At 63.7% G+C, this 91442-nt stretch carries 64 protein-coding genes and 2 tRNA genes; 34 read left to right on the top strand and 32 right to left on the bottom strand.

The annotated features are described in order from the left end of the window. Positions 1–68: 68 nt before the first annotated feature. The 3 genes from LWE61_RS18710 to LWE61_RS18700 form a co-directional block, all read right to left on the bottom strand. Complete coding sequence (locus LWE61_RS18710; protein ID WP_267961910.1) at positions 69–1634, bottom strand: TonB-dependent receptor plug domain-containing protein; 1566 nt, start codon at positions 1632–1634, stop codon at positions 69–71. A gap of 57 nt (positions 1635–1691) precedes the next feature. Further along, on the bottom strand, positions 1692–2582 hold the full coding sequence (locus LWE61_RS18705; RefSeq protein WP_234152166.1) for a TonB-dependent receptor plug domain-containing protein: 891 nt from the start codon (positions 2580–2582) through the stop codon (positions 1692–1694). Positions 2583–3080: 498 nt separating this feature from the next. Beyond that, positions 3081–3155, bottom strand: a tRNA-Gln gene (locus tag LWE61_RS18700). Between the two features lie 80 nt (positions 3156–3235). Here LWE61_RS18700 and LWE61_RS18695 point away from each other — a divergent pair. Next, positions 3236–3730, top strand: a complete 495-nt coding sequence (locus LWE61_RS18695; protein WP_234152165.1) for a MarR family winged helix-turn-helix transcriptional regulator — start codon at positions 3236–3238, stop codon at positions 3728–3730. A gap of 18 nt (positions 3731–3748) precedes the next feature. On the opposite strand, the gene LWE61_RS18690 is transcribed toward LWE61_RS18695, so the two are convergent. The 6 genes from LWE61_RS18690 to LWE61_RS18665 all read right to left on the bottom strand — a co-directional run bounded on the left by LWE61_RS18690 (position 3749) and on the right by LWE61_RS18665 (position 9093). After that, complete coding sequence (locus tag LWE61_RS18690) at positions 3749–4591, bottom strand: pyrroline-5-carboxylate reductase family protein (RefSeq protein WP_234152164.1); 843 nt, start codon at positions 4589–4591, stop codon at positions 3749–3751. Then, entirely contained in the window at positions 4578–5084 is a 507-nt protein-coding gene (locus tag LWE61_RS18685; RefSeq protein ID WP_234152163.1) for a type III secretion system chaperone family protein, read from the bottom strand. Before LWE61_RS18685 ends, LWE61_RS18690 begins: the two co-directional genes overlap by 14 nt. Before the next feature lie 190 nt (positions 5085–5274). Beyond that, on the bottom strand, positions 5275–5553 hold the full coding sequence (locus LWE61_RS18680) for an accessory factor UbiK family protein (RefSeq protein ID WP_234152162.1): 279 nt from the start codon (positions 5551–5553) through the stop codon (positions 5275–5277). 37 nt (positions 5554–5590) lie between these two features. Continuing rightward, positions 5591–6139, bottom strand: coding sequence for a TspO/MBR family protein (locus LWE61_RS18675; RefSeq protein ID WP_234152161.1), 549 nt, complete (start codon positions 6137–6139; stop codon positions 5591–5593). A gap of 128 nt (positions 6140–6267) precedes the next feature. Then, positions 6268–7011 carry a TlyA family RNA methyltransferase gene (locus LWE61_RS18670; RefSeq protein WP_234152160.1) on the bottom strand — a complete coding sequence of 248 codons (744 nt, stop codon included), beginning with the start codon at positions 7009–7011 and terminating at the stop codon, positions 6268–6270. Between the two features lie 3 nt (positions 7012–7014). Then, the gene (locus LWE61_RS18665) at positions 7015–9093 is read right to left on the bottom strand and encodes a protein-disulfide reductase DsbD family protein (RefSeq protein ID WP_234152159.1); all 2079 of its coding nucleotides are present in this window, start codon (positions 9091–9093) and stop codon (positions 7015–7017) included. Between the two features lie 73 nt (positions 9094–9166). Here LWE61_RS18665 and LWE61_RS18660 point away from each other — a divergent pair, with 73 nt between their 5' ends. The 5 genes from LWE61_RS18660 to LWE61_RS18640 all read left to right on the top strand — a co-directional run bounded on the left by LWE61_RS18660 (position 9167) and on the right by LWE61_RS18640 (position 14177). Next, positions 9167–10843: an alkaline phosphatase family protein gene (locus LWE61_RS18660; RefSeq protein WP_234152158.1), complete on the top strand. Its 1677-nt coding sequence runs from the start codon at positions 9167–9169 to the stop codon at positions 10841–10843. A gap of 228 nt (positions 10844–11071) precedes the next feature. Next, positions 11072–11731 carry an SDR family oxidoreductase gene (locus tag LWE61_RS18655; RefSeq protein WP_267961900.1) on the top strand — a complete coding sequence of 220 codons (660 nt, stop codon included), beginning with the start codon at positions 11072–11074 and terminating at the stop codon, positions 11729–11731. An 86-nt stretch (positions 11732–11817) separates the two neighbouring features. Continuing rightward, the gene (locus tag LWE61_RS18650; protein WP_407696264.1) at positions 11818–12360 is read left to right on the top strand and encodes a flavin reductase family protein; all 543 of its coding nucleotides are present in this window, start codon (positions 11818–11820) and stop codon (positions 12358–12360) included. Between the two features lie 93 nt (positions 12361–12453). Further along, positions 12454–13200, top strand: coding sequence for an SDR family NAD(P)-dependent oxidoreductase (locus LWE61_RS18645; protein WP_234152157.1), 747 nt, complete (start codon positions 12454–12456; stop codon positions 13198–13200). Positions 13201–13382: 182 nt separating this feature from the next. After that, complete coding sequence (locus tag LWE61_RS18640; RefSeq protein WP_234152156.1) at positions 13383–14177, top strand: alpha/beta fold hydrolase; 795 nt, start codon at positions 13383–13385, stop codon at positions 14175–14177. Between the two features lie 26 nt (positions 14178–14203). Here the strand turns inward: LWE61_RS18640 and LWE61_RS20865 are convergent, their stop codons facing one another. The 8 genes from LWE61_RS20865 to LWE61_RS18600 form a co-directional block, all read right to left on the bottom strand. Then, positions 14204–14629 (bottom strand): PaaI family thioesterase, encoded by a 426-nt coding sequence (locus tag LWE61_RS20865; protein ID WP_234152155.1) that lies wholly within the window; start codon positions 14627–14629, stop codon positions 14204–14206. A 79-nt stretch (positions 14630–14708) separates the two neighbouring features. After that, on the bottom strand, positions 14709–15923 hold the full coding sequence (locus LWE61_RS18630; RefSeq protein WP_234152154.1) for a class I SAM-dependent RNA methyltransferase: 1215 nt from the start codon (positions 15921–15923) through the stop codon (positions 14709–14711). Beyond that, complete coding sequence (locus LWE61_RS18625) at positions 15920–17311, bottom strand: NAD(P)H-hydrate dehydratase (protein ID WP_234152153.1); 1392 nt, start codon at positions 17309–17311, stop codon at positions 15920–15922. Before LWE61_RS18625 ends, LWE61_RS18630 begins: the two co-directional genes overlap by 4 nt. Further along, positions 17308–17793, bottom strand: a complete 486-nt coding sequence (locus tag LWE61_RS18620) for a hypothetical protein (protein WP_234152152.1) — start codon at positions 17791–17793, stop codon at positions 17308–17310. The genes LWE61_RS18625 and LWE61_RS18620 overlap by 4 nt, the downstream gene beginning before the upstream one ends. Before the next feature lie 32 nt (positions 17794–17825). Beyond that, positions 17826–18554, bottom strand: a complete 729-nt coding sequence (locus tag LWE61_RS18615; protein ID WP_234152151.1) for an N-formylglutamate amidohydrolase — start codon at positions 18552–18554, stop codon at positions 17826–17828. Continuing rightward, the gene (locus tag LWE61_RS18610; RefSeq protein ID WP_234152150.1) at positions 18551–19402 is read right to left on the bottom strand and encodes a 4-(cytidine 5'-diphospho)-2-C-methyl-D-erythritol kinase; all 852 of its coding nucleotides are present in this window, start codon (positions 19400–19402) and stop codon (positions 18551–18553) included. Before LWE61_RS18610 ends, LWE61_RS18615 begins: the two co-directional genes overlap by 4 nt. 10 nt (positions 19403–19412) lie before the next feature. Next, positions 19413–20411 carry a UDP-glucose 4-epimerase GalE gene (galE, locus tag LWE61_RS18605; protein ID WP_234152168.1) on the bottom strand — a complete coding sequence of 333 codons (999 nt, stop codon included), beginning with the start codon at positions 20409–20411 and terminating at the stop codon, positions 19413–19415. 73 nt (positions 20412–20484) lie between these two features. Continuing rightward, positions 20485–22131 carry an electron transfer flavoprotein-ubiquinone oxidoreductase gene (locus LWE61_RS18600; protein ID WP_234152149.1) on the bottom strand — a complete coding sequence of 549 codons (1647 nt, stop codon included), beginning with the start codon at positions 22129–22131 and terminating at the stop codon, positions 20485–20487. Between the two features lie 136 nt (positions 22132–22267). Between LWE61_RS18600 and LWE61_RS18595 the strand changes: the two genes are divergently transcribed. Genes LWE61_RS18595 through moaB form a run of 3 tightly spaced genes read left to right on the top strand, consistent with a single transcriptional unit; the run spans position 22268 to position 25522 of the window. Next, a complete protein-coding gene (locus LWE61_RS18595) occupies positions 22268–23032 on the top strand; it encodes a uracil-DNA glycosylase family protein (protein ID WP_234152148.1) in 765 nt (254 codons plus the stop codon). 56 nt (positions 23033–23088) lie between these two features. Further along, positions 23089–25005, top strand: a complete 1917-nt coding sequence (locus tag LWE61_RS20860) for a lytic transglycosylase domain-containing protein (RefSeq protein WP_234152147.1) — start codon at positions 23089–23091, stop codon at positions 25003–25005. After that, on the top strand, positions 24995–25522 hold the full coding sequence (gene moaB, locus LWE61_RS18585) for a molybdenum cofactor biosynthesis protein B (RefSeq protein ID WP_234152146.1): 528 nt from the start codon (positions 24995–24997) through the stop codon (positions 25520–25522). The genes LWE61_RS20860 and moaB overlap by 11 nt, the downstream gene beginning before the upstream one ends. 387 nt (positions 25523–25909) lie before the next feature. Here the strand turns inward: moaB and ctrA are convergent, their stop codons facing one another. Together ctrA and LWE61_RS18575 are read right to left on the bottom strand one after the other, a co-directional pair. Then, positions 25910–26620: a response regulator transcription factor CtrA gene (gene ctrA / locus LWE61_RS18580; protein ID WP_234152145.1), complete on the bottom strand. Its 711-nt coding sequence runs from the start codon at positions 26618–26620 to the stop codon at positions 25910–25912. A gap of 195 nt (positions 26621–26815) precedes the next feature. Then, a complete protein-coding gene (locus tag LWE61_RS18575) occupies positions 26816–27778 on the bottom strand; it encodes an acyltransferase family protein (RefSeq protein WP_234152144.1) in 963 nt (320 codons plus the stop codon). A 47-nt stretch (positions 27779–27825) separates the two neighbouring features. On the opposite strand from LWE61_RS18575, the gene LWE61_RS18570 reads away from it, so the two are divergent. The 7 genes from LWE61_RS18570 to LWE61_RS18540 all read left to right on the top strand — a co-directional run bounded on the left by LWE61_RS18570 (position 27826) and on the right by LWE61_RS18540 (position 35049). Further along, positions 27826–28641, top strand: coding sequence for an RluA family pseudouridine synthase (locus tag LWE61_RS18570; RefSeq protein WP_234152143.1), 816 nt, complete (start codon positions 27826–27828; stop codon positions 28639–28641). A gap of 30 nt (positions 28642–28671) precedes the next feature. Continuing rightward, positions 28672–29097, top strand: a complete 426-nt coding sequence (arfB, locus tag LWE61_RS18565) for an alternative ribosome rescue aminoacyl-tRNA hydrolase ArfB (protein WP_234152142.1) — start codon at positions 28672–28674, stop codon at positions 29095–29097. Positions 29098–29379: 282 nt separating this feature from the next. Continuing rightward, a complete protein-coding gene (locus LWE61_RS18560) occupies positions 29380–30882 on the top strand; it encodes a TolC family outer membrane protein (protein WP_234152141.1) in 1503 nt (500 codons plus the stop codon). A 123-nt stretch (positions 30883–31005) separates the two neighbouring features. Next, positions 31006–31275: a spike base protein, RCAP_Rcc01079 family gene (locus LWE61_RS18555; RefSeq protein ID WP_234152140.1), complete on the top strand. Its 270-nt coding sequence runs from the start codon at positions 31006–31008 to the stop codon at positions 31273–31275. Between the two features lie 5 nt (positions 31276–31280). Beyond that, complete coding sequence (locus LWE61_RS18550; protein ID WP_234152139.1) at positions 31281–32789, top strand: SGNH/GDSL hydrolase family protein; 1509 nt, start codon at positions 31281–31283, stop codon at positions 32787–32789. A 158-nt stretch (positions 32790–32947) separates the two neighbouring features. Further along, positions 32948–33226 carry a hypothetical protein gene (locus LWE61_RS18545; protein WP_234152138.1) on the top strand — a complete coding sequence of 93 codons (279 nt, stop codon included), beginning with the start codon at positions 32948–32950 and terminating at the stop codon, positions 33224–33226. A gap of 491 nt (positions 33227–33717) precedes the next feature. After that, on the top strand, positions 33718–35049 hold the full coding sequence (locus LWE61_RS18540) for a sugar transferase (RefSeq protein ID WP_234152137.1): 1332 nt from the start codon (positions 33718–33720) through the stop codon (positions 35047–35049). 199 nt (positions 35050–35248) lie between these two features. On the opposite strand, the gene LWE61_RS20855 is transcribed toward LWE61_RS18540, so the two are convergent. Then, entirely contained in the window at positions 35249–36940 is a 1692-nt protein-coding gene (locus tag LWE61_RS20855; protein ID WP_234152136.1) for an O-antigen ligase family protein, read from the bottom strand. Between the two features lie 269 nt (positions 36941–37209). On the opposite strand from LWE61_RS20855, the gene LWE61_RS18530 reads away from it, so the two are divergent. After that, positions 37210–38943 carry a type I secretion system permease/ATPase gene (locus tag LWE61_RS18530; RefSeq protein WP_234152135.1) on the top strand — a complete coding sequence of 578 codons (1734 nt, stop codon included), beginning with the start codon at positions 37210–37212 and terminating at the stop codon, positions 38941–38943. Between the two features lie 198 nt (positions 38944–39141). Here the strand turns inward: LWE61_RS18530 and welK are convergent, their stop codons facing one another. Continuing rightward, positions 39142–40164, bottom strand: coding sequence for a beta-1,4-glucuronosyltransferase WelK (welK, locus tag LWE61_RS18525; protein ID WP_234152134.1), 1023 nt, complete (start codon positions 40162–40164; stop codon positions 39142–39144). Positions 40165–40299: 135 nt separating this feature from the next. Between welK and LWE61_RS18520 the strand changes: the two genes are divergently transcribed. The 10 genes from LWE61_RS18520 (at position 40300) to LWE61_RS20850 (ending at position 50412) form a co-directional block, all read left to right on the top strand. After that, entirely contained in the window at positions 40300–41142 is an 843-nt protein-coding gene (locus LWE61_RS18520; protein WP_234152133.1) for a hypothetical protein, read from the top strand. A gap of 56 nt (positions 41143–41198) precedes the next feature. Continuing rightward, the gene (locus LWE61_RS18515) at positions 41199–42383 is read left to right on the top strand and encodes a polysaccharide pyruvyl transferase family protein (RefSeq protein WP_234152132.1); all 1185 of its coding nucleotides are present in this window, start codon (positions 41199–41201) and stop codon (positions 42381–42383) included. Further along, positions 42383–43609 (top strand): Coenzyme F420 hydrogenase/dehydrogenase, beta subunit C-terminal domain, encoded by a 1227-nt coding sequence (locus tag LWE61_RS18510; protein WP_234152131.1) that lies wholly within the window; start codon positions 42383–42385, stop codon positions 43607–43609. Before LWE61_RS18515 ends, LWE61_RS18510 begins: the two co-directional genes overlap by 1 nt. A 124-nt stretch (positions 43610–43733) precedes the next feature. Next, the gene (locus tag LWE61_RS18505; RefSeq protein WP_234152130.1) at positions 43734–44909 is read left to right on the top strand and encodes a porin family protein; all 1176 of its coding nucleotides are present in this window, start codon (positions 43734–43736) and stop codon (positions 44907–44909) included. A 31-nt stretch (positions 44910–44940) separates the two neighbouring features. Continuing rightward, positions 44941–45747 carry a polysaccharide biosynthesis/export family protein gene (locus LWE61_RS18500; protein WP_234152129.1) on the top strand — a complete coding sequence of 269 codons (807 nt, stop codon included), beginning with the start codon at positions 44941–44943 and terminating at the stop codon, positions 45745–45747. A gap of 14 nt (positions 45748–45761) precedes the next feature. Continuing rightward, on the top strand, positions 45762–47105 hold the full coding sequence (locus LWE61_RS18495; protein WP_234152128.1) for a GumC family protein: 1344 nt from the start codon (positions 45762–45764) through the stop codon (positions 47103–47105). Continuing rightward, a complete protein-coding gene (locus LWE61_RS18490; RefSeq protein WP_234152127.1) occupies positions 47102–47830 on the top strand; it encodes a CpsD/CapB family tyrosine-protein kinase in 729 nt (242 codons plus the stop codon). Before LWE61_RS18495 ends, LWE61_RS18490 begins: the two co-directional genes overlap by 4 nt. A 10-nt stretch (positions 47831–47840) precedes the next feature. After that, positions 47841–48752, top strand: coding sequence for an exosortase V (xrtV, locus tag LWE61_RS18485; RefSeq protein WP_234152126.1), 912 nt, complete (start codon positions 47841–47843; stop codon positions 48750–48752). Then, complete coding sequence (gene epsI, locus LWE61_RS18480; RefSeq protein ID WP_234152125.1) at positions 48749–49447, top strand: exosortase-associated protein EpsI, V-type; 699 nt, start codon at positions 48749–48751, stop codon at positions 49445–49447. The genes xrtV and epsI overlap by 4 nt, the downstream gene beginning before the upstream one ends. 347 nt (positions 49448–49794) lie before the next feature. Then, positions 49795–50412, top strand: coding sequence for a CatB-related O-acetyltransferase (locus LWE61_RS20850; protein WP_234152124.1), 618 nt, complete (start codon positions 49795–49797; stop codon positions 50410–50412). Between the two features lie 204 nt (positions 50413–50616). Here LWE61_RS20850 and LWE61_RS18470 read toward each other — a convergent pair whose 3' ends face one another. The 6 genes from LWE61_RS18470 to LWE61_RS18445 all read right to left on the bottom strand — a co-directional run bounded on the left by LWE61_RS18470 (position 50617) and on the right by LWE61_RS18445 (position 56300). Continuing rightward, on the bottom strand, positions 50617–51534 hold the full coding sequence (locus LWE61_RS18470) for a glycosyltransferase (RefSeq protein ID WP_234152123.1): 918 nt from the start codon (positions 51532–51534) through the stop codon (positions 50617–50619). A gap of 20 nt (positions 51535–51554) precedes the next feature. Next, entirely contained in the window at positions 51555–52430 is an 876-nt protein-coding gene (locus LWE61_RS18465) for a glycosyltransferase (RefSeq protein WP_267961904.1), read from the bottom strand. Positions 52431–52594: 164 nt separating this feature from the next. Next, on the bottom strand, positions 52595–53098 hold the full coding sequence (locus tag LWE61_RS18460; RefSeq protein WP_234152121.1) for an FxDxF family PEP-CTERM protein: 504 nt from the start codon (positions 53096–53098) through the stop codon (positions 52595–52597). Between the two features lie 277 nt (positions 53099–53375). Continuing rightward, the gene (locus LWE61_RS18455; RefSeq protein ID WP_234152120.1) at positions 53376–54728 is read right to left on the bottom strand and encodes an ATP-binding protein; all 1353 of its coding nucleotides are present in this window, start codon (positions 54726–54728) and stop codon (positions 53376–53378) included. Between the two features lie 147 nt (positions 54729–54875). Further along, entirely contained in the window at positions 54876–56048 is a 1173-nt protein-coding gene (locus LWE61_RS18450; protein WP_234152119.1) for an acyltransferase family protein, read from the bottom strand. A 12-nt stretch (positions 56049–56060) separates the two neighbouring features. Then, complete coding sequence (locus tag LWE61_RS18445) at positions 56061–56300, bottom strand: XrtV sorting system accessory protein (protein ID WP_234152118.1); 240 nt, start codon at positions 56298–56300, stop codon at positions 56061–56063. Between the two features lie 141 nt (positions 56301–56441). Between LWE61_RS18445 and LWE61_RS18440 the strand changes: the two genes are divergently transcribed. The 3 genes from LWE61_RS18440 (at position 56442) to LWE61_RS18430 (ending at position 60174) form a co-directional block, all read left to right on the top strand. Further along, the gene (locus tag LWE61_RS18440; RefSeq protein WP_234152117.1) at positions 56442–57764 is read left to right on the top strand and encodes a lipopolysaccharide biosynthesis protein; all 1323 of its coding nucleotides are present in this window, start codon (positions 56442–56444) and stop codon (positions 57762–57764) included. Between the two features lie 54 nt (positions 57765–57818). Further along, positions 57819–59015: a right-handed parallel beta-helix repeat-containing protein gene (locus tag LWE61_RS18435; RefSeq protein ID WP_234152116.1), complete on the top strand. Its 1197-nt coding sequence runs from the start codon at positions 57819–57821 to the stop codon at positions 59013–59015. A gap of 70 nt (positions 59016–59085) precedes the next feature. Continuing rightward, positions 59086–60174 carry an acyltransferase family protein gene (locus LWE61_RS18430; protein ID WP_234152115.1) on the top strand — a complete coding sequence of 363 codons (1089 nt, stop codon included), beginning with the start codon at positions 59086–59088 and terminating at the stop codon, positions 60172–60174. A 911-nt stretch (positions 60175–61085) separates the two neighbouring features. On the opposite strand, the gene LWE61_RS18425 is transcribed toward LWE61_RS18430, so the two are convergent. After that, positions 61086–61769, bottom strand: coding sequence for a cistern family PEP-CTERM protein (locus LWE61_RS18425; protein WP_234152114.1), 684 nt, complete (start codon positions 61767–61769; stop codon positions 61086–61088). Positions 61770–62959: 1190 nt separating this feature from the next. On the opposite strand from LWE61_RS18425, the gene LWE61_RS18420 reads away from it, so the two are divergent. Next, positions 62960–63493: a calcium-binding protein gene (locus LWE61_RS18420; protein ID WP_234152113.1), complete on the top strand. Its 534-nt coding sequence runs from the start codon at positions 62960–62962 to the stop codon at positions 63491–63493. Positions 63494–63674: 181 nt separating this feature from the next. Here the strand turns inward: LWE61_RS18420 and LWE61_RS18415 are convergent, their stop codons facing one another. Continuing rightward, positions 63675–65606 (bottom strand): right-handed parallel beta-helix repeat-containing protein, encoded by a 1932-nt coding sequence (locus LWE61_RS18415; protein WP_234152112.1) that lies wholly within the window; start codon positions 65604–65606, stop codon positions 63675–63677. A gap of 494 nt (positions 65607–66100) precedes the next feature. On the opposite strand from LWE61_RS18415, the gene LWE61_RS18410 reads away from it, so the two are divergent. Further along, positions 66101–67861, top strand: coding sequence for an ATP-binding cassette domain-containing protein (locus LWE61_RS18410; protein WP_234152111.1), 1761 nt, complete (start codon positions 66101–66103; stop codon positions 67859–67861). Beyond that, the gene (locus LWE61_RS18405; RefSeq protein ID WP_234152110.1) at positions 67861–69207 is read left to right on the top strand and encodes an HlyD family type I secretion periplasmic adaptor subunit; all 1347 of its coding nucleotides are present in this window, start codon (positions 67861–67863) and stop codon (positions 69205–69207) included. Before LWE61_RS18410 ends, LWE61_RS18405 begins: the two co-directional genes overlap by 1 nt. A 902-nt stretch (positions 69208–70109) precedes the next feature. Here LWE61_RS18405 and LWE61_RS18400 read toward each other — a convergent pair. Next, entirely contained in the window at positions 70110–70961 is an 852-nt protein-coding gene (locus tag LWE61_RS18400) for a hypothetical protein (RefSeq protein WP_234152109.1), read from the bottom strand. Between the two features lie 147 nt (positions 70962–71108). Beyond that, the gene (locus LWE61_RS18380) at positions 71109–90095 is read right to left on the bottom strand and encodes a type I secretion C-terminal target domain-containing protein (RefSeq protein ID WP_326490669.1); all 18987 of its coding nucleotides are present in this window, start codon (positions 90093–90095) and stop codon (positions 71109–71111) included. Positions 90096–90620: 525 nt separating this feature from the next. Between LWE61_RS18380 and LWE61_RS18365 the strand changes: the two genes are divergently transcribed. Beyond that, a tRNA-Pro gene (locus LWE61_RS18365) sits at positions 90621–90697 on the top strand. A gap of 301 nt (positions 90698–90998) precedes the next feature. Here the strand turns inward: LWE61_RS18365 and LWE61_RS18360 are convergent. Then, a partial coding sequence (locus LWE61_RS18360; protein ID WP_326490667.1) for a UDP binding domain-containing protein occupies positions 90999–91442 on the bottom strand: 444 nt, incomplete at its 5' end.

Below are 91442 nucleotides of genomic sequence, written 5' to 3'. Positions count from 1 at the left end.
ACCATCAAATCCGCAACTGCGCTACTCTATGCCGCCGCGGCTATCGTTCTCATCAGGCGCGTCGCTCGTTACGCATGAGATCCAAGACAGGCTCTTACATTGTCAGAGACCGTATAGCTGATACTGGCATCGGTGGTGAAGGCGGGTGACTGGCGCTGGTCGGCCGTCGGCGAGGAGCCAAGATAATTGGTGGCGCTCCACCGGGTCTCCTTCGCCCGGAACTGAAACGACTTATAGTTCCAGTCCAGCACCAAAGCGGAAATATTCTTGGGATAATAGCTTGTGAGCGCGCCGGTCAGAACGCGCAGCGTCTGTGCGCTCGCGGCGCCGATGACCGGCGGCAAGGGCGAGAAGCTCTTGATCGTTGTTACATTCTGATTGCTCGTGACCGTCCAGCGGAGAGTGCCGAACGCGCCGAGCGATTCCGTGCGTTCAAACCTGAAATCGAACCCCTTGGTGAACGTGTGGGCGCCGTTGACGTTGAAGGACACGCTGGTCACGTTGTAGACTTGGGCCGCGGACAGAACAGCGGCAAGGGCGGTCCCCTGCGCCACGGTGGCCGTCGCGGACGTGATCCGGTTGCTGATGTCGATCAGATAGCCATCGACGGTCAACAATGTCCGGGGGAACGGCTTTACGACAAAGCCTATGCTTGCATTGATGCTGCGTTCGGGATTGAGCGCCGGAACCCCGATCGCTTGCCCAATGGCTTGATAATGGTTGGTCGTGACGCTTTGGGATTCTCGGATAGTCCCGAAAGTCGGGCTTTGGGGATTAGTATCTCTCGAAAAGCCACCGCCCTGTGTGGAGTTGCGTGACTGCAACAGGGTTGGCGCAGAAAAGCCGTTCCCGAACGTCCCGCGCAAGGCAAAGGCCGGACTGATTTCATATCTTATGGAAATCTGTCCGGATGGCACACTGCCGAAATCGGTAAAATATTCATACCGGCCCGCAAGATCGACGGTCCATGCATCGGTCAGTTGCTGGTTGAGTTCGATATAGGCCGCGAGATTATTCCGGCTCCACGGACCTGCGGACGCGGGTGTAAAGCCAGACATGCCCTGCGCACCCGCATTGGGGTGCGTACCCGCGTTGCTCCCCGTCCCTGCCGGCCAGACCCAGGGACCAGCAAAATAGGATAGCCGTTCGCCAGCCTTTTTCGCGAAGCTGTCGTACCGATGTTCAACGCCCACCGCGATGCTGAGCGGTCGACCGAAAAGCCCCTGATCCAGCTTTCTGGACACCGCCAGCGTGGTCACCAACAGCTTGCCGACCTGCGCGCCATCGTAGAAATCCCTTTGCGCCCAATATTCTGGGCCGGCAGAGGTATTGTTGCTGTTCTTGGTGTAGACCTTGGCATAGTCCTGACCAAAGCTGGTGCTGAAGTTCCAATTCCAGTTCGATATGGTGCCCCGCAGGCCAGCCACGAACTGGAAATCATTTTCCTGAACGCCGAATGTCGGCAGATAGCCGTCCGGGAACAGCAATGCCCCACTGGTATGCGGTGCATTGACAAACGGATCCTGGGTGCTGGGCGTCGTGCCGGGCGCGATGGACTGGTTTGACGCAGAACGGAAATAGCCCGGACCAGAGGAATAGCGCCAGGCATAGGTGCCGTTGCCGTAGAAGGTCAGGTCAGAGCTTATCGGTATTTCCGTGTTATAGGCGAAAGAATAGGTTTCCGATGACGGCTAGCCCATCCATTGCCGGTATCTGCTCTTGCCGGTTTCACGAGGATCGAGCGAGCCATCGGCCAGCAGCGGATAGAGAAGGGAGGTTCTGTCCGTAATATTCGGCGTCGCAATCGCCGGAAAATTATTCGTGGCATTCTGCCACTGCGCATTGGCGCTGAAGTTGATGAAGCCCTCGTCGCCAAGCGTGAAACCCTGATGGAGCTGCACATTCTTCGTACGGCCAAATTTGTCGGCAAGATCCCCCACCGTCTGTCCATACTGGCCGTAATAGAAGCTGGCCTCACCGCCGGTCTGAGCCGTCTTCTTCAGGATGATGTTGATCACCCCTGCAATAGCGTCAGAACCATAGAGCGAGGCCGCGCCATCCCCCAGCACTTCAATATGATCGATCGCATTCGCCGGGATCAGGTCGAGATCGGTCGGCGACGCACTGCCCACCAGCAACGAAGACGTATGCCGACGCACCCCATCCACCAGGATCAGCGTGTCCTTCGCGTCCAGTCCACGGAGGCGCGCGCCACGTACGGCGGCCCCTTGTTGCCCCTGGTAACCGCCTGCCTGCACCTGATAGCTTGGCAACACCTGCGCAAGCGCGTCCCGCAGATTCGGCTTTCCTGACAACCTCAGGTCTTCGGCGCTCGCCACCGAAATGGGCACAAGGCTATTCTCCACCGCGCGCGCACCGGCCCGTGTTCCTGTCACGACGATGACACCTGAATCCGCATCGGACGCATCAGCGGCGGCGCCTGATCCCGCAAGATCATCTGGCACGGCCTTGGCAAAGGCATTGGGACCCTCAGCGGCATAGGCTGGCACCGTACCCATCACCATCGCCAGCAAACCGCTCCCAATCAGTAGATTGTTGCGGAACGTTCGGCCTCCGGTCATCTGGCGACTGCATTTGGCCTCATAATTACCCCCGGATCAATTTCCTATTTAATCTATAGAAATTAATTCTTGTGTCTCATGATAGAATTTCTTGCCCGGGAGAAAGGCATAGCCAGTTTGCGGCAACGCAGAGCTGCCGTGAATTGATCGGTAAGGTTCGTGGGTTCGGGGTGGTCATGTCGGCGCGCTCAAACGGTCATAATGAGGCGTTGTTGCTGATGACGCCCCTTCATTCACTAGGCATCTCGCGGGCCTTTATCATGACTGCGGCTCCGAACGAGTTATTCCGGAATGTGTCCTGCCGAGTCTCAATGAACCGATTTTGATTATCATGGCCCCAAAATCTGGGGCCACCAAAAGGTGAAGCTACAGCGACACCCGTTCGAAAAACATGGCGGGCAAACCTCACAACACAGAGTTGTGACTCTACCTATACAGCCAGAATTTCGCTAGCCGAACCCACGCATTTCTGCGGTTCTTGGATAGAGGAAAGGAAATTGGCTGGGGCGGCAGGATTCGAACCTGCGCATGGCGGCATCAAAAGCCGCTGCCTTACCGCTTGGCGACGCCCCAACAATCAGGCGGCTCATATAGCGTGGATGCGCGCGATGAAAAGAGATAAGCGTGTATCTGTAAAAAATGATGCGGCGGCCATGAAAGACACCCTTCCCTCCGCTTCTCCGCTCTTCCTCCGCGAGGATGAAGTCCGGAGAGGCATCGAACTGCTGCATTTCGGGCATGTCGCGATGATGGCGATGATCGACGATGTGCTGGTCGCGCATGGCCTGGGCCAGGCCCACCACCGCGCACTTTATTTCATCGGGCGGCAGGACGATCAGACGGTCGGCGCCATTCTCTCCCTGCTGGGCATCACCAAGCAATCGTTGAACCGGGTGTTGCAAGACCTCGGCGACCGGGGTTTCGTGGAAAGTCGCGCGGGCATCCGCGACCGGCGGCAAAAGCTACTGCGCCTTACCCCGCGTGGTCGGGTGGTCGAGGCTGAATTGTTCAGCCGCCTGCGAGAGGGGATGGCCGCAGCCTATGCTCAGGCCGGACAGGGACCGGTTACCGGCTTCTGGCGCGTACTGGAGGGATTATTGCCTCCGGAACAACTAGGGCGCCTGATCGCGCTCCAGATCAAGCGATAGGACGCGCTTACCCCCCGTTCAGGCGTTGAGGCTGGCCGCCGCCAGTTCCGCACCCCGGTCGCGCGCCGCGCGCAACGTGTCGGTTAGCAGTTCAACCAGCCGCTCGTCCGCGTCCAGCACGTCGAGGCCCAGCCGCGTCATACCGCCGGGGCTAGCGACAGCATCGGCCATTGCCGCCGGTGCACTGTCGGAACGGGATGCCGCCGACGCTGCGCCCGCAACCGTCTGCAACGCCAACCGTGCCGCCTGCGCCTCACCCAATCCCAACCGGGACGCCGCCGCCGCCAGTGCATCGATCACGCGATAGACATAGGCCGGTCCACAACCGCTCAGCGCCGTGCCGAGATCGAAGTCGTCCTCCGATGCCAATGCCTCCACCAGCCCCAGCGGAGCCAGCAGTTGCCCGACCTGCGCATTTTCTGCACCTTCGGAAAAGGTCAGGACGACACCTTCGCCCGTCCGCACCGGCAGGTTGGGCATCAGCCGCACGATGCCAACCGCGCGCGGCAGCGCCTTGCGCAACAGGCCGACAGGCAGGCCCGCCATGATCGACAGCACGACAGCACCGCCATCCAGCAGGGCATTGAGCGGCCCCGAGATCCCGTCGAACTGCTGCGGCTTAATGCCGACCAGCACGATGGTTCCCGGCGCGATACGTTCCGGCAACGCCGTCCGCACGTCTATGCCCGGCACCAGCGCCGGTTGCGCCGGATCGACCACCTGCACCCGCTCCGGCGACAGGCCGCTGTCCAGCCAGCGCGCCAGTATCGACCCCGCCATATTACCGCAGCCGATAAGAAGAAGCGGCCGGTCCCAGTCGGCCAATGATCCGATATTGTCCGTCACGTCACGCCTCGCCATGGGTCTCGATCAGGCTGGCGGCCAGCGCGTCCACAGGCGACTTGCCGCCCCACAGCACGAACTGGAACACGGGGTAGAAACGCTCGCACTCGTCGATTGCGCTCTCGATCAGCAATTGCGCCTGATCCAGAGTCAACGATCCCTGCGTGCCCAGCAACGCGCCATGGCGGAACAACAGCGTACCGTTGCTCGACCAAGTCTCGAAATGGCCTAGCCACATCTGCTCGTTGATCAGCGCAACAGTCTCATAGATCGCCAGCCGCTTGTCGTCGGCCACGCGGATGTCGGGCATGACAAGAATCTGTAGAACCTGATCGTCTTCACGCCAGATCGCCCTGATTTCATATTCGGTCCAGCTACCGCGATATTTGGCGCTGATCTCATCCTCGGCCACATGTTCGAAAGGCCAGTCATAGGCCTCGAAATAGGCGGCGAGCATGTCGATCGGCTCCGCCTCCTGATCACCGTGGGTAAATTCGTCTCGATCCATCATCTATGTACTGCGGTCCCTTCGAACCGATCTATGTCCGCCTGCCAAGGACGATAGCATGGTTTGCCGCCTGCGCACAGCGCGGCAACCATGAAACCGGTATGAAACAGGGCCGATCCGGGTGCCATTGGGGCAGCCCGGTGGAAAAGCTGTGGAAAACTTGTGGAAAGATGGAGGACGAAGCGTGGACGGATCAGCCCGCAGCGCTGGATCCCACGCTGCCTCCGGGCGTGCCCTTACCTTCCAGCACAGCGAGCCGCGCTTTCAGCAGGTCCACTTCCTCGCGCGCGGCGGCGGCCAGCGCCTTTACCGCCTCGAATTCCTCGCGCGTCACGAAGTCCAGGCCACCGATCCATTCGCGCGCCCGCTCGCGGGCGTTGCCTTCGAACTCCCGGCCTACGCCCGCCAACGTGCCTGCTGCGCCGTTGATGAGCTTGGAAAGATCGTCGAAAATGCGGTTCTCGCTCTGCATGGCCATATCCGTAATCAGAAAAAGGGGAAGGTCTGCCCTATATCTGGGTACTGATGGCGGGCGCGACAAGCGTTTCCGCATGCGGGTTCGCCTGATCGATCGCAAAGTTCAGGAAAGCCGCAAAGCACAGCCATAGCAGATAGGGCAGCATCAGCACCGCCGCCGCCGTCCGCACCCGTGCAAACAACAGGGTAGTCAGGACCGACAGCACCAATATGAGGAGGATCAGGTAGAAGGCCACCGTCACCTCATGCGCGGCAAAGAACAGGGGCGACCACAGGAAATTGAGGATGATCTGCACGATGAAGATAGTGATCGCCAGTCCCCGCCCCGGCGCACGCCGTGCGCCGATCACCACCGCCAATGCCAGCCCCAGCAGGATGTAGAGGATTGTCCATGCAGCGCCAAACGCCCAGCCGGGCGGCATGATCGCCGGTTTCGCAAGTGCGGCGAACCAAGCGTTGCCATAACCACTGTTGGAAACAATGCCGGACCCTATCCCCAGTAACAGGATCAGAGAAACGCAGAACAAAGCCCAGCGCAGGAAGGACATGCGCAGTTGCGATCTGGACGCGAGTTCGTTCATCTGCCGCACCCTGCCGTATCGACCACGCGAATCCCCCTAAACCGGTTCAGGACGCAACATGTGCGGGGATTTAGAGGGCGGAGCAAGCGCCTTGTTACGCAGGCGCGCAATAGGTTGGCGGGCGCCGTTCAGGCCCCGGCCAGTCGATGCGCCAGGATCAGGAACTCGACATTACCTTCCGGCCCGGTGATCGGGCTTGGCACGATACCCTCGACGTGCCAGCCCTGCCCGATAACCCATTGTTCTACTTCGCTGCACACGCGAACATGCACGGCGAGATCGCGCACGACGCCGCCCTTGCCCACCTCCGCCTGCCCCGCCTCGAACTGCGGCTTGATAAGCGCCACGAGGCGCGCGCCCGGCGCGGCAAAACTCAATGGCCGTTCCAGCACCTTGGCAAGACCGATGAAGCTGGCGTCGCACACGATGATGTCGATGGGTTCGGGGACATGGTCCGGCGTCAGGATGCGCGCACTGGTCTGCTCATGCACCACGACGCGCGGGTCGATGCGCAGCTTCCACGCCAGTTGGTTGGTGCCACTGTCCACCGCATAGACCCGCACGGCCCCTTTGCTCAGCAGCACGTCGGTAAAGCCGCCCGTGGAACTTCCGACGTCCATCGCGACGGCGCCGGTCACGTCCATCGCGAAATGATCCAGCGCATGCGCCAGCTTGATTCCCCCGCGCGATACCCATGGATGGTCGCGTCCCTTGACCTCCATCGGTGCGTCAGGCGGGAGAGTCTGGCCCGCCTTCTCCACCTTGCGATCGCCGCTATAGACATGCCCCGCCATGATGAGCGCCTGCGCGCGCGTCCGGCTTTCGGCCAGCCCCCGTTCGACCAGCATCTGGTCCGCACGCATCTTGGCCATGGTTCAGCCCTTCACCAGTTCGGTGAGCGTCGCGGGCGTCAGCAATTGCGGCAATGGCCGCGCCTTGTCCGCGCCCGGCGCATAATAGAGGTAGAGCGGCACGCCGGATCGTCCCTGCGTCTCCAGGAAACGGGTGATGACTGGGTCGCCGCGCGTCCAGTCACCCACCATCACCGCCACGCCCGCTCCGGCAAAGGCCGCGCGCACATCGTCGGTTGCGATGGCGCTCGCCTCATTCACCTTGCACGTCACGCACCAGTCAGCGGTGAAATAGAGGAAGACCGGGCGCTTCTCCGCCCGCAGGGTTGCCAGCCGCTCCGTGCTGAAGGGCACCGCCCCCTCGACGCTCTCCGCCGGGCGTGGCGCGGGTAACTGCATCGCCCCTGCGCAGGCCAGCACGACGATCGCCACCGCCCCCGCCATGCCCCACACCGACGTCGCCATCCCCCGCCTTTGCCCCCGGCCAATAGCGGCGAACAGCGCAAAGGTCGCCGCCACCAGCACCACCGCCAGCACAATCCCCGCCCCACTACCCTGCCGCCACAGCAGCCAGCCCAGCGCCAGCGCGGTCAGCGCCATTGGCACCGCCATGATCCGCCGCAGCCATTCCATCCACGGACCCGGCCGGGGCAGCCGCCGCCGCAGCGACGGAATATAGGCCAGCGCCAGGAACGGCGATGCCAGCCCCAGCCCCAGCCCGGCAAAGATCGTCACCGCCAGCGGCCATGGCATAAGGATCGCCGCGCCCATCGCCGCCGCCATGAATGGCCCGGTGCACGGCGTCGCCACGAACGCCGCCAGCACGCCGGTCAGGAAAGCACCGCGCACGCCCTTACCCTGCCGCCCGCCATCCAACGCCGGCAACGCGAACAGCCCCGCCAGATTGGCCGTGATCGCAACCACTAGCACCAACAGCAACGCGATGACGCGATTATCCTGCAACTGGAACGCCCAACCCACACTCGTTCCCGCCGCACGCAGGGCAAGGATGGCGCCGCCCAGTGCCATGCAACTCAACAACGCACCTAAGGCATAGGCTATCGCCTCGCGCCGAACCTGCCGCTCCTCTCCACCCGCCTTGGCCAGGCTGATCGCCTTGAGGCTCAGGATGGGAAAGACGCACGGCATCACATTCAGCAGCAATCCGCCCAGCAACGCCCCGGCCAGCGCCAGCAGGAAAGCGGCGGCGTCCACCTGCCGCGTTATATCTTCGCCCACTCGTACTCCACCGGTCGGCACCGGGCCGGGTCGGGCCGTCAAAGCCAGTGCCATGCCCGGCCCTGCGGTCAGCACGCCTTCGATCGCGCCGCTGGGCCGGGCAGCCGGGGCCACGCCCGTCTCGATCACCAGCATATCCCCCACCCGCCGCGCATCTTGCGGCGCGGCATAGGCGACCAGATCTTTCGTCTCCGCATAGAACCAGGGTGCCGTCACCGGAGCGGCCGCCGGATAGGGGATGGCAATGCGCAGCCGGTTGCCCTGAACCGTATAATGGGCCTCGCTGCCCAGCGGACGCGGCAAGGCGGCGCGATAGCCATCGAACCGTTGCCGTGCATCCGGCGTCACCGCTCCATCGCCGATGGTCAGCGAGAGGGAGAGCTTAGCCTGCTCCGGCACGCAAATCTTGTCGGTACAGGCCAGCCAGCGCGCATCCAGCGCCACTGGCACCACCTGCCCCGCCTTCGCACCCGGCGGCAGACGCAATTCGGCCAGCAGCGCATAGGGGCCTTCATAAACGTGGTTCATCAGGCCGGACACGAGCAATCTCTGCGGCGCGGGGTAGCGCAACGTCCCCACGCTCGCACCCGCAGGCACGGCCCAGCGGGCATCCATGCCCAGGCCGGCATCGCCCGGATTGACCCAATAGCCATGCCAGCCAGCCTTGGGCCGCAATGCAATCGCCAGCAACACCGTACTGCCCGGCGCAGGCGTGGCGCTTTCCGCCACCAGTTGCGGGATGATGTGCGGGCCATCCTCGCCAAAGGGCGACTGGGCTTGCGCCGCGCCCGTCCCGCCCAGCAGGACGACGAACAGAGCAGCCAACAGGGAAAATGTCATAAAAAGGCAGTTTGAAAAGCGCATCGGCCGTTCCCGCGTGAGAAGATTGCGCTATTGCACTCCTGCCCCAGGGGCAAGTGCCGCACGGAGGATTTAGATGCTGGTCAAGGGTTTGCATGCGCTCATGGTGGCGCTCCTCATGGGCACCACCGCCCTGGCCCAGCCGCCTGCATCGACGCCATCGCGTGCGGCGCCCGTACCCGCCCAGCCAAAGCCCCCACAACTGATCGTCGCCATCGCAGTGGATCAATTTTCCGCAGACCTCTTCGCTACCTATCGCGCCACCTTCACCGGGGGCCTCGCCCGTTTGGCCGGCGGCGTGGTGTTCCCCAGCGGCTATCAGTCGCACGCCGCGACCGAAACCTGCCCCGGCCACAGCACCATCCTGACCGGCTATCGCCCAGGCCACACTGGCATCGTTGCGAACCACTGGATCGACCAGTCCGTCACGCGGGCGGACAAGAAGGTCTATTGCATGGAAGACTCCGCTGCCCCCGATACGGACAGCGAGCATTATGTGCAATCCCTGCATCGTCTGCGCGTCCCCACGCTGGGTGACAGGTTGAAGGCGGTCGATCCGCTCAGCCGGGTCATCGCCGTCGCAGGCAAGGATCGCGGCGCCATGCTTCTGGCGGGCAAGAAGGCGGACGAGACATGGTGGTGGAACGGCAAGGGTTTTGCCAGCTATGCCGGGCGTGTGGCCCCCGCGTCCGTCACCACGGTCAACGCCGCTGTGACGCAGCGGATCGCCGACGGCCATGCCCCCTTTGACCGACCCAGCCGCTGCGCCCCGGTCAGCCAGCCCATCACCCTGTCTCCGACATTGACGGTGGGCGATGGCCGGTTCGAGCGCAAGCCGGGCGACGCCGCCCGTTTCCGCGTCTCGCCAGAACTGGACGCCGCCACGCTCGACCTCGCCGCCAGCCTGCTGCACACCGCAAGACTGGGTGAGTTCGGCCATACCGACGTACTCGCCATCAGCCTGTCCGGCACGGACATCGTCGGGCACAGCTTCGGCCCCGGCGGCGGGGAGATGTGCATCCAGCTTGCCGAACTGGACCGCAACCTCGGCGCGCTGTTCGCCCGGCTGGACTCGACACGGCTGGACTATCTGGTCGTACTGACCGCTGACCATGGGGGCCACGACCTGCCCGAACGCAACCGCCTGAACGGTGCGCCCGACGCCACGCGCGTCGATACCGCGCTGACGATCCCACAGGTCAACCGCACGCTGGAGGCCAGCACCCGCATCAAGGGACCGCTGATCCTGGGCGACGGCGCGTTCGGCGATCTCTATCTTCGCCGCACCCTGTCACCAGGACAGCGGCGCAAGGTGCTGAAAGCCGCCCTCGCCCTCTATCGCGGCCATCCGCAGGTGCAGACCGTCTTCACTCATGAGGATCTGATCGCCGCACCGGAACCCTCCGGCCCGCCGGAGGCATGGTCCCTGCTGGACGAAGCAAAAGCGTCCTTCGATCCCGAACGGTCCGGCGATTTCGTCGTTCTGCTCAAGCCGCGCATCACCCCAATTCCCGGCCCCGTGGTCGGCGCGGTGGCGACTCATGGCAGCCCATGGGGCTATGACCGCCGCGTCCCCATTCTCTTCTGGCGCAAGAGCCTGACGCCGTTCGAACAACCGCTGGGCGTGGAAACGGTGGACATTCTTCCCACCCTGGCAGCGGAGATCGGCCTGCCCCTTCCCGCCACGGGCGGACCGGATGGACGCTGCCTCGACCTCCATGCCGGACCGGAAAGCGTCTGCCCGGCACGCTGACAAGATCAGGAGCGGGCAGCGGGTGGCGACTTGCCCGCCCGCTCACCGCACGGCACGCGACCCACAACTGAACAGCACTCACCTCCCGCCATGACGCAGGCAACACTCTCCCGTCCTACGCCCTGACGTATGAAACATCGCACCCATGATGCGCGTGCCGCCTTGCATCTTGACCGCTGCCGACCGCACATGCAGCAGGGAATCACATATTTCTGGAGACTCTTCATCATGGGCCATATCGTCGTAACCGGCGCCGCTGGTATATTGGGCAGCGCGGTTGCCTCTTTCCTCGCCGGACAGGGGCATAGCGTCACGGGCATCGACCTCGCCGCAGAGGCTCCCGGCTTCCCCGGCACCTTCGTCGGTGGCGCGGACCTCACCTCCGCCACCGGAGCCGAAGCCGCAAAGGCGCAGATTCAGGGACCGGTCGACGGTCTCGTCAATGTTGCTGGCGGCTTCCGCTGGGAAACGATCGTTGACGGCAGCCCGGACAGTTGGGAATTCCTGCACAAGATCAACGTCATGACCGCGCTTCACACGTCGCGCGCGCTGCTGCCCACTCTGCTGGAGGCCAAAGGCGCCATCGTCAATGTCGGTGCCGCCGCGACGCTGAAGGCCGGGCTGGGCATGGGCGCCTACACTGCCAGCAAGTCCGGCGTGGCCCGCCTCACCGAAAGCCTTGCCGAGGAGTTGAAGGACAAGGGTGTGCGCGTCAACGCCGTGCTGCCCTCCATCATCGACACACCCGCCAACCGCGCAGACATGGGCGAGGCCGACGCCCCCAAGTGGGTTGCGCCCGCGGAACTGGCGCAGGTCATCGCCTTCCTGCTGTCTCCTGCGGCCTCCGCCGTCACCGGCGCGAACATTCCCGTCACGGGCCGCGTCTGATCTTATGGAATGACGGGCCAGTGGATCGCCACAGGCCCATCATTCCATAAATCGACTTGATATTCACACTTGCGAATAATGTGCGTATGCCGCAAGCATCCGCGCGGCTGAGCGATGACAATGGGACAGGCTGGATGATCGACGGACAGACATTTCGACGGGTGCTGGGCAATTATCCAACTGGCGTATGCGCGATCACCGCCGTCGCACAGAATGGCGAGCATGTCGTGATGGTGGTCGGCACCTTCACCTCCGTCTCGCTCGACCCGCCCCTCGTCGGCTTTTTCCCCGACCGGAAAAGCTCTTCCTGGCCCAAAATCCAAGGTGCGGGCAAATTCTGCGTCAATGTTCTGGGCGCCGCGCACCAGAGCCTGTGCCGCCAACTTGCCACCTCCGGCCCGGACAAGTTCACTGACGTTGAATTCCGCCTGTCCGGCAATGGATCACCGATATTGGCCAGCGCCATCGCCTGGATCGACTGCACGCTGGAGCAGGTGGTGGAAACCGGGGACCATTATCTCGTCCTTGGCCGCGTGGCGGAGATGGAAGTGGTGCGGGAGGAAGATCCGATGCTGTTCTTCCGCGGCAAATATGGCGGTTTCGCCGATCTGGAAACCGCCGCCCCTTGACACGCCAGTGAACAATATTGTTGTGCAAGCGCATGCAGGCAGCACGCCTGAATGGATTATGGCCGTCGCCGGCCGGTTTGCAAGGAGAGCAGGATGTCACTGGTTGGAAAAGTCGCGGTCGTCACGGGTGGCGGCAGCGGCATCGGTCGCGGCTGCGCGGTTCGCCTGGCGAAGGATGGCGCGACGGTCGCCGTCTGGGATCTGAACGGTGAAGGCGCACAGGGCACCGTCGACCTGATCGTCGCCAATGGCGGCAAGGCGATTGCACAGGTCGTCGATTGCGCCAAGACCGCCCCGATCAAGGAAGGGCTCGACCGCGTCCACGCCGAACTGGGTCCGGTCAGCATTCTGGTCAACAATGCCGGCATGACGGGCTTCGACCTGTTCCAGACCATTACGGAAGACCATTGGGACCGCATGATGACGGTCAACCTCAAGGGGCCGTTCCTCGTCACGCAGGCGATCCTGCCCGATATGCGCGCCGCCAAATGGGGGCGCATCGTCAACATCACCTCCTCCTCCATCCAGACCGGCGCGCCGGGCATGGCGCATTATGTCGCGTCCAAGGGTGGCCTGATGGGCTTCTCCAAGGCGCTGGCCATCGAACTGGCCGAGGAAGGCATCACCGTGAACATGGTGCCGCCGGGCTTCATCCGCACCCCGATGCTGGAGGCCTCGCCGGTCGATGTGGACGCCTATGCCCAGACCATGCCGATGAAGCGCCCCGGCACCGTCGAGGAACTGGCCGCAGCCGTCGCCTATCTGGCGTCGGAGGATGCAGGCTATGTCACCGGCCAGACGATCAGCGTCAACGGCGGTCGCTACCTGGGTTCTGCCTGACCTTATGGCGTGCCGGGTCCGTCTCGCCACCGGCGGGGCGGCCCCGGTGGGCTTTCCCTCCGCTCCGGCGATACGTGAGCATCATATCCGCAGCCACGCTATCGTCAGCCTGCCACGCCTTCTTTCTCCCCTGATCTGCAAAAGCTCTCTAAGACCGTCCCACCTCTACCGGGAAAAAGACGATGCCACCTGAAACCCTGCACTGGAGCCTGCCTGACGCCACCCTCGTCAGCGACGTGCGCGGCGACAATCCCGACACCCTCTTCCTCCATGGCTTTGGCGGCTCCCGCTCGGACTGGGATCCTGTGTGGACGCATCTCGATCCCGCCCTGTCCATCCTGCGGCACGACCTGCGCGGCTTTGGCCAGTCCGACGCCCATGGCGACACCCCTTTCTCCCATGCCGATGACCTGCTCGCGTTGCTAGATGCGCAGGACATCGCCCGCGCCAACCTCGTCGGCATTTCCATGGGCGGCGGCATCGCCCTCCAGTTCGCGCTCGACCATCCGGACCGGGTGCGCCGCCTCATCCTCATCAGTCCCGGTCTCATGGGCTGGGACTGGTCGGACGACTGGCGCATCCAATGGCGCGCCATGACCAGTCTGGCGCGGGAAGGCGACTGGGACGGCGCACGCCAACTGTGGTTCGACCATCCCCTGTTCGTCACCACCCGCGCCAAACCGCAAGCCTCAGCATGGCTCTCTGCCTCCATCGCGCGCTATTCGGGTGCGGAATGGATTGCGGACCATCAGCGCCCCGTACTGCCGGACGTGGAGCGCCTGCACCTCCTCGCCACCCCCACCCTGCTACTGACCGGCGAACATGACTTGCCCGACTTCCGCCTGATCGCCGACCTCATCATGGGCAGCGCGCCGCATGTCGAGCGGATAGACCTCACGGGCTTCGGGCATATGCTCACCCTCGAAACCCCCGCTGCCTGTGCGCAGGCGATCACGTCATTTCTCGCCAGAGATTAAGATATTTAGGGGAAGATTTCCGCCCCTTACCGTTCGGCCAGCACCTTCCATATCCCGTCGAAACCGACCGCGACGCGCTCGCCCGCATGGATGAGGCCCCGCACGAACAGCACATCCCTGGTCTGGCGCACGATCTGCGGCTCGCACTGGATGAAGTCGCCCTCTCGCGACGCGGCGGTGAAATGGGTCTGCAACTGGATGGTCGCGCAGCGGCTGTGCCCCAGCGCGCGCGACACCGCAAAACCGCCCGCCACATCCGCAAAGGTCATCAGCGCGCCGCCATGCGTCGTGCCCAGATGCTCGTTGCAATGCCGCTTCTCGACGAGCAGGCCGAGCGACAGAACATCGTCCACCACCCGGAACCAGAAGGGCGCCACCGTCGCGGAAAAGCCGTGGGGCGCGGGATAATTCTGCCAGCCATCGGCGACCAGCGTTGCGGGGCTGTGCGTCACCTGTCACCTTGGGTTGCGGTTATCGAATGGTTGCTGCGGTATCGCGCAAATTTGCACATCACCACTAAATCATGTGTATTCAATCGCCCTTTGCCCTGGTGAAGCAGGCCGCCAGTTCCACATGGGTCGACCAGCGGAACTGTCCAACAGGGCGCACACGATCCAGACGATAGCCCCCTTCGATCAACGTCACCGCGTCGCGGGCGAAGCTGGACGGGTTGCAACTGACATAGACGAGGCGCGGGGCGGTGCTGGCGGCGATTTGTTCGACCTGATCGCGCGCGCCAGCCCGTGGCGGGTCGAGAACGACGGCCCCGAAACGATTCAGTTCGGCGGGCACCAGCGGTCGCCGAAACAGGTCGCGATGTTCCACGAAAACGCGGCCGGGCAGGCTGTCCCCCGCCCGCTTCAGCGCGAACAGCGCGTCGCGCGACGCCTCCGCCGCATAGACTTTCCGCCCCTTCGCCAGCGACAGCGCAAAGGTGCCCAGACCCGCAAAGAGATCGGCCGCCGTGGTCGCCCCTGCAACGCCGCGCACCACTTCATCGACCAGCGCCGCCTCGCCATCCTGCGTCGCTTGCAAGAAAGCGCCCGGCGGCAATGGCACGGCCAGACCGCCGAAGCTGACCGTCACCGGCTCCGGCTCCCAGACCCGCATCGGCGGTTCCTCCCGCGCGGCGAGGGTCAGGCGGGCAAGGCCATGGGCGGTGGCGAATGCGCTGAAAGCCTCCGCCGACGCCAGCCCGTCCGAACGGACATCCTCCAGCAACAGATCCACGCCCTGATCGGCCAGCGCCATGACGATACCGGCGGAGCGGCCCATCACGCCCTCGCGCGCCAGCAGTTTGCGCAGCGGCGCGACCAGAGCGAACAGCGCGGGATGCAGCAGTTCGCACATGGTCATGTCGACGATGCGGTTGCTGCCCTGACTGGCGAAACCGATCTGCACCCGCCCATCGACCCGCGCGGCCTTCAACGAGGCGCGGCGACGGCTGCGCGGGGGCGAGACATGGGGAGGCTCCACCTCCACACCCTCTATCCCCTGCCCCGTCAGCGCACCCGCCACCCGATCATGCACATAGGCGGCATAGGCGGGGTCGGAGAGATGCTGAAGCTGGCAACCCCCACATTCCGGGAAATGGTGACAGGGCGGCGCAACATGATCCGGCCCATGTTCCAGCCGGCCGTCGGCGGCGATACGGTCGCCGGGCGCGGACAGCGGCACATGGCGTCCGTCGGCGGTAACGCCGTCGCCCTTGGCCGCGATGCGGACGATCCGGTCAGTGTCGCTCATCGGCTTCGGCTCCCCATGACGGGCGATAGGTGGGGGATAAGATCGTCGGCGGCGAAGGCCGCCCCTGCGCGCCGCGCCGCCTCCCCATGGAGCCACACCGCCTCGCACGCCGCAAGAAACGGGTCGGCGGTGACGGCAAGGCGCGCGGCACATAGCCCCGCCAGCACATCGCCCGTCCCGGCCGTGGAGAGCCAGGAGGACAGGCCCGTCGCCACGCGGGCGCGCCCATCCGGCGCGGCGACCACCGTGTCGCTGCCCTTCAGCACGACCACCGCATTGGCGCGGGCAGCGGCGATGCGGGCGCGCTCTATCCGATTGCCCGGCACATCACCGAACAGCGCGGCATATTCACCATCATGCGGGGTCAGGATGGCCTGCGGCGGCAGGCTGTCCAGCCCCTGCTGCGCCAGCAGGTGCAGCGCATCCGCATCGACCACGACGGGATGGGCGGTGGCGAGGACGGCGGCAAGCTGTTCCCTCGCCCGCTCGTCACGACCGAGGCCCGGCCCGACCAGCAGCGCGGCGATCCGTTCGTCGGCCAGCGCCGTCTCGCTCTTGCCCGATGCCCGGACGATGGCATGGGACAAGGGCAGGATGGCCTGCGCCCCGACGAGGCGGACATAGCCCGCACCGCCCCGCGCCGCCGCCTCTGCGGAGAGCGCACAGGCCCCCGCCATGCGCCCGGCGACGATGGCGACGAGGCCGCGCCGATATTTATGCGCGTCGCGCGCGGGTGCGGACAGGCGCGGCGCAGCCAGCAAGCGGCAGGACGCCTCCCCCGCCTCCAGCCCGATGGCGATGGGCAGGACCGCGCCCGCCCGGTCGGCGGCGGGGAGCAGGAGATGGGCAGGTTTCAAAACGCCGATGGCCAGGCAGACATCGAAACGCGGCACCGCGGAGAGGATCGCGCCGCTGTCGCTGTCCACGCCGCTGGGCACATCGACGGCAAAGCTGCGCTGGCCCGCCTCCACCAGCGCGCACAGCCGCTCGGCCAGCGCCGGGTCGAGGCCGCGTGTCAGGCCGACGCCGAACAGCGCATCGACGGTCTGGACGGCGGGTTCGGCGGTGGCGATGTCCTCCACCGGGCCAGCCCAGTCGGCACGCGCGCGGCGGGCGCTGTCCGTTCGGCTTTCCCCGGCAACGGCGACGCGCACCGGGACGCCCCGGTCACGCAGGCTGCGGGCGACGACGAAGCCGTCCCCGCCATTATTGCCGGGACCGCAAAGGATGAGCGTCGGGCGCTTGTGGCCGATGCGCCATATCTGTTCGGCGGCGCTTTCCCCTGCGCGGACCATCAGCGCATAGGGATCGGTCCCGGCGTCGAACATAGCCTGTTCGGCCGCGCGCGTCTCCGCCGCAGTCAGGATCGGCCAGTCTTGGAGGTTCATGGCAGTCCGCCACCCTTCTTTTCAATGCGATAGCGCCAGTCACCGATCCGCACCTCGACACCGCCGCCCTTCAGCGCCGTCGTCTCCAGCGGGTCTGCGCCATCGGCGGGGGCGAGCGCGCCATCCTTTGGCCAGAGCAGGCGACGGAAGCCGCCGTCCGGCTGGCGCAGGATCATGTGCAGATCGCCGTTGCGATCCGTCACTTCCAGCCGGCAGCTTTCCGTTGGTTCGCCGGTACGGGGACCGCAGGGGATGGTGCGGATGCCGGTGTTCCCGGCCTGCGATGGCTTGCCCTGTACCTGATTGGCCTGCGACTGGTTACCCTGCGACGGCTGGTCCGGAGATGGGGTGGCGCCGTTGCATCCCGTAAGGAACAGCATCAGCGGAAGCGCACAGCGGCACAGCATACCCATCCCCGCCGGACCGGCCCCGGCCTCGACAGGGCGGACCGGCCTGTTCGCCTTGTCAAAGGGGTGGGTCATGGCGGCTTCCTCGGTGAAGCAGCGCCTTTCCCTCAAACGCCCGGATTTTGCAAGGTTTGCGAGACGGTTGCAACGGTGCGGCGCAGGATGTCAGCCAGCCGCCGTTGCCCCGCGTCGTCACCGATCAGATCCTGCCGTATCTCTATGCCCAGATAATGGCGGCCATGCGCCTCCGCATGGCGGTTCATCGTCGCGTTGAGCAGGCGGCCCGAATAGGGAAGCTGGTCGCCGACGGTCAGCCCCTCGGCCCGCAGGGCGGCGATGGCGACGGGCGCGGCGCGCTCGTCCTCATTATAGAGGACACCGACGTGCCAGGGGCGCTCCTCCTCCGGCCGGGTGGCGAGCGACGGGGTGAAGCTGTGGATGGAGAGGAGGAAGGGCGTGGGGTTCGCCTCGGCCAGTTCCTCCACCTTCGCATGATAGGGGTCGTAGAGCGTGCGTATCCGCGCCGCCACGTCTGCGCCGACATTGCCGGGGATGGCGATGCCGTCGCTGGTGAGAGGGACGAGGCCGGGCGCATCCACCTCCCGGTTGAGGTCGATGACGAGGCGGGAGGCATTGGCAAGGATCGCCTGAAAGCCACCGCCCTCCACCAGCAGCTCCGCGACACGGCCCACGCCGATGTCGACGGCGATATGCTCGTCCATGTGGCGCGGGTCGATGCCCAGCTCGATACCCGACGGCACGCGGTTGGAGGCATGGTCGCCGACGATCAGCATGGGGGCGTCCGCCGGGCCAAGGATGCGGTAGGCGTCGCTCATCGCAGGATACTCCCCAGGGTCCACCAGCCGGAATGGTCCGTGCGGATGGCCTCTTGCGCCCTGTCGCGCGCACACTCGTCCGCGAACAGGGCAAAACAGGTCGCGCCGGACCCGGACATGCGCGGGACGGTCGCACCGGGCAGGGCTTCCAGCGCCGCCAGTACGGCGGCAATCTCCGGCACCAGTGTCAGGGCTGGCGGCTGGAGGTCGTTGCGGCCGGCGCGCCAGCCATCCGGTGACAGCGCGCCGCGATCCACCCCGTCCCACGCCCGAAACACCGGGCCGGTCGGACAGGCCACGAGCGGATTGACCAGCAGGATGCATGTCCCGCCAATACGCGCATCGACCGGCGCATCGACCGGGCGGAGACGCTCCCCCACCCCTTCGCCGAACACCGTCACCGAACCGAGGCAGGCGGGCACATCGGCCCCAAGGCCCTGCGCTATTGCAGACAGGTCGATGGCCGCAGGGTCAATGTCCCACAGGCGCATCAACAGGCGCAGCGCCGCCGCCGCATCCGCCGACCCGCCACCGATGCCCGATGCGATGGGCAGCCGCTTGTCGAGGGTCAGCGCGGCCCCTGCCCCGATGCCCGTCTCGATACCCGCCGCGTCCCGCAACGCACGGGCGGCGCGCAGCACCAGATTATCGTCATCCGTGCCCAGCGCCGCGCCGAAAGGGCCGGTGATGGAGAGCGTCAACGCGCCATCGTCGCGCGCCTCCGCCGTCAGCCGGTCGCCATCCGCGCAAAAGGCGAACAGGCTCTCCAGCGCATGATAGCCGTCGGCCCGCCGCACCCGCACATGGAGCGCAAGGTTCACCTTGGCATAAGCGGTCTCGACCGGCACGACGTCCCTGTTACCCGCGCTCGCCCAGCCGCCGTTCCCAGTTCAGCGCATGGGTGACGATGGTGTCGAGGTCGGCATGGCGCGGCGTCCAGGGCAGGCGCGCGAGGATGCGGCTGTTGTCCGATATGAGTGCAGGCGGATCACCCGCCCGGCGTCCCTCGAACCGGCGGTCGATGGTGCGGTTGGTGATGCGGTCCACGGCGTCCAGCACCTCCGTCACCGAATAGCCACGATTATAGCCGCAGTTCATGAGGAGGTTTTCCTCCGGCGCGGCGATCAGCGCCTCCAGCGCCAGCACATGCGCGGCGGCCAGATCGCTGACATGGATATAGTCGCGCACCCCGGTGCCGTCCGGCGTCGGAAAATCGGTGCCGAACACGCCGACATGGCTGCGCTTGCCCAGCGCCGCCTCGACCGCGACCTTGATGAGATGGGTCGCGCCCGCCGTCGACTGGCCCGTCCGCCCCTGCGGGTCCGCGCCCGCGACGTTGAAATAGCGCAGGATGCAATGGTTGATCGGGTGCGCGGCGGACACGTCGGCCAGCATCGCCTCCGTCATCAGCTTCGACCGGCCATAGGGGTTGATCGGCACGGTCGGCGTATCTTCCCGCACCGCCTCCACATCCGGCACGCCATAGGTGGCGGCGGTGGAGGAGAAGATGAAATGGGGCACGCCGATAGCGACCGCCGCCTCGATCAGCGCACGGCTGGCGGCGGTGTTGTTGCGATAATATTTGAGCGGGTCGGAGACGGATTCCGGCACCACCACCGATCCGGCGAAATGCATGATCGCGCGCACGCCATGCCGGCGCAGCACGCCCTCCATGAACGGCTGGTCGGCGATGTCGCCCTCTTCGAAGGCCACATCGTCGGGCACGGCCCAGCGGAAGCCCGTGACCAGATTATCCACCACGACGACGGGCCAGCCCGCATCGCGCAGCGCCAGAACGGCGTGACTGCCGATATAGCCGGCCCCGCCTGTCACCAATATCACCGGCTTGTCCGTCATCTGCACCCAGTTCCTGAAAATCATGGTGCCCGCTCCTGATGACACGGGCACCATTGGCCTTATCGCTGTTCGATTACATGTTCGGGTAGTTCGGTCCCCCGCCGCCTTCCGGCGTCACCCACACGATATTCTGGGTCGGATCCTTGATGTCGCAGGTCTTGCAATGGACGCAGTTCTGCGCGTTGATCTGGAGGCGCGGATCATTCTCCTCCTGCCCCACGATCTCATAGACGCCCGCCGGGCAATAGCGCGTTTCGGGCGCGTCATAGAGCGGCAGGTTGATGCGGATCGGGACCGTCGGATCCTTCAGCGTCAGATGGACCGGCTGGTCCTCCTCATGGTTCGTGTTGGACAGGAACACGGAGGAGAGACGGTCGAAGCTGATGACGCCATCGGGCTTGGGATAGGCAATCGGGCGATACAGATCCTTGCGGCCCAGCGTCTCCGCATCGGCATGATGCTTCATCGTGATCGGCAGCTTGATGCCCAGCGTGCGCAGCCACATGTCGGTGCCCGCGATGATCGTGCCATAATCGCCGCCGAACTTGGCGACGGCAGGCTCCGCATTCTTCACCAGCTGGAGTTCGGTCGCGATCCAGCTCTCGTTGAGGGTCGCCTGATAGTCGGCGACCTCGTCATACTCACGGCCAGCCGCGATGGCGGCGGCAACGGCATCGGCGGCCAGCATCCCGGACTTCATCGCGGTGTGGCTGCCCTTGATACGGGGCACGTTCACGAAACCGGCCGAGCAGCCGATCAGCGCGCCGCCTGGAAAGGCCAGCTTGGGGATCGACTGCCAGCCGCCCTCGTTGATCGCGCGCGCGCCATAGGACACGCGGCGTCCACCCTCCAGTATCGCGCGGATTTCCGGGTGCTGCTTCCACCGCTGAAATTCCTCGAACGGATAGACATAGGGGTTGGCATAGTCGAGCGCGACGACGAAGCCCAATGCGACCTGATTGTTGGACTGGTGGTAGAGGAAACCGCCGCCCCAGCTCTCGCTCTCCGTCAGGGGCCAGCCCTGCGTGTGGATGACGCGGCCCGGCACATGCTTGGCCGGGTCGATGTCCCACAATTCCTTCATGCCAAGGCCATAGACCTGCGGCTCGCAATCGGCCTCCAGGTCATATTTGGTCTTGAGCTGGCGGGTGAGATGGCCGCGTGCGCCCTCCGCGAACAGCGTATATTTGGCGTGCAGTTCCATGCCGGGCTGATAGTCGCCCTTATGGCTGCCATCGCGCGCCACGCCCATGTCGCCGGTCGCGACGCCCTTTACCGAGCCATCCGCATTGTAGAGGATTTCCGCCGCCGGGAAACCGGGGAAGATTTCGACGCCCAGATTTTCGGCTTGGCTACCCAGCCAGCGCGCCAGATTGCCCAGGCTGCCGGTGTAATTTCCCTTGTTGCTGAACAGCGGCGGCATCAGCAGGTGCGGAATATTATATTTCGCGCCCTTCGACAGCACCCAGTGCAGATTGTCCGTCACCGGCGTTTCCGCCATCGGGCAGTCCAGATCGCGCCAGTCGGGGATCAGCTCGTCCAGCGCTTTGGGATCGACGGTCGCGCCCGACAGGATATGGGCGCCGATTTCCGACCCCTTTTCCAGCACGCATACGGCCAGATCGGCGTTAATCTGCTTGAGGCGGATCGCCGCGGACAGTCCGGCCGGACCGCCACCCACGATCACCACGTCATAGGGCATGGATTCCCGTTCGCTCATTTCCAAGATCTCCACATGCCCACTCGTTCGGCGGGCCATCGCATTTTTAAAACATTCTGCTGCTCCGGCGCACAGCAATTCTTGACGTGTTCGTCAACCTCTTGTCTGTGCGTCAGCGATGATCGCCCCTGCCATAATGACCGACAGCGACACGCTCGCCGCCTCCCTCACCCATTGGTGGGCGCTGGCCGGCGTGGACATGGCCGTGGGAGAATCGCCGCATAACTGGCTGGTGCGGGACCGCCCCGCCGCCGGGGCACAGGCCGCGCAGCCGGTTTTCGCTCCCTTGCCGCAACGCGCAGAAATCGCTCCGGCGGTCGCGCCGGAGGCGGTGCTGCGGGAGCCGGTCGCCATGCCGGACGATCTCGACGGCTTTCTGGCGTGGCTCGCGATCGATCCCGACCAGCCGGAGGCGACCTTCTCCCGTACCCGCATCGCACCGCATGTCGTGGCAGACGCGGACATGCTGGTCATCACCGACATGCCGACGGCGGAGGATATGGCCGCGGGACGGCTTTTTTCCGGGACGGACCGGGCCTTGCTGGGCGGCATGGTGCGCGCGGTCGGGCTGGATGTCGAAAAAATCGCGATGGCCAGCCTGCTGCTGGCCCGTCCGGCGGGCGGCATCATCGCGGAAACACCGGCGGTGCGGGCCGCCGAACGGCTGCATCATTTCATCGGGCTGACAAATCCTCGCACTATCATCATATTGGGCGACGGGACGAACCGTGCATTCCAGCAGATGAACGGCGAATTGATCGACAGCGCGACACTTGCCATTAACCATCGGGGTGGCAGGATTTCCGCCATGCTCTTGCCCGCACCTTTTGTTTTGCTTAAGCATGCCGAGCGCAAGGCCGCTGCCTGGGCACAATTACGGCAGCTGGCGACGCAGTCATGACGAAATGGGGCATGACGAAATGGGGCATGACGAAATGGGGCATGACAAAATCTGATATGACGAAATCGGGTGGGATGACGAAGAGCGTGCGGAATTTTCGTTCGACGGCCATTGGCCTGACGCTGACATTTGCCGCGAGCGTCGCGCCGTCCGCCGCACAGGCCGCCGACGATGCGCAGGGGCCGACCGTACTCATGCCCGCCTTCGCGCCCGATGCGTTCGTCACCGCGCCCGCCGCCCCGGTATCCGCTCCCGCTTTCCGGCCTGCGCCCCTGCCCGCACCTGCCCCGGTTTCCGTCCCGGCGGTCAGCGCCGCCCCGGTGCAGACGCTCGCCGGTCCGGCGCTCTATCGCAGCATTTTCGACAGGCTGGACGCCTCCGCCTGGAGCGATGCGAAGGGCGCGATCCTGTCCCTGCCGGAGCAGGACGCGATGCGGCCCTATCTGCTGGCAAAGCTGTACCTCGCCAAGGATTCGCCGCGCACCGAGCTGTTCGACATCCTCGACCTGCTGACCAAGGCGCCGCACCTGCCCCAGTCGGAGCAGCTGGCGCGGCTGGCCACGCGGCGCGGCGCGCAGATCCTGCCCGACCGGCCGCAGATCCGCCAGTTGATGTACACGGGCGGATCGCCCCAGCGCGGCATATTGAAGGCGATCAAGGGCGACCCGGTTTCCGACATGCTCTCGCCACAGGTCGCAGCGGCGATCAAGGCTGACACGCCCGCCCTCGCGGAATCGCTGATCGCCAGCCAGGGCGCGGGCCTCTCCATCGCCTGTCTGACCGAAATGCGCCAGCGCATCGCCTGGTCTTATTTCATCACCGGCGACGTCACCAATGCGCGCCGTCTGGCCTTGCAGGCGACGGCGGAGGGCAGCGGCCCCTATCTCGCGCCCGCCTATTGGGTCGCGGGCCTCGCCAGCTGGCGCGACAAGGATTGGGACGGAGCGGCGGCGGCCTTTGCCAATGTGTCCGCCCGTACGGACGACAGCGACCTGCGCTCCGCTGGCTATTACTGGGCCGCGCGCGCCAATATGGCGGGCAAGCGGCCGCAGAAGGTCACGGCCCTGTTGCAGGCGGCGGCGCGGGAGGATGAAACCTTCTATGGCCTGCTGTCCAGCGAGACATTGGGCCTGCCGACGCCGACCGGCCTGCTGCGCGATCCGCTGTCCGCGCGGGAGAAGCAGAAGATCGCCGCCCTGCCCGGCGCGGTTATCGCCACGTCGCTGGCCAGCATCCGGCGGCTGGGCGACGCGGACGAGACGCTGCGTTATCAGGCGTCGATCAGCGGCCCGGAAAATTATGAGGCGCTGGTGCATCTGGCGAGCGAATTGTCGCTGCCCCGCACCCAGCTCTGGCTGGCGCAGCGCAGCCCCACGGGGGTCAAGGCGCGCGCCTACACCCGCTATCCCAAGCCGGACTGGACGCCCACGGGCGGCTGGCGCGTGGACAAGGCGCTTGTCTTTGCCCACGCCCTCCAGGAATCGCGGTTTCAGGCGGATGCGGTCAGCCTGGCGGGTGCGCGTGGTCTGATGCAGGTGTTGCCCGGCACCGCGAACGATCTGGCCGCCGCGCGCGGTGAGGCGCTGAGTCCCGGCGACCTCTACACCCCCGCCGTCAACATGGAATATGGCCAGCGGTATCTGGAAAAACTGAGCAACATGGGCGCGACCGACGGCCTGCTGGCCAAGGTGATCGCCGCCTATAACGCCGGTCCGCTGCCGGTGGAGCGGTGGAAATACCAGATCCGCGACGAGGGCGATCCGCTGCTCTTCATAGAGTCCGTCCCTTATTATGAGACGCGCGCCTATGTGAATGTGGTGCTGCGCAACTACTGGATGTACCAGATGGAAAATGGCGGCAAATCGGGCGCGCTGAACGCGATGGCGCAGGGCCTGTGGTCGCGCTTTCCGGGTCGGGGCACCGAACTGGCCGTCCGCATGACCGCCGCCGGACGAGCCGCCGGTGCCGATTGACGAGAGCCGGGCGTTCCAGCCGGTCCATATCGCCGTCCTCACCATTTCCGACAGCCGCGGCCTGAGCGAGGACCGATCCGGCGACACGCTGGTCGAACGGGTGACGGGCGCGGGCCATGTGGTGATCGACCGGCAAATCGTGAAGGACGACCGCAACGCCATCGTCGCGCGGCTCCATGCGTGGATCGAGGATGAGGCCGTCGATTGCATCATCACCACCGGCGGCACGGGCGTCACCGGCCGCGACGTGACGCCGGAGGCCATCGAACAGGTGCAGGACAAGGCCATACCCGGCTTTGGCGAGCTGTTCCGCTGGCTGAGCTTCGAGAGCATCGGCACATCGACCATCCAGTCGCGCGCATGCGCCTGCGTCGCGCGGGGCACCTATATCTTTGCGCTGCCCGGATCGACCGGCGCGGTGCGGGATGGCTGGGACAAGATATTGGTCCACCAGCTCGACAGCCGTTTCCGGCCCTGCAATTTCGTGGAATTGATGCCCCGCCTGACGGAGCGTTAGACGCAACGCTGTTCCTTGAAACGTCACTGCGAGCGCAGCGAAATAATCCACGGGCGCGACATGGATGGCTTCACTGCGCTCGCAATGACGAGATACGTGACTTTAACATCATCACGCTCTCAGCATAATCGCGAGGCGAACTCCGGCACCGATGTTTGGGAAGCCCTTTCCCATCTGTCCCGCCCCTATTCCACGCCCCATCCATGATGCCCCGAATGGCCCTGACCCTCGTCAAGATGCCAGACACTCGACACCAACCGTCGATTTCCCGGCTGCGTGGAGAGCCTCCATCCCGTGGCCCGACACGCTGCATGATCGCCAAAAGAAAAGGCCGACGGAACAACGTCCATCGACCTCATCTTGCTCGAAACTGCTCGAAAAGCGGGTTCAGGCAACCTGTGCAGGCAGCGGCTGGCCCATTTCTTCGGGATCGCGCAACACATAGCCACGGCCCCAGACCGTCTCGATATAATTTTCGCCACCGCACGCCAGCGCCAGCTTCTTGCGCAGCTTGCAGATGAAGACGTCGATGATCTTGAGTTCCGGCTCGTCCATCCCGCCATAGAGGTGGTTGAGGAACATTTCCTTGGTCAGCGTCGTGCCCTTGCGGAGCGAAAGCAGCTCCAGCATCGCATATTCCTTGCCGGTCAGGTGCACGCGGCTGCTGTCGACCTCGACGGTCTTGGCATCCAGGTTCACCGCCAGCTTGCCGGTGCGGATGACCGACTGGCTGTGGCCCTTGGACCGGCGGACGACGGCATGGATGCGCGCGACCAGTTCTTCCTTGTGGAACGGCTTGGTCACATAATCGTCGGCGCCAAAACCGAAGGAGCGGACCTTTGAGTCCATCTCCGAAATGCCGGAGAGGATCAGCACCGGCGTCTGGATGCGCGCCGTGCGGAGTTTCTTGAGCACGTCATAGCCGTGCATGTCGGGCAGGTTGAGATCGAGGCAGATGATGTCGTAATCATACAGCTTGCCCAGATCGAGGCCTTCCTCGCCCAGATCGGTCGTGTAGACGTTGAAGCCCTCAGTGACCAGCATCAGCTCGATCGCTTTCGCTGTCGTCGGCTCATCTTCAATCAGCAGAACGCGCATATGAAGCCCTTCGTGATCGCTCGCAGTGCACGCCCCTGTTCGAACGCGCTTAACGACAATATTAACTATAAGCTTTCTGAACGCAAAAGGTTAATTTTCGATAAACCGTCTGGAATCAATGAGTCGCAAGAAAGGAATCTGAAACCAATGGGTTGGCGGACTCCGCATCGTTTCGGAGTCAATTCGATATGGCCTTTATCTGTCCCCTAACAGGACAATTCGTCCCGCCCGCGTCGCCCCGGCGGCGACATGGACCAGCAGCGATCCGGCGAGCGCGAGGGCGAACAGCGCCCATGGCCCGCAATAGGGCGTGAGGTAATGGATGAAGGCGACATGCATATACATGATAACGAGCGACGCCCGGCCCAGCCATGCGAGCGGCCCCACCAGCGCATGTGGCATCCGCGCCAGCAGCTGGCACAGCAGGATGCTGATCGCCACCGCCCCCGCCAGTGACAGAACCGGCATGCCGAAGTCCCCCGGCTTCAGGTTGACCGGCGGCAACAGCGCCAGCGTGACCGCCGCCAAAGGGAGGAGCACCAGCAGCGTCAGCGCCATCCCCGGCGGCCGCGCCTTCCAATATTGCCCCACCCAATAAAGGGTAAAGGCCGCCGGCACCGCCATCAGCCCCAGCGGCGATGCGCTGGTCCGCGCCGCCACGCCATGCGCGCCCGCCATGACGAGCGCGACCAGCACGGCCCAGCGCCCGTCCCGCGCATCCGGCCAGCAGCGCGCCACCATGTTCCAGCCGATCCGCGCGAAAAAGAGGCAGGGGATGAACCACAGGATGGTGAACGGCCCGCGCAGGCTTTCTGTATGCCACAGGATCGCCTCCACACCCGCGCCGAAACCGGGGAAGATGGGCCGCGTGCCCCGCAGCCCCTCCACCGTCAGGTCCACCGCGATCAGGATCAGGGAGAAAGCGGCGAACGGCACCAGCAGGCTGCGCGCCTGCCGGCCGATCAGGCCCGCCGTCGGCTGCGGCTTCACCATATAGCCGGACAGGAGGAAGAAGAGCGGCATGTGAAAGGCGTAGATCGCCTGATGCACCGACCCCGGCCGCCACCAGACATGACCCGCGATGACCAGCAATATGCCAACGCCCTTGGCCGCATCGACCCATTCGACACGCTTTTGCGCCGCTGCCTTGCCCGCCATATTTTGTCCGCTATGCCCCGCCATGCCCATGCTCTATAGGGCGGCACATGCCCGTCAACCACCCTGCCCGCCCCGGCGCCGCTTCCGAAGCGCGCTCACCCCTCGCCGACCGCGTGATCTTCATCGACGGGGAGGCGATCGTGATCGACAAGCCCGCCGGCCTGCCGGTCGATGCGCCGCGCGACGGATCGCTCAGCCTCGAAAACCATCTCGCCTCGCTGACCTTCGGCTTCCAGCGTTGGCCCTTGCCCGTCCACCGGCTGGACCGGGACACGTCGGGCTGCCTCCTGCTCGCCCGCAATCCCAAGGCGCACAAACGGTTCACCGCCGCCTTCGAGGCTCAGCAGGTGACGAAACGCTATGTCGCCATCCTGTCCGGCGTGCCGGAACAGAGTGAGGGGCTGATCGACATGGCGCTGGGCAAGACCAGCACGGCGGAGGATGGCTGGCGCATGGTGCCGGATGACCGGCGCGGCAAGGCGGCGCGCACCGGCTGGCGTGTCATCGCCGCACGCGACGGGCGCGCTCTCGTCCTGTTCAGCCCACAGACCGGCCGCACCCACCAGTTGCGCGTGCACAGCGCCGAAGGGCTGGGCTTCGGCATCGTCGGCGATCCCGTCTATGGCGACCGGCAGGAAGGGCTGGGCCAGCCCCTCCTCCTCCACGCCCTGTCCATCCGCGTGGATCGCGGCGCCAAGCCCGCCATCGAGGCCCGCGCCGTCGTGCCGGACCGCTTTGCGGCGGGCGGCTTTCCCGATGCGGAGCAATTGCTGCTGGGCCAGGTCGACGTTGCCCCGGAGCCTGCCCCTGCATCGCCGCCCGAAACCGCCAGCGAAGTCCAGCCGGAAGCGGGCGAAGGCTGACCCGCCCTTCCACCCTGATAGTTGAGCGCCATGCCCGTCATCCCCATCACCCGCTCCATCGCGATCAACGAGGACGAAATAGACTATAGCACCACGCGCAGCGGCGGTGCGGGCGGGCAGCATGTCAACACCACGGACAGCGCCGTCATCCTGCGCTTCGATGTCGGCCTGTCCCCCTCCCTTCCCCTCGCGGTCAAGAACCGGCTGGCGGTGCTGGCGGGGTCGCGCCTCACCGCCGACGGGGTGCTGATCCTGCGCGCGGAGGGATCGCGCAGCCAGCATGACAATAAGCGTGAGGCACTGGACCGGCTGGTCGACCTGATCGCCCAGGCGACGCTGGTGCCCAAGCGGCGCAAACCGACCAAGCCCACCAAGGGATCGCAGGTGCGCCGTGTCGATGCCAAGAAACAGCGCAGCGGCGTCAAGCAGGGTCGCGGGCGCGTGCGGATGGATTGATGTCGCGGGTGAGGTGCAGGGCCGACGCCCTGCCCTCGACAGGTCGACTCCCTCAAAAGGCCGACTCCCTTAACGGGTCGTCAACACCATGGGGTCAGCGCAGCAGAAAATAGCGGATCGTTTCTTTTCCACTATTTCCGCACCATTTCCCTATGCTGGCGCGCATATTTACGCGATTGCAACAGCGGGAACCGATAATGTCCATTGCGTATCGAAAGCAAAGTTCAATAATGGGACATATTGGCGATACCGGAACACCAATCGCCTGACCACGAGGGACATATGACCGGCATTTTCAGGGGCACCAGGTTTCGATCGCTGGCAGCTGTCACACTCGCGCTGTCGGCAACGTCGGCCAGCGCGGAAACACTGCGCGAGGCACTCGCCAAGGCCTATCAATATAACCCCACGCTCAACGCGACGCGCGCAGGACTGCGCGCGACGGATGAGCAGGTGCCGCTGACCCGCGCCGAGGGCCTGCCCGCCGTCAACCTGAGCGGACAGTTCAGCGACATCTTGCATCAGGACAATCGCCAGCTGTTCACCGGCAGCACCATATCCGTGCCCACCCAGCCCGACCGCAACGTGTCGGGCACCGTGCAGCTCAGCGTCCCCGTCTATGCCGGTGGCAGCATCCGCAACAGCGTGGCCGCCGCAAAGCTGCGCGTCGAGGCCGGCCAGAATAATCTGCGCGCGACCGAAAGCTCGCTGTTCGCCAATGTGGTCGCCGCCTATATGGACGTGATCCGCGACAGCCAGGTCGTCTATCTGAACCGGCAGAATGTGCTGGCGCTGGAGACCAACCTGCGCGCCAGCAGCGACCGGTTCGAAGTGGGCGACCTGACCCGCACCGACGTCGCCCAGTCCGACTCGCGACTGGCGCTGGCCCGCGCCAACCTGCAAACCGCAGAGGCGACGCTGATCGGGTCGAAGGAACGCTATATCGCGCTGGTCGGCACACCGCTCAGTGACCCGCAGACGCCCGACGCGCTGCCCGGCCTGCCGGAATCGCCCGAACTGGCGGTGCAGATCGCCCTGGTGGACAATTCCGACCTGCTGGCCGCGATCAAGAACCGCGATGCCGCCCGCTATGACCTGAAGTCCCTGCGTGGACGGTCGATGCCCCGGATCAACGGCTTCGTGAGCGGCAGCTATCTCGACTATCTCGGGACCGAGAAAGACCTGAACGCCGTCGCCCTCACCACCACGCCCAGGACCAATAAGTCGGCCACCGCCGGCGTCCAGCTTTCCGTGCCCCTCTATCAGGGCGGCCGGCAGAGCGCGCTGTCGCGGCAGGGCGTCGCCCGCGAATCGCAGGCTATCGAGCAGCTGACCGAAACCGAGCGGTCCGTCATCTCGCAGGTCCGCTCGTCCTATGCGAGCTGGCGTGCCGCGCTGGAAACCATCGCCTCCACTCGCACCGCGGTGAAGGCCGCCGCCCTGTCATTGGAAGGCGTGAAGGCGGAGAATAGCGCGGGCACACGCACCATCCTCGACATATTGAACGCCGAGCAGGAGGCGCTGAACGCGCGGGTCCAGCTCGTCTCCGCGGAACGCAACGCCTATGTCGCGGGCTTCAGCCTGATCGCGGCGATGGGCCATGCGGAGGCGCGCGACCTGAACCTCGACGCCGGGCCGCTTTACGACCCCAACGTCAATTACCGGCGCGCCAAGAACACCTTCTTCGATTTCGACTATGGCCGCGACCCGCAGCCGGTTTCGACCAGCACGCGCGACACACCCCCACAGACATCCACCGTTGTGGAAATCCGCAAGACCCAGTGACAGCATGACCCGGTGACAGGACATAGGAACAGGATTTTACCCATTTGGATAAAATCCTGTCCTACAGCCGTTTCGCTCAGGCAATGGCCTTTCCCTCGACAACCGACGGGAAGGCCCTGAACCATGCCTATCGACAGCTTTGACAATCATACCGACAGCGTCAGCGAACCCTCGCGCAACCCCTTCGCCATCGTGCCGAATGACGCGACCGCCCTGCCCCAGATTCCCAAGCGCCTCTATATCGGCACGGGTGGCAACCTGACGCTGCGCGGCGTGGATGGGGCGGCGGACGTCGTCTATCGCAATATCGCCAATGGGGTTTACCTCAATGTCCGCCCCGCCTTTATCCGGGCGACGGGCACCACCGCCGCCGACATCATCGGCGAGGGCTGAGGCGCATGAAGAACGCCTATTTCGGCAGCCGCCCGATGCAGGGCAACCGGCGTGGGGCGGCATCCGCCCCCGTCGCAGGGTCCGTCGCCACCGTGGCGGGCTTTGCCCCTTCCGTCCATTATCATCCGCACAGCGCGGCGATGATGAATTTCTCCTCTACCCCGGCGGTGGCGGGCGACTGGGTGGCGCTGGTGCAGGATCGCATGACCCTCGCCAGCCTGACCGGCAACAGCAGCAGCGACGCCCCCTTGCTGGCGGTGGACGCGCTGGAGCGCAAATATCTCAATTTCCGGTCCGGCGCCTATATGCTGATCGCCAATGCGCTGGCGTCCCTCAACAGCCAGGCGATCACCGTCATACTGGTCGGACGGCCGCACAAATGCCGGGCGGCCAATTTCTTCTACCCCCGCTGGCGGTCCGATGGCACGACCGCCAACAGCGCCCGCGCCGGGGCCATGGTCCTGGCCCTGCCCACCGGCGGCACGGCCTGCTTCCTGGCGTCCGGTCCCGGAACCAGCTTCTCCTCCGCCGCCGTGAACAAGGAGAAGTTCGTGCCCGGATCGCAATTGCAGGTCATGGGCATGTGCAGCCGCACCACCGCCAATGGTGGGATGCGCTATGGCGTGAACGGCGACATCTCCACCTTCTCCGCCGCCGTGCAGCAGACCGCCCTGACCGGCATGATGGGCGGCGTGGTGGGCGCGACCCCGGCGGCGGCGGGCGCGGTCACACAGGTCACGACCACCGGTTTCGACCTGTATGAGATGATGGTCTATTCCGGCACGCTGACCGATGCACAGTTCGACGCGGCCATGGCGGCCGCCACCGCCAACTGGGCCATCCCCGCGATCACCCGCCAACTGGTGCTGGAGGGGGACAGCATCACCGACGGCGTGGGCGACGTGCAATCGGATGAAAGCCTGTCCGCCGTACTGACCCGGCCGGGGGCGGAGATGGTGGCGGGCGACTGCCGCGTCATCAACCTCGCCACGTCGGGCAACATGGTCTCCCATCTGGTGACGCGGCGCGACGGCACGATCAGCATGTTCGACCAGTTGCTGGGGTCCGGCGAACCCGCCCGCAATCTGGTCGCGGTGCAGATCGGCCGGAACCATTGGCCCAGCCAGACCGGCGCGCAAGCCTATGCCGAGCTGGTGCCCCTGCTCAACACCACCACCACCGGCTATCTCCAGCGCGGATGGAGCGTGGCCGCCGTCGTCAATATCGCGCCCAGCGCGGCGCTGATCGCCCGCTGCAATGAACAGCGCGCCCTGATGCTGTCCAGCCTGCTGACGGACACGCTGTCGGGACCGGGGCAGAGTTTCGAAGGGCGGGTGTCCCTGCTGCGCCTCGATCTTGCGGGGGTCGGCGGGCAGACCCGGTTCGAGGACAGCGCGGACGCCACCAACCTGACCTATTATCAGAATGACACCACCCACCCCAGCGCCGCCGGTACGGCCGCCATGGCGTCGGGCGGGGACAATGGCGCGTATGGCTATGGCGCCTTGATGTAGCCCAACCCGGCGGGGCGATGGCCATGGCGCAGGCCCGGACGGTGCGGTGACGGGACGGACCGTGGCCGCTCTGGCCGGGCCTTTACCTTTCCTTCAGCCTGATGGCGCAAGATGCCCCGGCGGCTCTTCGGAACAATCGGCGCAGGACAGGGGTTGATATGGGCAAGACGCAGCCAGAGAAGTTGCAAAGACCAGAGGATGTGTCGCAGTCCATAGACTTCGGCGAGGAGCCAAACCGCCCCATCGAAGTCTCACTAGGTGAGGTCGCCGTCATGCAAGCACTTGTCGCATCGCGGATGTCGCATAACCGCAATCATCCTGCCTACAGGGTCGATGATGCGGGATCTTTCGAAACCGCCGTTTCCACCGCCTCCCGCCTTGCCGGTTACATTTCGATGGGCGCGGCGCTGACTGCCCTTGCCTATCTGGTCTTTTGATCGCGTCGCAGGGTAAAGACACGGCGGTGCCCATGCCCGCCGAAGAGCATGAACACCGCTTGCCGGAGCCGCTGCTTCCCTGAGCATCCCGCCACCCGGCAGGGAGCGCGCAGCCGCCCCGCCGCCGCTCCCCCCCATCACAGCGTTTATTATCTCCGGTCTTCGCCCTGCGATGGACCGGTGCCCGGTCATGAGCCATCGGCTTCATCCTCCTTACGCCCCGTGCGGCCAGCATCGGCCACCCTGCAAATCCGCATCCGGCGATTGAACCATTTCAGGACATTTCCGCGCCTGTTATACAGATGCGCGACAGAGCGTTATTGCCCGGCATGACGATGAGAGTCATGATGGACTTCAAGGGCCTCAAAAGGGAACTATAGCAGCATTACACCACCCGGAAGAATTTCATAAAATAATGAATTATAAGGAATTTTTTAGCCACCATGTCTACCCTCGCGAACAGCCGCTCCGTAGGACGAGCACGCTGGGCCTTGCATAAGCGGACGGCCCGGCTGCTGTTGTACGCGGAGCTGGCGGCCCTCGACAGCGTGGCGATTCTGCTGGGTTTCTGGATCGCGGGGCATATTCGCGGCGAGACATGGATTTCCCCGGCCGGCTATAACCTCACCCTGTTGTTCGTGCCGCTCTACCTCGTCCTCGCCCTCAACAAGAATTGCTATGGCATTGAAGTCTTGGGCAATCTGGGCGAGAGCCTGCGTCGGGCGCTGACGACCCTGACCATCACGACCTTCAATATCTTCATGGTCGGATTCTTCTTTCAGGCGGGGACGATGGTGTCCCGCATCGCCTTTGCAGTCGGAGTTGGCGCCAGCGCCACCTTGCTCGTCCTGTGGCGCACCCTGTCCTATTATCTCACGCGGATGCGGTATCGCGACGGGTTCATCGACGAACTGCTGATCGTCGACGGCGTCTCGCCCACCGGCCTGACACCCCGCTATGTCATGTATGCCGCGGCGGAGGGCATCACGCCCGACCTCGACAATCCGCTGATGCTCAACCGGCTGGCGACCTGCATCGTCGGGTTCGACCGGGTGGTGGTGTCCTGCCCGCAGGAGCGCCAGCATGCCTGGTCGCTGATCCTGAAGGGCGCCAATATCTGCGGCGAGATATTGGTGGAGAAGGCCAATGCGGTGGGTGCCCTCGCGCTCGACCGCTATGGCGAGCATGAGACGCTGGTGGTCGCGCGCGGGCCGTTATGCATGACCAGCCGCATCAAGAAGCGCATGCTGGATCTGGCGGTAACGGTGCCCGCCATCATCATCCTGTCGCCCGTCCTGCTGCTGGTCGCCATCGCGATCCGGCTGGACAGCCCCGGCCCCATCCTCTTTCGCCAGGACCGGATCGGCCGGTCCAACCGCCTGTTCAAGATCATGAAGTTCCGCAGCATGCGGGCGGACCATTGCGACGCGGGCGGCAATCGCTCGACCGACCGGGACGACAAGCGGGTGACGCGCGTCGGCGCCCTGATCCGCAAGACCAGCATCGACGAACTGCCGCAACTGTTCAACGTGCTGGCGGGCGACATGTCGCTGGTCGGCCCGCGCCCGCACGCCATCGGATCGCTGGCGGGGAATCAACTGTTCTGGGAGGTCAACGAACTCTATTGGATACGGCATGCGCTGAAGCCGGGCATCACCGGGCTGGCGCAGGTGCGGGGCTATCGCGGCACGACGGAACAGGCGGCCGATCTGGAGAACAGGCTGCGCGCCGACCTGGAATATGCCAGCGGCTGGCGGCTGTGGCGGGACATTTCCATCATGGCCGCCACCGCCAAGGTGCTGCTCCACAAAAACGCCTATTAGAGTGGGATGACATTTAGAGTGGGATGACATTGGATTGAGCCACCTCGCCCTTGCGAGCGCAGCGAGCCGAAGGCGGACGACGCTCGCAAGGACGATTCACGGAAAAGTCATCACGCTCTAGGGCTGGCCCCGAACGGTTGTATGGCGGAGCGCCCGACCACCCGCGCGCATCCGCCTCCCCCGATCAGTCTCTCCCCGATCAGTACAGAGCCATCTTCGGCCGCAGCGGCGCAGGCTTTGCGGCGACTTCCGGGACGGGTGGCAGGGGCAGGACGGAACCGGGCGTCTGCTTTTCGATCCGCCACATGGTCGCGATGATCGCCCCCAAAATGATGAAGATCAGCGGATGATTTTCCTGCTGGGCAAAGATCGACTTGATGACGATGAAGTTCACCAGCGTGATCGCCAGAGGCACCAGATTGAACGCCTCCGCCGAATTCACGCGGAAGATCGTCCGGCCCGCCAGATAGATGGCATAGAGGAACATGCCATAATAGAGCAGGAAGCCGACCACGCCATATTCCAGCGCGACCACCAGATAATAGGAATCGATCGTCAGTTCACCCGCCAGATTGCGGAAGTCGAGCGTCTGCGCGCCCTGCCCGATCCCGAAGCCCCAGGGGTGGCTGAATATCTGCGGCAGCGCCATGCTGACCTGTTCCTGCCGGCTCGCGGTACTGAAGGACTGCGCGCCGCCGCCCCACACCATCAGCTTGAGCCGATGGACGAAAAAGGTCGCCGCGAAGAAACTCACCGCCACAAACGGATAGGCGACCAGGATCAGCGTGCCCAACATGCTGGCCTTTTGCCGCCGCCAGCGCAGGAAGCCCCATGCCAGCAGATAGAGCAGGAAGCTGATGCCAAAGCCCACCACGCCCAGCCGGGAGTCGGTGAGGATGATGTTGTAGAAGATCAGCGGGATGATCGCCGCAACGGCCACCTTTGCCCATAGTTGCCGCGCCGCGACACAGGCGTGGATGACGAACGGCGTCGCAAACGCCAGATATTCCGCGAAACCGAGTGGCGTGGTGAACTTGCTCTGGATGCGATAGATGCCCGACGCCGCGCGAGCGCGGAAGGACAGGATCTTCTGCACCACCGGGTCTTCGATCTTGAGGATGTCCGGGATATGCCCCGCCCATGGCACCGCCTGCAGCTTCCACTCCCACAGGCCGATGAACGACACGAAGATCGCGATCAGGATGACGAACTTCTGCAACTTGTCCAGCCGCCCCGGAAGCGAAAAGACATAGAGGCTGACGAAGAACATGCTCGTCCAGTAGAGTTGCGCGACGAAGAACTTGCTGATCGAGTTCGCGGGATTGCGCGAGAAGACCAGCGACACCAGCGAAAGCACGACAAAGGCGACCATCGCGCGCCAGATCAGCGGGGAGATGTTCATCACCTCCAGCATCCGGGCGCGGAACTGGGACGACACGCTCAGGCTGATGAGCATCAGCAGCGCCAGCGGGATGCCGACCAGCCGAACGGCGGTGATCCATGGTAGGCCCGGCAGGTCCAGCCCCAGATAGTCGGGCCAGCATAGCAACGCGATGAGGAAGGCGAACAGCAGGAATTCGACCGGCCGCAACGGTGGTCGTCCCGTGTCGGGCAGCAGCCAGATGACCAGCGCCGCCAGAATGATGACCGGTATCAGCAGCGGCAGCAGCAAAACCGTGCCGACCAGCGTGAACAGCCCGCCATAGATGAAGCAGAGGATGCCGAGCGTGTACAGCATCCGGGCATGGCGCACGTCGGTCTTGTGGATATTCCGGTAGCGCCCCAATATGGGCGAGGCCGCAGCGGGATCGGGCCGGGACCGGGCGGTCGATGCCGCCCCGCCCTCGCCATTCTCCCTCGACCGCCTACGCAATAACGCCGGAAACTTCACGCAAGGCTCCACTTCTCAATTCGCACTGCATGGCCGACCGGCGGTGACCAAACCGTAACCACTCGCAGCTATTGCCGCAAATGAGTTGATTTTCACCTTAAATTTCTTGCGGGTACATTTCATTGCATAGCCTGTTTGCAAGTGAAGCGCCTGTTCTATAGTGGGGATGGCCATGCCGTGCAGCCTTGCCCGGACCAGATTTATCATCCGTTGCGCTAGGCGATCGCCCCTTGGCGGCGCCCGAAAACATTATCTTGTCGAGGCGCTGCATGGCCGCTGAATTTCGCCCGAACGAAAGTTTCCCGGTCAAGCTGGCGGCGATCCTCGCCACCGCAAAGCGCGCGCTATGGGCCATCTTCATCCTGAGCGCGGTGCTCAACGTGCTGCTGCTCAGCGGGTCGCTCTACATGATGGCGGTCTATGATCTGGTGCTGCCCAGCCATAGTGAGGCGTCGCTGTTCGGCCTCGCGATCATGGTGGTGATCGCCTATATGTTCCAGGGCATATTGGAGTTTCTGCGCGGTCGCCTGCTCCAGCATTTTGCGAGCAGCGTGGACGTGCAGCTCAACCGCGACGTCCACGGCCTCATCAGCATCCTGTCCCGGACCCAGTCCAGCGTCGACGGGTTGCAGCCGGTGCGCGACCTCGACCAGCTCCGCTCCTTCCTGTCCGGCGCGGGGCCGACCGCGCTGGTCGACCTGCCGTGGATGCTGTTCTTCTTTGTCGTGCTGTCGCTGCTGCACCCCTATCTGGGCCTGACGACCCTGATCGGCGGCGGCATCTTGATCCTGCTGACCTATCTCACCGAAAAAATGACGATCAAGGCCAACCAGCATCTGACCGGCCTGAACAGCAGCCGCATGGAACTGGCCGAGACAACCCGCCGCCATGCCGAAGTGCTCGCCGCCAATGGCATGCAGAGCCGGTTCGCCGACCGCTGGGTCGACGCCAGCGACGCCTTCCTCGCCGCGCAGGGCCGGTTGAGCGGCATCGCCAACCGGATGAGCAACCTCACCAAGATCGTGCGGATGCTGCTCCAGTCGGTGGTGCTGACCGTCGGCGCGCTGCTGGTGCTGGAGGGCAAGGCGAGCGGCGGCGTGATCTTCGCCAGCTCCATCCTCTCCTCGCGCGCGCTGGCGCCGGTCGAACTGGCCATCGCCAACTGGCGCGGTTTCGTGGGCGCACGGCAGAGCTGGGCGCGGCTCAAGCAATTGTTGCAGGCGATGCCCGCGCTGACCGAGCATCAACTGCTCTCGCCGCCCACCAAGACCATGGCCGCAGAAGCCATCTCCCTCGGCCCTCCCGGTACGAATATATTGACCCTGCGCGGCGTCAATTTCCACCTGAAGGCGGGGGAGGCCCTCGCCGTCCTCGGTCCCAGCGGCTGCGGCAAGTCCACGCTGATCCGGGCGATCACCGGCATCTGGCCGCTGGGCGCGGGCGATGTCCGGCTGGACAATGCCGACCTCAACCAGTGGCCGCCGGACGTGCTGGGCAAGTTCATCGGCTATCTGCCGCAGAATGTGGAATTGCTGAGCGGGACGGTCGCGCAGAATATCGCGCGTTTCGAACCCGATGCGACGTCGGAGGACATCATCGCCGCCGCGCGGCTGGCGGGTGTCCACGACCTCGTCCTGCACCTGCCGGAGGGTTATGATACGCCGGTCGGCCCGGACGGGCGGTCGCTGTCGGGCGGCCAGCGCCAACGCATCGCCCTCGCCCGCGCGCTCTACGGCAGCCCTTTCCTCGTCGTGCTGGACGAACCCAACTCCAACCTCGACAATGAGGGCGAGGCTGCGCTGGCGGGCGCCATCGCCCATCTGCGCGAGCGCGGCGCCATCGTCGTGGTCGTCGCCCACCGCCCCTCCATTCTGGCGTCGGTCGATCTGGTGCTGTTGATGAAGGAAGGCCGCGTCGTCGGTTTTGGTCCCAAGGAACGGCTGGTGCCGCAACTGCTGCCGACCCCCGTGACCGAAAGCCTGCCGGGCGTCGCGAAAGCCTGAACCGGGCCGGGGTGGCAGGAGGGATGGAACCACCCCTCCCGCCAGCCACTCGTCAGACTGTGATGGCATGAGATTGCCCCACCTCGTCATTGCGAGCGCAGCAAAGCAATCCATGAGCGCCGCAGTGGTTTGGTTGGGCTTTGCCCGCCTTCGGCTTGCGGCGCTCGCAAGGCTGATTCAAGGAAAAATGGTCACTCTCTAGCGAACGCCGGAGCCGATCTGTTCGCGCAGAAAGGCGATCAGCGCCTGCGGATCGGTGGTGGCGCAGCGCGGCTCGCGGCCCCGCACCATCGCCAGCGCGGCGGCGAATTCTTCGTCCGTATCCGCGATGGCCAGCAACCCCCGGCCGGAGAAAGCCTCCGTAATCTCGCTCTGGTGGTCGTCATAATGCTCGCCACGGTCGAACCGGCGCGGCACCGCGATCACCCGGCATCCCGCGCGCAGGGCGGTGATGAGCGATCCGGTCCCGCCATGGCAGACGACGATGTCGGCCTTGTCGAGGATCGCCTTCACCTCCTCGAACGGCAAGGTCTCATGGCACTCCAGCCCGTCCGGCTGCCGCCCACCCTCGCCCACCTGGACGATTACCCGTTCCGGCACCAATCCGGCCTTCACAGCATTGTCGACCAGCCCGACCAGCCGGTCGAACTTCAGCGTCGCGCCGACCGTGGCGAACAGCAACGGCTCCTTCGCCGGGCGCGGCGTGTCGAGGATGCGGAAGGGGTCGAAGACATGCGGCGTCTGCCACACCGCGCCCGACGCCGCCGACTGCGCCACGCGGACATGGGCGAACGGCCCGGCGATCCGGGCAAAGGCGGACGGCTTGTCGAACCGGGCGAAGCTGTCGATCAGGACAATATGCGCGCCCAGCAGCCGCGCCCACAGCACGGTGAAGATCATCGCGCCGGCGCCGGTGGTGATGACGATGTCCGGCCGGTGTCGCAACACGATGCGCAGCGACTGCCAGCAATTGCGCAGCGCAGCAAAAGCCATGCGGAAAGGCGCGCCCAGACGGGCCTGACCCAGCGCCACATGGTCGACGAAATCGACCACGTCCTTCTGCGCGATGGAGCGGCCCAGCGCCGTATCCTCCGTCACGAAAAAATGCGGATAGGCGGTCCAGAAGGGTTCCAGGTCCAATATCTGGCGAACATGCCCGCCACCGGATGCCGCGAGGCAAATTTTGGGAAGCGCCTGTGTTGTCGAACTGTTTTCTTGCACGGAAAAATCCTAAAAAGACACCGGCACGGGCCGCTATACATCGGGGATTAAGCACTTTGCCCTACGTCGATGTCACGACTATAGCGAAGCGCATGAGTCGAAAAGCTCAAACGGAACGGCAAGGCGACCACCAGTATGAAATATTATTTGCCCCTTACCTTGGCCGCCGCGCTCCTCGTTACAGGATGTGACAAGAAAAATGCCGCCGCTCCCACCGGTCAGGTGGTGGCCACCGTCAACGGGCAGGAAATCACCTTTGCCGAGTTGCGGCAGGAGATGGACGCGCTCTCCGACGGGGTCGGCGCATCGGACAATCTCCAGAATGTTGCATTGCAGTCCATCATCGCCCGCAACCTGATTTCGCAGGCCGCCGTCGCGCAAAAGCTGGACCAGTTGCCCAGCACCGCGATGTTGCAGAAAAAGGCCAGCCAGATGGCGCTGGTCGACGCGCTGACGCAGAAACTGCGTGAACAGTCGCCCGCGCCCGGCCGGGAAGAGGTGGAGCAGTTCATCATCGACCATCCCGCCAGCTATGCCCAGCACAGCGTTTTCGTCGCGGACCAGCTCATCATCGACGGCGTCAACCCGCCGCTGGTCAAGGCGATGGAGCCGATCGAGACGCTGGAGGAGATCGAGGCGCTGCTGAAGGCGCGCGGCATCCCCTTCCGCCGCAGCATCGGCGCGTTCGACGCGCTCAGCATCTCGCCGGACGCGGCGGAGCAGATTTCCGTGCTCGCCCCCGGTTCGGTGTTCGTGACGCCGCAGGCGGACTCGATCCGCGTCAACCGGCTGCGCGAAACGGTGATCGACCCCATCCCGGCGGACAAGCAGGTTAAGCTGGCGTCGATCACGATCCAGAACACCCGCCGTTCGCAGATCGTGGCCAACAAGATCAACGAGATACTGACGCTGGGTCAGGGCAATGTGAAGTATAACGCCAAATATGACCCGAAGAAGCTGAACCCGCCCAAGAAATAACCGCTTCGCCGATCCCGTTCTACATTCCCTTACACGCGCCAGCCCCTGGAGACACAATGGCCCACCCCATTGAGATCGGCTTGTTATGGCATTCTGTCAGTTCCGGTAATCTGGGCGTCGGCGCCCTGACTCTCGCCGATATGGAAATCGCACGCCGGACCGCGCAGGAGATGGGGCTGGAGCCGCGCTTCACCGTGCTGAGCATGCGCGATGGCGAGACACCGCCCATCGTGGGGCCGGACGTGCGGGTCTTTGCCATCGACACCCGCTCGCTGCTGGGCCGCACTGGCTATCGGGCCGTGATCGACGGGCTGGATTGCATATTGGATATTGGTGCGGGCGACAGCTTTGCCGACATCTACGGGCCAAAGCGGTTCGCTTTCCTGTGGCTGACAAAGTTCATGGCGCTGCGGCGGCGCATACCGCTGGTGCTCGCGCCCCAGACCGTCGGCCCCTTCACCAAACCGCTGTACCGCGCGCTGGGCCGCTATGTGATGGAGCGCAGCGCCGCCGTCGTCGCCCGCGACGACAAATCCTTTGCCGTGGCGCAGGCGATGGCGCCCCGCGCGCGCCTTGCCCAGGCGGTCGATGTCGCCTTCGTCCTGCCTTATGAAAGCCGCAAGCAGGCCCCCGATGGCCGCCCGTTTCGGATCGGCATCAATGCGTCCGGCCTGCTGTGCCATCAGGCCGAACAGGGCACCAACCGCTTTGGCCTGTCCTACGACTATCTCGCCTTCACCCGGCAACTTATCACTACATTGCTCCAACGGCCCGGCACGGAGGTCCATCTGATCTCCCACGCCACCAGCCGCCGGCTCGTGGAGGATGACGATGCCGGCTATGCCGACCGGCTCGCCGCGGAATTTCCCGCGGCGATCAAGGTCGAACCCTTTGCCGACCCGTCGGAGGCGAAATCCTACATATCCGGCATGGACTTGCTGGTGGCCGGGCGTATGCATGCCTGCATCGGCGCCTATTCTTCCCGAACCCCCGTCATTCCGGTATCCTACAGCCGCAAGTTCGAGGGATTGTTCGGGATGCTGGATTATCGTTGGGTGCTGCCGGTCAGCGGCTGTTCCACGGAGCAGGCCGTCGCCTTCGTCACCGACGCGCTCGACCGGGATCTGGCGGCGATGACGGCCAGCATCGGCGAGGGCCTCGGCCGGATCGAGACGCTGCTGGACGGCTATCGGACGATCCTGCGCGAAACCTTTGCCGCCGCTGTCGAGGGCAAGGCCTGATGACCGCCTTGCCCACTGGCTCCGCCACCGTCAACCGCGTCCTCAAGGGGCAGTTGTGCACGGGCTGCGGGCTTTGCGCCGGGGTCAGCGACGGTGCCCTGACCATGACCACGGAGGCGCCGGGCTATGCCCGTCCGCAGGGCGTGGCTTCGGTCAGCGCGCAGAATGAGAAACGGATCGCGGCCGCCTGCCCCGGCGCGCAGGTCGCGCCCTGGACCACCGAAGCCAACCGCCATATCAGTTGGGGGCCGTGGATCGACTGCATGACCGGCTATGCCACCGATCCGACGATACGCCATGGCGGATCGTCCGGCGGGGCCATTTCCGCGCTGGCCATTCATGCGCTGCGCACCGGGCTGGTCGAAAAAGTCCTCCACATCGCGCCCGACCCGGATCATCCGACGCGCAACATACTGGCCTGGTCCACGACCGCAGAGGACGTTCTGGATCGCGCCGGTTCGCGCTATGCCGCCTCGTCCCCGCTGGCCACGATCGACGCGGCCCTCGACGAAGGACGCCCCTTCGCCCTGATCGGCAAGCCGTGCGACATCAGCGCGCTGCGCCAGTTGGCGAAGGTCGATCCGCGCGTGGACCGCATCGTGCCGCTGACCCTGTCCTTCTTCTGCGGCGGCCTGCCCAGCCATGCGGGCGCGGATCGCATCATCCGCTCCATGGGCCTGCAACCGGACGAGGTTACCGCCTTTCGCTATCGCGGCAATGGCTGGCCGGGCCTGACCATCGCGGACACGGCGGACGGTCGCCAGGGCACGATGCAATATGAACATAGCTGGGGCGGCCACCTGTCGAAGGAAGTGCAGTTCCGGTGCAAGATCTGCCCCGATGCGGTGGGCGGCGTGGCGGACATCGCCTGCGCCGACGCCTGGTATGGCGGCGAGAGCGGCTATCCCCAGTTCGAGGAGCAGGCGGGCCGCAGCCTCATCATGACCCGCACGGATCGCGGCTCCGCCTTCCTGAACGACGCCATGTCGAAGGCGGTGGTCGAGGCCCAGCCGCTGAACATTGCCGAGATCGACCTGATGCAGCCGTCGCAGGCGCGGCGCAAGCGGCTGGTGGCGGCACGGCTGATGGCGTGCAGGCTGACAGCGCAACCCGTGCCCCGCATGAAGCAATTGTGCGTCGGCGAAGCGTCGCGGACCGCCGCCTTTACCGAAAGCCTTAAGAATATGCTCGGCACAATACGCAGAATTACAACAAATTCCCGCTAGTCGGCAGGATCATGGACAAAAACCTTCGGAATTTTGGAGGAAGCGGTATAACGCGCTGCGACACATTGGATGGAGCTTACGCTTGAACTTTCGTAGAGATTGTACCGCGGGCGTTATGGGGTCCATGCTGTTGGTCGCGGCGCCCGCCATGGCGCAAGGCGGCACGGATGGACGCAGGATCGACATCAAGGCCAGCGTCGATGTCCGCCATGACAGCAATGCCGCCCGCGCCAGCGAAGCCAACGCCGCCGCGCGCGGACTGGTCCAGGCGGATGAGCGGGTGGCGCCCAGCCTGAATTTCGACCTGTCCGTTCCGCTGGGACCGCACAAGGCGTCTCTCGCGGGCGAGGTCGGCTATACCTTCTATCGCCGCAACACGCAGCTCAACCGCGAACGGATCGCGGCGGAGGGTGAGGTCGCCCTGAACCTGCCCGTCTGCGACCCCAAATTCTCGGCCAATTATTCCCGCCGCCAGAGCGATCTGGGCGAAATCGGCATCATCAACGCCACGGGAACGGACAGCGTCCGCAACACCGAAACCATCCGGGGCGGCGGCGTGACGATCGCCTGCGGCAAGGACATCGGCCTGCGCCCGACGGTCAGCGCGGACTATAAGAGCGCCAGCAACACGCAGTCCGTCCGCCGCCTCAACAATCATGAGATCACGACCTATCTGGGCGGCATCGGCTATGTCCATCCGTCGGTCGGTGAACTGCTGGTCTTCGCCCAGAAGCGGATCACGCGTTTTCCCAACCAAACGCTGGTGACAGGCGGACGGGACGGTTATGACGTCACCGCCTATGGCGCGCGCTTCACCCGCAATATCGGGTCACGACTGCGCGGCACGGTGGAAATCACCAAGGTCGACCTGTCCCCCCGCCGCGCGGGCGTCGCCCAGTTCGACAATATAAACTGGTCGGCGGATGTCGTCGCCACGATCAGCAGCCGCCTGCAACTGCATGCCAGCACGTCGAAGGAAGTGACCTCCCCCCTCGCCGTCAACGCGCTTTATCATGCGGCGCGGCATTATGCGGTCGATGGCGATTATGCGCTCAGCAGCCGCCTTAACCTAAAATTGGGTTATACTCGTCAGAACCGCGACTTCTACGGCGTTTTGCCTTCCTTGGGGCCGGTCCTGACGAATGACACCAATGAATTGCTCTTTTCCGCGCTTCAGTTCGAATTGAACCGCAGACTTCAGTTCACGCTGGAGGCCGGGCACGAACGAAGAGATGCAAATGACAGTTTTTTCAATTACAGGAACACGCGCTTTGGGCTTCGCACGGACTTTAGTTTCTAGCACCGGCCGTCCAGTGAAAGGGGCAAATGCAATGGTAAGACGCATCCTGTTTTGCATCCTGTCCGTCATGGCGGCCATGATGCATCCCACGCTGGCCGCCGCACAGGGCCAGCCGCCCGCCCCCGCGGTGTCGATGAGCGAGGGCTATGTCCTCGGCACCGGCGACCTTGTCGAGGTGACGGTGCTGGGCCGCGACGAATTCAAGCCCCGCGTGCAGGTGCAGAGCGACGGCACCATCCAGTTGCCCTTCCTCGGCACCGTTCCCGCCGCCAACAAGACCGTGATCCAATTGCGTGACGATGTTCGCGCCGCGCTCAAGAAGGGCGGCTATTACGCCGATCCCATCGTGAACGTCGCGGTCGCCACCTATTCCAGCCGCTATGTCACGGTGCTGGGCGAGGTCGGCACGCCCGGCCTGCTGTCCATCGACCGCGCCTATCGCGTGTCGGAAATCATCGCCCGCGTCGGCGGTATCAAGCCGACCGGATCGGACAACCTTGAGCTGGTCCGCGCCAGCGGCGAGCGCATCCCGCTCAGCTTTGAAGGATCGGCGACCGGCGGCCCTGCACAGGATCCCGTGGTCAACCCCGGCGACAAGCTGTTCGTGCCGCAGGCCGAAACCTTCTCCATCCAGGGACAGGTCAACGCCCCCGGCGTCTATCCGCTGGGCAAGGGCATGACCGTGCTGAAGGCTCTGGCCCGTGGTGGTGGCTTGACCAGCCTCGGCTCCAACGGCCGGATCAAGGTCTATCGTGATGGCAAGGAACTGCGTGGCCTCAAGCCACTGGCCGCCATCCAGGCCGACGACGTCGTCGTCGTTGGCGAACGCTTCTTCTAAGGGATGGCGCAGCAATGAGCTTCATTCAGTTTTTCAGGATCCTGTGGGCACGTCGTGCCATCACCCTGGTCGCCACATTGGCGTGCCTGGCGGGAGCCTTGCTGTTCGTCAAGATCGTCTCGCCTCGCTATGAGGCCAAGACACGGCTGATCCTCGACATCGTCAAGCCCGATCCCGTGTCGGGCGAGATCATCGCCTCCCCCTTCGTCCGCGCCTATGTGAAGACGCAGATCGAACTGATCCGCGACTATCGCGTCGCGGGCAAGGTGGTGGACTCGCTGGGCTGGACCAGCACCCCGCAACTGGTGCAGGCCTATGCGGAGCGGACCGGCGACGAGAGCGTCGATTTCCGGCGCTGGCTGGCGCAGCAGGTCATCCTCAACACCAATGCCACGCTGATCGAGGGCAGCAACATCCTCGAAATCAGCTACGCCTCTTCCTCGCCGGAAACGGCGCGGCGCGTGGCGGATGTCATTCGCCAGTCCTATCTGGACCAGAGCATCGCGTTCCGGCGTGAAAGCGCGGGCCGCAACGCCCAGTGGTTCCGCAATCAGACCAACAAGCTGCGGTCCCAGCTCGCCAGCGCCGAACAGCGCAAGAGCGCCTTTGAAAAGGCCAATGGCATCGTCCTCCAGGACGAGACGACCGACACCGAAATGGCCAAGCTGCGCGCCCTGGCGTCGTCGGCCCCTGCCCCCGCGTCCGCCGTGGCCGCCGCGCCTGCGGCATCGTCGCCCTCGTCCGCCGTGCTGGCGCAGATCGACGCGCAGATCGGCTCGCTGTCCCAGACGCTCGGCCCGAACCATCCCGACCTCGTCAACCTGCGGCAACAGCGTTCGGCGGTCGCCGCCTCGGTGGGCCGTGAACTGGCCGCCGCCCGCGCCGCATCCCGGCCCGCAGCCAGCGGCCCCTCGATCAGCGGCATGCTGTCCGCCCAGACCGTCAAGGTTCTGGAACAGCGCGGCAAGGTGGCGGAGGCACAGCGGCTCGCGACCGACGTGACCGTCCTCCAGGCCCAGTTCAAGCAGACGGCATCCCGCGCCGCCGAACTGTCGCAGCAGTCGGAATCCAACGAATCCGGCCTCACCCTGCTGGGCAGCGCGATTGCGCCGGAAGACCCGGTCTTCCCCAACAAGCCCCTCATTATCGCCGGCTCCCTCATCCTGGGCTTCGTCATCGGCATCCTGACGTCGCTGATCGTGGAACTGGTCAACCGCCGCGTCCGGGGCGCAGAGGATCTCGCCCTGCTCGGCGTGCCGACCCTCGGCGCCATGGCCACGACGCCGAACACGCAATCCAGCAGCATCTGGACGCGGCTTGGTTTCTCCACCTTCAAGTTTGGGCGTACGACAGAATGAGCGATGGTATAGACACCCCTGCGCAGACCGTCGCTGACGCGGCCAACACCGGGGCGGCGGCTGAAACCGCCGTCCGGGACCGGATCGACTATGAGGTTTCCGACCTGCTGTGCGCCTACACCGACCCGCGCCATGCGAAGTCGGAGTCCATCGGCGCCCTGCGCACCCATCTGCTGGCGCAGCATATCCGTGACGGACGGCGGGCGCTGGCGATCAGTTCGCCCTCCGCCGGTGTCGGCACCAGCTATGTGTCGGCCAATCTGGCGGCGTCCTTCGCGCAGGCGGGGATGAAGACATTGCTGATCGACGCGAACATGCGCGATCCCAGCCTGGAGGACTATATCCGGCCCTCCGCGCCGGTGATTGGCCTGCAACACTGTCTGATGGACCCCAATCTGCGGATCGGCGACGCCATCCAGCAGAATGTCCTGCCCAATCTGTCGATCGTTTATGCCGGCGGGCAGGCCGACGATCCGCAGATGTTGCTGGCCAGCGATTCGTTCAAGATCACCGTCGAGGACTGCCTGCGCGACTTCGACATCACGATCATCGACACGCCGCCCAGCAATGGCTCGTCCGATGCGCGCCGCATCGCGCTGGTCGTGAAATATGCCATGCTTATCTCGCGCCGCGACGTGACCTTCATGTCCGACCTGAAGACGCTGGTCGACGAATTCACCAACGATCGGGTGAAGATCATCGGCACCTATCTCAACAGCTTCTGACCGGAACCTCATGGACGCCAACGCAGCTGCGCCGGGCAAATGGCTCCCCACGGCCCCTGTCCTTGTCCAACACTGGCCATCGTTGCTCGGTCTGGCGATCCTCGCCATTCCGACGATCATCGCGCTGGCCCAGTCGGCCTGGCAACTGGAGTCCGGCAACCATGGCCCGCTGGTCCTCGCGACCGGCCTGTGGTTGCTGAGCCGGAAATTCCCGCAGATGCGCGCGCACCAGTTGCCTCCCCGCACGCTGGTGATCGTCGCCGGGCTGGTGGTGGCGCTGCCCCTCTATATTTTCGGGCGGGCGTTCGACTTCATCAGCATCGAGACGGCGGGACTCTATTTCGCCACGATCATCCTGATCTATAATCTCGTCGGCTGGTCGGGTTTGAAGATCGCGATCTGGCCGCTGATCTATCTCGGCTTCCTCATCCCGCCCCCCGGCTGGATCATCGACCAGATCACCGCACCGCTGCGGGAGTTCGTGTCCTTCACCAGCACCGGCCTGCTGACCCTGTTCGGCTATCCCATCGTGCGGCAGGGCGTCGCGATCTTCATCGCCCAATATCAGCTTCTGGTCGAGGATGCCTGCTCCGGGATGCATTCCATCATGGGCCTGACCGCGATCACCCTCTTCTACATCTACATCATCCATGTGAACGACCGGGTGCATCCCCATTGGCGGCGGATCATCGTGCTGGCGCTGGCCGTGCTGCCCATCGCGATCGTCACCAACATCATCCGCGTCATGATCCTGATCCTCATCACCTATTATTTCGGCGATTCGGTGGCGCAGGGCTTCCTGCATTCGACCACCGGCATCATGATCTTCGTCGTCGGCCTGCTCCTCATGTTCCTGCTGGACTGGGTGCTCAACCGCACGAAACAGGCCGTGTCTCATCCCACGGCGGAGCAACCGGCATGATCGACCGACGCGGCCTCCTGTTCGGCGGTGCCTGCATCGCCGCGCTCGGCTCGGCGGAGGCGCTGCGCCCGCGCACCCATGTCTCCCTGCTGGGTAGCAAGAAGCTGGGAGACATCGTGCCCAAAAGCTTCGCCCAATGGTCGGCGGAGGATGGCGGCGACATCATCGTCCCCACCAGCGAGGGCAGCCTCGCCAGCCGCCTCTACAGCGACATCGTCACGCGCACCTACCAGCACAGCAGCGGTCGCGGCGCGATCATGCTGCTGATCGCCTATGGCGCGGCGCAGAGCGACGTGCTCCAGCTCCATCGGCCCGAAAGCTGCTATCCGGCCATCGGCCTCAACATCTCGGCCCGTGCCTTCACCAACATCCCGCTTCCGGCCGCCCGGCCCATCCCGGGCGTCGAACTGACCGCGGGCGGCGGCGACCGGATAGAGGACATCGTCTATTGGACGCGCCTGGGCGAATATCTGCCCCAGACCGCCGGCGAACAGCGGACCGACCGTCTGCGCGCCTCGCTCAAGGGGCTGGTGTGCGACGGCGCGCTGATCCGCGCCTCGATCCTGCGGCAGGACAAGCAGCCGGATTATGCCACCCTGTCGCAATTTCTGATCGACATGGTGCTGTCCATGAAACCGGCGGATCGCATGGCCCTGATCGGCACGGATCGCGCCCGACTGATCGACGCGGCCTGAGCGCAGGCGGGGCCGCGTCGTTCCCCTCAACGGGAGCGGTCGAATGGCTGGCGCAAGGCCGCGGTACGCAACAGGCATTGGGATCGAAGACGGAATCGCCACCACCCGATAGCATCGCGGGGGCGTCTTCCCCCCGCTGGACGACGCTCATCCGAACCCGCGCTCTCTTTGCTTCCGTCCCCCGTCGATCATCCAGCATTGACTATCGCCCCGCCGAAGTATGACAGTAACAACATCGTCATGGCGAGTGTAACGAAGCCATCCATGGCAGCGTTGCGGGTCCACCATCGCCCTCGCAATGACGGCTCGTTCAACCCGATGTCATGAAAACAGGAGCCTGTCCCCCGATGCTGGCATCCCTCATCGAAAAGCTCCGCATCAAATGGTGGAGCCGGACCCAGTATCGCAATGACCGGCTGCGCGCCTATTTCCGCGATCACTTCCGCATTGATGTCGGCTATTACAGCTATGGCTGTTTCGACCAATGGCGCATGCCCGGCCCGCTGCGGGTGGGGCGCTATTGCTCCATCGCCAACACCGTCCGGTCCGCGCCGATCAACCATCCGATGGACGCGCTGACCACCCATCCCGCCCTGTATGAGCGCGCCTTTGGCGTCGTCGACCAGGATATTCACTGGGACACGCCGCTGGTGATCGAGGATGACGTCTGGATCGGCAGCTATGCGGTGCTGCTGCCCGGCTGCAAGGCCATCGGCCGGGGCGCGGTGGTGGGCGCCGGGGCCATCGTGACCCATGATGTCGCGCCCTACACCATCGTCGCGGGCAATCCGGCGCGCAAGATCCGCGACCGCTTCGACCCCGCCATGATCCACGCCATCGAGGCCAGCCGCTGGTGGGAACGGGACGCGGCGGACCTGCGCGCCCTATGGCTGCGCAATCCCGACCTGCTGCTTCATCCCACCGTGGCGGCCCTTGAAATATGGGCCAGAGAAGGCGGTAAGTAACACTCGCTGGTCGGCAAGTCCCGTTAATGGCAAAAGCCTCTAACCACAGGCAGACCGGCTAGTCCCCGCACATCCACCCATGGGGGAAACCACTGGCTCCCCGCCTCATCGGCTCATCATCGCCTTTCGGTCGATGCCCCATACCGCAGATGCGAACGGGCACAGGCCCCAAAACCCGCCCCCCGCCAGCCCCGGCCTGAGCGCCTATTTCCGGCCCAGCCAGCCGGGCTGCCCGCGCCGGTTACAGATACCCGCCACCCAGCCGTCCAGAGCATAGAGCCACTGCCGCCACGCTCCCCGCGCCAGATAGCGCATCGTCAACAACCCCAGCGCCGCAGGCCCCGCCACCAGCAGCTGCCATGGGGCGGTGTCATGCACCATGTTCATCTTGTTGCGTTCGTCGAGGTAGATGGGCAGCTTGGGCCGCACCTTCACCGGCGCGCCCGATCCGGTCGTGCCCCCCTGCCCATGCACCACGATGGAGCCGGGCGCGACGCCCAGTTTCAGGCCCCGCTTCTGCGCGCGCAAGGCCCATTCGACTTCCTCGCAATAGAGGAAATAATCCTCCCGCATCAGTCCGGCCTGTTCCACGAACCGGCGGGTGGCCAGCATGGAGGCCCCACTGATGAAATTCACCTGCGCCTCGACATGCGCGAAATCATGGGCGCTGGGCCAGGCGGAGCCAAAGCCGATCGACTCGCACCGGGCCAGCCAGGGACGCCAGCGGCCGCCCAGGCTCTGCACCCGGTCATCGGCCAGCAGCAGGACACTGCCCACCGCCTCCACATCGCCCCGGCCAAGCCGCTCGACCATCGCGCCCAGCGCCTCCGCACGGGGCGCCGTGTCGGGATTGAGCACCCACCAATAGTCCGACTGCGGCCGCGCCGCGATGCACAGGTTCACGCCGCCCGCATAGCCGATGTTGCCGGGGGCCAGCAGGACGGTGATCGGCAGCGGCGAGTCCGGCAAGGTCGCCACCGCCGCCTTCAGCCGCTCGAAACTCGCCGCCCCGCCATTTTCGCATATGACGATGTCGGCATGGTTATAGGTCTGCGCCGACAAGGCCCGGCAACAGTCCAGAATGTCGTCGCAATTATTATAGGCCACGATGCATATGGACACATGGCCCTGCGGTCCTGCCGTCACTTGCTCAGGCCCAGCGCCAGTTGATGGGCGTCCAGCAGTCGCCAGAATCGGATCTTGACGAGGCAGACCGACGCCGCGACCCGTTCCGACAGGGTGGAGAGCGCGGGGCTTTTCCAGATCTTCGGCAGGTGGACGATCACCGACACCGGCAACAGCCAGGTGCGGCCGATCCATCGCAGACGGCCCAGAGGACGCTGGCGCAACAGGCCATAGGTTTCACGGTTGAGCCGCCGCCACTTTCGCACCAGCGCGCTCCAGCTTCCCCGTGCGGGATGGCCGATGGCCGCATCCGCCCGATAGCCCAGCCGATAGCCCAGCGCGCTGGCGCGATGCGACCAGTCCATATCCTCCGACACGCCCGCCGCGAAACCGCCAACCTTGTCGAAGATGGCGCGTGGACAGAACAGGTTGCCCGACCCGGTGAAGCCCTTGCGCTTGACGTAGCTTTCATTGTCGAAGGCGAAGACCGCCTCGAACGCTTCCGATCCGGTCAGCACCCGGCCCGGCTCGACAAGGACATTCACCTTGCCGCCCACGAAATCATAGTCGGACAGGCCCGCCAGCCCCTCCTCCAGCCATTGCGGTTCCGCCACGCAATCGGAATCGATGAAGGCCAGTATCTCACCGGTCGACGCCTCGACCCCCGCGTTGCGGGCAGGCCCCGCACCCGGCACCATCTGCACCACCATGCGCGCGCGCCCCGCGATTGCGGCGGCGACCGCGTCCGGTCCCACGGCGCTGTTGTTGTCGGAGACGATGATTTCGAACTGATCCGCCGGAAGGGTCTGCACCGCCAGCGCCTTCAGACAGATGTCCAGCGCGGCGAGATCATTATAATGTGGGATAACCACCGAAAGCTTCACGGTCGCCATCATCTTCCCTCAAATCAAGTGTCCGATGAACCGGCCCGGACGGCCCGGCACCATTCCATGCCCACATCGGAGCCTATAGTCATGGGAGACATTCCCGACAGACAAAAAAACGGCCGTCCTTACCAGACGGCCGTTCTTATAACTCGATACTTAAAAATCGATAATCAGGCGTAGCTGACCTGAACATTCTGGGGGGCAGCCTTGCGGCGGCGCATCACGGCGCCAACGCCCATGAAGCCGACGATCAGCATGGCCCAGGTCTGAGCTTCCGGAACCGAGAAGGAGAAGGTGCCGTTGTAGACGCCGTTCAGCTGCGAGGAACCGCGAACCAGCAGGGTCTGCGTGCCGGCCGAAACGGGCAGCAGCAGGATCTGGCGGAGTTCGTTGACGCCGCGCGACAGGATCGGAACCGTCACGCCATTCAGCTTCACATAGGTGGAGTTGAAGTTGACGTTGGTGAGGTTGCCCGTGTCGGTCGACGACAGGGTCAGCGACACATAACCGGCGGACGGCACGCTAAACGTGAACGTGTTGGTGAAGCTGACGGTCGCGCCACCGGCGCCCGGCGTGGCCGAGAAATTCACAACGGTAGCGGCGCTCGCCACCTGCGGCGCGACTGCAGCGGCAGCTACCAGTGCCAAACCACTGAGCTTAGACTTAAAAGTCATAACCAAACCCCTTTTCGATCGCGCCGAGAAGAGCGCACCTGAAAACCTTCGTACGAGGGTTTCTTTACAGTGGATTCGTGTCGCGGCGCAACAACTAAATCTTTTGATAACCCACCATGTTCACTTCGCCGTAACCCTTCCAGACCCCCGGAAACGCTAAATTACGGCTCAACAACAACGGGCATCTCTTCACCACCGTCGATGAAACCATCCTATTTTGGGACAAACCGAAACCTTGACGCGATGCAGCATCCCCCGCCGCTGTCGCGGATGCGAATCAATCACACTGGCTGATCGAGCGTTGCAGACTCTGGAGATTCGGGCTGGCGCTATCCAGCCAACGCGCCATCTGGCGCATCCACAGATAGACGGGAACGCCCTCCTCGTTGAAGGAATAGGCACCGGCCGGATCGTACGGAATCGGCCCCACCAGCCCGGTTTTTTCCGATAGGTTACGCAGGAAAGCCTCCGACCCGCCAAGGTCGCGCAGCAATCCCTCCAGCCGCGCAATGTCCAGCCGGCCGCCATTGTAGAGGGCGGAACGGGCGAGCAGGCCCAGCGTGTCGCTTGGCACGAACGTCTCCGCCTCCGTCACGAAATGCACGCTCTTGGCGGTCACGCGGTGGCGGATTTCCTCCACCGCCTGATGCACCGCCAGAATGATGTCCTTGACCGCCACGACCGTGTCACCGCGGTCGATGGCGTTCAGGCCCGCATGCTGGCCGATCAGGTTGGCGATATAGGGCGAACCATAGGACACCAGGTTGATAAAACCGATTTCCTCGTCCGTGAACTTCATGCCGCAGACGGTTTCGGCATTATGGACGAGCTGTTCGATTTCGCCCTGCGTCATGTTGGGCACTTGCAGCCCCATGATATTGCGCCGGATCGACGGGATATGTTCGATCAGTTCGGTCAGGTTCCCCGCGACGCCCGCGATCACCAGCTGGACGCGCGCGGAACGGTCCGACAGATTCTTGATGAGTTCAGCGATGGAACGGCGGAAGGCGGGCGAATGGGCGCGGTCGAACTCGTCGAGGATCAGCAGGACGTGCGTGCCGGAAATCTTGGCCAGCACATCGGTCAACTGGGGCACGTTGAACGTCCCCTCCGGCAACAGGTCGGCGAGCGAGCGGCCTTCCTCGCTGGCGTCCGACGTCGGCGCGAAATCAGCGTGATAGAGCAGCGGAATGTCGCGCACGATGGCGCGGAACATGTCGCTGAACTCTGTCTCCTCGCCGCACGAGGCATAGCGCACGACATAGCGCGCTTCCCGCGCCAGCCGCGACAATATGTGCATCAGCGACGTCTTGCCGATGCCGCGCTCACCATAGGTAACGACGTGCAGGCGCTGATCCTCGATCGCGCGGATCAGGGCGGTGAGCACCTCGTTGCGGCCGGCGAACATGCTGGGGTTGAAGACCGGCTGCGACGGGGTGAACGCCTGCCGCATCCGCATCCGCATCCGCTGGAGCGGCGAGCCATGGACGCCATGGGTCTGGTCCGCGCCCGATCCCTGGAAGCGCGGCAACGGACCGCTAGGCTCGACGGCGGCGCGCGGCGTCTTGCGAAAACGCAGGTCGGTGGAGGTATCGCCGTCCGCATCGCTGTGCCGTTTTTTGACGGACACCAGATTCCTGAACCAATTCACCACAAGACCTTTCCAATGACTCGTCCGCCAACGACGCCCGTATAGGCGCATATAGTGAAACATTTCTCAAAAACTTGCCGCCGACAGAAGTATCCGAAGCTTTGCGGGCGACTATTCGGCACGGCGTTACAGCAGATGTTTGCGCAGCCAGCGTGTTAGCGGCAATTCCAGCCAGAGGTGCAGCGCGATCCCCGCCGCCGTCCCGCCCAGGATCAGGAACAGATGCCCCCCTCCCACCGCCAGCACGGGGGCGGGCAGATGGACGGCGATCCGCTGGAGGATGGCGTTGGCCGGGGTATGCACCAGATAGAGGGCATAGGATGCGGAACCCAGCAGGGTCAGGAAACGCAGCGCCCGCCCCTCCCCGTGATTGCTGACCCTTGCCTTGACCAGCCCATAGACGACCAGCGTGAAGGCCATCCCCAGGATCAGGGTCCACACCGTCGCGACCGGCGTGACATAATCGCTGAACTGCAACCGGTCGAGATCGAAGACATGGGTGGTTATCAGCGCGATGGCCAGCACCCCGCAGCCCAGCAGCAACGGGAACTTCTGCGGCCCCGACGTATCGCGATGGCAATAGCGGGCCGCCAGCATACCCATCATGAAATCGAGCGTGAAGCTGGACAGGAACAGCGACGCGACGCCCGTGACCGGCTGTCCCGCGACGCTGGCGACCAGTTGTCCCAGACAGGCCAGCGCCCAGCCCGCCATGACGATCCCGCCCAGACGCGGCCAGGCGATGACCAGCGGAAAGGCTGCGTAGAAGATGAGTTCATGGCGCAGCGTCCACACCACCAGCGGCAGGGTCGGCTCCAGCGAGGGATAGGGCAGCAGGGATCGCAGCAGTTGATTGGGGTCGGGCGCCCCCGCCCCCTGCGACCGGATCGCCGCATAGCCCAGCACCACCAGCCACAGCACGGGAAACAGGCGGACGAACCGCTTCTTGGCATAGAGCCAGATGCGGTCGGCATGCCCAAAATCGGCAATACAGGCGGTGTAGATGATGAAGCCGGACAGAACGAAGAAGAAATCGACGCCATGCTCCAGAACGGACAGCCATTCGAAACTGGGGCCGCCATAATGCCTGGCGCTGGAATTGGCGTGAAACACGACCACGGCCAGAGCCGCCAGTCCCCGACCGATTTCGAGGGAGATGATTCTCGAAGAACCACTTTGCCGCGCTGCACCCTGCCCGGCCTGACCTGCACCGGCCTGACCTGCACCGGCCGCACCGAAACTGGCCGGGCCAGCCCCGATGGGGCCGACCTGCGCCGCGATGCCCCCTTCAGCGTTCACTGCCACGCGCCCCTAACTTTTTTTAAAAGGCTTAAGAATAAGCCAGATATAGACAAGAATAGACACGAAGATAAGCCATGCCGCTACCTCATGCCCATCGTTCCCCAAATAGTTCACCACGGCGAAACCGACCGCGGGGGGCAGATAGTGGAACAGCCTGTCCGGCGGGTTATCCATGGCGGAACGGTTTAAAAACAGGACGATCAGCCCTGAAAAGGCAAGCACCGACACCCAGTCAAAGATAGTTTCCATATCGATTCTTTTGCCCCAACCGTCGGCCTGACATAGCACGCCCATTTTGCCATCGGGCGACCATGTTGCCAATTATCAACGATGCTATATGGCCGAATTCTCCGATTTCATAGCATCGTCGACACAGAGAAGGACGACCTTTTGCTACAGCTGGTTCAAAAATATCGAGGCACGATAAAGCTGAGGGAAAAGATCCAGCCGCTGGTCTCCATCGGGATTCGCGGCCTCTCGCTTGTCGCCGGTTTCGCCATCACGCTGGCGCTGGGCCACAAGATGGGCGCGACCGCCATCGGCCAATATTCGGTCATCACCCAGTCGGCCCTGTTCCTGTCGGTTCTGGCGGTCGGCGGGCTGGACCTCGCGATCGTGCGCCTGTGCTCCGCCGCGCTGTCGCACGGTGTTGCATTGCAGCGCGCGCTGATCCTCGAAATCACCCTCTATTCCTCCGCGCTGGTAGCGCTGGTCATCATGATCGCCATTTTCGCGCAGAATCATGGCGTGGCCGTGCTGTTCCAGGGGGAAGCGCCGCAGGGCGCCCTCGCCGCGCTGATCGCCATCATGCTGTCGCGCGTGCTGACCCGGATCGCGGGGGCGCTGCTCCGCTCGCAAAAGGCCTATTCCTGGGGGCAGGCGGTGGAAGTGCTGCTCATCCCCGCCGTCGTCCTCGTCCAGATCCAGTTCTCGGACTTTACCAATGCGTCGCAGGTGCTGATCGCGACCGCCATCAGCGGGGTCATCATCGGCCTGCTCGCCCTCGCGGCCTGCTGGTTTCTGGCAAAGCCCGGCCGCCATCCCGATTCGCCGCCGATCAAGGCGATATTCCGGGTCGCGGTGCCGTTGTGGGGCGTGGCCATCTTCCTGAACATCGCGGACTGGTATGCGCTGGCCACCGCATCGGCCCTGTTCGGGATCGAGGAGGCCGGGCGCTACCGCGTGGCGCTCCAGATCGGCAACGCGCTCAGCATCGTCAGCATGGCGATGTTCAGCCTCTTCTCACCCCAGATCAGCGCCGCCTATGCCCGCAAGGACTTGCACGCCATCGGCCGCATCGCGCGCACCGCGACGCGGCTGTCCATCATCATCGTCCTGCCGATCGCGCTGGTCCTGTCCTATTTCGCCCAGCCCATCCTGATCCATGTGCGGGAGGATTTCGCCCCTGCGGAAATCGTCCTCCAGATCGCGATTTTCGGGCAGGCAGCCTATGCCATGTTCGGCCCGTCCGGCCTCGTCATGGCCATGACCGGCCATGAACGCATCCAGCTCGCCCAGACGGTGATCGGCACGCTGGCCATATTGGTCGCCGCGCCTGTTGCTGGCTATTATTTCGGTCTGGCGGGAATTTCGCTTTCGGTGACGCTGGTGCTGGTTTCGCGAAATGCCTTCAGCATGTATTCTGTTTGGAAACTGCTGGGCATCAACGTAATGACCGGGAAGGTCAGGCCACGGCCCGTTCAGGAAGACTAAGCTATTTCCCGGCGCGATATGTGGGGGTCCACCTTTAGATTGAAGGACATGGTCATGAAGCCGTCGACCAAATTGGGGATGATCGCCCTGCCGCTCTTCGCTCTGGCGGCGCTGGCCGTGCCCGCGATGCACTATCTGGGGCAGGCGGGATCGGCCGCCGGCATCGGTCCGGGGCGCAAGGTCGACGTGACGGTATCGTCGGGGCAGCAACTGGTTCAGGCGCTGACCACCGCCGGTGACGGTTCGGTCATTCGCCTGATGGCGGGCACCTACCCCGACATCGCGCTCAAGAACATCATCAAGTCCGGCACCGTCATCATCGAGTCCGCCGACGCAGCTCGCCCGGCCCGCCTCTCCGGCATGAACGTCCTTCAGTCGGAGGGGCTGCATTTCCGCAACCTCGCCTTTGCGGTCACGGCGCCGCCCACGGCCTCGCCCTCCATCTTCTATGTCGCGAAGTCGCGCCGCATCACCCTGTCGGACATCAGCATCACCGGCCCGGACGGCCCGCTGGAGGATAGCAAGATCCTCGGCCTGTTCGTCCGCCTGACCGATGAATTCACCGTCACCGGGTCGCGCTTCCGGAACCTCCAGCACGCGATCAGCCTGCTGGACAATAATAAGGTGGAAGTCACCAACAACCAGATCGCCCAGATGCGGACGGATGGCGTGCGCGGCGGCGGCCTTTCCGACCTGCTGATCGCGGGCAACACGATCACCGACTTTTCCCCGGCAAAGGCGGATCATGCCGATGGCATCCAGCTCTGGTCGACCAACCAGAAGGAACCGGGCCGCAACATAGTGATCCGCGACAACCTCATCTCCCGCGGCAAGGGCGGCCCGATCCAGGGCATCTTCATCCGCGACACCCATAATGTCCTGCCCTTCGAAAATCTGGAAGTCAGCGGCAATATGGTCATCGGCGGCGTCTATCACGGCATCACGATCATCGGCGTCAACAAGGCGCGAGTGACGGACAATGACGTGATCGCCATGGCGCCGTGGAAGTCGTGGATACGGCTCCAGAACGCATCGGATGCCGTCGTGCAGGGCAACCGCACGTCGCAGTTTACGATGCAGGGCAACACCGCCCTCACCATGACGGACAATCGCGTCTCGCAGGATGGCACCCGGCATCTGGGGCAGCGCCTCGCGCAATGGCTGGACCGCAAGCCGGGCCGCCGCGTGGCCGACAATGGCATACAGGCCCGCATCCTCACCGAAGCCGCATCGATCGAGAACGAACGATGATGCACCATCCATCGACATCCGGCCTGAACGGATATGAGAAAGGCCGCGCTCCGCGCGCGTATATCATGCCATGATTCTTCGCGACTCGGACCTTAAGGCGGAAAACAACAATATCGGCATCACGCGCCTGATACTGGCGTCGGCCGTGATCTGGACGCACAGCTATTGGGCGGTGCATCATGTCAGTGGGCAGGATGAATTTTCCCGGCTGCTGGGCACCCAGCCTGTTTCCGCCTTCGCCGTGAACGGCTTTTTCTTCATGAGCGGTTTTCTGGTCTACGCCAGCCTCGCGCGCCGCAGTTCGGTCGTCCAATATGCCCTGCGCCGCCTGCTGCGCATCTGGCCCGCGCTCGCGACATGCGTCACGCTGACCGCCGTGATCGGGGCCTATTTCTCGCAGGCGTCCGGCACCGCCTATTGGCTGGGGGAGACGTTCCGCTTCCTCGTCGGCAACATGTCGTTGCTCACGGCGAAATACAGCCTGACCGGGGTGATGTGCGACGGCGCGCTGTGCAACGTCAACGGCTCGCTATGGACCATCCCGTGGGAGGTGCGCTGCTACATCGTGCTGGGCGTCCTCGCCCTGCTCGGCCTGACGCGCCCCGCGCTGATGGGGCGGCTAATCCTGCCGCTCACCCTCGCCACCACCATCCTGTGGCGCATCCCCGGCGTGCAGGACTGGATCGCCAGCCATCTGGGGCAAGGCGTCACCTTCAACCTCGCCATGTTCGACCGGCTGTGGAGCATGTTCGCGCTCGGTATCGCCGCCTATCTGGTGCGGGAGCGGCTGGTGCTCAACTGGTGGATCTGCGCCCTCCTCTTCGCGGCGACGGTGGCGGAGGCGCATTGGCAGGTGAACGTCCATGCGGCCACGCTCTTCACCGGCTATGCGGTGCTGTGCTGCGCCTTCCTGACCTCGCAAAAGCGCAGCCTGTCGGGCAAGTGGCCCGACTATAGCTATGGCATGTATCTCTATGCCTTCCCGGTCATGATGCTGCTCGTGCAGAGCGGCCTGATCGCGGACAGCCGCCTGCTGGCCCTCGCCAACGCGACCCTCACCCTGCCGCTGGCCGCCCTGTCCTGGCATTTCATCGAAAAGCCCGCGATGGGCCTGATCCGCAGGATGAAGCGCCAGCCGGCGACCGTCGCCGTCCATTAAAGGCATTTTCGCAGCAGAGTGCGCCTCGGCTGCCTCGAAAAATGCGGCCCATCACAAGACGAATAGGGCATGGTCCGATCCAGATTGATCGGACCATGCTCTGGGGCCACAACCGCCCGCCTGTCCCGCACGCGCTGGATAAAGCCATGGATTGCGCAGGATGCGCCATGCTGCGGACAGTCGGCATCCGACAGGTCCGCGCTGCGATGACTTCCCTCATACAGGGACAACGGATCGCCCACGCATCCTGACGAGTATCCCATGTCCTGCGCGTCACCTCCCTCGCGATGCAGGGCGTCGACCGATCATCACTCCATGCGAGACCCAGCCACGCACCGCGCACTGCCCAGCGGATCGCCCAACAGCCGGGGCAATGGTCGCATCATCCCTCAAGCGCATAGCTGGCAGCCGGTCGAGGATGGCTCTGCGCTGCTCTCGACCGCCGCCCTGAGTTGGTCCTGTCCTCTACACATCCGCACGACCTTGCGCGCTTCCGCACAAAGCGAGAACGCCCCTATCCCGTGATGCCGCATTTTCCGAGACGTTGACCATCAACAGTCAGCATCGAAAACACTCTAGGGCGTGATGGCTTTTCCGTGAATCGTCATGGCGAGTGCAGCGAAGCAATGACGAGGCGGGTCAATCTAACGTCATCACGCTCTAAACCGCTGGCCTCCCGCTCACGCCGATGCTTCATGACGGTTGCGGCCAAAGTTCCAGCCATTCGACGCTCAATCGCTACGCCATGAGCGGGCCGAAGCCTCCCATCCACACAACTCGCCACCGATGCGTCGGGTCACCCACCAGCCTCCGCATCCCGCCAAAAAGAAAAGAGCGCCGGTGCCAGCCCCGCGCTCCTGTGCGTCACGATGATGGAAGCCCCAACCGATCCCGATCAGGGCCAGCCCGCGTCAGGCAATCTGCAACGGGGACAGTTCGCGCCGCCGACGCATCGCGCCGCCCACGGCGCCAAAGCCCAGCAGCATCATCACCCAAGTTGCGGTTTCCGGCGTCGCGGTGCTCGCCGTGCCATAGGCGATCGAATAGGTCTCGCCGTCGATGCGCGGATTGAGCGTGTGCAACTTTGCCACAAAGTCATCCAGCGCCACCTTCACCGGCGCGACCTTGAAGGTCAGGCTGAACGTGCTGGTCGCCGTCGTCCCCTTGGCCAGGCCGCCGTCATGCGTGGTGCAGGACGCGCTCGTCACGGTGAAGCAGACGTCGCGGGTGCCGCTGTTCAGCGGATAGGCGGTGTTATAATAGACCTGCTTGAACTTGCCGGTCGCGCTCGCGGACTTGAACTTAGCGGTTTCCACATCGAAGGCGAACGAGCGCAGCAGCGAAGACACGCTCGACGTGTTGCTGGTCGAAACGCTGAAATTATAGGTCTTGCCGCCGTTGGACACACCCGTGAAAGTGATGGTCTGCAAGGCGGTAATCAGCGGGGTCAGATATTTGCCGCCATGATCATTGTCGATGTAGCCGCGATACTGGACGGTGATGACCCGCCCGACATTATAGTCGTGGATCACCACGGCTGCTTGCGCCGATGCCGCAAAAGCGGTCCCAAACAGGCACGCCAACAGTATTTTCATGAACTGACGCATGACGGTTTCCTACGAACGCAACCAATGATGACGGGACATCCGCACAATCCTCCAAAACCGGGGGCTGGAGGAATCGCGAAGTGGTTAAGAATTACCATTGGAGCGGAATTTCTGCAATTGCGAAAAGTCGCCGCGCCGCAGCAGGTCACCAATATTGTACCGTATCGGTACAGGGCGCAGGCGGCTCTAAAGCCCCCTCCTCTTCTATTGCCGCAATGCTCCGACGGCGTCCGACGGGTATGAACAGTTCAAAAGCAACACTTTAAGTCGGCCGGGCCGCATCGCCCGCGCTGACCCTGTCGTGCCCCACAAGTCCGGTTGTCACCGCAACGGATAGCGGCACAGGCGCGCGCCTCACCCCGACCCGGCATGTCTCACCTCATCGCCATTGCGGAAACGACTCGGCCGCCACAGGCGGGCACCGCCCCTCCGCCCCTGCCTGCCTCCGCCAGCCACCGCACGGCTCCATGCGCGTGGACAGGAAAGCCTCCTACCGGATCGGCAGGAACCCGCCGTTCCCAAATGCAGATGGGCCGCAGCCACCCTCGCGCTATCATCGCGATCAAAACAGTCCAAAATCAACCATTGGAGATTGAGGACATGTCCACGAAATTGGGGCAGTCCGGGCAAAAACAACGACGAACTAAAAATATCCATCCACCTGTTTTGCAACCATAAAAAATTCCATTTGAAAAACTATTCATGACTTTATGGAATTTTACATAGATTAACGGTTCAATATTTGAAAATATGGATCTTAACTATAAAATCCCAATTTATGACTTAAAAATGTTCATTTTTCAGAGACTTGACCCGGAACGGGACAGTTTTCCGCCCTCTGTACGACTTCATCCATCGCCCCAATGGAACCTTTTGCCGCATTCCGCCTTATCCCTAGGCATTTTCGAGCGACTAGCGCGAAGAGCAGGGAGAGAGGGTTAAAACCGTTGTCGCAGCAAAACATCAGCATTATCTCTCCTCCTCAACGGCCATTAACCCCGTGCAATTTCAAAAGCTTGGCGGAGGACTTGGTGAAGACAGACAGTTAACTCCAAAGTTTCCATTTAAGCATTTTTGCATTTGCCCGTGGCAATCAATCATGTTAAAAACCCGTTAAATAAAGAAAAATTCCCTAGGGCGCCGTAGTTCGTCTCACTTCATCAATTAAGGAAAAAATCATGGCTTCTACAGACGGCAAGGCTTATGCCTCGAATGGTAACGCTGGTGGCGACGTCCGCGCGACGAACGATGTTGACGGCACGGTTCTCTTCGGCGGTGGCGGTGCGGACAACCTGCGCGGCGGTCGTTACGACGACATCCTCGACGGCGGCGCCGGCGACGACAAGTATTTCGGTGGCGACGGCGCTGACCAGTTCCGCATCAACGGTTCGACCGTCGAAGGCTCGAGCGACATCGACTATCTGTACGACCTCGACTTCTCCGAGGGCGACACGCTGGTTCTCAGCAACTTCGGTGCAGGAAGCTTCAGCGACGTGGTGGGCAACGTGAACGCCATCAACGGCGACGGCGACGCGATCATCTCGTCGTGGAGCGGCCTCGCGGCCATCGTCAGCCAGCTCGGCAGCCGCGCTACGCTGACCCAGAAGGGCAATGTCGACGTTGCCCTGCTGACGATCGAGATCGGCGGCGCGACGGAAACACTGTACATCACCGGCGGCGCCAGCGCTCTGCACATCGGCACCTTCGCCTGATCTGCCGCAGGCGGCATGATTGCCGCCTGCACAGGTTCCGTGTGAGCCAGTCCCTCCTTCGGGAGCGGACGCGGACCAACACAAACATAAACAAGGGGCGGCAGTGATGCCGCCCCTTGTTTTTTATCCGACATTCCGCTGACCCAGTCCCCAGACAGGGCGCATCAGCGAACGGCGGGCATCATAAGATGAAGTCGGTGGCCGCCAGGGTCGCAACCTTGTTGATGACCAGCTCAAAATCCTTCACGCCATCCCCGTTCAGGTCGCCATAGACATGGGCGCTGCCGTTCACCACGTCGTAGCGCAACTGGCCCGCGACATGGCTGAACGCCTTGGTGCCGATAAACTTGAACGCATCATTGGCGCTGGTGTTGATGTTGGCGTCGGCCAACGACAGGCTGATCCTGTCGGTCCCCCGTGCGAAGTCCATGATCATGTCGATCTTGTCCGACTGGAGATCGTCCTGCCGAAAACGGAACTGGTCCGCGCCCGCGCCACCGAACAACTTGTCCGCGCCCGCGCCGCCTTCCAATATATCCGCACCCCCACCGCCATAGAGCAGGTCGTCGCCGGTCCCGCCCAGCAATGTGTCACTGCCCGCGCCACCGTCGAGCGTGTCGTTGCCCCCGTCGCCACGCAGCGTGTCATTGCCGTCGCCACCGTTCAGATAGTCGTCGCCCTCGCCGGTCTGGATGATATCGTCGCCGCCCAGGCCATAGACTTCATCCTCGCCGGAGGAGCCGGTGATCCGGTTGGCCAGCCCATTGCCTTCGCCCACCAGTCCGCCCACTTCCAGGCGCAGATCCTCGACATGCTCGGTCAGCGAGTAGCTGATCCGCGTGGACACGATGTCGGTGCCCCCGTTCGCCAGTTCGATCACCTTGTCGCCGGAGGAGCGGATCAGATATTTATCGTCCCCGGCCCCGCCATACAAGCTGTGCTTGCTGCCGTCCGCGCCGCCGCCGGTAATCACATCGTCGCCCGCGCCCGCCACGATCTTGCTGTTGCCGATCGCCGCGACCTTCAACTGGTCGTTCGCCCAGGTGCCGTTGATCGTCGTGATGCGATCGGCGTCCGGGATGAAGGAGGAGGCGTTGAGGTTGAGCTTGAGCGCGGACATGATCGCCCCGACAGAGGCGCCCGCTGCCGCCGCCAGGCCGCCCTTTGCGGTCAGCCATGTGAACACCGCCCCCGCGCCGCCGTCCAGCGGGTCCAGCGCCACCTTGTTCGCGGTCGATCCCGTCTGCCCCGCGGCCAGCATATAGCTGGTCGACAGGTTGCTCTTGACCGCGAAATCGGATGCGGCGTCGGTGCGGATCCAGCTCTTTTGGCCATCCACGCCCAGCACGGTGTTGTTGGCGATGACGCCGCCGTTGACGCCGTTCACCGCGATGCCATTGTACATGCCGCCGACCACCATGTTGCCGGTGATCGTCACATTCTCATAGGGCAGCACGCCAAGCTGGTCGCGCAGGAAGATGCCCTGCACCGGTTCGCCATCGCCGCGCGTGATGAGGTTGTTGGTGATAGTGATGTTCTCGGCGGTACGATTGGTGTTCGTCGTCCACAACTGGATCGCGTCGGGGTGGTCGCCCTCGCCGGGATAGAAGTCGGTGAACATGTTGCCGTCGATGACGAGGTTGGACGTGCCGCCGCCGCGCACGCCATCCGTGCGCAGGTCGTGGAAGGAATTGCCGGTGACGGTCACGCCGTCATTGTCCAGCAGGCCCAGACCATGCTGGCCGTTGCTGAACTCGGAATTGGTCACGGAAATATCGCTGCTGTTGCGGATCAGCATCAGCGCGGATTCCTTGCCGCTGCCCAGATTGGCCAGCCCGTGCACGTCCAGCTTGTCGAAATGGATGTCGGAGGAGCCGAGCACGAGAAAGCCATTGTCGCGGCCTGCGACCTTCTCCGAAAATTCGATGTTGCTGAACGTCAGGCCGCTGCTGTTGCGGACGGCCAGATCGGTGAACACCGCCGGGTTCTTGGCATTGGCCGACGTGATCGTCACATTGCCCGGAATGTCGATATTCTTGATGTTGACTGCGGAATATTCACCCTCCGCAAGCTTGATGACGTCGCCGTTCTTGGCGTTCTTAAGCGCGCTCAAAAGAGCGTCAGTTGTTTTTACATTATAGGTAGACACGAAAATCTCCCGCCCAACCCGGATGTGCGACCCGGGGCATTACCGTTGCCCTCGGTAATATGCCTGTCGCATTGCCCCTGCGCTTACACCGTTGGTTAAGATGCAAGTTACTAACTGGCTATTCTCAGAGAATAGGATGTTTACTTTCGAATTCGAAACGACTGGATCTTATTAGCTTTTTCGTCGTTTGCCCTACTATTGCGCCGCTTATCAGGATCGCATCAGATACCCCGCCCCCTCGGCTGTCCGCTGCATGGCCCCCGCATGACCGTGCGACTGAGTAAGAAAATTTTCGGTAACAACACTCTATGACAAAACGGCGGAACGAAGCGATTCGGATGACACTGCGCTAGTACCGTATGCTGTTTGGCTGTATCGCTGCGCTGCAGGATTGTGGATGACATCAAATATAGGGAATATGTCCGACGACTCGTCGGTGCACTCCCATTCGGGGCTATATGAAATTACCGACCCAGAGTGAGGAAATGCGTTCGGCGGTGCGTGATGCACGGCGGACCATCGCGCCCGTGTCGATTCTATCCTTTCTGGTCGCCTTGCACCCTTTGACGATCGGCATGTTCCTGCTGCTGGTGGTGGATGTCGCCATGCCGGGGCGGAGCGGATCGACTCTCCTTGGCCTCGGCCTGTTCATGCTCATGATGCTGGGCTTCAACGCCGTCTTCCGCTCCCTGCGCCAGCGGTTGATGATGAACGCGGCGGAGTTCATCGTCTCGCACATCGCTCCCCGGCTGGAGGAGGCGACGGGCCGGCTGGGCGAGAAGGCGCATAACCCCAGCGGCGAAGGGCATCAGTCCGGCCGCGACCTCGACGCGATCCTCCACCTGTTCGCATCGGGCAGCGCGGCGACCGCGATCGACATCCTCGCGATTCCCGTCCTGCTCGTCTTCGTGACAATCCTGCACTGGTGGCTGGGGCTGGCGCTGGCCGTCACCGCCATCGTCATGCTGGTCATCCTGTCGCGCGCCATGGCCTTCCTGCCCACGCCGCTGCGCGAAATGGTGCCGCTCTATGCCCGTCGCCACAGCCTGATCGAGGCGCGCAACAACACCGCGCCGGTCATCCGTTCGCTGGGCATGAGCAGCCGCATCATCGCCGCATGGTCCACCGTCAATTCGGCCATCCGCCGCCGCGTCTTCCAGGCGCAGGGACGGCAGGAGCGCATCCTGCTGGAGGCGCAGGCGCTCCAGACCATCGGCTATCTGCTGGTCGGCATACTCGCCGCCTGGCTCTCGATCACCGGCCATGCCAGCGGTGGCGTGCTGATCGCGTCGGTCGTCGTCACGCTGCTGGCGCTGCGCCCCATCGTCGAGACGGTGCGCAACGCCCAGGTCATCATCAACGCGCGGCAGGCCTGGACCCGGATCGACACCATCCTCTCCTCCGTGCATCCGCAGTCGGTGTCCATCGCCCTGCCCGCCCCGGTCGCGCGGCTGGAGGTGGAGGGGATTGCCGTCGCCCCCGCCGGGCAGAAGCGGCCGACCGTCTTCAACATCAATTTCGCACTAGCCGCGGGCGACATACTGGTGGTGCTCGGCCCCGCCGGTGCGGGCAAATCCATCCTGCTCGCCGGTCTGGTCGGCGCACAACCGCTGGTGTCCGGCAAGGTGCGGCTGGACGGCGCGGCGCTGGACCAGTGGGACACGGACCAGCTCGGCGCGCATATCGGCTATCTGCCGCAGGGCATCGACCTGATGCCCGGTTCCGTGGCGGAGAATATCGCCCGCTTCCATGGCGAGGCCACGGCGGAGGAAATCGTCGCGGCGGCCACCGCCGCGAACGCGCATGACAGCTTCGTGCGCCTGCCGGAGGGCTATAATACCCCCGGCCGCCACCTGTCCCTGTCGCAGGCGCAGCGCCTCGGCCTGTCGCGGGCGCTCTTCCGCAACCCCTTCCTGCTGGTGTTCGACGAGCCGACCGCCCATGCGGACAAGGCGGCGGAGCAGGACTTCATCCTTGCGGTCGAGCAGGCGAAGGCGCGCGGCGCCATCGTCGTCCTCGCCGGCAATGCCCGCGCCCTGCTGGAAATCGCAACCCATGTGCTGTTCATCAGGGACGGCACGGCCACCGATTTTGGCGGGAAACAGGCGGTTCTGGACCGCATCGCCGGACGTCGCCGGATTCAGGAGAACCCTGCGCCCGATCCAGCGTCCGCCCCAGAAGACGCCAATGGCACCATCGAACAGACGGATTCGAAATGATGAGCTACCGGACACCCGCCGTCATTGACGAGAACCGTGCCGTCGAGCCGATCTTGGAAGATCCGCACGCCGCGCTGCAACGCAGCTATCGCCATGGGCTGATCGTGATCGGCCTGTTCTTCGCCGGTATCCTCGCCATGGCCGCCTTCACCGGCACGCGCGGCGCCATCATCGGCGTCGGCGAAGTCACGGTGGAGACGCGGGTCAAGAAGATCGCCCATCCCAGCGGCGGCGTGATCGCGGAACTGCTGACCTCCGAAGGGCAGCGGGTAAAGCGTGGGCAGGTGCTGATGCGGCTGGAAAATGGCGTGTCCGGGATCAGCGCGTCGGCCGCCAGCGGCTCGGCGGAGCAGATGGCGGCGACCGCCGCCCGCCTGACCGCCGAACGTGACGGCGCAGCGGCGATCAGCTTTCCCGCGTCGCTGACCACCGACCCCACCCCCGCCAAGCAGGCCGCGATGCAGCAGGCGAGCAGCATGTTCCAGTTGCAGCGCCAGCTTCAGGCCAGCGCGATCCAGCAGAGCAATGAGCGGGTTCGCCAGACGGAGCAGCAGATTGCCTCGCTTCAGGCGGAAATGGCGGCGGTCCGTCGCCAGAATGAACTGGTCAAGCCGGAGCTTGAGGGCCTGCGCTCCCTGCGCGACCGCCAGTTGGTGACGATCAACCGGCTGAACCAGATTGAACGCACCGCCGTGGATCTGGAGGGTCAGGTCGCATCCTTTGGCAGCCAGATCGCGCAGGCGCGCGCCCGCATCGCCGAAATCCGCCAGTCCGGCCTGCAACTGGTGCAGGACGCGCGCAGCCGCGCGGGCGCGGAACTGGTCGAGGTTCAGGCCCGTCTCAGCGAGCAGACCATCCGGTCCGCCACCGCGCAGGACACGTTCGACCGCAGTCTGGTGCGTGCGCCCTATGACGGCGTCGTGGCCAAGCTCGCCTATTCCACCGTCGGCGGCATCGTGCCGCCGCTGGAGACGATATTGGAGATCGTGCCCACCCATGACCCGCTGACCGTCGAGGCGAAGATCAGCCCGATGGACATCGACCAGGTCAGCGCGGGCCAGCGAGCGTCGCTGCGCTTCTCCGCCTTCTCGTCGCGCATCACGCCGGAAGTGGAAGGCAATGTCACCGTCGTCTCCGCCGAGCGGGTGAACAATGAACGCACCGGCGAGAGCTATTACAAGGTGCAGGTCGAAGTGACCGACGCCGCGCGCAAGAAGCTGGGCAATCTCAAGCTCGTGCCGGGCATGCCGGTGGAGGTCTTCATCCAGACCAGCGAACGCTCGCTCCTCTCCTACCTCACCAAGCCCATCCGCGACCAGTTCAACCGCGCCTTCCGCGAGGATTGATCGGTCGGGAGTGTGGGTTTGTAGCGAGGGTTGATTGGCCGCGAGGATGAGTCAGCCCGCGCTGCCGGGATCGGCGGGCGGGGCAGGGCGACCGGGTGGCCCGTTGCGATCTATGGCCGCAATCCCGCTTCTGCTGGCGGAGAGTTGGCCGGATCATGGGTGACGGATCGGCTTTTGCGGGTAGCGGGCGGCGAACCGCGGCCGCGACGGTTGCTTATTGCGGCGGGATGTCCGCGGCTGTGGTATCATCTGCACAGGAACCGGCTGCGGCAAAGGAAACCCACGCTGGCTCCGTGCCGAAATACGCTCTGATCCTGTAACTGAACAACCGCCCAACGGCTGCATCGGCAACCACGATTGAGGCGCGACGGCGGCAGGGATTTTCCCCGATCTCTACAACCGCGCTTGAAAAACCGCTCCCGTTTGAGAAACGGCCCCCTCCCGGAGCGCGATGACGTTCAATGCACCCGCCTCGTCACTGCGAGCGCAGCGAACCGCAGGCGGGCGAAGTCTAACCACTCCATAAGCGCCGCAGTGGATTGATTGGGAGTCACCCGCCTCCGGCTCGCCGCGCTCGAAAGGGCGATCCAGGAAAAAGCCATCACGCTCTAGAAAACCGTTCGTCCTAAGCTTGTCGATCCGTAACAGGCAATCTCCACACCACCCTACCTCTCCGCACCGCCCGGCCAGGGAACAGACACCGCGCAAAGCCTCAGGAAACCCACCGAATGACCATCGAAGGACAGTTCAACAAACAAACCGTACAACCAAAACCATCCCAAAAACTCATACAATTCACAAAATGGCCCGGCCGACACCCTCTTCAAAGCCCATTCCGAAAGCACCCTTTCGGTTGGTAATCCTGTAATCCCACCCCTTCGAAACCGGGGCGAGCAAAACCGCTATCCCTCCTGAAAAGGACACTCCTTCCCCTCTTCCACAGACCCGCTATCGCCCCGCAACTTCCTGACCAGCAGCTTGGGCGGGCGCCGCTGCTCGGCAACCTTGAACAGCGAAAATGTCTGGTCGACATAATTGGACACGGCGCTGGCCCCCTTGATCTGGTCGTCCAATGCGGGCGTCCGCTCCGCTTCGAACACCCGCACCGGCCGGGTGGGATCGCGCGTCTCGAAACGCAGGTAGAACCATGGCTCCCCCCGCTTCAGCACCAGTTCCTTCTGCGGCTCATACCATTCGAACGCCCACATCATCGGCCGCGGCCAGACATGGATCGGCAAACGCCCGCCGATGATCGTGCCGGGCCATGGCATCGGCTGATAGTGCATGAAGGGCGGAAGCTGCGTCATATAGACCGGCTCGTCGCTGATGAAGATATAGGGCGTAATCAGCTGCAGCACCGGCCGCCCCGGATGCCGCCATTCCTTTTCCGACACCAGCGCCAGCATGGAGTTGAGATGCTTATTGCGGATCGCCGAATTCTCGCCATCCGCATTGACCAGCACCGGCTGCCCCTTGTCGTTGCGCGCGAACCGCAGGCGCAGGTCGATGGGGCAAGTCACTTCATACAGCCGCGCCTCATGGTCGAGGACCGCCGGGCAATAGTTCACCGACTTGGCATGTTTGGGCGGCGGATCTCCCCGCTTGACGCGCCGCGGGTCGGCCCAGATGAACCGCGCCTTGTCCGTGTCGAGGATCCAGCCCACATCGACGAAACGCCGCTCCGGCTCCTGCTGCACAGGCTCCGATTGCGATGGCGCGCCCCCACGGAAGAAACGCCGCAAACTGTCGAACACTGATCCGCCCATATCCCTCATCAACCACGCCCCTCTGCTTCACGCGGACAGGCACGGCTCCCTTGCGGACCACCACCCTCACGAACGGCGTCCTGGAATCGAAAGGGGGAGGAGCATGGCCCCTCCCCCCGCCCTTGTCATCGCAGCTTACAGGACGAAATCGCTGACCTGCAAGCTCGTCACATTCCTGACGATGAAGGAGAAGTCCGCCGCGCCATTGCCGTCCACGTCACCGGAGACGACCGCATCGACGCCCGACACCGCATAGCGCAACTGTCCGGCCACACTACCAAAGGCAGCCGTACCGATGAAGGTGAACGCTTCGGCCGCCGGGAGAGGCGTCGTGACATCCGCGTCCAGCTTGCTGAGGTCGATCTTATCCCCCTCCGCCCGTACGAAGTCCATGACCTGGTCGAGTGTCCCGGTGCCGAACTCGGACAGCTTGGTAAAGGCGAACCTGTCCGCACCCGCACCGCCATAGAGAAGGTCGTCGCCCGCTCCACCGATCAGCCGGTCCGCACCCTGCTCGCCATAGAGCACGTCATTGCCCAGGTCGCCGGTCACGATGTTGGCGGCGCCGTTGCCATGCCCCTCGAAATTGCCCGACCCGAAATAGGTCAGGTTTTCGAAGTCCACGCCCAGGGTGAAGCTGGTGAAGCTGGTGCGGATCGTGTCCGTCCCCTCTCCCGCCAGTTCCGTATAGACATCGCCGATGTCATCGACAGTGTAGGTGTCGTTGCCGAGACCACCAACCATGACGTCCGCGCCCAGACCGCCATCCAGCTTGTCATTGCCGTCACCGCCGTACAGAGTGTCGGAACCGCTGCCACCGATAAGGCTGTTGGCCGCACCATTGCCGGTGCCCACGAAGTCACCCGTGCCGATGAAGGTTAGGTTCTCGAACTCCGCGCCCAGCGTGAAGCTGTTGAACACAGTCTTGATGGTGTCGATGCCTTCGTTGGCCAGTTCGGTGAAGACGTCCCCAGCATCGTCCACCACATAGGTATCGTTGCCATCACCGCCGATCAGCGTGTCTGCGCCGAGACCACCGTCCAGCGTGTCGTTGCCCAGGCCACCGATCAGCGTGTCATTGCCCGCGCCGCCGAACAGCTTATCCGCTCCATCCGCGCCGTCCAGCGTATCATTGCCGTCGCCGCCGGTTATGCTGTTGGCCAGTTCGTTGCCGGTGCCGACGAAATCGCCCGCACCGCCAAAGGTCAGCGCCTCCAGATTGCTGCCCAGCGTGTAGCTGGAAAGCAGGGACTTCACCGTGTCGCTGCCCTCGTCAAAGGCTTCCACGATGACATCGCCAATGTCGTCGACGACATAGCTGTCATTGTCGACGCCGCCGACCAATGTGTCGGCCCCCGCGCCACCGTCCAACGTATCCCGGCCCAGCCCACCGTAAAGCTGGTCTGCGCTGTCGCCGCCGGCCAGACGGTCGGCCCCGTCACCGCCATAGAGAATGTCGATGCCAGCCCCGCCGGTCAGCCGGTCGTTACCGTCGTCGCCATGCAGGATGTCGCCATCGTCGCCACCGTCGATGGTATCGTTACCGATGCCGCCATGGATGGTGTCCACGCCCGCACCGCCGGTGATCTTGTCGTCGCCTTCACCGCCATAGATGGTGTCATTGTCGTCACCACCCTCGATGATATCGGCCCCTTCGTCACCGTAGAGAATGTCCGCGCCCACGCCGCCATAGATCCTGTCCGCACCGTCGCCGCCACGGAAGGTATCTGCGCCGTTGCTGCCGGTCAGGACGTTGGCCACGGCGTTGCCGGTTCCGGTCAACCCGCCGACCGTCAGGGTCAGGTTCTCGATATCCGTGCCCAGCACATAGTCGATGGAGGAGATCACCGTATCGACGCCGCCACCGCCGGCTTCGTCAACCACGTCGCCGGCATTGTCGACAACATAGATGTCGTTGCCAAACCCGCCTTGCAACCTATCCGCACCCAGTCCGCCATCGAGACGGTTCGCGCCCAGATTGCCGATGATGAGGTTGTTCCGCTCATTGCCGGTGATCTGATAGGCGCTCGCCCCGGCTGCGGCCTGAAGCCGTTCGACCTCGCTGCCCGCACCCAGCGTCCAGTTGGTCGAGACGGTGACGGTATCATAACCGCCGCCGATGGCCTCGATCACCACATCGCCTGCATTGTCGACGATATAATTGTCGTCGCCCGCCAGACCGATCAGCGTATCTGCGCCAGTCTTGCCGTCGAGCAGGTCGTTGCCCGCACCGCCGGTGATGCTGTTGGCAAGCGCGTTGCCCGTGCCAACGAAGTCGCCGGAGCCGGTGAACTCCAGTTGCTCGATGGTCGCGACCAGCGTGTAGGCGTTAAGGGACGTGCGAACCTTGTCCGCCGTGCCGCCGGTGTCCGTCACCACATCGCCGATGTCATCGACGATATAGGTGTCGTTGCCGAGGCCGCCGAACAGCTTGTCCGCGCCTGCCTTGCCGTCCAGCAGATTGTCATACTCATTGCCGGTCAACTGGTTGTCGAGTGCATTGCCCGTGGCGTTCAGCGCCGCGGCCTGCCCGGCCAGCAGGGTCAGCCGCTCGACATTATCGGACGCGATATAGCTGACCGAGGCATAGATGATGTCGTTGCCCTCATTGGAAAGTTCGACCACCACGTCGCCCGCGCTGTCGACATAATATTGGTCGTCACCCAGCCCGCCAATCAGGGTGTCATTGCCCAGGCCACCGTTGAGTATGTCGTTCTGGCCGCCGCCGGTGATCCGGTTGTCCAGATCGTTGCCGGTCCCGACGAAGGAACCGAAGCCGCCGGTGAAGATCAGGTTTTCGACATTGGCGAAGGATGCGAGCGAGATGCTGCGGATGCCGCTTTCGACCGTATCATTGCCCTCGCTCGGCAGTTCGACGATCGTGTCGAGCGCGGAGCTGACGCGATAGATATCGTCGCCGGCGCCGCCCTCCATATGGTCCGCACCGTCGCCGCCATCGAGGATGTCGTCGCCGGAACCGCCATAAAGGGTATCGTTGCCCGCATCGCCATAGAGGATGTCCGCGCCGCCATTGCCGGTCAGCGTGTCGTTGCCACCAAAGCCATGCGCCTCGTCATTGCCGACGCCGCCGACGAAAGTGTCCGCCGCCTTGCCACCATCATAGATGATGCCGACATTGGTGCCGTCGAGGACGAACAACTCGTCGGAGAACTGGATGCCCTCGACCCGGATGAGATGATCCTCGCCATTGTCGCCGCCATTGCCCGGTTCGGGGAAGTTGTCGACCACGATGTAGCCGCCCGCCCCGTCCGCGGTGATGGTGTAGTGGCTGCGGCTCTCGTTGATGAAGAAGATGTCATGACCCGCGCCGCCATCGACGGTCTGGTTGCCATGGCCGCCATAGATCAGGTCGTCGCCATCACCGCCATCGACCACATCCGCACCGCCATTGGTGATGATGCTGTCATTGCCACTGCCACCGTTGATGGTGTCCGCACCGGACCCGGCCGTGATGCTGTCATTATCCGCGCCGCCATCCAGCAGGCCGTTGCCCGACAAGATGTCCGCACCGGCACCGCCATAGAGGCTGCCGTTGCCGGTCAGCGTGTCGGCGCCCTCCTCGCCATAGAGGAAGCCATTGCCCGTGATGACGTCGTTGCCGCCATCGCCATGCAGTTCGTTGGTTCCCTCGCTATCGCTGATCTGGTCTGCACCGGCACCGCCATAGACGATGTCGTTGCCATGCTCGCCGCGGATGATGTCGTCGCCATCGCCACCCGACAGGCTATCGTCATTGTTGCCGCCGAGCAGCGTGTCGGCACCCAGGCCGCCATAGAGCTGATCCTCGCCAAAGCCGCCGTAGAGCTGGTCGATACCGTCGCCACCCTCCAGCCGGTCATTGCCGTCCTCGCCAAAGATCTGGTCGTCGTCGGCACCGCCATAGAGGCTGTCATTGTTGGTGCCGCCCAGGATCACATCGTAACCGGCCCCGCCATAGATGCTGTCCTGACCCTCATAGCCGTCCAGCCTGTCGTTCCCGTCGCCGCCGGTGATGCTGTCGTTGCCAGCGCCTGCGGTGATGATGTCGTCATTGGCCGTGCCTACCAGCGTCTCCGCCGTGGTCAACAGGATATGGTCGATGACCGTACCGCCAACCACCGCAGCCGCCGCCCCGCCAGCAAAGCTGAACTGCTCGACATTGGTGACGATGTCCTCACCGCCCGCGCCGCGATTGTCATAGACATGGAGGTTGCCCTCCGCGTCCTGCGCCACGGTGTAGGCATTGCGTGACAGGCCATAATTGACCCGGTCCACGCCGTCGCCGCCATCGACGCGATCGCTCGCATCGCCGGGGGTGAGGGTATCGTCGCCGGCGCCGCCATAGAGGCTGTCCTGACCGACCGAACCCGTCAGTATATCGTTGCCCTCATCGCCCGACAGATAGCCGGAGCCGGTCAGCGCATCGTTGCCGTCACCGCCGTAGAGCTTGTTGAGACCCACAAGATCGGTGATGCTGTCATTCCCGGCGCCGCCGTAAAGCTGGTCGTCGCCATCGTCGCTGCCGCCCAGGATGCCGCCGATCACATCGTCGCCGTCCTCGCCATAGACCCGGTCGCTCTGCGTGCCGCCGTCAAGCCGGTCGTTGCCGATGCCGCCGCGCAGCACGTCCCGCTGCGAACCGCCATAGAGGCTGTCCGCGCCGGCACCGCCGACCAGAAGATCGTCACCCTGATCGCCATAGATCGCGTCATTGCCGGTGCCGCCGTCGATGTCGTCGTCACCGTCATTGCCATGCAGGATGTCGGCGTCCGCGTCGCCGCGGATATAGTCGCCTTCCGTGCCACCGTTGATCGTGTCCGCACCATCGCCGCCATAGAGGGTGTCGCTGCCCGCCAGACCCTCGATCAGGTCGTCACCACCATTGCCCCGGACCAGGTCGTCGCCCGATCCAAGATTGATGAGCGGCGGGTTGGGCGCGCTATGATCGTTGATGATGTCGTTGCCCGCGGTGCCGTTCACCTCCACGCCATAATTGGGCGCAGTGGTGTAGTCGGCGTCGAGGAAGCGCACATCATAGATACCGACCAGCACGTCCTCGCCATCGGGCGAACCCGGCCGGTTGTCGGTGACGATGGTCTTACCGTCGATGGTGACGATGGTGTAGTCGTTCCGGTTGCCCGAATAATAGACGATGTCCGGGTTGGCGATCGTCTGGCCACCACCGAAGATCCGGTCGTCGCCACCGCCGCCATAGAAGACATCGCCACCAAGGCCGCCGCTGAGCCGGTCATCGCCAAAGCCGCCATAGAGCGTGTCGTTCCCGTCATCGCCGTTCAGGACATCCTGGCCATAGCCGCCATAGAGGAGGTCATTGCCTTCGTTGCCGCTGAACAGGTCGTCGCCGTCGCCCAGGGCATAGGGCGCGATGACGTCATCGCCCTCGCCGCCTTCGGCGCTGGCATTGCCGACGGCCGTGATCTGGTCGTTCCCGGTGCCGCCATAGAGCTGGTAGGTGCCGAACAATATGTCGTTGCCTGCCTCGCCATACAGCTTGCCGTTGCCGGACACACGGTCATCGCCATCGCCGCCATACAGGTCGCCGGAGCCGTTGAGCGTGTCGTTGCCACCCTCGCCATAGAGAGTGCCGGAGCCGGTCAGCGTGTCGTTGCCGTCGCCACCATAGAGGGTGTTGAGATCTTGATTGTCGACCAGCACGTCATCGCCGGTGCCGCCGGTCAGCGTGTCCGTACCCTCGCCGCCTTCGATATAGTCGTTGCCCGCATCACCCGACAGCGCATCGTTGCCGGTGCCGCCATAGAGCTGGTCGCGGCCATCGCCACCCGACACCGTGTCGTTGCCATCCGCACCGACCAGCACGTCGTTACCGACATTGCCCGACAATATGTCGTTGCCCGCACCGCCCAGCACATGGTCGTTGCCCGCACCGCCGTCGATGCTGTCATTCCCGTCGAGACCGGAGATCACATCGTCGCGTGCCGTGCCGTTCAACGTCTCACCCGCCGCCGTGCCGGTGATATAGGCACCCGCGCTGCCCGCCGTCGCAATGGTGGCGTCGGCAAAGCGCAGGCTCTCAACATTGGTCAGCAGGTCCGTGCCTTCCGAGGTGAAATTGGCGATGACGTTGAGCGCACCGCCCGCCGTGGCGACCACCGTGTAGCGGTCGCGCTGGTCGGCATATTCCGCCTGGTCGCTGTCCACGCCGCCGTCGATGATATCGTCGCTGTCATGGTTGAAGGGTGCACCGCCTGCGGCGACCTCCAGCCCGACATTATAGACCACATAGTCGCCGCGAATGACGTCGTCACCCGTGCCGCCATAGAAGGTCTGGCTGCCGTCCGTGCTGATCTCATAGAGGGTCGAGCCGCGCAGATAGTCGTTCCCCGCATCGCCATGGCCCGTGGCGCCAGCATAGACGAGGATGGTGTCATTGCCGCCATCGCCATGCAGTTCGCCGCCGCCCTTCACGATGTCGCTACCGGCATCGCCATGCGTCAGCGTGCCGCTGGTCAGGATCGTGTCGTTGCCCGTGCCGCCATAGGTGGTGCCGGTGGTGTAGAGTGTATCGTCACCATCGCCGCCATAGATGCTGCCCACGGCATAATTGTAGAAATTGCCGATCGTGTCGTTGCCAGCGTCGCCGTAAATCTCGCCATCCGCCTGGATGACGTCGTTGCCGGCGTCACCATGGATCAGGTTCAGGCCATTTTCGTCATAGATGAGGTCGTCGCCGTCCCCGCCGTTGATCGTGTCCGCGCCCTGGCCGCCATAGATATAGTCGCCATCCGCACCGCCAAAGACCGTGTCGGAACCACCGCCCGCGTAGATATGGTCGATGCCCTCGTCGCCGACCAGCAGGTCAATGCCGGAACCACCGTCCAGCACATCATTGCCGAGGCCCGCATAAAGCGTGTCGTTGCCATCGTCCCCGAACAGCCGGTCATTGCCCGCAAAGCCGGTGATGACGTCGTCGCCGGAGTCGCCGATCAATATGTCGTCGAACGGCGTGCCGGTCAGGTTCAGGCCGGTGTTCGGGATGGTCGGATGCGGATTGTCCAGTTCGTCATCGTTGAAGACGATCAGCTCGATGCCGGACAACGTGTCGGTGCCATAGGGCGATCCGGGACGCAGGTCGGTGACGGTGATGGTGCCGTCGACATGCCCCGTGACGCGGAAGGTCGCGCTGAGATACTCGAAGGCCCCGCCGCCGAGGTCGGTGTAGCTATAGGCGCCGATATTGGCGTTGTAATAGGCCTTGTCATAACCGGAGCCGCCGAAGACCTGATCGTCGCCCTCGCCGCCGGTCAGATTGTCGTCACCCGACCCACCGACGAGAATGTCCGTGCCATAGCCGCCGTTGATCGTGTCGTTGCCCGACCCACCGTACAGCGTCTCCGAACCGGAGCTGTAATAATAATTGGTCCAGCCGCGGATGACATCGTCGCCCTCGCCGCCATAGGCGACCGAGTAGAGCGTCGAAATATCGTCATTGCCGTCGCCGCCATCCAGTTCGCCAGTGCCGGACAGGATGTCGTCGCCCACATCGCCGAACAGCAGGCCGTCGCCGGTGATCCGGTCATTGCCATCGCCGCCATGGACCAGACCATAGGCGGAGATGGTGTCCGCTCCCGCGCCACCGTCGATATTATTATAACCCTGCGTGTCCTGGATGATGTCGTCACCCGCGCCACCCGTGATCGCATCGTCACCGGCATCGCCGAACAGCTGGTCGTTGCCGTCGCCACCGTCGATGACATCGTCTCCGGCATCGCCATGGACGATGTCGTAGCCGCCACCGGCCGAGATGGTGTCGTTACCCTCGCCGCCATAGACGACGTCGTTGCCGATACCCCTGCCGAAGTCGGCGATGAACGCGCCCGCGAAGGAATCCGACAGGATATTGTCGTTGCCCGCACCGCCATAGATGCGGTCGTTGCCCGCGCCCGTGTCGATATTGTCATCCCCATCGAGACCCGTGGCGATGTCGTCAAACGCCGTGCCGCTGATCGCGTCGCCACCCGCCGTACCCGTCAGGGTCAGGCCGGTGTTCAGGTCGCTGACCTGGAAATCGACATCCGTGAAGCGCAGCGTCTCGACGTCGGACACCTGGTCGGTGCCCTCATAGCCATGATTGTCCACCACCGTGTAGCCGCCGAGGCCATCCTGGGCGACGGTGAAGTCGCCGCGAACGCGGACATAGGTCGCCACGTCGTCATTCTCGCCGCCGTCGATGATGTCATCGCCAGTGCCACCGCTGATGATGTCCTCGCCCGATCCGCCGACCAGCAGGTTGTTGCCCGACCGATTGCCGGCATAGAGCCGGTCGTCGCCCGCATCGCCATAGGCCACGTCGTCGCCCAGATCGATATACACCGCATCGTCACCGTCGCCGCCATAATAGGTGGCCGACCCCTCGTGCAGATAATCCTGCGCGAAGCTGTCGTTGCCCGCACCACCATAGGCCGTCGATCCGCCATAGGGGTTGAGCGAGTCATTGCCGTCATCGCCATGGATCGCACCTACGCCGCTGACAAAGTCGTCGCCCGCATCGCCGTGGATCTCGCCCGTGCCGGTCACGGTGTCGATGCCATCGCCGCCATAGAGCTTGCCCGTGCCGTTCAGCGTATCGCGGTCGTTGCCGCCATACAGAATGCCGGAGCCAGTGAGCGTATCGTCGCCATCGTCGCCATGGATGACGTTGGCCCCCTCATTGTCGATGATGGTGTCGTCATTGTTGCCGCCATAGAGGAAGTCGCCGTGCAGGCCACCCTCGATATGGTCGTCCTCCTCGCCGCCATAGATGGTGTCGACGCCGGAGCCGCCATACAGGTCGTCGTCGCCCTCACCGCCGCGCAACGTGTCGTTGCCTGTCTTGCCGAACAGCACGTCGGGACCGCCATCGCCATAGATGGTGTCATTGCCACCACCGCCGGAGATACGGTCGAAGCCGGGTCCGGCATGGATGATGTCATCGCCCTGCAAGTCATAGGAGGTGATCGGGTTGGAGATGTCGAAGCCCGGATCCTCGCCCGGCAGGATCGCACCCGGCTGCGCATAGAGCGGGGTGCCGGGGATGCGGTCGTCCGCGCTGGAGGCATAGTAGGTGTAGCCGGCAAAGGTCGCCAGCGGCACTTCCTGATCGTCGAAGACCAGAACCTCGACACCGGTCAGCGTATCGCTGCCCTCCGGCGAGCCGGGGCGATTGTCCGTCACCGTCACTGTGCTGTCGGGATTGACCACGACCGTATAGTCGACGCGATTGCCGGTGTAGCGTGCACTGTCATAGCCCGCGCCGCCAAAGAGCAGGTCGTTGCCGCCCTGACCGGAGTCCCCGATCAGTTCATCATCGCCATCACCACCATAGAGGAAGTCGTCGCCACCGAGACCGGACAGCTTGTCCTCGCCCGCACCGCCCTGAAGCGCCTGTGTGCCCGCGGCGCCAATCAGTTCGTCATCGCCCGCATCACCCACGCCGATGCCGTTGATGACCGTGATCCGGTCGTCGTCTTCGCCGCCATAGAGCGTGCCCGAACCGCTGAGCACATCCTCGCCCGCATCGCCATACAGCGTGCCATTGCCGGAGATAGTGTCATTGCCCAGACCGCCATGCACCATGCCGGTGGCATTGATGCTGTCATTGCCGTCCTGACCATCGACGTCGTTGGTGCCGCTGACGTCATAGATATAGTCATTGCCCTCCCCGCCGCGGATGAAATCATCACCGCCGCCGCCCTGGAGGTTGTCGGGGCCGCTGCCGCCATAGAGGCTGTCGTTGCCGAACCCACCATAGATGGTGTCGCCGCCCGCATTGCCGCTCAGCGTATCGTTGGACGAGGTGCCATAGATGATATTGTCGGCCGAGGTGCCGTCGATGGTGACGCCCGTACCGCCCGGCGCATAGCTGGGCGTGAAATTGTCGAGCGTCAGGTCGCCGACCGTCAGATTCTCCAGCCGTGCCAGTGACACCCCTGCACCCGCGCCCGCGCCGTCGCGATCATAGACGACGAGGACATCGGCCCCGTCCTGCACCAGTTGCAGATAGCCGTTGAGGAAGGGATTTTCGCCGCTGACATACCCGCTCGCCTGACCGAGGATCGTGTTGAGGTCGAGGATGTCGCCACCCGGCCCGCCCGCGAAATCGGTGATGGCGTCTGCGCCGGACGATGCCGTCCAGTAGAGTTGATAGGTATCGCGCCCGGCCCCGCCGGTCAGGGTCGAACCCGCACCGCTATAGCCGACATAGCTGAAGCTATCGTCACCAGTACCGCCATCGACGCTGTTCGTGCCCTGATAATCGCCAAAGCTGTCGTTGCCCGCACCACCACTCAGCACATCGTTGCCAATGCCGCCGTCGAGATAATCGCCCCCCTCGCCGCCGCTCAGCGTATCGACGCCGCGACCACCGTAGAGCGCGTCATTGCCGCCATTGCCATTGATGACATCGTTGCTGGGCGTGCCGGACAGGCTGTGGCCGGCATTATCGTCGTCGATGGTGACGCCGGTGCCATCCGGGCCAAATCCGGGGAAGAAATTTGCATAGGTGAGCGTCGTCGCGGTCACATTCTGGAGCCGCAGGACGGATTCCCAGACAGTGCCGCTGGCATCCGCGCTATATTGCAGGATCGTGTCGAGGCCGTCCTGGAACAGGCGCAGATATCCCGCCACGAACGGGTTGTCGCCGGAACCGAAATTGACGTTGTTGACAATGGTCAGGTTGACCACATCACCACCGGCACCGGCCGCAAAGTCTGTCACGACATCGGCCGCATAGCCGATCTGCCAGTTGAGATGGTAGATATCGGAACCACTGCCACCGGTCAGCGTATCAACCGCTCCCAGATAGCTGACATTGCTGAACTGGTCACTTCCCGCGCCGCCATAAACGCTGTTGGTGCCCTGATAGTCGTTGAAATTGTCGTTATCGTCGCCACCGTACAGCGTGTCGTCCGACACGCCGCCGTCCAGATAGTCGGCACCGGCCTCACCATAGAGCTGGTCCTGACCCGCGCCGCCGTACAGACCATCATTTCCCCCACCGGCAAAGATGGTGTCATTGCTGGGCGTACCGCTGAACGATTCACCGGCTGCGGTGCCAATGATCGTCGCGCCCGTGCCATCCGGCCCATATTGAGGCGTGAAATTGTCATAGACGAAGTTGGCCACCGTGGTGTTGCCCAGCCGGATGACGTTGGCCCAGTCGCTGCCCAGACCATCGGCGTTGAACTGGAGCAGCGTATCGGCGCCATCCTGTTGCAGGCGCAGATAGCCGCGCAGGAACGGATTGTCCCCGCCCAGATAGACGCCACCCACCGAGTTGATGTTGATGACGTCGCCGCCAACGCCGGTCGTGAAATCGGTGATGGTGTCGAGCGCGCTGGTCGCGGTCCAGTTCAGATTATAGCTGTCACGGCCAGCACCGCCGCTCAGCGTATCGACGCCGCTGCCATAGGCCACATTGTTGAATGTATCATCGCCTGCGCCGCCATAAAGGCTGTTGTTGCCTTCATAATCGTCCAGTGTGTCATTGCCGCCGTCGCCTTCCAGAGTATCGTTGCCGCCCTGTCCCTGAAGGCTGTCATTGTCCGCGCCGCCATGCAACTGGTCGTTGCCGCTGCCGCCCGCGATATAATCGCTGCCCGCGTCACCGAACAGCGCATCCTCGCCACTGCCGCCATAAATGGCGTCATTGCCCGCACCGCCATCGACCAGGTCATTGCCGCTCAGGCCGTTGATCGTGTCGCCGCCGCCATTGCCATAGAGGCTGTCGTTGCCGGACGAACCCTGGATCGTATGGGCCGCATCGTCATCGTTGATCGTGATGCCCGCTCCGTCCGGAGCATGGGAGGGCGAGAAATTCTCACGGGTCAGCGTCTCCGGGCTGACGCCGCTCAGTTCGACGATGCTCTGCCAGCCATCGCCGCCGCCATTGACATCCACCTGCAACAGGGTGCCCGATAGGTCCGCATTGTCGACCAGACGCAGATAGCCCGTCGCAAAGGGATTGTCGCCACCCGGCAGTCCGCTGAGCGAGGCGATGACGAGGGAGAGGTCGATCACGTCGCCGCCCGCACCGACCGCAAAGTCGGTCACCATGTCGGCGGTATTCGCAGCGTTCACATAATGGAGGCGATAGGTGTCGCTGTCAGCGCCGCCGGTGATGACGTCGGCCGCACCGCCGTCATGGCTGACATTGTAGAACAGGTCGCTGCCCGCCCCGCCCAGGATGGTTGCACCCGCACCGTTGATGGTGATGGTGTCGTTACCCTCGCCACCCGACAGCGTCGATCCGGCACCGCCCGCGATGGTATCGTTGCCGCCACCGCCATAGATGATGTCACCCGTACCGCTGCCGCCATAGAGGGTGTCGTTGCCCGCACCGCCCGTGATCGTGTCGGTGCCCGCACCGCCATCGGCATAATCGCCATCGTCGCCGGTCTCGATGATGTCATTGCCCGCGCCGCCATAGAGCTGATCCGATCCGGCACCGCCATAGAGGCTGTCGTTGCCATCCTCGCCATGGAGCGCGTCGTTGCCCGCATTGCCGGACAGAGTGTCATTGCCCAGGCCGCCATAGAGGGTGTCATTGCCGTCGCCGCCGGACACGGTATCATTACCTGCTCCCGCATTGACGGTGTCGTTGCCACCGTTGGCGTTGATCGTATCGGAGTCGGAGGTGCCGTTCAGCGTGTTGCCGGTATCGCCATCGTTGATCGTCACGCCGTCGACGCCGGTCGGCGAAAAAGCCTGGCTGTTGTTGTCGCGCGTCAGAGCCGCCGGGTCGAGGTTCTGGAGACGCAGCACCGTCCCCCAATTATCGCCACCGCCATTGGTGTCGATCTGCAACAGCGTGTCCACGCCATCGGCGACAAAGCGCAGATGCCCGGTGGTGAACGGATTGGTGCCGCCCGCATAATTGCTGAGCGAGGCGATCAGATAGGTCAGGTCGATCTTGTCGCCGCCTGTGCCCGGCGCGAAATCGGTGATGATGTCGGCGGTGTAGGTCGCGCTGTAATAATAGGGACGATAGGTATCGATCCCCGTGCCGCCGGTGAACGTATCCGCCGTCCCGCCATAGAGGGACACCCAGGTGAAGAAGTCATCGCCCGCACCGCCATCGGCCGTGCCGCCGCCCGAACCTGTCAGATACAGTTCGTCATTCCCCTCCCCGCCGTAGAGCGCGCCACGCGGGTTCTGGAGATAGTCGTTGCCGGCATCGCCATAGACCTGATCGCCCGCGCCGTCGCCACCATAGAGGGTGTCGCCACCGCCACCGCCGTGGAGGACATCGTCACCCGCACCGCCGTCGATCGTGTCATTGCCATCATTGCCGTTGATCGTGTCGGTGCCCGACCCGCCATAGAGGGTGTCGCCCGCATTGCTGCCGGTCAGGCTGTCATCACCACCTGCGCCATCCACATAGCCGCCGTCGCTGTCATTGCCGAGGTTCAGGCTGTCATTGCCCTCCCCGCCGTACAGCGTGTCATAGCCTGCTCCGCCATCGACAATATCGTTGCCCGACCCGCCATAGACGACATCCTGCCCGGCGCCCGCGTTGACGGTATCATTGCCGCCACCCGCGTTGATCGTGTCATTGCCGCCATTACCATTGATGGTGTCGGAATCGACCGTACCGTTCAGCGTATGGCCCGCATCATCGTCATTAATGACGATGCCCACGCCATTCTGCGAATAGCCCTGCGTGAAATTGTCGCGCGTCAGCGTGGTCGGATTGACATTCGCCAGACGCAATATGGTGTAGAAATTATAGCTGCTGCCCGCCGCGCCGTCCCGGTCATACTGGACCAGCGTATCATTGCCGTCCGCGATCAGCCGCACATGCCCGGAGATGAAGGCGTTGGTATCGGCGGGCAGGCCGCTGAGGCCTGCCTCGGAAAAGTCCAGCTTGTCGCCGCCCGGCCCCGCCTGGAAATCGGTAACGGTATCGACCGCATAGCTGGGGTCGAGATAGGTGAAGACATAGGTGTCGGAACCGTCGCCACCCGTTACCGTGGTAAAGCCGTTCCCGGCGCTGATGTCGCGGAACACATCGTCGCCGGCGCCGCCATAGGCGATGTCGGTGCCGTTATCGCTGCCGCCATAGCTCAGGTAGAAGAGGTCATTGCCACCCTCACCGGACAGCGTGTCGTTGCCTGCGCCGCCATAATAATTTTCGAATGTGTCGTCGCCGTCGCCGCCGGACAGCGTGTCGTTGCCGCTCTGGCCGCGCAGGTCGTCATTGCCCGCGCCGCCCCGGACGATGTCGTCGCCCTCGTCGCCGCTGACATAGTCATTGTCCGCGCCACCATCGAGCGTGTCATTGCCCGATCCACCATAGAGGGAGTCCGCTCCTGCACCGCCATCGGCAATGTCCGCACCGCCATAGAGCGAGATGGTGTCGTTGCCGCCATTGCCCGTAACCGTGTCGCCATCGCCAGTACCGTTCAGGCTGTGGCTGTCGTCGGTATCGACGATGGTCACGCCGATCCCGTCCGGCGACCAGTTCTGCACGATATTGTCGCGAGTCAGAGTCGTGGCGTCGACGCCCGAAAGACGCAGCAGCGCGACCCAGCCATCGGATGCACCCACGCCGTCGCGATCATATTCCAGGACCGCATCCGCGCCGTCCTGCGCGAAACGCAGATAATGGTTGGCGAACGGATTTTCGCCGGACGCCAGGCCACTGAAGCTCAGGCTGCCGATGTCGATCTGGTCGCCACCCGCGCCGAATGTGAAGTCGGTGATGATGTCCACGCTCGGATTGTTCGTGTCCGGCGTGACCGGGTAATAAATGTCCGACCCCGCGCCGCCCGTGATCGTCGCCTCGCCCAGCCCCGTGCCCAACTGGTAGAAACGATCCACGCCGTCACCGCCATAAAGCGTGTCTGTGCCGCTGCTCGTCCCGCCACCCGTGCTGTAGGAGCGCGTGTAGAAGCTGTCGTTGCCCGCGCCGCCATAGGCTGCGTCGTTGCCGCCCGCACCGCCATAATAGACGGCGTCCAGATAGACGGTGTCATTGCCCTCGCCACCGTACAGCGTGTCATTGCCATTGGCCGTACCGCCATAATAGCCGTCGCCATACAGATAGTCGTCGCCGGCACCGCCGGTGACCGTATCGTTGCCGGCATCACCATAAAGATAGTCGGTCGCACCACCGCCATCGATCTGGTCGGCATCGTCGCCACCATATATCTCGTCGGTGCCGCTGCCGCCGGTCAATATGTCATTGCCCTGCTCGCCGTTCAGCACGCCACCGTCAGCACCGCCGTCGATCGTGTCGCCGCCGCTGCCGCCATAGATGACGTCATAGCCCGCGCCGCCATAAATGGTGTCGGCGCCGGAACCACCGTTCAGGAAGTCGTTGCCGCCCAGACCGCTGATCGTATCCCCTGCGGAGCCACCATAAAGGGTGTCCGCATTCTCCGTGCCGGTCAGTGTCTGCGGCACGTCCGTCTGCGGCGGGAAGCCGCCGAAATTCTCGGCCGTGAAGTCGGTGGCAAGACGGTTGGTGAAGCGTGCGATTTCCACCGCCGTCCAGCTGGTGGCATCCGCGCCGTCATAATCACCGAGCAGCACGACGTCGTCGCCATCCTGTATCAGCGTGAGGTGGCCGGAGCTGAAGGGGTTGCTGCCCGACGGCCGGTTCGGCAGCGATCCGATGGCGCTGAGGTCGAAGATGTCGCCGCTCGCACCCGTTGCGAAATCGGTAATGACCACCACCGGCTGCGGCGGCACGGAATAGTTGAAACCGCGGTAGATATAACGGTCCTGCCCGTCGCCGCCCGTATAAGTGGTGGTGAGGCTGCTATAACCCACATTGTCGAACGTGTCCGCACCCGCGCCGCCATCCGCTATGCCGCCAGCATAGGTGGTGGAGATGCTGTCGTCGCCCGCGCCGCCGTAAATATCGACCAGGCCATTGCTCGCCTGAATGATGTCATTGCCGTCACCGCCATAAATGACACCATTGTCGTCCACCGCCGTGATGGAGAAGGTCGCACCGCCACCTCCGCCATAAATGGCCGCATCATAGGTGATCGTATCGTCGCCCGCGCCGCCATCCAGCGTCGAGATACCGTTCTGGGCGGACAGGCGATCCGCCCCGGCCCCGCCGTACAGGCTGTTGTTACCGCCTTCATCGCTCAGCTCGTCAGCGCCCTGATCGCCATGCAGAACATCATTGCCCGTGCCGCCATAGAGATGGTCGTCGCCCGTGCCGCCCGTCAGGCTGTCGTTGCCCGCGCCGCCATAGAGGTAATCCGCGCCATCGCCCTGCGTGGGCAGGCCCAACACCGCGCCACCGCGCACCTCAAATGCCCAGACGCCAGCGGTGCCCAGATTGCCTTGCCCCGTGTGCAGGCCACTGCCGTTGCCGGGCACGCTGTATCCCACGCCATTATAGCTGACCTGCGGCGTGTTGACGGCGAAATTCTGCGCCTCGTAGCGATAGACGATGTCGAAATCGCCCGCGCCCAGCGCCTTGACCTGCACCTGCGCCGCGTTGGGCGTCCGGCCATAGGAATAGCGGCCGACATCGTCCCAGGTCACGGTGATCGTGTTGGTGCTCGCGTCGAAATCATACCAGACCAGGTTGCTGCCGGTGCTGTTGCCCCCCGCGCTGGGCGTCATCGCGCCCGACCGCGTGTCGATGTCGATGGGCAGCAGGCTCAGTTGCAGGCCACCGATGGTCACGATACCATTATTGTTGATGGTGATCTGGCTGACCGCAGCCCCATTGACGACCCAGTCGGTCGCCGCGAAATCGCCGGGGAAGGCGATGTTATAGCTATTGTCGTCGTTGCCGCCGATGGTCGCTTCGCCAAAATCGGTCGTGCCGCCCAGCCCGTTGACCAGCGCATTGCCCAGCGGGCCGAAATGCGACGCCAGATCGACGGGGTCGGTCGTGACAAACACACCCTCGTCACCGCCAAAGAGAATATCGTCGCCCGCGCCACCTTCGAGGCTGTCGTTGCCCAGTCCACCCTCGATATAATCATTGCCGACGCCGCCATAGACGGCATCGTTGCCGCCCAGCGCCTCGATCCTGTCCGGCCCGAAACCACCGTTCAGCGTCTCGCTCACGTCCGTGCCGGTGATCTCTATGCCTTCGCCATAGACTGGGTAGCCCAGATCATTGTTCGCCGCGGACAAGGCGGACGCATCCACATTGATCAGCCGAACCAGATCATAGCTGTTATGGAGACGGATAAGCGTGTCCGCACCGTCCTGAATCGCCTGCAAGGCGCCGGTTTCGAACGGATTTTCGCCCTCACTCCAATATCCCTGCACCTGAAGGTTCGCGAGGCCCAGCACATCTTCGGACAGGTCGAAGTCCGTGATGATGTCGGTGACGCCATTATTACCGTTATCGAGGTAATAAATGTCCGCGCCTGCACCACCGGTGAAGGTGTCGACAAAAGCATCCCTGAAATCATTATGGTCATAATAGCTGCGATAGAAAGCAGCAGAATTGTTGATGGCATCACCAACCGGCGTATTGCCGGGCAGTTCGCCATAGGCGTTGGGATTATCGCCGAACACATCATTGCCAGCGCCGCCAGACAGCGTATCCGCCCCTTCGCCACCGTCCAGCAAGTCGTCGCCATCCGCACCCAGCAGCGTGTCATCGCCCCAGCCGCCGGACAGCACATCCGACCCGGCACCGGCATCGACCGTGTCCGCCTCGCCCGTGCCCGTCCAGTAATCGCCGAACTCGCCCAGCGCCGTTTCGGTCGAAACACCCACGCCGTTGCGCGCGATGGCCGGCGCGAAATTCTCCAGCGTCCAGTCCGCCAGATCGACGTTGACGAGGCGCACCAGCGTATCCCAGCCGTCGCCGCTCGCATCCCGGTCGATCTGGAGCAGGACGTCATCACCATCCTGCACCAGTTGCAGATAGCCCTGGTGGAAGGGGTTGGTGCCATAGGTATAGCCGCTCAGGCCGCCATAGCGCAGGAAGCTGTAGAGATCGATCCGGTCGCGCCCGGCACCCGTATCCACCACCTTGAAATCGGTGATGACATCTTCCACGCCAATGCCGTTCTGCGACAGCGAATAGGTGTTGCTTCCGGACCCGCCGGTCAGCGTGTCGACGCCATTGTTGCCGATCTGGTTGGAGAAATAGTCTGCGCCCGCGCCGCCATCATAGGTCGCGCCGCCCGTACCGCTGCTGTAGAGATAGTCGTTGCCTTCGCCGCCATAGGCCTGCGCGCCGTCGGACGAGACGATGATATAATCACCCCCCTCACCGCCATAGAGGCGGTCGGTCGTCGCGGAACCATCATAGCCGCTGTAAAGGGAATCGTTGCCGACACCGCCATAAATGTCATCGGAACCACTACCGCCGAACAACTGGTCCTCGCCCGTGCCGCCATCTATGGTGTCATCGTTCTCGCCACCGTCGATATAATCCGCGCCGCCGCCACCATAAATGGTGTCATTGCCGCTGTCGGCATAGATCTGGTCGCCCTCGGCAGAATAATAGTTACCGTTGTTGTCGTCATAGGCATCCAGATTGGCGTCGGACCCGGTGATGACATCATCGCCCGCGCCGCCATAGACTGTATCGAAACCGCCGTTTCCGATGATAATGTCGTCGCCCGCGCCGCCGTCCAGCACATCGCGGGTGATCTGCTTATAGCCGTTTTCATCCTCGAAGATGATTTCGGCGGACGATCCGGTCAGCGTATCGTTACCCTCGCCGCCGGACAGGAAGACATAGCTCTGCGACAGGGCGCCCGTCAGTACATCGTTGCCGCCCTGACCATAGGCTTCCGCATATTGGTAGGCCAAGACCGAGATACTGTTGTTCAGATCATTGCCATAGGCATATTGATATTCGTTGAAATCGAGAAATTCCAGATTCTCGACATTGTCGCCCAAAGAATAGCTGTTGAGGATGGCATATTGGATCTGGACCGTATCGATACCGTCATCGACGCCTTCGACGACCACATCGCCATTATCGTCGATCAGGTAGATGTCGTCGCCCTGGCCGCCCGCCAAAGTGTCCGCCCCGGACCCCCCGTCCAATATATCCGAACCGCCCAGTCCGTTGAGCGTATCATCGCCCTCCAGACCCTGAATATGATCGCTGCCTTCGGTGCCGTTAAGGGTTTCACCGATGTTCGTGCCGAGAATATCCACGCCAGTTCTCCATCCAATTCGGTCGGATGTCCGGCGCGCTGCCATATCGATTACATGCAGGTAAGGGTTGCCTTTGGAATCGCGACGAATCGCAGATTCACCCCATGATCGACTGGCAACCCACCGGACTTTTGTTGGGTTTTATAACGCCCACTTGTCCGCTGATCCGGTCATTAACGGGATGGTAACTGGCTTGCAATTGGTAAAATTGACTTTGGACCCGCGATAACATGCCAAGAACCAGAACACCGCGCATTTCTTGTTCTAGATACTTGGAAGATAACATTTTTATGGAAATCACATCTTCATGGCCCATTTTGGTACAGGGCATTACAAGGGCCGGGAGAGCAACAGTGAACCATCCTGACCACCGGTGAAAACCCTCCCTGTCGCGCGCCACATCGCGGCGAACGACCGGTCGACGTCCATCATTTTCCAGCTGAGGCGAACAACGGCTTGCCAGACCGAAAAGTCACACCTATTAGCAGCCGCCTGCCTGCCTGATTCTTCGGAATCAGGCTCGGTCGGGGAGTAGCTCAGCCTGGTAGAGCACTGTCTTCGGGAGGCAGGGGCCGGAGGTTCGAATCCTCTCTCCCCGACCATATTTTCCTAGAAATAGAGACATATCTTTCCCTCCGGGGACAGGGGCGCAGGGTTCACCTGAAGTCATCTCCATGGCTTTGTGTAAAGCCGGGGCGCGCTCTGCCAGCCCCCATCCCTGCACCATGAGCTTATCGCCCCAAGGGGCCGGCAAATCACCATGCCTTCCGGCGCAACGCCGGAAAAGCCGAACGGACCTAGCCACACGTCAGGCACAAACAGTCGTTTGTGCCCACCGCTAGCCATACTCGGCCAATCCGACCTCCCGCTACCAAACCCGCGCCATGCCTCGCGCGGCTCCGTTCACCGTCCGACGGCCGTATAGGTAAATCCGGCCTTTTCGACGAAGTCTCTGGGGTAGACGTTGCGCAGGTCGACCAGGATGGGCTGGCTGAGCAGTGCCTTGGCCCGGTCGAGGTCGAGCGCGCGGAACGCGTCCCATTCGGTCACGATGACCAGGCCGTCCGCGCCCTCCATCGCCTCATAGGCGTTGGTGCAATAGTGGACGTCGCTCAGCACCAGCTTGGCCTGCTCCGTGCCTTCCGGGTCATAGGCGCGCACCGTGGCGCCCGCGTCCTGCAACGTCTGCACCACCGCGATCGCCGGGCTGTCGCGCATGTCGTCCGTGTTCGGCTTGAACGTCAGGCCCAGTACCGCCACCGTCTTGCCGCGCACATCGCCGCCCATCGCCGCGATCACCTTGCGGCCCATCGCCCGCTTGCGATTGTCGTTGACGGCCACCACCGC

Source organism: Sphingobium sufflavum (genome assembly GCF_021403115.1).
Classification (GTDB): Bacteria; Pseudomonadota; Alphaproteobacteria; order Sphingomonadales; family Sphingomonadaceae; genus Sphingobium; species Sphingobium sufflavum.
This window is presented reverse-complemented; position numbering and strand designations above follow the sequence as displayed.

Coding starts and splice junctions, on each gene's coding strand:
- LWE61_RS18560 (WP_234152141.1), top strand. CDS start 29,380: ATGACCGGCATTTTCAGGGGCACCAGGTTTCGATCGCTGGCAGCTGTC.
- LWE61_RS18600 (WP_234152149.1), bottom strand. CDS start 22,131: ATGAGCGAACGGGAATCCATGCCCTATGACGTGGTGATCGTGGGTGGC.
- LWE61_RS18505 (WP_234152130.1), top strand. CDS start 43,734: ATGCTGTTGGTCGCGGCGCCCGCCATGGCGCAAGGCGGCACGGATGGA.
- epsI (WP_234152125.1), top strand. CDS start 48,749: ATGATCGACCGACGCGGCCTCCTGTTCGGCGGTGCCTGCATCGCCGCG.
- LWE61_RS18625 (WP_234152153.1), bottom strand. CDS start 17,311: ATGAACCTCCAAGACTGGCCGATCCTGACTGCGGCGGAGACGCGCGCG.
- LWE61_RS18675 (WP_234152161.1), bottom strand. CDS start 6,139: ATGAACGAACTCGCGTCCAGATCGCAACTGCGCATGTCCTTCCTGCGC.
- galE (WP_234152168.1), bottom strand. CDS start 20,411: ATGACGGACAAGCCGGTGATATTGGTGACAGGCGGGGCCGGCTATATC.
- LWE61_RS18550 (WP_234152139.1), top strand. CDS start 31,281: ATGAAGAACGCCTATTTCGGCAGCCGCCCGATGCAGGGCAACCGGCGT.
- LWE61_RS18685 (WP_234152163.1), bottom strand. CDS start 5,084: ATGATGGATCGAGACGAATTTACCCACGGTGATCAGGAGGCGGAGCCG.
- arfB (WP_234152142.1), top strand. CDS start 28,672: ATGCCCGTCATCCCCATCACCCGCTCCATCGCGATCAACGAGGACGAA.
- LWE61_RS18445 (WP_234152118.1), bottom strand. CDS start 56,300: ATGGAAACTATCTTTGACTGGGTGTCGGTGCTTGCCTTTTCAGGGCTG.
- LWE61_RS18695 (WP_234152165.1), top strand. CDS start 3,236: ATGAAAGACACCCTTCCCTCCGCTTCTCCGCTCTTCCTCCGCGAGGAT.
- LWE61_RS18615 (WP_234152151.1), bottom strand. CDS start 18,554: ATGAGCGACGCCTACCGCATCCTTGGCCCGGCGGACGCCCCCATGCTG.
- LWE61_RS18495 (WP_234152128.1), top strand. CDS start 45,762: ATGAGCTTCATTCAGTTTTTCAGGATCCTGTGGGCACGTCGTGCCATC.
- LWE61_RS18690 (WP_234152164.1), bottom strand. CDS start 4,591: ATGGCGAGGCGTGACGTGACGGACAATATCGGATCATTGGCCGACTGG.
- LWE61_RS18545 (WP_234152138.1), top strand. CDS start 32,948: ATGGGCAAGACGCAGCCAGAGAAGTTGCAAAGACCAGAGGATGTGTCG.
- LWE61_RS18555 (WP_234152140.1), top strand. CDS start 31,006: ATGCCTATCGACAGCTTTGACAATCATACCGACAGCGTCAGCGAACCC.
- LWE61_RS18575 (WP_234152144.1), bottom strand. CDS start 27,778: ATGGCGGGCAAGGCAGCGGCGCAAAAGCGTGTCGAATGGGTCGATGCG.
- LWE61_RS18435 (WP_234152116.1), top strand. CDS start 57,819: ATGAAGCCGTCGACCAAATTGGGGATGATCGCCCTGCCGCTCTTCGCT.
- xrtV (WP_234152126.1), top strand. CDS start 47,841: ATGGACGCCAACGCAGCTGCGCCGGGCAAATGGCTCCCCACGGCCCCT.
- LWE61_RS18465 (WP_267961904.1), bottom strand. CDS start 52,430: ATGGCGACCGTGAAGCTTTCGGTGGTTATCCCACATTATAATGATCTC.
- LWE61_RS18630 (WP_234152154.1), bottom strand. CDS start 15,923: ATGAGCGACACTGACCGGATCGTCCGCATCGCGGCCAAGGGCGACGGC.
- LWE61_RS20860 (WP_234152147.1), top strand. CDS start 23,089: ATGACGAAATCGGGTGGGATGACGAAGAGCGTGCGGAATTTTCGTTCG.
- LWE61_RS18490 (WP_234152127.1), top strand. CDS start 47,102: ATGAGCGATGGTATAGACACCCCTGCGCAGACCGTCGCTGACGCGGCC.
- ctrA (WP_234152145.1), bottom strand. CDS start 26,620: ATGCGCGTTCTGCTGATTGAAGATGAGCCGACGACAGCGAAAGCGATC.
- LWE61_RS18665 (WP_234152159.1), bottom strand. CDS start 9,093: ATGCGCTTTTCAAACTGCCTTTTTATGACATTTTCCCTGTTGGCTGCT.
- LWE61_RS18460 (WP_234152121.1), bottom strand. CDS start 53,098: ATGACTTTTAAGTCTAAGCTCAGTGGTTTGGCACTGGTAGCTGCCGCT.
- LWE61_RS18680 (WP_234152162.1), bottom strand. CDS start 5,553: ATGCAGAGCGAGAACCGCATTTTCGACGATCTTTCCAAGCTCATCAAC.
- LWE61_RS18515 (WP_234152132.1), top strand. CDS start 41,199: ATGGCCCACCCCATTGAGATCGGCTTGTTATGGCATTCTGTCAGTTCC.
- LWE61_RS18670 (WP_234152160.1), bottom strand. CDS start 7,011: ATGGCCAAGATGCGTGCGGACCAGATGCTGGTCGAACGGGGGCTGGCC.
- LWE61_RS18650 (WP_407696264.1), top strand. CDS start 11,818: ATGCCGCAAGCATCCGCGCGGCTGAGCGATGACAATGGGACAGGCTGG.
- LWE61_RS18530 (WP_234152135.1), top strand. CDS start 37,210: ATGGCCGCTGAATTTCGCCCGAACGAAAGTTTCCCGGTCAAGCTGGCG.
- LWE61_RS18420 (WP_234152113.1), top strand. CDS start 62,960: ATGGCTTCTACAGACGGCAAGGCTTATGCCTCGAATGGTAACGCTGGT.
- LWE61_RS18520 (WP_234152133.1), top strand. CDS start 40,300: ATGAAATATTATTTGCCCCTTACCTTGGCCGCCGCGCTCCTCGTTACA.
- LWE61_RS20850 (WP_234152124.1), top strand. CDS start 49,795: ATGCTGGCATCCCTCATCGAAAAGCTCCGCATCAAATGGTGGAGCCGG.
- LWE61_RS18430 (WP_234152115.1), top strand. CDS start 59,086: ATGATTCTTCGCGACTCGGACCTTAAGGCGGAAAACAACAATATCGGC.
- LWE61_RS18645 (WP_234152157.1), top strand. CDS start 12,454: ATGTCACTGGTTGGAAAAGTCGCGGTCGTCACGGGTGGCGGCAGCGGC.
- LWE61_RS18410 (WP_234152111.1), top strand. CDS start 66,101: ATGAAATTACCGACCCAGAGTGAGGAAATGCGTTCGGCGGTGCGTGAT.
- LWE61_RS18660 (WP_234152158.1), top strand. CDS start 9,167: ATGCTGGTCAAGGGTTTGCATGCGCTCATGGTGGCGCTCCTCATGGGC.
- LWE61_RS18510 (WP_234152131.1), top strand. CDS start 42,383: ATGACCGCCTTGCCCACTGGCTCCGCCACCGTCAACCGCGTCCTCAAG.
- LWE61_RS18405 (WP_234152110.1), top strand. CDS start 67,861: ATGAGCTACCGGACACCCGCCGTCATTGACGAGAACCGTGCCGTCGAG.
- LWE61_RS18595 (WP_234152148.1), top strand. CDS start 22,268: ATGACCGACAGCGACACGCTCGCCGCCTCCCTCACCCATTGGTGGGCG.
- LWE61_RS18705 (WP_234152166.1), bottom strand. CDS start 2,582: ATGACCGGAGGCCGAACGTTCCGCAACAATCTACTGATTGGGAGCGGT.
- LWE61_RS18425 (WP_234152114.1), bottom strand. CDS start 61,769: ATGAAAATACTGTTGGCGTGCCTGTTTGGGACCGCTTTTGCGGCATCG.
- LWE61_RS18500 (WP_234152129.1), top strand. CDS start 44,941: ATGGTAAGACGCATCCTGTTTTGCATCCTGTCCGTCATGGCGGCCATG.
- LWE61_RS18640 (WP_234152156.1), top strand. CDS start 13,383: ATGCCACCTGAAACCCTGCACTGGAGCCTGCCTGACGCCACCCTCGTC.
- LWE61_RS18570 (WP_234152143.1), top strand. CDS start 27,826: ATGCCCGTCAACCACCCTGCCCGCCCCGGCGCCGCTTCCGAAGCGCGC.
- LWE61_RS18655 (WP_267961900.1), top strand. CDS start 11,072: ATGGGCCATATCGTCGTAACCGGCGCCGCTGGTATATTGGGCAGCGCG.
- LWE61_RS18620 (WP_234152152.1), bottom strand. CDS start 17,793: ATGACCCACCCCTTTGACAAGGCGAACAGGCCGGTCCGCCCTGTCGAG.